This is a genomic window from Variovorax sp. KBW07 (assembly GCF_003852515.1).
Taxonomy (GTDB): domain Bacteria; phylum Pseudomonadota; class Gammaproteobacteria; order Burkholderiales; family Burkholderiaceae_C; genus Variovorax.
On the sequence record NZ_QAJK01000046.1, the window covers coordinates 69826 to 161588 of the forward strand.

Annotated in this window: 70 protein-coding genes, 1 tRNA gene and 1 pseudogene (1 of these 72 running past the window's edge); 38 read left to right on the forward strand and 34 right to left on the reverse strand. The window is 66.6% G+C overall.

Annotation, left to right across the window (positions count from 1 at the left end; translation table 11 throughout):
• A protein-coding gene (locus tag DBV14_RS10695; RefSeq protein WP_124459160.1) for a leucyl aminopeptidase crosses the window boundary here: on the reverse strand, nt 1–1232 show its 5' portion. It extends 322 nt beyond the left edge of the window; the window shows 1232 of its 1554 coding nt (coding positions 1–1232); it begins with the start codon at nt 1230–1232; the stop codon falls past the left edge of the window.
• Between the two features lie 21 nt (nt 1233–1253).
• Between DBV14_RS10695 and lptF the strand changes: the two genes are divergently transcribed.
• From lptF to DBV14_RS10730, 7 genes are all read left to right on the forward strand, one after another.
• On the forward strand, nt 1254–2393 hold the full coding sequence (lptF, locus tag DBV14_RS10700; protein WP_124459161.1) for an LPS export ABC transporter permease LptF: 1140 nt from the start codon (nt 1254–1256) through the stop codon (nt 2391–2393).
• Nucleotides 2390–3499 carry an LPS export ABC transporter permease LptG gene (gene lptG / locus DBV14_RS10705; RefSeq protein WP_124459162.1) on the forward strand — a complete coding sequence of 370 codons (1110 nt, stop codon included), beginning with the start codon at nt 2390–2392 and terminating at the stop codon, nt 3497–3499. Before lptF ends, lptG begins: the two co-directional genes overlap by 4 nt.
• A 2-nt stretch (nt 3500–3501) precedes the next feature.
• Entirely contained in the window at nt 3502–3900 is a 399-nt protein-coding gene (locus DBV14_RS10710) for a sirohydrochlorin chelatase (protein WP_124459163.1), read from the forward strand.
• A 63-nt stretch (nt 3901–3963) separates the two neighbouring features.
• A complete protein-coding gene (locus DBV14_RS10715) occupies nt 3964–4905 on the forward strand; it encodes a CysB family HTH-type transcriptional regulator (RefSeq protein WP_124459164.1) in 942 nt (313 codons plus the stop codon).
• A complete protein-coding gene (locus DBV14_RS10720; RefSeq protein WP_124459165.1) occupies nt 4902–6074 on the forward strand; it encodes a pyridoxal phosphate-dependent aminotransferase in 1173 nt (390 codons plus the stop codon). The genes DBV14_RS10715 and DBV14_RS10720 overlap by 4 nt, the downstream gene beginning before the upstream one ends.
• A gap of 34 nt (nt 6075–6108) precedes the next feature.
• Entirely contained in the window at nt 6109–6489 is a 381-nt protein-coding gene (locus DBV14_RS10725; protein WP_124459166.1) for a rard protein, read from the forward strand.
• A gap of 168 nt (nt 6490–6657) precedes the next feature.
• Nucleotides 6658–6816, forward strand: a complete 159-nt coding sequence (locus DBV14_RS10730) for a DUF3309 family protein (RefSeq protein WP_124459167.1) — start codon at nt 6658–6660, stop codon at nt 6814–6816.
• A 45-nt stretch (nt 6817–6861) separates the two neighbouring features.
• Here DBV14_RS10730 and hrpA read toward each other — a convergent pair whose 3' ends face one another.
• Nucleotides 6862–10644, reverse strand: coding sequence for an ATP-dependent RNA helicase HrpA (gene hrpA, locus DBV14_RS10735; RefSeq protein ID WP_260396954.1), 3783 nt, complete (start codon nt 10642–10644; stop codon nt 6862–6864).
• 507 nt (nt 10645–11151) lie between these two features.
• Between hrpA and DBV14_RS10740 the strand changes: the two genes are divergently transcribed.
• From DBV14_RS10740 to DBV14_RS10785, 10 genes are all read left to right on the forward strand, one after another.
• A complete protein-coding gene (locus DBV14_RS10740; protein ID WP_124459169.1) occupies nt 11152–13122 on the forward strand; it encodes an AAA family ATPase in 1971 nt (656 codons plus the stop codon).
• Between the two features lie 40 nt (nt 13123–13162).
• The gene (argA, locus tag DBV14_RS10745; RefSeq protein WP_124459170.1) at nt 13163–14509 is read left to right on the forward strand and encodes an amino-acid N-acetyltransferase; all 1347 of its coding nucleotides are present in this window, start codon (nt 13163–13165) and stop codon (nt 14507–14509) included.
• Nucleotides 14510–14544: 35 nt separating this feature from the next.
• Entirely contained in the window at nt 14545–15183 is a 639-nt protein-coding gene (locus tag DBV14_RS10750) for a LysE family translocator (RefSeq protein WP_124459171.1), read from the forward strand.
• Nucleotides 15184–15294: 111 nt separating this feature from the next.
• A complete protein-coding gene (gene dapC / locus DBV14_RS10755) occupies nt 15295–16533 on the forward strand; it encodes a succinyldiaminopimelate transaminase (protein WP_124459172.1) in 1239 nt (412 codons plus the stop codon).
• Between the two features lie 43 nt (nt 16534–16576).
• Nucleotides 16577–17410: a 2,3,4,5-tetrahydropyridine-2,6-dicarboxylate N-succinyltransferase gene (gene dapD, locus DBV14_RS10760; protein ID WP_124459173.1), complete on the forward strand. Its 834-nt coding sequence runs from the start codon at nt 16577–16579 to the stop codon at nt 17408–17410.
• A 91-nt stretch (nt 17411–17501) separates the two neighbouring features.
• Nucleotides 17502–18650 (forward strand): PilT/PilU family type 4a pilus ATPase, encoded by a 1149-nt coding sequence (locus DBV14_RS10765; RefSeq protein WP_124459174.1) that lies wholly within the window; start codon nt 17502–17504, stop codon nt 18648–18650.
• A 25-nt stretch (nt 18651–18675) separates the two neighbouring features.
• Nucleotides 18676–19854, forward strand: a complete 1179-nt coding sequence (dapE, locus tag DBV14_RS10770) for a succinyl-diaminopimelate desuccinylase (protein WP_124459175.1) — start codon at nt 18676–18678, stop codon at nt 19852–19854.
• 121 nt (nt 19855–19975) lie between these two features.
• The gene (gene prmB / locus DBV14_RS10775) at nt 19976–20854 is read left to right on the forward strand and encodes a 50S ribosomal protein L3 N(5)-glutamine methyltransferase (RefSeq protein WP_124459176.1); all 879 of its coding nucleotides are present in this window, start codon (nt 19976–19978) and stop codon (nt 20852–20854) included.
• Between the two features lie 170 nt (nt 20855–21024).
• On the forward strand, nt 21025–23046 hold the full coding sequence (locus DBV14_RS10780) for an ABC-F family ATP-binding cassette domain-containing protein (RefSeq protein WP_124459177.1): 2022 nt from the start codon (nt 21025–21027) through the stop codon (nt 23044–23046).
• Nucleotides 23047–23093: 47 nt separating this feature from the next.
• Nucleotides 23094–23597, forward strand: a complete 504-nt coding sequence (locus tag DBV14_RS10785; protein WP_124459178.1) for a hypothetical protein — start codon at nt 23094–23096, stop codon at nt 23595–23597.
• On the opposite strand, the gene DBV14_RS10790 is transcribed toward DBV14_RS10785, so the two are convergent.
• Nucleotides 23548–23784: a hypothetical protein gene (locus DBV14_RS10790; RefSeq protein ID WP_124459179.1), complete on the reverse strand. Its 237-nt coding sequence runs from the start codon at nt 23782–23784 to the stop codon at nt 23548–23550. The genes DBV14_RS10785 and DBV14_RS10790 overlap by 50 nt on opposite strands.
• Nucleotides 23785–24030 carry a helix-turn-helix domain-containing protein gene (locus DBV14_RS10795; protein ID WP_124459180.1) on the reverse strand — a complete coding sequence of 82 codons (246 nt, stop codon included), beginning with the start codon at nt 24028–24030 and terminating at the stop codon, nt 23785–23787. It lies immediately after the preceding gene.
• A 69-nt stretch (nt 24031–24099) separates the two neighbouring features.
• On the opposite strand from DBV14_RS10795, the gene DBV14_RS10800 reads away from it, so the two are divergent.
• Nucleotides 24100–24813, forward strand: coding sequence for a LexA family transcriptional regulator (locus DBV14_RS10800; protein WP_124459181.1), 714 nt, complete (start codon nt 24100–24102; stop codon nt 24811–24813).
• 283 nt (nt 24814–25096) lie between these two features.
• Here the strand turns inward: DBV14_RS10800 and DBV14_RS10805 are convergent, their stop codons facing one another.
• Nucleotides 25097–25657 (reverse strand): fasciclin domain-containing protein, encoded by a 561-nt coding sequence (locus DBV14_RS10805; RefSeq protein ID WP_124459182.1) that lies wholly within the window; start codon nt 25655–25657, stop codon nt 25097–25099.
• 352 nt (nt 25658–26009) lie between these two features.
• Between DBV14_RS10805 and DBV14_RS10810 the strand changes: the two genes are divergently transcribed.
• The 5 genes from DBV14_RS10810 to DBV14_RS10830 all read left to right on the forward strand — a co-directional run bounded on the left by DBV14_RS10810 (nt 26010) and on the right by DBV14_RS10830 (nt 33601).
• Complete coding sequence (locus DBV14_RS10810; protein WP_311732770.1) at nt 26010–27524, forward strand: efflux transporter outer membrane subunit; 1515 nt, start codon at nt 26010–26012, stop codon at nt 27522–27524.
• A 79-nt stretch (nt 27525–27603) separates the two neighbouring features.
• Nucleotides 27604–28824, forward strand: coding sequence for an efflux RND transporter periplasmic adaptor subunit (locus DBV14_RS10815; protein WP_124459184.1), 1221 nt, complete (start codon nt 27604–27606; stop codon nt 28822–28824).
• A 10-nt stretch (nt 28825–28834) separates the two neighbouring features.
• Nucleotides 28835–31915, forward strand: coding sequence for an efflux RND transporter permease subunit (locus DBV14_RS10820; protein ID WP_124459185.1), 3081 nt, complete (start codon nt 28835–28837; stop codon nt 31913–31915).
• Between the two features lie 152 nt (nt 31916–32067).
• Nucleotides 32068–33021 carry a hypothetical protein gene (locus DBV14_RS10825; RefSeq protein WP_124459186.1) on the forward strand — a complete coding sequence of 318 codons (954 nt, stop codon included), beginning with the start codon at nt 32068–32070 and terminating at the stop codon, nt 33019–33021.
• Nucleotides 33022–33154: 133 nt separating this feature from the next.
• Complete coding sequence (locus DBV14_RS10830; protein WP_124459187.1) at nt 33155–33601, forward strand: universal stress protein; 447 nt, start codon at nt 33155–33157, stop codon at nt 33599–33601.
• 29 nt (nt 33602–33630) lie between these two features.
• On the opposite strand, the gene DBV14_RS10835 is transcribed toward DBV14_RS10830, so the two are convergent.
• Nucleotides 33631–35541 carry a DUF2957 domain-containing protein gene (locus DBV14_RS10835; protein ID WP_124459188.1) on the reverse strand — a complete coding sequence of 637 codons (1911 nt, stop codon included), beginning with the start codon at nt 35539–35541 and terminating at the stop codon, nt 33631–33633.
• A gap of 757 nt (nt 35542–36298) precedes the next feature.
• On the opposite strand from DBV14_RS10835, the pseudogene DBV14_RS34135 reads away from it, so the two are divergent.
• Nucleotides 36299–38713: pseudogene (locus tag DBV14_RS34135) on the forward strand (ESPR-type extended signal peptide-containing protein); the annotation flags it as partial.
• 782 nt (nt 38714–39495) lie between these two features.
• On the opposite strand, the gene DBV14_RS34140 reads toward DBV14_RS34135, so the two are convergent.
• Nucleotides 39496–40761 carry a hypothetical protein gene (locus tag DBV14_RS34140; protein ID WP_311732774.1) on the reverse strand — a complete coding sequence of 422 codons (1266 nt, stop codon included), beginning with the start codon at nt 40759–40761 and terminating at the stop codon, nt 39496–39498.
• On the opposite strand from DBV14_RS34140, the gene DBV14_RS34145 reads away from it, so the two are divergent.
• Entirely contained in the window at nt 40739–41887 is a 1149-nt protein-coding gene (locus DBV14_RS34145) for a YadA-like family protein (RefSeq protein WP_311732773.1), read from the forward strand. The genes DBV14_RS34140 and DBV14_RS34145 overlap by 23 nt on opposite strands.
• Before the next feature lie 318 nt (nt 41888–42205).
• Here DBV14_RS34145 and DBV14_RS10845 read toward each other — a convergent pair whose 3' ends face one another.
• Nucleotides 42206–42433, reverse strand: coding sequence for a hypothetical protein (locus DBV14_RS10845; RefSeq protein WP_124459190.1), 228 nt, complete (start codon nt 42431–42433; stop codon nt 42206–42208).
• 186 nt (nt 42434–42619) lie between these two features.
• Between DBV14_RS10845 and DBV14_RS33385 the strand changes: the two genes are divergently transcribed.
• Nucleotides 42620–43000, forward strand: a complete 381-nt coding sequence (locus tag DBV14_RS33385; protein ID WP_185545990.1) for a hypothetical protein — start codon at nt 42620–42622, stop codon at nt 42998–43000.
• 50 nt (nt 43001–43050) lie between these two features.
• Here the strand turns inward: DBV14_RS33385 and DBV14_RS10855 are convergent, their stop codons facing one another.
• The 8 genes from DBV14_RS10855 to DBV14_RS10890 form a co-directional block, all read right to left on the reverse strand.
• Nucleotides 43051–48204 (reverse strand): malto-oligosyltrehalose synthase, encoded by a 5154-nt coding sequence (locus DBV14_RS10855; RefSeq protein WP_124459191.1) that lies wholly within the window; start codon nt 48202–48204, stop codon nt 43051–43053.
• Nucleotides 48194–50071 carry a malto-oligosyltrehalose trehalohydrolase gene (gene treZ, locus DBV14_RS10860; protein ID WP_124459192.1) on the reverse strand — a complete coding sequence of 626 codons (1878 nt, stop codon included), beginning with the start codon at nt 50069–50071 and terminating at the stop codon, nt 48194–48196. Before treZ ends, DBV14_RS10855 begins: the two co-directional genes overlap by 11 nt.
• Nucleotides 50068–52233, reverse strand: a complete 2166-nt coding sequence (gene glgX, locus DBV14_RS10865) for a glycogen debranching protein GlgX (RefSeq protein WP_124459193.1) — start codon at nt 52231–52233, stop codon at nt 50068–50070. Before glgX ends, treZ begins: the two co-directional genes overlap by 4 nt.
• A gap of 11 nt (nt 52234–52244) precedes the next feature.
• Entirely contained in the window at nt 52245–53018 is a 774-nt protein-coding gene (locus DBV14_RS10870; RefSeq protein WP_124459194.1) for a hypothetical protein, read from the reverse strand.
• A gap of 70 nt (nt 53019–53088) precedes the next feature.
• Nucleotides 53089–56406 carry a maltose alpha-D-glucosyltransferase gene (gene treS, locus DBV14_RS10875; protein WP_124459195.1) on the reverse strand — a complete coding sequence of 1106 codons (3318 nt, stop codon included), beginning with the start codon at nt 56404–56406 and terminating at the stop codon, nt 53089–53091.
• Nucleotides 56407–56421: 15 nt separating this feature from the next.
• The gene (locus DBV14_RS10880) at nt 56422–58482 is read right to left on the reverse strand and encodes an alpha-1,4-glucan--maltose-1-phosphate maltosyltransferase (protein ID WP_124459196.1); all 2061 of its coding nucleotides are present in this window, start codon (nt 58480–58482) and stop codon (nt 56422–56424) included.
• Entirely contained in the window at nt 58482–60371 is a 1890-nt protein-coding gene (glgB, locus tag DBV14_RS10885; RefSeq protein ID WP_124459197.1) for a 1,4-alpha-glucan branching protein GlgB, read from the reverse strand. Before glgB ends, DBV14_RS10880 begins: the two co-directional genes overlap by 1 nt.
• 164 nt (nt 60372–60535) lie before the next feature.
• Nucleotides 60536–60856, reverse strand: a complete 321-nt coding sequence (locus tag DBV14_RS10890; RefSeq protein WP_124459198.1) for a hypothetical protein — start codon at nt 60854–60856, stop codon at nt 60536–60538.
• A 269-nt stretch (nt 60857–61125) separates the two neighbouring features.
• Here DBV14_RS10890 and DBV14_RS10895 point away from each other — a divergent pair, with 269 nt between their 5' ends.
• Entirely contained in the window at nt 61126–62436 is a 1311-nt protein-coding gene (locus DBV14_RS10895) for a phosphatidylserine/phosphatidylglycerophosphate/cardiolipin synthase family protein (protein WP_124459199.1), read from the forward strand.
• Between the two features lie 34 nt (nt 62437–62470).
• On the opposite strand, the gene DBV14_RS10900 is transcribed toward DBV14_RS10895, so the two are convergent.
• Complete coding sequence (locus tag DBV14_RS10900) at nt 62471–63472, reverse strand: PA2169 family four-helix-bundle protein (protein WP_185545991.1); 1002 nt, start codon at nt 63470–63472, stop codon at nt 62471–62473.
• A gap of 188 nt (nt 63473–63660) precedes the next feature.
• On the opposite strand from DBV14_RS10900, the gene DBV14_RS10905 reads away from it, so the two are divergent.
• Complete coding sequence (locus tag DBV14_RS10905; RefSeq protein WP_124459200.1) at nt 63661–64845, forward strand: amylo-alpha-1,6-glucosidase; 1185 nt, start codon at nt 63661–63663, stop codon at nt 64843–64845.
• A 69-nt stretch (nt 64846–64914) separates the two neighbouring features.
• Here DBV14_RS10905 and DBV14_RS10910 read toward each other — a convergent pair whose 3' ends face one another.
• A complete protein-coding gene (locus DBV14_RS10910; RefSeq protein ID WP_124459201.1) occupies nt 64915–65592 on the reverse strand; it encodes a phosphoribosyltransferase in 678 nt (225 codons plus the stop codon).
• Nucleotides 65593–65901: 309 nt separating this feature from the next.
• Between DBV14_RS10910 and DBV14_RS10915 the strand changes: the two genes are divergently transcribed.
• The gene (locus DBV14_RS10915) at nt 65902–66603 is read left to right on the forward strand and encodes a DUF899 family protein (protein ID WP_124459202.1); all 702 of its coding nucleotides are present in this window, start codon (nt 65902–65904) and stop codon (nt 66601–66603) included.
• Nucleotides 66604–66660: 57 nt separating this feature from the next.
• Here the strand turns inward: DBV14_RS10915 and DBV14_RS10920 are convergent, their stop codons facing one another.
• The 6 genes from DBV14_RS10920 to tolB all read right to left on the reverse strand — a co-directional run bounded on the left by DBV14_RS10920 (nt 66661) and on the right by tolB (nt 73134).
• On the reverse strand, nt 66661–69216 hold the full coding sequence (locus tag DBV14_RS10920; RefSeq protein ID WP_124459203.1) for a penicillin acylase family protein: 2556 nt from the start codon (nt 69214–69216) through the stop codon (nt 66661–66663).
• A gap of 402 nt (nt 69217–69618) precedes the next feature.
• A tRNA-Lys gene (locus DBV14_RS10925) sits at nt 69619–69694 on the reverse strand.
• A gap of 49 nt (nt 69695–69743) precedes the next feature.
• Complete coding sequence (locus DBV14_RS10930) at nt 69744–70541, reverse strand: ThiF family adenylyltransferase (protein ID WP_124459204.1); 798 nt, start codon at nt 70539–70541, stop codon at nt 69744–69746.
• Between the two features lie 76 nt (nt 70542–70617).
• Entirely contained in the window at nt 70618–71367 is a 750-nt protein-coding gene (ybgF, locus tag DBV14_RS10935; RefSeq protein ID WP_124459205.1) for a tol-pal system protein YbgF, read from the reverse strand.
• Nucleotides 71367–71882: a peptidoglycan-associated lipoprotein Pal gene (gene pal / locus DBV14_RS10940; RefSeq protein WP_124459206.1), complete on the reverse strand. Its 516-nt coding sequence runs from the start codon at nt 71880–71882 to the stop codon at nt 71367–71369. The genes ybgF and pal overlap by 1 nt, the downstream gene beginning before the upstream one ends.
• A gap of 25 nt (nt 71883–71907) precedes the next feature.
• On the reverse strand, nt 71908–73134 hold the full coding sequence (gene tolB, locus DBV14_RS10945; RefSeq protein ID WP_221621883.1) for a Tol-Pal system beta propeller repeat protein TolB: 1227 nt from the start codon (nt 73132–73134) through the stop codon (nt 71908–71910).
• Nucleotides 73135–73388: 254 nt separating this feature from the next.
• Here tolB and msbA point away from each other — a divergent pair, with 254 nt between their 5' ends.
• Nucleotides 73389–75173: a lipid A export permease/ATP-binding protein MsbA gene (gene msbA / locus DBV14_RS10950; protein ID WP_124459208.1), complete on the forward strand. Its 1785-nt coding sequence runs from the start codon at nt 73389–73391 to the stop codon at nt 75171–75173.
• A gap of 29 nt (nt 75174–75202) precedes the next feature.
• Here the strand turns inward: msbA and DBV14_RS10955 are convergent, their stop codons facing one another.
• The gene (locus DBV14_RS10955) at nt 75203–75952 is read right to left on the reverse strand and encodes a GntR family transcriptional regulator (protein WP_124459209.1); all 750 of its coding nucleotides are present in this window, start codon (nt 75950–75952) and stop codon (nt 75203–75205) included.
• A gap of 99 nt (nt 75953–76051) precedes the next feature.
• Between DBV14_RS10955 and DBV14_RS10960 the strand changes: the two genes are divergently transcribed.
• The 3 genes from DBV14_RS10960 (at nt 76052) to DBV14_RS10970 (ending at nt 79270) form a co-directional block, all read left to right on the forward strand.
• Nucleotides 76052–76834 (forward strand): SDR family oxidoreductase, encoded by a 783-nt coding sequence (locus tag DBV14_RS10960; protein WP_124459210.1) that lies wholly within the window; start codon nt 76052–76054, stop codon nt 76832–76834.
• A 42-nt stretch (nt 76835–76876) separates the two neighbouring features.
• Nucleotides 76877–77809: a 3-keto-5-aminohexanoate cleavage protein gene (locus DBV14_RS10965; RefSeq protein ID WP_124459211.1), complete on the forward strand. Its 933-nt coding sequence runs from the start codon at nt 76877–76879 to the stop codon at nt 77807–77809.
• Nucleotides 77810–77977: 168 nt separating this feature from the next.
• Nucleotides 77978–79270, forward strand: coding sequence for an MFS transporter (locus DBV14_RS10970; protein WP_260396956.1), 1293 nt, complete (start codon nt 77978–77980; stop codon nt 79268–79270).
• 14 nt (nt 79271–79284) lie between these two features.
• Here the strand turns inward: DBV14_RS10970 and rng are convergent, their stop codons facing one another.
• The 9 genes from rng to DBV14_RS11015 are packed head-to-tail and all read right to left on the reverse strand — an operon-like array spanning nt 79285 to nt 86928.
• Nucleotides 79285–80811: a ribonuclease G gene (rng, locus tag DBV14_RS10975; RefSeq protein WP_124459213.1), complete on the reverse strand. Its 1527-nt coding sequence runs from the start codon at nt 80809–80811 to the stop codon at nt 79285–79287.
• Nucleotides 80812–80817: 6 nt separating this feature from the next.
• Nucleotides 80818–81420, reverse strand: a complete 603-nt coding sequence (locus DBV14_RS10980) for a nucleoside triphosphate pyrophosphatase (RefSeq protein ID WP_124459214.1) — start codon at nt 81418–81420, stop codon at nt 80818–80820.
• Between the two features lie 2 nt (nt 81421–81422).
• Complete coding sequence (locus DBV14_RS10985) at nt 81423–82145, reverse strand: phytanoyl-CoA dioxygenase family protein (RefSeq protein WP_260396945.1); 723 nt, start codon at nt 82143–82145, stop codon at nt 81423–81425.
• Nucleotides 82142–82609, reverse strand: coding sequence for a 23S rRNA (pseudouridine(1915)-N(3))-methyltransferase RlmH (gene rlmH, locus DBV14_RS10990; RefSeq protein WP_042579728.1), 468 nt, complete (start codon nt 82607–82609; stop codon nt 82142–82144). The genes DBV14_RS10985 and rlmH overlap by 4 nt, the downstream gene beginning before the upstream one ends.
• The gene (rsfS, locus tag DBV14_RS10995) at nt 82606–83319 is read right to left on the reverse strand and encodes a ribosome silencing factor (protein ID WP_124459215.1); all 714 of its coding nucleotides are present in this window, start codon (nt 83317–83319) and stop codon (nt 82606–82608) included. Before rsfS ends, rlmH begins: the two co-directional genes overlap by 4 nt.
• Nucleotides 83319–83948, reverse strand: coding sequence for a nicotinate (nicotinamide) nucleotide adenylyltransferase (nadD, locus tag DBV14_RS11000; RefSeq protein WP_124459216.1), 630 nt, complete (start codon nt 83946–83948; stop codon nt 83319–83321). The genes rsfS and nadD overlap by 1 nt, the downstream gene beginning before the upstream one ends.
• Nucleotides 83945–84862 carry an oxygen-dependent coproporphyrinogen oxidase gene (hemF, locus tag DBV14_RS11005; RefSeq protein WP_124459217.1) on the reverse strand — a complete coding sequence of 306 codons (918 nt, stop codon included), beginning with the start codon at nt 84860–84862 and terminating at the stop codon, nt 83945–83947. The genes nadD and hemF overlap by 4 nt, the downstream gene beginning before the upstream one ends.
• Entirely contained in the window at nt 84862–86160 is a 1299-nt protein-coding gene (gene purD, locus DBV14_RS11010; protein WP_124459218.1) for a phosphoribosylamine--glycine ligase, read from the reverse strand. Before purD ends, hemF begins: the two co-directional genes overlap by 1 nt.
• A gap of 42 nt (nt 86161–86202) precedes the next feature.
• On the reverse strand, nt 86203–86928 hold the full coding sequence (locus DBV14_RS11015) for a YebC/PmpR family DNA-binding transcriptional regulator (protein WP_124459219.1): 726 nt from the start codon (nt 86926–86928) through the stop codon (nt 86203–86205).
• 117 nt (nt 86929–87045) lie between these two features.
• On the opposite strand from DBV14_RS11015, the gene DBV14_RS11020 reads away from it, so the two are divergent.
• The 5 genes from DBV14_RS11020 to DBV14_RS11040 all read left to right on the forward strand — a co-directional run bounded on the left by DBV14_RS11020 (nt 87046) and on the right by DBV14_RS11040 (nt 91756).
• Nucleotides 87046–87834, forward strand: a complete 789-nt coding sequence (locus DBV14_RS11020) for a class I SAM-dependent methyltransferase (RefSeq protein ID WP_124459220.1) — start codon at nt 87046–87048, stop codon at nt 87832–87834.
• A 53-nt stretch (nt 87835–87887) separates the two neighbouring features.
• The gene (locus DBV14_RS11025; protein ID WP_260396948.1) at nt 87888–88868 is read left to right on the forward strand and encodes a hypothetical protein; all 981 of its coding nucleotides are present in this window, start codon (nt 87888–87890) and stop codon (nt 88866–88868) included.
• Nucleotides 88869–88909: 41 nt separating this feature from the next.
• Entirely contained in the window at nt 88910–89707 is a 798-nt protein-coding gene (locus DBV14_RS11030) for a 1-acyl-sn-glycerol-3-phosphate acyltransferase (protein WP_124459221.1), read from the forward strand.
• Entirely contained in the window at nt 89674–90450 is a 777-nt protein-coding gene (locus DBV14_RS11035) for a glycosyltransferase family 2 protein (protein ID WP_124459222.1), read from the forward strand. The genes DBV14_RS11030 and DBV14_RS11035 overlap by 34 nt, the downstream gene beginning before the upstream one ends.
• A 340-nt stretch (nt 90451–90790) precedes the next feature.
• Complete coding sequence (locus DBV14_RS11040) at nt 90791–91756, forward strand: IS110 family transposase (protein ID WP_124459223.1); 966 nt, start codon at nt 90791–90793, stop codon at nt 91754–91756.
• Nucleotides 91757–91763 lie beyond the last annotated feature (7 nt).

Genomic DNA, 91763 nt, shown 5'->3' on the forward strand with positions numbered 1-91763 from the left:
AGGCCTTCGGCGTAGTCGTCGTCCAGCGGCAGGCGCCAGCAACGGTCTTGCGAGGTTTCGCCGGCCGCCTGGAGCGCGGCAGCCAGCGTCTCGTCGCTCGAGAACAGGCCACTGCGCACGCCGCCGAGCGCCACCACGCAAGCGCCCGTGAGCGTGGCGATATCGATCACGGCGGCCGGGTCGAAGCGCTTTGCATAGGTCAGCGCGTCGCACAGGATGAGGCGGCCTTCGGCGTCGGTGTTGAGCACCTCGATGGTCTGCCCGCTCATGCTGGTGACCACGTCGCCCGGCTTCACCGAGCGGCCATCGTTCATGTTTTCGCACGAAGGAATGAGGCCGACGACATTGATGGCCGGCTGGATTTCGCCGAGCGCGCGGAAGGTGCCGAGCACGCTCGCGGCGCCGCACATGTCGAACTTCATCTCGTCCATTTCGGCCGCGGGCTTGAGCGACACGCCACCCGTGTCGAAGGTGATGCCCTTGCCGACCAGCACCACGGGCGCCTGGTCCTTGGCCGCGCCCTGGTAGCGCAGCACGATGAAGCGCAGCGGCTCGGCCGAGCCTTGCGCCACGGCCGCGAACGAGCCCATGCCGAGCTTCTCGACCTCCCTGGGGCCCAGCACCTCGCACTTGATGCGCGGCAGCTTGGCCAGGCCCTTGGCGGCTTCGCCCAGCAGCGTGGGCGTGGCGTGGTTCGCGGGGCGGTTGCCCCATTCCTTGGCCAGCTCGATGCCCAGCACCGTGGCGCGGGCTTCATTGAAGGCGGCGCTCACGCCGGCGGCATCGGCCACGCCGACCGTCAGTTGGCGAATGCTGCGCGGCTCTGCCTTCGACTTGGTGGTGGTGTAGACATAGCTGGCGTCGGCCGCGGCCGTGACGGCGCAAGCCACCGCGGCGCCGTCCGCGGCCTGCGCGAACACCACGACCACCCGCTTCGGCCCATGGGCCTTGGCCGCGTTGACGGCCGCAACGACGCCGCTGCGCACCGACGCGGGCTTGCCGTCGCCGATGGCCGCGAACACGACGCGCGACGCAACCACGTCGTCCGGGCGGTACAGCGCCAGCAGCTTGCCGGCCTTGTCGGGCAGGTCGCCGGCCTTGCGGGCACTGGCGGCCAGCACGGAAAGCGGGTCTTTGGTGGTGAGCGGCGCGCTGCCGACAAGCACGATCAGGACATCGGATTTCTCTGCTGCGGCCTGGGCGACGGTGAGGGTCTTGAGTTGAAAGTCCATAATCCTTTTTTTCCTCGAACGATGTTATTCCATTCTTCCCTACGCAAGGAGCTGTCGCGCAGCTTCGGAGCGACCCTCGTGGTTCTGGTCACCATCGTGATGACCATGATGCTCATCCGTACCCTCGGGCTCGCGTCCAAGGGCAGTGTGAATCCGCAGGAGGTGTTCCTCGTGATGGCCTACACGGTGCTCGGCTACATGCCGACCATCCTGAGCCTGAGCCTGTTCATCGCCATCGTCGGAACGCTCTCGCGCATGTACCGCGACAGCGAAATGGTGATCTGGTTTTCCAGCGGCCGCGGGCTGGTCGACTTCGTCAAGCCGCTGTTCCGCTTCGCATGGCCGGTGCTGCTGCTGATCACGGTGATGGCGCTGGTGGGCTGGCCCTGGGCCAACTCGCAGACCATGGGCATGCGCCAGCAATACGAGCAGCGCAGCGACATCGAGCGCGTCACGCCCGGCGAGTTCCGCGAGTCGTCGGGGCGCATCCGCGTGTTCTTCGTCGATAAAGACTCGCCCAACGACGCCAACGCCACCAACGTCTTCATCTGGGCGCAGGAAGCCCGCCAGCAGGTCACCACCTCGGCGCGCAGCGGCCACATCGACAACATCGACGGCACCCGCTACCTGCTGCTGGAAAACGGCCAGCGGCTGGAACGCCCCTTCCTGCCGACCCAGGGCCTGAAGATCAGCGAATTCAAGACCTACGGCACGCGCGCCGGCGGCAACGCCGGCATGACCGACAGCACCACGCCGTCGCGCGCCCTGAGCACGCTGGCACTGCTGCGCGACCCCAGCAACGCCAACGTGGGCGAGCTGGGCTGGCGCATCGGCATGCTGCTGGCCGCCGTCAACTTCGTGCTGCTGGCGCTCACCGTGTCGAGCGGCAACCCGCGCGTGGGCCGCAGCGGCAACCTGATCCTGGCGCTCTTCGCCTTCATCCTCTACTACAACATGCTCAACCTCGGCCAGAGCTGGGTCAGCTCGGGCCGCTATGGCCTGGGTTCGTTCATGCTCCTGCTGCACGGCGGCGTGTTCCTGGCCGGCGTCGCGTGGCTGACCCTGCGCAACAACAACTGGAGCCGCAAGAAGACGCTGCGCCCCGCCGCGGGCCCGGCTTCGCCGCACGCCTTCCAGCCTTCCAAGATCGACCCCTCGTGAAAACCATCCGACGCCTGATCTATGTCGAGGCACTGAAGGCCGTGGCCTTCGTGACGCTCGGCTTCCTGAGCCTGTTCTTCTTCTTCGACTTCGTCGACGAACTGCAGTCCGTCGGCCGGCCCGAAAGCCTGGCCTACGGGCCGATGCAGGCGCTCATCTACGTCACGCTGATGATCCCGAACCATCTCTACGAACTGCTGCCGATCACCGTGCTGATCGGTTGCATCTTCGTGATGGCACGGCTCGCGCAGAGCTCGGAATACACCATCCTGCGCACCAGCGGCCTGGGCCCCTGGCGGGCGCTGCGCACGCTGCTGCTGCTGGGCATGGGTTTCGTCATCCTGACCTTCGCCATCGGCGACTACATCGCCCCCATCTCGGGCCGCACGGGCCAGTTGCTCAAGTCGCGCTACCAGGGCACCTACTCGTTCGTCGGCAACACCGGGGCCTGGCTCAAGGAAAAGCGCGGCGACATGTCCTATGCCGTCAACGTGCTCGCCATTTCGCGCAACGGCGAGCTGCGCAGCGCACGCATCTTCGAGTTCGACCCCAACGGCTTCGTCAGCAAGCAGCTGGTGGCCACCACCGCGCGCATCCAGGACGGACACTGGGTGCTGTCCGACATCGAGCAGCAGGACTACGACACGCGCGGCAAGACCGACACCGCGCGCATCACCACCACCCGGGTCCCCACCATGGACTGGCCCACCTCGCTGACGGCCGAGATGGTGTCGGTTGCGCTGCTGCGGCCCGACCGCATGAGCACCATCGACCTGTTCGACTACATCCGCCACCTGGACGCCAACGGACAGACCGCGCAGCGCTACGAGATCGAGTTCTGGCGCAAGGTGTTCTATCCGCTCTCGTGCCTGGTGATGGTGGTGCTCGCCCTGCCCTTCGCCTACCTGCACTTCCGCCAGGCCGGCATCACCACCTACGTGTTCGGCGGCGTGATGATCGGCATCAGCTTCTTCCTGCTGAACAACGTGTTCGGCTACCTGGGCAACCTGAGCAACTGGTCGCCATGGCTCACGGCGGCCGCGCCGGGAATGATCTATTCGGTGATGTCGTTGACGGCCTTCAGCTGGCTGGTCTTGCGAAGATGACGATGACAGCAACAACGACGACGAAGACAGCCGCCGGATCGGTGCTCGGCATCGTCCTGCTGGCGCACGGCTCGCGCGACCCGCGCTGGCGCGAGCCCATCGAGGCCGTGGCCGCGCGCGTATGCCAATACGCCCCCGACGCCCGCGTGACCTGCGCCTACATGGAGCTGGCCGCTCCCGACCTGCCCACCGCGGCAGCCGCCCTCATTGCCAGCGGCGCGCGCGCCATCCGCGTGGTTCCGCTGTTCCTGGGCATGGGCAAGCACGCCCGCGAAGACCTGCCGCAGCAGCTCGCGGCGCTGCAGGAAAGCCGCCCCGACATCGGCTTTTCGCTTGCACCCATCGTGGGCGAAGAGCCCGAACTGCTCGACCTGATGGCCAGAATTGCCATCAAATCCTGAACATCCGGCAATTTCGATAGATTCCGAAGGCATAATGAATTCCGTAATAAGACGGAATTTGATATGAATCTGCATCAGTTCAAGTTTGTTCAGGAAGCCGTGCGGCGCAACCTGAACCTCACCGAGGCGGCCAAGGCCCTCCACACCTCGCAGCCCGGGGTTTCCAAGGCCATCATCGAGCTCGAGGAAGAACTGGGCGTCGAAATCTTCGCGCGCCACGGCAAGCGCCTGAAGCGCGTCACCGAACCCGGCCAGCACGTCATTGCCAGCATCGAACTGATCATGCGCGAGGTCGGCAACCTCAAGCGCATCGGCGAACAGTTCAGCGCGCAAGACAGCGGCACCCTTTCCATTGCCACCACCCATACCCAGGCGCGCTACGTGCTGCCGGTGCCCGTGGCCAACCTGCGCGAGGCCTACCCCAAGGTCAACGTGAGCCTGCACCAGGGCTCGCCCGACCAGGTGGCGCGCATGGTGATCGACGAAATTGCCGAGATCGGCATCGCCACCGAATCGCTCGACGGCTACGCCGAACTGGTCACGCTGCCCTGCTACGAGTGGCAGCACGTGCTGGTGCTGCCCAAGGACCATCCGCTGGCCGCCAAGGAGCGCATTTCGCTCGAAGACCTGGCGCTCGAGCCGATCATTACCTACCACCCGTCGTTCACCGGCCGCACGCGCATCGACCACGCCTTTGCACAGAAGAAGCTGGCGCCGCGCATCGCGCTCGAAGCCATCGACTCCGACGTGATCAAGACCTACGTGCGCCTCGGGTTGGGCGTGGGCATCGTGGCCGAGATGGCCGTGCGCGACGAGTCGAATGCCGACCTCGTGGTGCGCCCGATGGGCCATGTGTTCGGCCAGAATATCGCGCGGGTCGCGTTCAAGCGCAGCGCCTATCTGCGCAACTTCGTCTTCAAGTTCGCCGAGCTGCTGTCCGACCGGCTCGACCGCAACCTGATCGCAAAAGCCCTGAGCGGCCACCAACAAGACTACGAACTATGAGTACTGTGCTTTCCCCACGCACGCCCGAGATCACCACCAAGCTGCCGGCTGTCGGCACCACCATCTTCACGGTCATGTCGACGCTGGCGGCCGAGAAGAACGCGGTCAACCTGGGCCAGGGCTTTCCGGATTTCAACTGCGATCCGAAGCTGCTCGAAGACGTGACCGCCGCCATGGCCGCGGGCCACAACCAGTACCCGCCGATGCCGGGCATTCCGGCACTGCGCGACGCCATTGCCGCCAAGATCTCGGCGCTCTACGGCCACAGCTACAGCGCCGCCACCGAGATCACGGTCACCGCCGGCGCCACGCAGGCCATCATCACCGCCATCCTCGCGATCGTGCGCCCCGGCGACGAAGTGATCGTGCTGGAGCCCTGCTACGACAGCTACGTGCCCAACATCGACCTGGCCGGCGGCCGCGTGGTGCGCGTGCCGCTGGTGCCCGGCACCTTCCGCCCCGACTTCGACAAGATCGCCGCAGCGCTCACGCCGCGCACTCGCGCCATCATCATCAACACGCCGCACAACCCTAGCGCGACCGTGTGGACCGAGGCCGAAATGCGCAAGCTCGAAGAGCTGCTCGCACCGACCGACGTGTTCGTGATCGCCGACGAGGTGTACGAGCACATGGTCTTCGACCAGGCGCGGCACGAAAGCGTGGCTCGTTTTCCCGGCCTCGCGGCACGCAGCTTCATTGTGAGCAGCTTCGGCAAGACCTACCACGTCACCGGCTGGAAGGTCGGCTTCGTCGCCGCGCCGGCGCCGCTCATGGCCGAGTTCCGCAAGGTGCACCAGTTCAACGTGTTCACCGTCAACACGCCGATGCAGCATGCGCTGGCCCGGTACATGGCCGAGCCGAAGCCGTACCTCGAGCTGCCGGCCTTCTACCAGCGCAAGCGCGACCTGTTCGCCGCCGGCCTGGCCGAAAAAACGCGCTTCAAGCTGCTGCGCAGCGAAGGCAGCTACTTCCAGTGCGTCGACATCTCCGCGGTGAGCGATCTCTCGGAAGCCGACTTCTGCCTCTGGCTCACGAGCGAGATCGGCGTGGCCGCGATTCCACTGTCGGCCTTCTACGGCGACGGTTTCGACCAGCGCGTGGTGCGCTTCTGCTTCGCCAAGAAGGACGAGACCCTGCTCGCGGCACTGGACCGGCTCGCCAGGCTCTGACCCCGCCGCCCCAGGGCAATCCAGCGCCGGCACCATGACGATGAACCGACCGCGCTGGATCTTGCTGGCGCTGGGCCTCTCGTTCCTCGTCGCGGGCGTGGCCGATGCCCTGCTGCCTCCGCTTCGGGGCAAGGACTACAGCGCGCTCGACGTGGCCCACGCCTTCCTCATCGGCGCGCTCTGCTACGCGTGGTGCCGGGCCGATGGGCTGGCGCGCGGCGTGATCCCGCCGGGCCGCTCCGCGCTGCTCGCCGGCGTTTTTCCGCTGCTGGGCATTCCGCTCTATTTCTTTCGCACGCGCCCCTGGCGACGGGCCCTGGTGTCTACGCTGTGGGCCATCGGCTTCCTGCTAGCGGGCCTCGTGCTCGCCGCTGCCGGCACGCTGCTGACCGAGCAACTGCTTTCGCGGCATTGAGCCGCATCGAGCGCCAGGGTACTGCCCCCGCTTGCAGCCGCACCGGCAAAGCGCCGACGCTGGCGGTAGGACTGTCCTGACCGCCGGAGGGGCGGCTCTCCGGCGCTTCAGGCGCCCCGGGAGGTGGAGCATCGAAGCTCATCACAACAAACGCCCCAGGAGCACACCATGTCCCTCTCGTTCATTCTGCTGATCGTCCTGATCCTGATATTGATCGGCGCGCTGCCGAGTTGGGGCTACAGCCGGTCCTGGGGCTACGGTCCCAGCGGCGGCCTCGGCCTCATCGTGCTGATCGTCGTCGTCCTCGTGCTCATGGGCCGCATATAGCGCCCTGGCCCGCCCAATGAAAAAGCCCGCTTGCCGCGGGCTTTTTCATGCCTGCAACTGTGCCCAGGCCTTGTCCAGCCGCTTCACGCTCACCGGCTGGGGCGTGCGCAGCTCCTGCGCGAAGAAGCTCACGCGCAGCTCTTCGAGCAGCCAGCGGAATTCGAGCATGCGGTCGTCCACCACGCCCTTGCGTTCCGCCACCAACCGCCAGTAGCGCTGCTCCTGCGCCCGCAGTTCGGCCAGCTTGGCGGTGTCGCGTGCCGGGTCCGCGCGCAGCTTGTCGAGCCGCAGCACGATGGCCTTGAGGTAGCGCGCAAAGTGCTGCAACTGCGTCCACGGTGCATCGGCAATGAAGCGCTTGCCGACCAGGCGCTGCAACTGCTGCGCGGCATCCTGCACGGCGTCGGGCTGGATCTTCGTGTCCTTGATCTTGCGTGCGGCGGCCGCGTACTCGACGAGGATGGTCGATGCGAGCCGGGCCACCTCGTTGGCGATCAGCGTGAGCCGTCCGCGCCCTTCTTCGAGCCGCCGCTTGAAGGCGAACTCGTCGGTCGGCAACGGCTCCTGCAGGAACGCGCGGTCGATCGCCACGTCGATGATCTGCGTGCGCAGCTCTTCCGACGTGCCCAGCGGCATGTAGGCCACCGACATCTTCTGCAGATCGGGAACGTTCTTTTCCAGGTACTTGAGCGCGTCCTTCAGCTGCAGCGCGAACAGGCGCCGCAGGCCGGCGCGGTGCTTCGCGGCGGCCACCGCCGGCTCGTCGAACACCTCGATGGTCACCGCATCGCCTTCGTCGCGCAGCGCCGGGAAGCCGATCAGTGATTGCGCGCCGCGCCGCACCTCCATCAGCTCCGGCAGTTCGCCGAAGGTCCATGTCGTGTAGCGTTGACCAGCAGGCAAGGCAGGCGTGGCCTTCTCGGGCGCGGCGCTCTTCGCGGGCGCCTGTCCCTCGCCGGTTGCCGCGGCTTTCGGCGCCGGCGACGCCTTCACGTTGAGCCCCGCCAGCGCCTGGAACGCGCCGCGTGCCTGCGCACCAAGCTCGGCCTTCAGCGCACCAAGATTGCGCCCCATGCCGAGCTGGCGGCCGTGCTCGTCGATCACGCGCAGGTTCATGAACATGTGCGGCGGCAGCATGTCGAGCTTGAAGTCGGCACGCTTGACGTCGATGCTCGTCATGTCGCGCACGCGCTTGAGCAGCACGTCGGTCAGCGAGCCCGCGCCGAACAACTCGGGCACCGACAGCGCCTCGGCCAGCTTCGAAGCCGACTCCGGCAGCGGCACCAGCCGCGAACGCGGGCGCTGCGGCAGGCTCTTGAGCAGCGCCTGGATCTTGTCCTTCAGCATGCCCGTCACCAGCCACTCGCAGCGCTCTTCGCTCACCTGGTTGAGCACGAACAGCGGCACGCTGACCGTCAGGCCGTCCTTCGCGTCGCCGGGCTCGTGCAGATAGGTGGCGGCGCAATCGACACCGCCGAGCCGCATCGTGGCCGGGAACGATTGCGTGGTAATGCCCGCGGCCTGGTGGCGCATCAGCTCGTCGCGCGTCAGGTACAGCAGGCGCGGCTGCTCCTTCGAGGCGTGGCGATACCAGTTCTCGAAGGTGATGCCGCTCGCCACGTCGGCGGGCAGCTGCGCGTCGTAGAAGGCGAAGATCAGTTCGTCGTCGACCAGCACGTCCTGCCGGCGCGACTTGTGCTCCAGCCCCTCGACCTCGCGCACCAGCTTGCGGTTGGCGGTGAGAAACGGGAACTTGCTTTCCCACTGCCCGCCGACCAGCGCCTCGCGAATGAAGATTTCGCGCGCCGCCACCGGATCGACCTTGGTGAAATCGACGCGGCGCCCGCTGTAGACCACCAGCCCATACAGCGTGGCGCGTTCCAGCGCCGAGACCTGCGCGCCCTTCTTCTCCCAATGCGGGTCGAGCAATTGCTTCTTCAGCAGATGGCCGGCAACCTGCTCCAGCCACTGCGGCTCGATGTTGGCGATGCCTCGCCCGAAGAGCCGCGTGGTCTCGACCAGTTCGGCCGCCACGATCCAACGGCCCGGCTTCTTCTTCAGATGCGCGCCCGGGTGCTTGTAGAACTTGATGCCGCGCGCGCCGAGGTAGGCCTCGTCGTCTTCCAGCTTCCAGCCGACGTTGCCCAGCAGGCCGGCGAGCATCGACAGGTGCAGCGGCTCGTAGCCCGCAGGCTCGGCATTGATGCGCCACTTGTGCTCGGTCACCACGGTGAGCAGCTGCGAGTGGATGTCGCGCCATTCGCGCACCCGGCGGATGTTGATGAAATTCTGCCGCAGCAACTGCTCGTACTGGCGGTTGCTCAGCTTGTGGGTGTCGCCGTGGCCGCCGCGCGCGTCGCCAATCCATTTCCACAGCCGCAGGTAGCCACTGAACTCGCTCTTCTCGTCGTCGAACTTCGAGTGCGCCTGGTCGGCCTGCTGCTGCGCTTCCATCGGCCGGTCGCGCACGTCCTGCACGCTGAGCGCGGAGGCGATCACCAGCACTTCTTCGAGCGCGCCGCGCGTGCGGGCTTCCAGAATCATCCGGCCCACGCGCGGGTCGAGCGGCAGCTTGGCCAGCTCGGCGCCGGTGGCCGTGAGCTCATTGGCGTCGTCGACCGCGCCCAGTTCGTTCAGCAGCTGGTAGCCGTCGGCAATGGCGCGCGGCGACGGTGCCTCCAGGAACGGAAAGCGCGCCACGTCGCCCAGCCGCAGCGACTTCATCCGCAAGATGACGCCGGCGAGCGACGAACGCAGGATTTCCGGATCGGTGAAGCGCGGACGGCCTTCGAAATCTTTCTCGTCGTACAGCCGGATGCAGATGCCGTTCGCCACGCGACCGCATCGGCCGGCGCGCTGGTTGGCCGCGGCCTGGCTGATCGGCTCGACCAGCAACTGCTCGACCTTGCTGCGGAAGCTGTAGCGCTTCACGCGCGCCGTGCCGGTGTCGATCACGTAGCGGGTGCCCGGCACGGTGAGCGAGGTCTCAGCCACGTTGGTGGCCAGCACGATGCGCCGGCCTGTGTGGCTGTCGAAGATGCGGTCTTGCTCGGGGCCCGACAGGCGCGCGAACAGTGGCAGCACTTCGGCGTTGCGGAACAGCGGCTGGTGGCTCAGGTGGCGGCGCAGGTGGTCGGCAGCCTCGCGGATTTCGCGCTCGCCGGGCAGGAACACGAGGATGTCGCCCGCGTTGTGCGGATCGCGCCAGAGTTCATCGACGCCATCAGCAATCGCGTCGTTCAGGTCGTGCTCGCGCGATTCCTCGAACGGGCGGTAGCGTTGCTCGACCGGGAAGGTGCGGCCAGAAACATAAATGATCGGTGCCGGCCCCTTGGCCGAGGCGAAGTGCTGCGCGAAGCGGTCGGCGTCGATGGTCGCCGAGGTCACGATCACCTTCAGGTCGGGCCGGCGCGGAAGAATCTCGCGCAGGTAGCCCAGCAAAAAGTCGATGTTCAATGAACGCTCGTGCGCCTCGTCGATGATCAGCGTGTCGTAGGCCTTCAGCAGCGGGTCGGTCTGCGTCTCGGCCAGCAAGATGCCGTCGGTCATGAGCTTCACCGACGCATCGCGGCTCAGCCTGTCTTGAAAGCGCACCTTGAAGCCGACCACGTCGCCCAGCGGCGTCTTCAGCTCTTCGGCGATGCGCTTGGCCACCGAGCTCGCGGCAATGCGGCGCGGCTGCGTGTGGCCGATGAGCCGGCCCTTGCCAGGCTCTGCGTTGAGCTTGCCGCGCCCCAGGGCCAGCGCGATCTTCGGCAACTGCGTGGTCTTGCCCGAGCCGGTTTCGCCGCAAACGATCACGACCTGGTTCGCCAATATGGCGGCCATGATTTCGTCGCGCCTGCCCGAGACAGGAAGCGATTCGGGGAATTCGATGCGCAGAGGGGCGGAAGGTGTCGTGGTCGTCAAGGGAAGGCAGTCGTCGTCGGTCGCACGCGGCAAGGCGGATATGCACGCGGAGGTGGGCGGGCCAGCAGGCAAACCGTCGATTATCGGCGCGCACCGCCGTTGTTGCACAGCTCCCACAGTACGGCGCCCGGGTGCAACGCGCGGTGTAAATAGTCTTTACTCTACCGCAAGCCGCCGCTAGGATCGCATCCATGTCCTGCCTCTTTACCCCCACCGCGTCGCGCAGCCGCCGCGCATGCCGTGCGCTCATAGCGCATGGCGGGGTCAAGTTGCCTCGCCCGGCCTGAAGCCCGCGCCCTCGTGCGCGCTTCAGACATTGGAAGCGCCGCAACCGACCTCTCACAGCGTCTGCCTGCCGTGCCCTTCGTTTCGAAGGAACGGCCGCTTTTTCGTACCTGTCTGTTTCACAAGACCACAAGAAAAACCATGTCCAAAGACATTCATTCCAACCTGCATGCCGAGCTGTCCGAGCGCACGCGGCACCTGCAGACCGTCGCCGAGGCACTGAAGACCGAGCTCTTCGGCATCGACGACATCATCGACCGCGTGATCGATTCGCTGCGCGCCTGGTATGTGCTGCCCCAGCTCATCAGCCGTCCCGTCATCGTCTGCCTCTGGGGCCTCACCGGCACCGGCAAGACGCAGCTGGTGCGCAAGCTCGCGCAGCACCTGGGCTTCTACGACCGCTTCATCGAAGTGCAGATGGACGGCTTCAGCCACGGCTCGGGCTACCACAGCCGCGGCTCCATCTCGGCCATGCTGGCCGAGTCGGGCATTGCCGAGGGCACGCCGGGCATCCTGGTGCTCGACGAGTTCCAGCGTTTTCGCACCGTGGACGGCAACGGCCACGACGCCAAAGTGGAGCGCTACCAGGACGTGTGGGCGCTGCTGTCCGACGGCCGCCTGCCGCCCGCGCTGTCGATGCTGGGCGAGATCGAATCGTCGCTCGCGCAGGCCGAGTACGAGCAAGACCGCGACGGCCCCGCCGACAAGAAGAAGCTCAAGAAGCGCAAGCTGCACCTCTCGCCCTGGGAGGCGCAGGAAGTGAAGCGCTGCCTGAAGCTCTCCGAAACCCTGCTGCAGATCATGGCCTGGAAGCCGGCCGAGGTGCATGCGCGCCTGCGCACCTTCCGCGACACGCAGCAAAGCTGGGAAACCGACTACAGCAAGCTGCTGGTGTTCGTCTCTGGCAACCTCGACGAGATGTACGCCGAGACGGCGCAGCGCGTCGAAGACTGCGACACCGACGCCGACATCTTCCATGCGCTGACGAAGAAGCTCTCGGTCATCGACGTCAAGAAGGCACTGGCCGAGCGCTTCCGCCCGGAGCAGATCGCGCGGTTGGGCAACAACCACGCGATCTACCCGTCGTTCAACCGCGCGACCTACGTGCGGCTGATCCTGTCGATCTGCGACCGCTACGTGAGCGAGATCCAGGAAAGCTCGGGCGTGCGCTTCGTGCTCGACGCCAGCGTGTACGAGCAGATCTACGCCAACGCCGTGTTCCCGGCGCAGGGCACGCGCCCGCTGTTCTCGTCAATCCACGCGATCCTGAGCGCCACGCTGGTCAATGCCGCGCTGTGGGCGCTGGAGCAAGGCGCCAACGGCAGCGAGCCGGTGTGGCTGACGCTCGACGCGGGCGTGTCCTGCATTGCCGCCCGATACCGCAAGGCCCGGCGACAGTTCCCGATTTCGCTGGAGCTGAACCGCCTCAAGCAACGTTCGAGCGAAGACTTTCGCGCCCTGCTCGCCGTGCACGAGGCCGGCCACGGCGTGGTCTACGGCCTGCTGTTCGGCCGCGCGCCGCAAGAGATCAAGATCAACGTGGCCTCGTTCGAAGGCGGCTACAACAGCTACGAGCAGCGCAAGACCTGGTCGAAGGAAAACCTGCGCGACCGCATCTGCGTGAGCCTCGCGGGCCGTGCCGCAGAGCAGCTCGTGTTCGGCGAGCAGGCCTGCACCTCGGGCGCCTCGCAGGACTTCATGCAGGCAACGTCGAACGCCGCGCAGTACGTGCGCCACTTTGCCTTCGGCACGCGCCTGAGCCGCACCGACGTGGCCAACGACGCGAACGACAACCTCAACACCGACCTCGCGGCCACCAACCCCGAGATCGAGGCCCTGCTGGCCGAGGCCCATGCGCGCGCCCTGGCGCTGCTGAAAACGCACACGCCCGCGCTGATGGCGGTGGTCGACGCGCTGATGCGCGAAGGCTCCATCGCGCCCGCCGAACTGGCGGCCATGCTCGGCCTGCCGGCGCCCGTGGCCGGCGAGTCGACCGACGCCTACGCCGCGCTGCTGGCGGACTTCCGCGCGCACGTGGCGGGCACCCCGAAACCGGTGCCGGCGACGGCTTCGCGGGCCCGCGCGGCCCGGGTGCTCAAGGCCCTGGCCTGAGTCAGGCAAAACACGCTTCAAGAATGCACAATCACGCCCCATGTCCACCGTCTTCAATTTCACCTTCGTGCCCTGGTTCCGCTCGGTCGCGCCCTACATCCATACGCACCGCGGTAAGACTTTCGTGGTCGGGCTCGCGGGCGAGGCCATCGCGGCCGGCAAGCTGCAGAACATCGCGCAAGACCTGGCGCTGATCCAGAGCATGGGCGTCAAGATCGTGCTGGTGCACGGCTTCCGCCCGCAGGTCAACGAGCAGCTGGCCGCCAAGGGCCACCAGGCTCAGTACTCGCACGGCATCCGCATCACCGACGCCGTGGCGCTCGACTCCGCGCAAGAGGCCGCCGGCCAGTTGCGCTACGAGATCGAGGCCGCCTTCAGCCAGGGCCTGCCGAACACGCCCATGGCGGGCTCGACGGTGCGCGTCATCTCGGGCAACTTCATTACCGCGCGCCCCGTGGGCGTGGTCGATGGCGTCGACTTCAAGCATTCGGGCCTGGTGCGCAAGGTCGATGCGGCCGGCATCCGCCGCACGCTCGACTTCGGCGCGATGGTGCTCATGTCGCCCTTCGGCTTTTCGCCCACCGGCGAGGCTTTCAACCTGACGATGGAAGAGGTGGCCACCAGCGTCGCCATTTCCATCCAGGCCGACAAGCTGATCTTCCTGACCGAAATCCCGGGCATCCGCATGGACAGCGAGCTGCCCGAGAGCGAGGACAACCCGATCGACACCGAGCTGCCGCTGGACGCCGCCGAAAAGCTGTTGGCCTCGCTGCCGCCGCCGCAGCGCCCGACCGACACCGCCTTCTACCTGCAGCACTGCGTCAAGGCCTGCAAGGCCGGCGTGGAACGCAACCACATCCTGCCCTTTGCGCTCGACGGCTCGCTGCTGCTGGAGGTGTACGTGCACGACGGCGTCGGCACCATGGTGATCGACGAGAAGCTCGAGAGCCTGCGCGAAGCCTCGGTGGACGACATCGGCGGCATCCTGCAGCTGATCGAGCCCTTCGAGCGCGACGGCACGCTGGTCAAGCGCGACCGAACCGAGATCGAGCGCGACGTGGGCCACTACACGGTCATCGAGCACGACGGCGTGATCTTCGGCTGCGCGGCCCTCTACCCCTACCCCGAGGCCAGGACCGCCGAAATGGCCGCGCTCACGGTGTCGCCGCAATCGCAGTCGCAGGGCGACGGCGAACGCATCCTCAAGCGCATCGAGCACCGCGCCAAGGCCATGGGCTTCGAGAGCATCTTCGTGCTCACCACGCGCACCATGCACTGGTTCCTCAAGCGCGGCTTCCAGCAGGTCAACCCCGACTGGCTGCCCGAGGCCCGCAAGCGCAAGTACAACTGGGACCGCAAGAGCCAGGTGCTGGTCAAGAAGATCTGACGAACCGCTGAACCCCGACGAAGGAGACCGCCCCGATGACGCTCGCCACCGCCCTGCTCTTCGCCATCGTGGCCTTCGCCGCCATCGCCACGCCCGGCCCCACGGTGCTGCTGGCGCTCAGCAACGGTTCGCGGCACGGCGTGCGGCGGGCGCTGCCCGGCATGCTCGGCGCGGTGCTGTCCGACTTCGTGCTGGTCGGCGCGGTGGCCCTCGGCCTGGGTGCGCTGCTGGCGGCGTCGGAGTTCTGGTTCGGCGCGCTGAAGTGGGTCGGCGCGGCCTACCTGGCCTGGCTCGGCCTGCGCATGCTGCGCTCCAAGGGCGGCTTCCAGCTGCCGGCCGCCGATGCCGCCGCGTCGGTCAGCGCGGGTGAAAGCCGCCGCATCTTCTTCAAGTCGTTCCTGGTGGCGGTGACCAACCCCAAGGGCTACATCTTCTGCTCGGCGCTGCTGCCCCAGTTCATCGACCCCTCGGCCGCTCAGGCACCGCAGTACATCGTGATTGCACTGATCTTCGCGGGCCTCGACATGCTCGTGATGCTCGCCTATGCCTTCGTCGGCGCCCGCGCGATCCGGCTGCTGACGGTGTCGGCCACGCGCTGGATCGACCGCGCCTGCGGCGGCATGCTGCTGGCGCTGGCCGGCTCGCTGGCCTTCTACCGGCGCAGCGCGACCTGATATCCGTCGCCCGGCCGACCGGCCCATGCGGTCGGCAGGCGCCACGACACCGACATTTGTCAGTAGCCGCTTCGCCGGAAGCGGTAACAGGTGTCACCGATAATCCCGGGCATGAATCCCTTGCTTTCCAGGTTGCAGCCCTATCCCTTCGAGCGGCTGAAGCAACTGTTCGCGGGCGTCACGCCCAACCCCGAATTCCCCGCCATCAGCCTGGGCATCGGAGAGCCCAAGCACGCGACGCCGGCTTTCATCAAGGAAGCACTCAGCGCCAGCCTCGGCTCGCTGGCCGCCTACCCGGCCACCGCCGGCGATCTGAAACTGCGCACCGCCTTCACCGACTGGCTGAAGCGCCGCTACAGCCTGGCGCTCGATCCGGCCACGCAGGTGCTGCCGGTCAATGGTTCACGCGAGGCGCTGTTCTCGCTCGCGCAAACAGTGGTCGACGCCACCGTTTCGCCCCAGCCGGTGGTGATGTCGCCCAATCCGTTCTATCAAATCTACGAGGGCGCGGCGCTGCTCTCGGGCGCCGAGCCGTACTACGTGCCCAGCGTGCCGTCGCGCAACTTCGCGGTCGACTGGGACAGCGTGCCGCAAGAGATCTGGGCGCGCACGCAACTGGTGTTCGTCTGCTCGCCGGGCAACCCCACGGGCGCCGTCATGGCCATGGACGAATGGAAGAAGCTGTTCGAGCTGTCCGACCGCCACGGCTTCGTGATCGCGGCCGACGAGTGCTACAGCGAGATCTACTTCCGCGACGAGCCCCCGCTCAGCAGCCTGGAAGCCTCGGCCAAGCTCGGCCGACCCGACTTCAAGAACCTGATCGCACTGACCTCGCTGTCCAAGCGCAGCAACGTGCCCGGCCTGCGCAGCGGCTTCGTGGCCGGCGACGCGGCCATCATCAAGAAATTCCTGCTCTACCGCACCTACCACGGCAGCGCCATGAGCGGCACCGTGGCCGGCGCCAGCATCGCGGCCTGGGGCGACGAGGCCCATGTGGTCGACAACCGTGCCCAGTACCGCGCCAAGTTCGCGGCCGTCACGCCGCTGCTCGAGCCGGTGCTCGACGTGCGCCTGCCCGACGCCAGTTTCTACCTCTGGGCCGGCGTGCCGCAAGTGTGGGCTGGCGACGACGAAGCCTTCGCCCGCGCGCTCTACGCTCAATACAATGTCACGGTTCTGCCGGGGAGCTATCTGGCCCGTGACACGGCGCGTGGTGCCGTCCCTGCGAAACCCGGAAACCCCGGAAACCCTGGAAGAGGCCGCATCCGCATGGCACTGGTCGCCGAAACCGCCGAGTGCGTCGAGGCCGCCGAGCGCATCGTCCGCTTCGTCAAAGACGGCCGCCGCTGATCGCACCGCTTCCCTGCCCCATTTTTCACCCGAGACTTTCTTCATGACACAGCAACTGCAACAGACCATCGACGCCGCGTGGGAAGACCGTGCCAACATCTCGCCCGCCTCCGCGCCCGCCGAAGTGCGCGACGCCGTCGAGCACGTCATCAGCGAACTCAACAACGGCAAGCTGCGCGTGGCCACCCGCGAAAGCGTCGGCAAGTGGACCGTGCACCAGTGGATCAAGAAGGCCGTGCTGCTGTCGTTCCGCCTGAAGGACAACGAGCAGATGCAAGCCGGCTCGCTCGGTTTCTACGACAAGGTGCCGACTAAGTTCTCGCACCTGTCGGCCGGCGAGCTGAAGGAATCGGGCGTGCGCATCGTGCCGCCGGCCGTGGCCCGCCGCGGCAGCTTCATCGCCAAGGGCGCGATCCTGATGCCCTCGTACGTGAACATCGGCGCCTACGTGGGCGAAGGCACCATGGTCGACACCTGGGCCACCGTGGGTTCGTGCGCACAGATCGGCGCCAACGTGCACCTGTCGGGTGGCGTCGGCATCGGCGGCGTGCTCGAGCCGCTGCAGGCCGGCCCGACCATCATCGAAGACAACTGCTTCATCGGCGCCCGCTCCGAAGTGGTCGAAGGCGTGGTCATCGAAGAAAACTCCGTGCTCGGCATGGGCGTGTACATCGGCCAGAGCACCCCCATCTTCAACCGCGACACCGGCGAGATTTCGTTCGGCCGCGTGCCCTCGGGCAGCGTGGTGATCAGCGGCAACCTGCCCAAGAAGACCAAGTCGGGCCAAGACTACAGCACCTACGCCGCGATCATCGTCAAGACGGTCGATGCGCAGACGCGTTCCAAGACCAGCCTGAACGACCTGCTGCGCGACTGATCGCGATCGATCGATCGGCCACCCGGTCGATTCGCAGCACAGCCCCCTGCCTTGTCCCGTTAGAAAACAACAGACCCGAGGAGAGAGACCGATGAACATGATGGAGCGAATTCTTCGTTTGATGGCCGAGCGCAAGGCCTCCGACATCTATCTCTCGGCTCACTCCCCGGTGCAGATCCGCATCAACGGCAACTGCGTGCCCATCAACGCGCAGGTGCTGCCGCCGGCGGCGCCGCTGGCGCTGTTGTCCGAAGTGGTGCCCGCCGAGCGCATCCAGGAACTGGAAAAGACGGGCGAGCTCAACGTGGCCATCGCCCTCGAAGGCGCCGGCAACTACCGCATCAGCGCCATGCGCCAGCGCGGCAGCTACGCCGTGGTGGTGCGGCACATCGCCTCGCGCATTCCCAGCTTCTCGGAGCTGAACCTGCCCGACATCCTGAAGACGCTCATCATGGAAAAGCGCGGGCTGATCCTGATGGTGGGCGCCACCGGCGCGGGCAAGACCACCACGCTGGCCTCGATGCTCGACTACCGCAACGAGAACGCCAGCGGCCACATCCTCACGGTCGAAGAGCCCATCGAGTTCACGTACACCAACAAGAAATCGCTGGTGAACCAGCGCGACGTGGGCAGCGACACCGTGTCGCTGCAGGTCGCGCTGAAGAACGCGCTGCGCCAGGCGCCCGACGTGATCCAGATCGGCGAAATCCGCGACCGCGAAACCATGAGCGCCGCGATTGCCTACGCGCAGTCGGGCCACCTCTGCGTGAGCACGCTGCACGCCAACAACAGCTACCACGCGCTCAACCGCATCCTGAGCTTCTACCCGGTCGAAGTGCGCCCCACCCTGCTCGGCGACCTGGGCTCGGCCCTGCGCGCCGTGGTGTCGCAGCGGCTGCTGCGCACGCCGGCCGGCGCGCGCGTGCCGGCGCTCGAGGTCATGCTCAACACCGCGCTGGTGGCCGAGCTGATCGAAAAAGGCGACTTTTCAGCCGTCAAGGAAGCCATGGTGCAATCGATGGCCGAAGGCTCGCAGACCTTCGAAGAAGACATTGCACGCCTCGTCATCGAGGAGCGCGTGACGCGCGAAGAAGGCCTGGCCCAGGCCGACTCGCCCACCAACCTGCTGTGGCGCCTGCAGAACCGCGCCGCGCCCAAGCCGCAAGTCGACGACCGCAACCTCACGGACCAGGTCGACGAGCCCACCTTTACCGACATCACGCTCGACGTGAAGTTCTGAACCCAGCCTTACCGGCTTTTCTCCGATGTCCCGCACGCTCCAGCTCGCCGAACAACTCATCTCGCGCCCCTCCGTCACCCCCGACGATGCGGGCTGCCAACAGATCCTCGGCGAACGGCTGGCGCAACTGGGCTTCACGCTGGAAACCATCGAAAGCGGCCCGGCCGATTTTCGCGTGACCAACCTGTGGGCGGTGCGCCGTCCGGCCAACGCCACGGGCAGCAAGACGCTGGTGTTCGCCGGCCACACCGACGTGGTGCCCACCGGCCCGCTCGAGCAGTGGACCAGCCACCCGTTCACGCCCACGCACCGCGACGGCAAGCTCTACGGCCGCGGCGCCTGCGACATGAAGACCTCGGTGGCCGCCTTCGTGACCTCCATCGAGGAATTCCTGCAGGCCACGCCCGAACCCCGACTCACGCTGGCGCTGCTGCTCACCAGCGATGAAGAAGGCCCCGGCGTCGACGGCACCGTCATCGTGTGCAATGCGCTGGCCGCGCGCGGCGAGGTCATCGACTACTGCATCGTCGGCGAGCCCACCGCCGTGCAGCGCTGCGGCGACATGATCAAGAACGGCCGCCGCGGCACCATGAGCGGCAAGCTCACCGTGAAGGGCGTGCAGGGCCACATCGCCTACCCGCACCTGGCGAAGAACCCGGTGCATTCGGTGGCGCCCGCGCTGGCCGAACTGGTGGCCATCAACACGGCCGGCGGCTGGGACGCGGGCAACGCGTACTTCCAGCCGACCAGCTGGCAGATCAGCAATTTCCATTCGGGCACCGGCGCCAGCAACGTGATTCCGGGCGATGCGGTCATCGACTTCAACTTCCGCTTCTCGACCGAGTCCACGCCCGAGTCGCTTCAGCAGCGCGTGCACGCCGTGCTCGACGCGCACGGCGTCGACTACACGCTGGCCTGGACCGTCGGCGGCCTGCCCTTTTTGACGACGCCCGGCGAACTGGTGGTCGCGGTGCAAGGCGCCATCCGCGAAGAAACCGGCATCGAGACCGAGCTGTCGACCAGCGGCGGCACCAGCGACGCGCGCTTCATCGCCAAGATCTGCAAGCAGGTGGTCGAACTGGGCCCGGTCAACGCCAGCATCCACAAGATCGACGAGCACATCGACGTGGCCGAGATCGAGACGCTGAAGAACATCTACGTGCGCACGCTGGAGCGGCTCGACATGCTGCTCGGCAAGGCATGAAGCGCTTGTCTTTCTCCCTCCCCTCGCCGGGGAGGGCCGGGGTGGGGGCAAGCGGCGCATCCATCGAGCGCTCTGCCCGCCCCCATCCCAACCTTTCCCCGGGAGGGGAAGGCGCAAATCCATGAACACCGTCATTCAACTCATCGAAGCCGGCGCCCAGCGCCTGACCGACGCCGGCGTGGCGTTCGGCCACGGCACCGCCAACGCCTTCGACGAGGCCGCCTGGCTGGTGCTGTGGCGCCTGAAGCTGCCGCTGGACGACATCGACGCGGTGGCCGACCGCGCCGTCTCGCCGGCGGATGCCGACAAGGTGGCCGCGCTGTTCGACGAACGCATCGCCACCCGTAAGCCTTCTGCCTACCTCACGAAAGAGGCCTGGCTGCAAGGCGTGCCCTTCTACGTGGACGAACGCGCCATCGTGCCGCGCAGCTTCATTGCCGAGCTGATTGCCGATGGCAGCATCGACTACTGGCTCGGCCCGCACACGCAGCGCGTGCTCGACCTGTGCACCGGCAACGGCAGCCTGGCCGTCATTGCGGCCCTGACCTACCCGGACGTGACGGTGGAGGCCGCCGACCTGTCGGTCGAGGCGCTTGAAGTGGCCGCCATCAACGTCACGCGGCACGAACTCGATGCGCGCGTGAAGCTGGTCGAGTCCGATGGCCTGGACAAGCTGGCTGGCCCCTACGACCTGGTGCTGTGCAACCCGCCCTACGTGAACAGCGCGAGCATGGCCGCCCTGCCCGCCGAATACCGGGCCGAGCCCGAGCTGGCGCTGGCCGGCGGCACCGACGGCATGGATTTCGTGCGCCAGCTGTTTGCCGATGCGCCTTCGCGCATGAGCGAGCAGGCGGTGCTGGTGCTGGAAATCGGCAACGAGCGCGACTACTTCGAGGCCGCGTTCCCGCAGCTGGAAGTGGTGTGGCTCGAAACCTCTGCCGGCGAAGACCAGGTGCTGCTCGTGACCCGCGCAGCCCTTGCGTCGCTCACCCCGCCATGACGGTGGTTGCCGGTGCCGGCGTGCGTTAGCTGCGCCCGCCCAAGCCCCTTTCCGCCGCGTTCTCGCAGCCCCGGCTGCAGTCCCCCTTCATCGGGTGGTGTCTCCCTTTGCCCCTTCGCGCCAGGCCGCCAAGGGCTGGACGGGATAATCGCCCCTACGGTTCCTATTTCATGATTACTCTCAAAAACGTCATTCTTCGCCGCAGCGCCAAGAAACTGCTCGACGGCGCCACCGTCAACCTCAACCCCGGCGAAAAGGTCGGCCTGGTGGGGCGCAACGGTGCCGGCAAGTCGTCGCTGTTCGCACTGTTCAACGGCACGCTGCACGAAGACGGCGGCGACTTCTACATTCCCAAGCAGTGGCGCATGGCGCAGGTGGCGCAGGACATGCCCGAAACCGAGGATTCGGCCACCGACTTCGTGGTCGGCGGCGACACCCGGCTGACCGAGTTGCGCGCCACGCTCACCGCCATCGAGGCCGCCTACGCCGAAAACCCCGACGACGCCGACATCGGCATGGAACTGGCTCACGCCTACACCGACCTGGCCGACGCCGGCGAGCACGACGCCGTGCCGCGCGCGCAGGCGCTCATCCTGGGCCTGGGCTTCAAGTCGCACGAGCTCGACGGCCCCGTCAACAGCTTCTCGGGCGGTTGGCGCATGCGCCTGCAACTGGCCCGCGCGCTGATGTGCCCGAGCGACCTGCTGCTGCTCGACGAACCCACCAACCACCTGGACCTGGACGCCCTGGTGTGGCTCGAAGCCTGGCTGCAGAAGTACGCCGGCACCATGATCGTCATCAGCCACGACCGCGAGTTTCTCGACGCCGTGACCGACGTCACGCTGCACATCGCCAACGCCCAGCTCACGCGCTACGGCGGCAACTACAGCAAGTTCGAAGACATGCGCGCGCTGCAGATGGAGCAGCAGCAGGTGGCCTTCAGCAAGCAGCAGGACAAGATTGCTCACCTGCAGAAGTTCATCGACCGCTTCAAGGCGAAGGCCAGCAAGGCCAAGCAGGCGCAAAGCCGGGTCAAGGCGCTGGAGCGCATGGAAAAAGTGGCGCCGCTGCTGGCCGAAGCCGACTTCACCTTCGAGTTCAAGGAGCCGGGCAACATTCCCAACCCGATGCTCTCGATCGCCAATGCGAGCTTCGGATACGAAATAGAAAACGAAGAGCCCAAGACCATCCTGCGCGGCGTGAGCCGCTCGGTGCTGGCGGGCCAGCGCATCGGCATCCTGGGCGCCAACGGCCAGGGCAAGTCGACGCTGGTGAAAACCATCGCGCGCGAAATGGGCGCGCTGGCCGGTGAAGTCACCGAGGGCAAGGGCCTGAACATCGGCTACTTCGCACAGCAGGAACTCGACGTGCTGCGCCCGCAGGACAACCCGCTCGAACACATGGTGCGCATGGCGCGCGAGTTGGGCAGCAACGCCAAGGAAGCCACCGGCGAACAGGCCCTGCGCGGCTTCCTGGGCAGCTTCAATTTCAGCGGCGACATGGTCAAGCAGCCGGTCGGCACCATGAGCGGCGGCGAAAAAGCCCGCCTGGTGCTGGCCATGATGGTCTGGCAGCGCCCCAACCTGCTGCTGCTCGACGAGCCCACCAACCACCTGGACCTTGCCACCCGCGAAGCCCTGGCCGTGGCGCTCAACGAGTTCGAAGGCACGCTGATGCTGGTGAGCCACGACCGTGCGCTGCTGCGTTCGGTGTGCGACGAGTTCTGGCTGGTGGGCCGCGGCGTGGTCACCGATTTCGACGGCGACCTGGACGACTACCAGCGCTACCTGCTGGACGAAGCCAAGCGCTTGCGCGAAGAAGCCAAGGTGGCGGTGCGCGATGCGGCCAATGCCATCGAAACCGCGGCAGCCGTCGCGGCCAAGGCACCCGCCGCGGCGGCATCGAATACCGACGCGAACAAGAACCCGCAGCAACGCAAGCAGGACGCGCAAGACCGCCAGCAGCGCAACGACCAGGCCAAGCCGATCAAGCGCGAAATCGCCCAGATCGACGAGCGCATGGCCGCCGCCGGCACCGAGCGCACTGCGCTCGAGGCACGGCTGGCGCAGCCGCTGCCGCCGGCCGAGATTGCCGAAGCCGGCAAGCGGCTGAAGGCGCTGAACGACGAAATCGGCCGCCTCGAGGAACGCTGGCTGGCCCTGTCGGATCAACTGGAAGCACTGACCGCCTGACGCGGCCGCCCCCAGCGCCGCAGCAACCCGCCAAAGGACCCCGCCGCATGCCATCTGCCATCGACCTCGCCAACGGCGACGAAAAGCTGATCGCGGCGGTCCATCGGGCCCGTCGCCTGATCGGCCGCAAGGCCCTCATGGCGGCCGCGGCCAGCGCGATACCGCTGCCCGGCATCGACTGGGCGGCCGACGCGGCGCTGCTCTCGCGGCTGGTGCCGCAGATCAGCGCCGAGTTCGGCCTGTCGGTCACCCAGGTCGAAAAGCTCGCGCCGCACCAGCGCGAGCGCATCCAGAAGGCCGCCACCACCGTCGGCGCTCTGCTGGTCGGGCGGCTCGTCACGCGCGACCTGCTGATCCGGCTGGCCCGCCACGCCGGCGTGCGCCTCACCGCCAAGCAGGCCACCAAATACGTGCCGATTGCCGGGCAACTGGTGTCCGCCGCGCTCGGCTACGCGGCCCTGCGCGCGCTGGGCGAGCAGCACATCAAGGACTGCGTGCGCGTCAGCGCCACTCTCGCTCTCGCGCCGCCCGGAGCGCACGCGAGCGCCTGAGCGACTCGCTGTCGCACAGCACCATTCCAGCGGCCAGCGCGCCGGCCAGCCCGAAGGCGCCACCGCCCACGATGCCCGGGCTTGCCGCCAGAAACCCGTAGATCAGCGCCGCGAAAGACAGCAACGCCAGCAGCACGCACAGCGCGCGGTCGAGCCACAGGCCCGACGGAGACGGGCGGCGCCGCACTCAGTCATTGTTGAGGCGGGGCCAGATGCCGGGAGGACGCAGCGCAGGCCCGGGCCCGACCGTCTGCTCCTTCAGCCCTTGCTCGTAGGCGTTCAGCAGCGCAAGGTAGTGGCGCGACATGACGTCGCTGACCCGACCCAATCCGATCTTGCTCACCGTGGGCTGCGAAATCCCGGTGCGCTCCTGAATCTGCTTCTGCGTGAGCCCCATGGCCCTCAACGCCAGCACCAACTCGCGTGGCTTCATGGCAAATACTCCCTTTTTTATATTCGCTAGTCTAAGGGTAATATTCGCGTAGGCTTAAATCGCCCTCCTATGGAGACTATTGCCGCCCGCGCCAAAGCCGCACGCAAACACGCCAAGCTGACCCAGCGTCAGGCCGAGGCGGCGTCCGGCGTCAAGCAGTCCAGCATTTCGAAGATCGAGCGCGGCGACACCAGCCGGACCATGAGCCTGCTGGCCCTGGCCCGCGTCTACCGCGCCGACCCCAACTGGCTCGACACCGGCGACGGCCCGGCCCCCTGGGACCCGGTGCAGATCCGCTCGGCGCGCGACAACGCCAACGAGCCGCACGGCGTCTACCGCGTTGCGCACATCCCGCCGGAAACGCCCCGCTTCACGCCTGGCACGCCCGACACCCTGCCGCTCATTTCGTGGCAGCAGGCGGCCAACTGGGAAAAGGCCGGCAAGCAGTTTGCCGACGCCGAGCGATGGATTCCCTGCATTGCCCACCACAGCCGCGAGAGCTTTGCGCTGCGCGTGCGCGGCGACAGCATGACCTCGCCCAGCGGGCAACTGAAAAGCTACCGCGCCGATTCGATCATCTTCGTGGACACGCAGCTCAAGACGCCCGAAGACGGTGAGCGCGTCATTGCGCGGCTCGAAGAAGGCGACGAGATCACCTTCAAGGTCTACAAGGAAGACGACGGCCGCCGCTGGCTGCTGCCGCTGAACCCGAAGCACGAGCCGATACGCACGGCCTTCACCGTGCTCGGCACCGTCGTCGGCAAGTGGGAAGACGAAGACTGAACCGCGGCCGGAAATCTTGAACCGGGCGATGCGAGGTCAGGTTGCGCACAGGTTCACGAGAGATAGTCATGGCTCTCCCTGTGGCCTGCATTCCTCTGATCCTCCCTCCTCCAGCAGGTCACCTTCCAGCCCGCCCCGTGCGGGCTGTTTTTTTTAGCTTGTTGCTCGCCCCCAGGCTTCGCGCACTTCGTGTCGCTTCTCCAACCCCCTACCGGGGGCAACACCTTAGGCCCGGCAAAGCCGGTTCCTCGGTGTTCCACGAACGAGCCGAAGCCCGTCCCGCTTACTTGGGCAGCAGGACCTTGTCGACCACGTGGATCACGCCGTTCGACTGGTAGACGTTGGCAATGGTCACTGTCGCGGTGCCGCCCTTTTCGTCGGTCAGCGTGATCTTGCCGCCCTTCTCCTTGGCAACCAGCACGCCGCCGGCCACGGTCTTCAGGTCGGCCGAGCCCTTGCCTGCCTTGATCTCTTTCTTCAGCGCAGCCGCATCGAGCTTGCCGGCCACCACGTGGTACGTCAGCACGCCGGTCAGCGCATCCTTGCTCTCGGGCTTGAGCAGCGTGTCGACGGTGCCGGCGGGCAGCGCGGCAAAGGCGGCATTGGTCGGCGCGAACACCGTGAACGGACCCGGGCCCTTCAGCGTATCGACCAGGCCCGCGGCCTTGACTGCCGCCACCAGCGTGGTGTGGTCCTTGGAGTTGACGGCGTTGTCGATGATGTCCTTGGTCGGCAGCATCGGCGCGCCGCCCACCATGACGGAAGCGGCCATGGCCGAGACGGCCCCGGCGGAAATCGCGATGGCCAGCGTGACGGAGGCGAGGCGGTGGAATCTGCTTTGCATGATGGAGAGGCTCCTGTGTGGTTGGACCGCCGTGAAATCGCGGCGGCTGTCATCCATACGGGGCTGCGCGCACAACAGATTCGATCCGGCGAAAAAGAAAAGCAGAGTTCGGGGTGCCGCACTTCACGCCGCGCCCCTGCTTTTCGCGCCGTGTAGTACCAATTTCGTCGCACCGGGATTGCGTTGAAACGGGCAGGCTGCGACATTTCAGGAAAGTCAGGTGCCCCGGCCTTTCCGGGTGTACAAACGCTCCCCCATGCCAAATCAAGAAAACAATGCGTTGGAGGATCACCCCGGTTCACTGCGTGCGGTTCCCGCGCGCCGCCGGCTGGGGTGGCCTGCCCAAGGTGCCGTGCTTGGCGCCGCCCTGCTCCTGAGCGCCTGTGCGGTCGGCCCCGACTTCAAGACGCCCGGCCTGCCCGCCGCCGCCCAGGGCGCCAGCTACACGCCCGACACGCCCGCTCCCATGCCCGCGCGCACCGCGCAGGCCAACGTGCCGGGCGGCCAGTCGCAAGAGCTGCTGGCGGGCCGCGACATTCCCGCGCAGTGGTGGGAAGTGTTTCGCTCCGAGCCGCTCGACCAGCTGGTGCGCGCCTCGCTTGCGCAGAGCCCCACGCTCGCTTCGGCCCAGGCCGCACTGCGCGAGGCCGAGGCCAGCTACGAAGCCACGTCGGGCAACCTGCTGTGGCCGAAGGTCGATGCCCAGCTCGGCGTGCAACGGCAACGCGCCTCCGAAATCACCACCAAGACGGCGGGCGGACAACTGCTCACGCTGTACAACGCATCGGTCAACGTCAGCTACAACCCCGACGTGTTCGGCGGCACGCGCCGCCAGCTCGAAGGCGCGCAGGCGGCGGTCGACACGCAGCGCTACCAGCTCGAAGCCGTTTACCTCACGCTCACCGGCAACCTCGTGACCACGGCCATCCGCGAAGCCTCGCTGCGCGCGCAACTGCAGGCCGTGCGCGAAGTGCTGCAGGCGCAGCGCGAGCAACTGGGCGTGATCGAAAAGCAGTTCGACACCGGCGCCATTCCGAAGTCGATCGTGCTGCAGCAGCGCACGCAGGTCGCGCAGACCCTGGCCACGCTGCCGCCCATCGAGAAGGCACTGGCGCAAACAAGGCACCAGCTCGCGGTGTTCGCGGGCCGGCTGCCGTCCGAAGCGGGCCTGCCCGAATTCGAACTGGCCAGCCTCACGCTGCCGCAGGCGTTGCCGCTCTCGCTGCCTTCCGAACTGGCCCGCCAGCGGCCCGACGTGCGCGCCAGCGAAGCGCAGCTGCACCAGGCCAGCGCGGCCATCGGCGTGGCCACCGCCAACCTCTATCCGCAGTTCCAGCTGACCGCCAGCTACGGCAACAACTCCCTGCGCGCGCGTGACCTGTTCACCGGCCCCACCACCCTGTGGAGCGTGGGCGCCGGGCTGGCACAGCCGCTGTTCCACGGCGGCGCGCTGCGGGCGCAGCAACGCGCCGCGGTCGCGGCCTACGACGCGGCCGCTGCGCAATACCGCAGCACCGTGCTCGGCGCCTTCCAGAACGTGGCCGACGCCCTGCGCGCGCTCGAGTCCGACGCCACCGCGCTGCAGAACCAGGCCAATGCCGAAGTGCTGGCCCGGCAGTCGCTCGACCTGACCACGGCGCAGTTCCGTGCCGGTGCCGTGAGCTACGTGACGCTGCTCACGGCGCAACAGGCCTGGCTGCAGACGCACACCGCGCTGGTTCAGGCCCAGGCCGCGCGCTATGCCGACACGGCCGCGCTGTTCCAGGCGCTGGGTGGCGGCTGGTGGAACCGCGGCGAACTGGCCAACGCGGTGATCGCTCCCGCGGCCGAAGCCCCCGCTTCCGCAGGCGCGCCGGCGCGCAACTGAACGTCTCCCCGCGCCGGCACCACACCGCCCTGCCGACGCACCCCACCCCTTCATCCATAACTCGAAGAGAAGCCTACCCATGACCCGGAGAATGATCATCATGATCGGCTGCGTGCTGCTGCTGGTCGCCGCGCTGGCGCTTGGCAAGTTCCTGCAGATCCGCGCGTTGATTGCCGCCGTGCCCAAGCCCGCCCCGCAGACCGTGTCGACGGTCGAAGTGCAGAAGCTGCAGTGGCAGTCGCAGTTCGCCGCGGTCGGCACGCTGAACCCCGTGCGCGGCGCCGACCTGGCCACCGAAGTGGCCGGGCTGGTGCGCAAGGTGCACTTCAAGTCCGGGCAGGACGTGAAGGCCGGCGCGCTGCTGGTCGAGCTGAACGCCGACTCGGACATCGCCCTGCTGCATGCGGCCGAAGCCGCCGCCGCGCAGGCCGCCACTGTGCTCAAGCGCGACCAGGCGCAGCTGGCGGTGCAGGCCGTGAGCCAGGCGCAGATCGACGCCGACGTGAACGACCTGAAGGCCAAGCGCGCGCAGGTCGAGCAGCAGGCCGCGGTGGTGGCCAAGAAGTCGATCCGCGCGCCCTTCTCGGGCCGCCTCGGCATCACGGCGCTGAATCCGGGCCAGTACGTGAACGCCGGCGACAAGCTGGTCACGCTGCAGACGCTCGACCCGATCTATGCCGACTTCACGCTGCCGCAGCAGCAGCTGTCGGGCCTGGAGGTCGGCCAGGTGGTGAACCTTGCCGTCGACACTTTTCCTGGCCAGGCCTTCACCGGCAAGATCAACGCGATCAGCCCGAAGGTCGATGCGGCCACGCGCAACGTGCAGGTCGAGGCGACCATTTCCAACCCCAAGCAGCAACTGCTGCCGGGCATGTTCGCCACGGTGAAGATCGACATCGGCGGCGCGCAGGAGCAACTGACCTTGCCCTCGACCGCCGTCACCTACAACCCATATGGCTCGACGGTGTTCGTTGTGAAGACGGCCGATGCGTTCAAGGCCGCCACCGCGCCTGCAGCCACAGGTGCGGCCGGTGCGGCAGGTGCTCCCGCCAAGGCCGGCGCACCGGCCGCCCCCGCGGCCCCGGCCAATGCGCCGAGCGGACAGCAACTCGTCGCGCAGCAGATCTTCATCGAGACCGGCCCCACGCGCGGCGACCAGATTGCCATCGTCAAGGGCCTGGAAGCCGGCCAGGTGGTGGTGAGCAGCGGGCAGAACAAGCTGAAGAACGGCACGCCGGTCACGGTCGACAACACCGTGCAGCCGGCCAACAGCCCGAACCCGACGCCGCAGGAAAAGTGAGGCCCACCGCATGAACTTCACCGACATCTTCATCCGCCGGCCCGTGCTGGCGATGGTGGTGAGCCTGCTGATCGTGGTGCTGGGGTTGCGCGCGTTGTCCGGCTTGCCGGTCAACCAGTACCCCAAGACCGAGAACGGCGTGGTCACCATCAGCACCGCCTACTACGGCGCCGACGCGGCCACGGTCGCGGGCTTCATCACGCAGCCGCTCGAAGCCGCCGTGTCGCAGGCACAGGGCATCGACTACCTGTCTTCGTCGAGCAGCCTGGGCGTATCGACCATCACCGCCACGCTGCGGCTGAACTACGACTCGAACCGCGCGCTGACCGAGATCAACACGCAGGTCAACTCGGTGCGCAACCAGCTGCCGCCGCAGGCACAGCAGCCGGTGCTCACCGTGGCCACGGGCCAGACCACCGATGCCATGTACATCGGCTTCTACAGCGACACGCTGCCCAACAACAACGTGACCGACTTCCTGGTGCGCGTGGTGCAGCCCAAGCTCAACGCCATTCCGGGCGTGCAGACCGCCGAAATCCTGGGCGCGCGAACCTTCGCCCTGCGCGCCTGGCTCGACGCGCAAAAAATGGCCGCCTTCGGCGTGACCGCCACCGACGTGAGCGCCGCGCTGGCGGCCAACAACTACCTTGCCGCCGTGGGCGCCAGTAAGGGGCAGATGGTTACCGTGCCGCTGACGGCCGGCACCTCGCTGCACAGCGTGGACGAGTTCAAGCAGCTGTCGGTCAAGAGCAGCAACGGCGCCATCGTGCGGCTGCAAGACGTGGCCAACGTCACGCTGGGCTCCGAGAACTACGACTTCAACGTGGCCTTCAACGGCGTGCGCTCGGTGTTCATCGGCATCAAGGTCGCGCCCGAGGCCAACATCCTCGAAGTGGCCAAGCAGGTGCGCACCACCTTCCCCGAACTGCAGGCACAACTGCCCAGCGGGCTGACCGGCAAGATCGTCTACGACTCCACCGACTTCATCAACACGTCGATCAGCGAAGTGATCAAGACGCTGGTCGAGGCGCTGGTGATCGTTACCGTGGTCATCTACCTGTTCCTGGGCAGCTTCCGCGCGGTGCTGGTGCCGGTGATTGCCATGCCCCTGTCTTTGATCGGCACCTTCTTCGTGATGCTGGTGCTGGGCTATTCCATCAACCTGCTCACGCTGCTGGCGCTGGTGCTGGCGATCGGGCTGGTGGTGGACGACGCGATCATCGTGGTCGAGAACGTCGACCGGCACATGCGCGAGGGCAAGACACCGTTGCAGGCCTCGCTGATGGCGGCACGCGAGCTTGGCGGGCCCATCCTGGCCATGACCGTGGTGCTGGTGGCGGTGTACGTGCCCATCGGCTTCCAGGGCGGGCTCACGGGCTCGCTGTTCACCGAATTCGCCTTCACGCTCGCGGGCGCGGTGGTGGTGTCGGGCGTGGTGGCGCTCACGCTGTCGCCCATGATGTGCTCGCGCATCTTCAAGCCCGAGCAGGACACCGGCAAGTTCGCGACCTTCATCGAGCACACCTTCGAGCGCGTGCACCACCGCTACCAGCTCATTTTGCGCGGCGTGCTCAAGACCTGGCCGGTGATGATCGTCATGGGGGTCATCCTCATCGGGCTGCTGTTCGTGATGTTCAAGATGTCGAAGTCCGAACTCGCCCCCGAAGAAGACCAGGGCATCGTGCTGTCGCAGGTGGTGGGCGCGCCCACGGCCACCATCACGCAGATGCAGACCTACGCCGACCAGATCTTCAAGGTGGCGCACGACACGCCCGAGTACGCGCAACTGTTCCAGCTGACCGGCGTGCCCAGCACCAACGCGGGCATTGCCGGCGTGCTGCTCAAGCCCTGGGACGAGCGCACGCGCAGTGCGCACGACATCCAGACCGACCTGCAAAAGCGCTGGAACGGCATTGCCGGCGCGAAGGTCGTGGCCTTCCAGTTCCCCGCGCTGCCGGGCGCTTCGGGGCTGCCGGTGCAGTTCATCATCAAGACCACGGAGCCGTTCGCCAACCTGAACACGCTCGCGCAGCAGATCATGGACAAGGCGCGCGCCGACGGAAAGTTCTACTACATCGATGCCGACCTGAAGATCGACCTGCCGCAGGCCACCGTGGTGGTCGACCGCGACAAGATCGCGTCGCTCGGCATCACGCAGCAGGACGTGGGCAACGCGCTGGGCGCGGCGCTCGGCGGCGGCTACGTCAATTATTTTTCGATCTCGGGCCGCTCCTACAAGGTGATTCCACAGGTGCAGCAGGTCGACCGGCTGAACCCTTCGGACGTGCTGAACTTCTACATCAAGACGCCCAACGGCGTGGTGCCGGCGAGCACCGTCGCGAGCCTGAAGTACAGCGTGCAGCCCGAGACGGTGAACCACTTCCAGCAGCTCAACTCGGTGACCATCCAGGGCGTGCCCAGCGGCACGCAGGGCGAAACGCTCGAGTACCTGCGCGGCGTGGTGAAGGAGCTGGCGCCCAGCGGCTACACAGTGGACTACTCGGGCCAGTCGCGCCAGTTCGTGCAGGAGTCGGGCAACTTCGCCATTACCTTCGTGTTCGCGCTGATCATCGTGTTCCTGGCGCTGGCGGCGCAGTTCGAAAGCTTCCGCGACCCGGTGGTCATTCTGGTGTCGGTGCCGCTCGCCCTGTTCGGCGCCATGATCTTCATCTTCTGGGGCTTTGCCTCGATGAACATCTACACGCAGGTGGGGCTGGTCACGCTGATGGGCCTCATCAGCAAGCACGGCATCCTGATCGTCGAAGTGGCCAACCGCCTGCAGAAGCAGGGCCTGAGCAAGCTCGACGCCATCGTCGAGGCAGCGGGCACGCGGCTGCGCCCCATCCTCATGACGACGGCGGCCATGGTGTTCGGCGTGCTGCCACTGGTCATTGCGTCGGGCGCCGGTGCCGCCGGCCGCCAGGCCATGGGCATCGTGATTTTCAGCGGCCTGTCGATCGGCACGCTGTTCACGCTGTTCGTGGTGCCGGCCATGTACCTGTTCATTGCGGCGCGCCACGAGAAAGAAGAAGAAGCCGAAGCCGGCGACGCCGTTCCGGCGCTGCCCGGGAAGGTGGCACCGGAAGCCTGACCGGAGGCAATGCACGAGCGCATGAAAGCGCTCTTGCGCAAATTCAGGAAGGCCCGCTGTCGAATGGACAGCGGGCTTTTTTTTGTGTTCAATCCCGCGCAGCCGATTTCCGCCCCCTCTTCCCTCTTCACCCACCAGGACGCCGATCTGCCATGGTTGACACCACCGCCATCGACAACAAGCTACGAAGGTTGCGCCTCGAGAAGCGGACGCCGGACAACGACCTCTACTACCTGTTCGACACCATGCCGACGCTGCACGAATGGCAGAAGGCAACCTCGGCCAAGGTGGGCGCCAGGGGCGTGAAGTCGAACCCCGAGCTGCTGGCCATCGACACCGAACTCACGAACTACCACCTGCCGCACGTGGCGCGGGGCAGCCGCGCCAGCGCGATCAAGCGCATCGCCGCCACCATCGCGGCCTGGAAAACAAGGCGCGGCCACAAGGCAGACACCAGCCTTCGCCACGACGCCATGGAGATGCTTGAAGAGATCGTCACCACCCTGCGCACCCATGTGGTCTACGACCGGGACCAGTGGCTCATGCGCCAGCAATTCGTCGCAACCGGGCCCGACAGGATCCCGGGCGGATTCGGTGAAAACGGCGCAACCGTCCAGCGACTGCGGAAATCGCTGATCGAAGAGCTGTCGGGTCCGGGAAGCGCGGCCCGGCACAACGACTCGATGAACGAAGCGAACGGGCGAATCCTCGATGCCTACGGCCTGCGGCCGGGCCGCGACTTTACCGGGGGCGCCGCCTGCTTCAGTGCCGCGGCCTGGGCCACGGACCCCGCCAACATCCGCGGCGACATCGACTTCTACACGCGCCCGGACACGACCTACACGATTGGCCCTGCCCGTGTCGAAAGAAACTCGAACGACACCCACCGCTACGCCCTGGACAACAACGACATCATCATCGACCCGACCTGGCGGCAGTTCTTTCCAACGCTGCTGGGCCTGGGAACGCCTGCGATCTTCGTCGGCACGCTGGAGGATCTGGTTGCCATCATCCGCAATGCCAGGCACAGCCCGGCCAAGCTTGCGACGATCTACAGCGGGAGAACAGTGACGACTGCCTACGCCCGCTGCCTGAACGCGCTTTAAGTCGGTCGCGCGGGCGGTACCACGCGGCCCCGGATTAGAGGCCGCAACCCACTGCGTTTTCTTGTAGCGCCCGAACCCCTCGCCTAGACTGGATGCGAGGGCACCCGCGGTGCCGGGGGCCAAGGAGCCTGCCATGTACAAGCGTGTTCTCGTCGCGACCGATGGCTCCGCGCTGTCGGAACAAGCCGTGACGGCCGCCATCGACCTCTCGCTGCTGACCGGGGCCGAACTGGTGAGCGTCACCGTGGTGCACATCCAGCCCTATGGCTACTTCGAAGGCTCGATGGTGCTGAGCCAGCGCGATGCCGAAGCCACGCAGCAGCAGGCCGATGTGGCCGCGCAGCGCATGGTCGATGCGGTCAAGGCGGCAGCGCTTGCCAAGGGGGTTCGCAGCGCGCAGGCCATCGTCATGAAATCGAACCAGGTGGCCGAGGCCATCATCACCACCGCCAAGACCCAGCAGTGCGACCTGATCGTGATGGCTTCGCACGGACGGCGCAGCCTCGCGCGCCTGCTGATGGGCAGCGAGACGCTGCACGTGCTCACGCACTCGCACATTCCGGTGCTGGTGCTTCGCTAGAAAGACACGGCTCGCGGCATTGCGTGCCGCTACTCCGCGAAGAAGCCGATCGACAGGAACGGATTCACCTTGCTCACGTTGTTCACGGGGTCGTAGGTGGTGAACTGCTGGTTCACGCCGTTCATCAGCAGGCCGTACACCGGTCCGACCTTCACCATCACGCCCGTGTCGCCGGCCTTGAAGACGGGTGTGCCGCCCGACAGGAAACTCCTGTTCGCCGTCACGCTCACCAGGCCGGGCCGCGCCTGGGTGAAGTCGAGCGCCAGGTCGGACGACGGCGCCGACGTGAACGGGTTCAGCAGCGTGGCCGATCCGCCCTGGAACGACATGGCGCCGTTGTTGACGGCGGCATCGCTCGACGCGCTCCCGTCGGTGCAGGCCCCAGCCGAAGGGAAGATCATTTGCCCGTTGACCGGCGATGACCGGGAGCTCTGCCCGGGCGACATGACCACCCCGCAAACCGACGCGCTGTTCGTGCCCACGTAGCGGCCCGCGAGCACCGCCTGCGTGATGTTCGTGGCGGGTGCGAGCAACGAAAAGCCGGCCTGGTCGTCGACCATGTGCGCAAGAACGATGCCCTGGCCATCGTTGATATGGCCGACGCGAACGATCACCGGGACAAGCTGGTCGCCCACCTTGCCCACGATCATGATGCCGTGCGCCAGGCTGGGGCGCACGAGGAACTGGAACACCTCGACGCCGACCGCCGGATACCTCAGGTCGGGATTCGCACCGCTGGTGAACACACCGTCTGGCGAACCATCGGCATTGCGTCGCAGCTTCCACGGCGCGCCGGTCGAAAAGCATGAGTACTGCGATGCGTCGGGGGTGCAGCTGCCGTCGGCATTGAAGGTCTGGCTGGCCTGTATTGCCTGGGGTTCCCAGCCGAACCAATGCGCGCCAGAGTCGCTTTGCGAAGGCGTGCCTTCCGGCGTGACGCGAAAGCCAAGCTCGTTGTAGGTGCCCGCCACTTGCGTGAAGTCGGTCACGGTGTGGCTGAAGCCGATGAACGGGTACGAGTCGAAGGTTCGCGGCGGCACGGCGGCAAGGAAAAGTCCCCCGCTGAACTCGAGCCCATCGTGTTGGACCGTCGCGCCCGGAATACCGCCGACGACCAGCCCGTGCCCTACGAACAGCACCGGCGGCGCCTGCGGATTGATCGCCACGGTGTACATGCCGCCCGGGGTCCCGCCATTCTTCAGCACGATGGCGCAGCGGTCCTGCCTGACCGAAGGCATGGCCAGCGCGGTGCCGGTGGGGTGTTCGAAGTCGCCGCTGATCGTCAGGCCGGCGCGTGTGTCGTTGCGCTGCCCGCTCGAAGTGGGCACCGGGGATTCGACGAAGGTCATCTCGTACTTCATGGCCGCCGAATCGAACTTCACCTTCACGTATTCGCCGCTGGCGGCGCCGCCGGTGTAGGTGATTGCGGGGTCGAGCACGTCGGGGCACAGGCTGGCCGCCACCACGTCCGAGCACACCACCTGCACGTTGTCGATGGCCGCGCCGTTCACCGTGCCGGTTGCATTGCCGACAACGCAGCGTTGCGACGGGGCCGCCGGCGCGGTCTTTACCGTGACGGCGTAGGCCGCGCCATCGGCCAGGGGCGTGGCGAAGCGGATGGGGCCGTCGCCGGCCACGGCGAGGTCGTCGCCCGCGTTGTTCTGCAGCACGAGGCCGCTGCCTTTCAGCCCGGTGACGGTGCCGCCCACTGCCCTGTTCGCCGCGTGCGGGAGCGGGGCGGGAGTTTCCGGAGTTGCTGGAGGCGGGGCCGGAAGAAAGGGAACGCCGCCGCTGCCTCCACTGCCTCCGCATCCCACGAGCACGGCGCCGATGGTGACGGCGGTGGCCAGCGTCGCGAACCGTTCGTGCCAGACGGCGCGAACGTCGGCAGGTGCGGCGGCGTACGGCCGGGAACGGCTGCGCAGGAAGAAAACGGGCATTGAGGTTTCGATGGGACTTGTCGGTGGGCCGGCGCTTGGAAAGCGTGAGCAGCGATCCTATGAATGCCCTGTGCGCACCGCATCCGCCCTAAGTCCATTGCAGCTTCGGGCCGCGCGTGCTACGCAGCCCGGGAGCATTCATGAACGACATGGCGTGAACAACCGGCAGTCGCTACCGGATCAATCACGCCCGATATCTTTAAATTGCCTTAATAGTTAATCATCGTAATGATAATTTCCAACCAGAAAAATACCGCGAGAACTAATACACAACAAGTGTGAACTCTTGTCATATTGAAGTTCAAAGCGGGACGTTTCCTTTGAAACCAACGTACATTTCGGCGCTGATTTCAGCCCGCGTACTCCGTCGATTGGTTTTCCACCACCCTATCGAAGAAAAAAGAAATTCATTAATTTATTTAGCAGTAAATAAATTCAATTTCTAAATCACCTTCAACGAAGCATTCGTCAGCGCAGCTTCATGAAAATCGATTGAACACTTGAATTCCCGAACATCGATCTTCGAGGCTCCGGGAATAGCAGTGAATCTCGGCAGCGAGCTTGAACTTCCACCGACTTCGGGTCGGTTGGTTTTTATTGGAAATTCAATGCACGAATATAAAAAATCTCTGGCCGAGGTTTTCTCTCATTTCAAGAGCCTGTATATCGCCCTCTTCTCCGAAAAGCAGTCGGCTCACGCCGTCTTTCCAGCGCCAATCTCGAGTTCCGCCAATGGCTCTTCGAAAGGCGCCGCCAGATGAACAAGATCTGCCGTGTCATTTGGAGCGAAGCGCTTGACAGCTGGATTGCGGTATCCGAACTCGGCTCGGCGCGCCGCAAGAAATCTTCCCGGACCATTCTGGCGATGGCTGTCGCGTCGTTGTTTGGCACTTTCGCGTCGCCTGCTGCTCTTGCGTGGGATTGCTCAACCACTCCGGCCAAAGGGAACATCAAGAATCCACTGGGAGTCAGTGAGTACTGCGGCACTGGGACAGGCTTGACGCTGACGGCCAACCAGGACAGCAATGGGGGTTGGGAGACGTTGGTCTTGCGAGGTGGAGGCACAGAAGGGCAGACGGTCAGAAATTATTTTGTTGGTAGTGCGGACATCGGCAATGCCGCGAATGTCACGCTGGGCGACTCGGGCTACACGAACTCCACCACGACTGTCTTCGCCAACCATTTTCAGGTAGGCGACTCCACAACCAGCGCTTCAGGGGCAAACAGCACGGCCATGGGCATCGGTGCCAAAGCCACGTTGTCGGACACCGTCGCCATCGGCAGCAACACATCGGCTTCCGGTCTCCGGGCAATTGCGCTGGGAGGTAATGCCGCAACAGCCAACAGCGGAGCCTCGGCTGCAGCGACCGACGCCATCGCAATCGGTGGGCAGTCCAGCGTTTCGACAGCGGCCACTTCCGGCATTGCGATAGGCCTCCAGGCCAATGTCAACGTAGCTGGATCGGTTGCGCTGGGTGCAAACGCGACCACTACCGGCGCGGCATCGCCGGCCACCGGCGGCACTGGCTCCGTCGACAACATCGTTGTCGGCGCCACCACCTTCACGGGCTTCGCCGGCGCCAATTCGTCGGCGGGGGTGGTGAGCGTGGGCGGATCTGGCACAGAGCGCCGGATCCAGAATGTCGCAACGGGCCTGGTGGGTGCAAACAGCACCGACGCCATCAATGGCAGCCAGTTGTATTCCGTGGTGAGTACGGTGACGAGCAACATCGGGAGCTTGTCGACGAGCCTGAGCACCGCGAAAAGCAACATCGGTAGCCTGTCTACTGGGCTGAGCACTGCGACAAGCAATATCGGTAGCCTGTCCACTGGTTTGAGCACTGCGACGAGCAACATCGGTAGCTTGTCCACTGGCCTGAGCACCGCGAAAAGCAACATCGGTAGCTTGTCCACTGGCCTGAGCACTGCGACGAGCAACATCGGTAGCCTGTCCACTGGCCTGAGCACGGCGACGAGCAACATCGGTAGCTTGTCCACTGGCCTGAGCACTGCGACGAGCAACATCGGCAGCCTGTCCACTGGTTTGAGCACTGCGACGAGCAACATCGGCAGCCTGTCCACGGGCCTGAGCACTGCGACGAGCAACATCGGCAGCCTGTCCACGGGCCTGAGCACGACCAACAGCAGCGTCGTCAGCTTGTCGACTTCGACATCCACCGGCTTGAGCACGGCGACAAGCAGCATTGGCAGCCTATCGACAGGCCTTAGCACCGCCGCCAGCAATATCGGCAGCCTGTCAACCGGACTCGCCCACTCGGTGCAATACGACGACGAGGGTCACACGAAGGTGACGCTGGGGGGCAAGGGCTCGGCAAAGCCGGTAAGCCTTGCCAACGTGGCCGACGGTGTGGACCCAACCGACGCGGTGAACTTCGGACAGTTGACGTCGCTGTCGACTTCGACCTCAACCGGTCTGAGCACCGCGACCAGCAGCATCGCCAGCCTATCGACCTCCACGTCTACGGGACTGAGCACGGCGACAAGCAATATCGGTAGTTTGTCGATTGGCTTGAGCACTGCAACGAGCAACATCGGAAGCCTGTCTACGGGCCTGAGCACCACCGACAGCAACCTCGCAAGCCTGTCGACCTCCACGTCGACGGGGCTTAGCACTGCAAACAGCAATATCGGTAGCTTGTCTACCGGTCTGAGCACCGCCACCAGCGGCATTGGCAGTTTGTCCACAACCCTGAGTACGACTAACAGCAATCTCGAGAGCTTGTCGACCTCCACGTCTACCGGACTGAGTACCGCCACCAGCGGCATCGGCAGTTTGTCGACTGGCTTGAGCACAACGAACAGCAGTGTCGCGAGTCTGTCCACTTCGACCTCGACAGGTCTGAGCACCGCGACGAGCAATATCGAAAGTTTGTCTACCGGCCTGAGCACTGCCGCCAGCGGCATTGGCAGTTTGTCGACTGGTTTGAGCACGGCGGTCAGCAACATCGGCAGCCTGTCCACTGGCCTCAGCACCGCTACCAGCAACATCAGTAGCCTCTCCACGGGCCTTGCAAACTCGGTCCAGTACGACGACGCGAGCCACAAACAGGTGACCCTGGGCGGCAAGGGCTCGACAACGCCAGTGATCCTCACCAATGTCGCAGCGGGCGTGGATACCACCGATGCGGTGAACTTCGGGCAGTTGACCTCGCTGTCGACGTCGATCTCCGGCAGCGTCGCGAGCCTGTCCACCGGGCTGAGCACCACCGACAGCAACGTCAGCAACCTGTCTACTTCCACCTCGACCGGCCTGAGCACTGCAACGAGCAGCATCGGCAGCCTGTCCACGGGCCTGAGCACGACGAACAGCAGCGTCAACAGCCTGTCGACCTCCACCTCTACCGGCTTGAGCACGGCCGCCAGCGGCATCAGTAGTTTGTCGACTGGCCTAAGCACTGCGACAAGCAACATCAACAGTCTCTCGACAAGCTTGAGCACGACGGACAGCAGCGTTGCGAGCTTGTCGACTTCGACTTCTACTGGCCTGAGCACTGCCACCAGCAACATCGACAGTCTGTCCACGAGCCTGAGCACAACGAACAGCGGCGTCGCCAGCCTGTCGACCTCCACCTCGACCGGCCTGAGCACAGCCAACAGCGGCATCAGCAGCCTGTCTACCGGCCTGAGCACGACGAACAGCAGCGTTGCGAGCCTGTCGACGTCGACCTCTACCGGCCTGAGCACCGCCACCAGTGGCATCGGCAGTTTGTCCACTGGTTTGAGCACGGCAACCAGCAGCATCGGCAGCCTGTCCACGGGCCTGAGCACGACCAACAGCAGCATCGACAGTCTGTCTACTTCGACCTCCACCGGCCTGAGCACGACAAACAGCAGTGTTGCGAGCTTGTCGACTTCGACTTCTACTGGTCTCAGCACTGCCACCAGCAACATCGGCAGTCTGTCCACGGGCCTAAGCACGACCAACAGCAGCATCTACAGCCTGTCTACTTCGACTTCCACCGGCTTGAGCACGGCCGTAAGCAACATCAACAGCCTCTCCACCGGCCTAAGTACGACGAACAGCAGCGCTGCGAGCCTGTCGACTTCGACCTCGACTGGCCTCAGCACAGCCACCAGCAATATCGGCAGCCTATCCACGGGCCTGAGCACGACCAACAGCAGCATCGACAGCTTGTCTACATCGACCTCTACCGGTCTGAGCACAGCCAACAGCGGCATCAGCAGCTTGTCTACTGGCTTGAGCACCGCGACGAGCGGCATCGGTAGCCTGTCTACCAGCCTGAGCACGACGAACAGCAGCGTTGCGAGCCTGTCAACGTTGACCTCGACCGGCCTCAGCACAGCGACCAGCAGCCTCGGTAGCCTGTCCACGGGCTTGAGCACGACCAACAGCAGCGTTGCCAGCCTGTCGACCTCCACCTCCACCGGCCTGAGTACCGCCACCAGTGGCATCGGCAGTTTGTCCACTGGTTTGAGCACGGCAACAAGCAACATCAGCAGCCTGTCCACGAGCCTGAGTACGACGAACAGCAGCATCGACAGCCTGTCTACATCAACCTCCACCGGCCTGAGCACCGCCACCAGTGGCATCGGCAGTTTGTCCACTGGTTTGAGCACTGCAACCAGCAGCATCGGCAGTCTGTCCACGGGCTTGAGCACGACCAACAGCAGCGTCGACAGCCTGTCTACATCGACCTCCACTGGACTGAGCACCGCCACCAGCGGCATCAGCAGCTTGTCCACTGGCTTGAGCACTGCGACGAGCAGCATCGGTAGCCTGTCTACCAGCCTGAGCACGACAAACAGCAGCGTTGCGAGCCTGTCGACTTCGACCTCGACTGGCCTCAGCACAGCGACCAGCGGCATCGGCAGTCTGTCCACGGGCCTGAGCACGACGAGCAGCAGCATCGACAGCCTGTCTACATCTACCTCCACCGGACTGAGCACGGCCACCAGCGGCATCAGCAGCTTGTCCACCGGCTTGAGCACCGCAACGAGCAATATCGACAGCCTCTCGACTTCCACCTCCACCGGTCTGAGCACCGCCACGAGCAGCATCGGCAGCCTGTCCACGGGCCTGAGCACGGCCGCGAGCAACATCGACAGCCTGTCCACGGGTTTGAGCACCACAAACAGCAGCGTTGCCAGCCTGTCAACCTCCACCTCCACCGGTCTGAGCACCGCCACAAGCGGCATCGGCAGCTTGTCTACTGGCTTGAGCACGGCGACCAGCAGCATTACCAGCCTGTCCACCGCCCTCAGCACCACCAACGGCAACGTCACCAGCCTGAGCACATCGGTCAACACCATCTACAACACCGGCACCAAGTACTTCCACGCCAACTCGACAGCGGCCGACGCCGTTGCCAGCGGCCAGGACGCTGTGGCCATCGGGCCGAAGTCGGTGGCCAGCGGTGCCAACTCCTTCGCCGCCGGCAACGGTGCGAAGGCGACGGCCGACGGTGCCATCGCCATCGGCTTCGGTGCCCAGGCGAACGGCCCCAACGCCATCGCCGTCGGCGCGAATGCGCTCGCGAACGACTCGCAGGCCTTTGGCGACAGCGCCCGCGCCGGCAACGGCGGTGCGGCCTTCGGCAACAACGCCGATGCGGGCGGCACCGACCGGAGCCAGGCAAAGAACGTGTCGAAGGGCACGGCCATCGGCTTCGGTGCGGTGGTGCAGCAAAGCGGCGGCGTGGCACTGGGTTCGGGCTCCGTGGCTTCGCGCGCGGCAGGCGTGGCCGGCTACGTGCCGGGCAGCGCTACAGCCGACCAGCAGGCGGCCATTGCAGCGACCACCAGCACGCAGGCTGCGGTATCGGTGGGCGATGCGGCCAACGGCCAGTACCGCCAGATCACGGGCGTGGCGGCAGGCTCGGCCGACGGCGACGCGATCAACCTGGCGCAGCTGAAGGCGGCGTCCACAGCCTCGAAGGCCAGCAGCGCGCAGTACGCGATCAACCCCGACGGCTCGATCAACTACAACCAGATCACGCTGGGCGCGGGCCAGGCACCGGGCGGCACGCGCATCAGCAACGTGGCGCCGGGCGTTGCACCGACCGACGCAGTCAACATGAGCCAGCTGACGGGCGTGCAGGGCCAGCTGCAAGGCCAGATCGGCATCACACAGCGCATTGCCTACTCGGGCGTGGCGATGGCCACGGCCATGAGCACCCTGCCCCAGGCCATGACGCCGGGCAAGAACCTGATGTCGGTGGGGGTGGGCAACTATTCAGGCTACGGCGCCATCGCCGTCGGCTACTCCGCACGCTCGAACGACGGCAAGTGGATCTACAAGGTCAACGGCGGCTACAGCGGCACGAGGTTCAACATCGGCGTCGGCGTGGGCTACGAATTCGAGTAGCGACGCGACACCGCCGACACGAGGCGCCCTCCTTCCCGCAACGCCTGAAAATTCCTACGCGGCGCAACGGATTGCGGCTGACGCAATCCGCAAGCGCCAAGAGGGACCATCAGTCACCACTTTTACAGGTGATTTGCATGAGCCTCAGGGACATTCGCGAACGCTATGGCGTGAGCTTCGAAAGAGGAAACCGCGTGATGTGCGGCGGCCGGTTCGGCACGGTTGCCGGCGCGACCGATTCGCACATCCGGGTCAAGTTCGACGGGCGCCAGATCAGCAGCCCGTGCGATCCGCTCGAAGTGCAAGCAGCACCACGCGCTACCCGGTTGACTCCCGGTTCAACCGCTTCAATTCCGAACGCCCCATCGGCGTGATGCGCAAGACGATCGCGGGCTTGTTGTCCGCCGCGTCTTCCGTGGCCGGCGGAAGCACCGCCTCGATCAGTTCGGCCGCGGCCAGCACCGCCACGTTGTGAATGTCGGTCGTGTCGGTCACGGCCAAGGGAAACGATGCGTTCTCGATGCGCCTGAGAAAGTCCATCGGCATCAGGTGATCCTTCGTAGTTCAGAGCAGTCCGGCCAGCGGTCCAAGTAAATACCCGCGCGCCCGCCCATGTGCTCGGGGCTTTCCCTTGGCGGGGCGCCCCATCGGACGCATTCCGGCGCGCATGGGGCTGCTGTCCTACGCCCGCCGCGTCCGAAAGGCGTATCACCGCGCCATGGATGCCGGAAGGTGCCGCTTTCCAGCGAAATGACTCCACGGGGATGGCTCGCGCACGGCGAGATCGATGTTCACTCGTCCCCAAAAAAGAACGGAAAAAGGAAAATGGGGAAACGGGTTTTTCACTCGGCCACTGTCACCTTGAAACTGCCGAGCGACATGAGTTCCAACGACGAAATCGCAGCCCTGCGAGCCGCCGGAATTCCTGTCGATACGCAGTGCATCGCGGAGTCGGGCTTTCTCTTCGTGCGGGCCAGCAGGGACGGCAGGTCGAACTTCTTCCGCTGGTTCGCCAACGGCATCGCGGGAAGCCGCTCGCTGGGCGCGGCCAAGCCTGCCCTGCGCCTTCGTTCCGCGGACGAGCCGGGGCCATCAGGCGACTGGACGCCGTGAGACGGTGGTGACCGGCGAAGCTTTTTACGCTCCAGCCGGGCCACCCGTCTTCAAGACAAGGTGCGGACGTAAAAAACCGCCCAGGGCATGCGCCGCAATGCGTCGGCCAACGGAACCTCGCCGCCATCGATCGGCAGCGATTCCCCCGTCAGCAGCTCCTCGAACACCACCGCGCGAACATCCTGGGGCAGGCGCAGCGTCGTGCCACGCCAGCTTGCCCCATCGGGCAGCGCCGCGACCGCGCCACCTTCCGCTCCCTGCGGTGAAAGCCCGACGAACAACCGGCCCGCCACCACCACGAGCATCTGACTCTCGTGCCTGCGCGCAAAGGCCACGACGTGCTTCGCAGCAGGCCCTTCGACCACCAGCGGCTCGTAGCTGCCGTCGCGAAACAGCAGGGGCTGCTCGCGCCGCAACGACAGCAGGCGCCAGATGAACCAGAGCTTGGCGCTGCCATCGTGCGGCGCCTCGACCATCGACCGCACCCGCTCGGCAAGGCCAGGCGCCCCAGCCATCGCCTGCAACGCGGCCAGCTGCTGCTGGCGCAGGCCGTAGTCCACCGGGCGCCGGTTGTCCGGGTCGACCAGGCTCAGTTCGATGAGCTCGCTGCCCTGGTAGAGATCGGGCACGCCGGGCGAGGCGTATTTCAGCAGCGTGAGCGTCAGGCTGTTCCAGGCACCGAACCAGGCCAGCCTGTCGGCCAGCCGCTGGATGTCCGAAAGACAGGTGCCCCTGCCCTCTTCCACCCCGGCCAGAACATCGCGCACGAAACTCTCCAGTGCGGCTTCGTAGTCGGTGTCGGGATGCGACCAGCGCGTGCGCAGCTTGGCCTCGCGCGCGGCCTTCTGCATGTACTGCCAGATGCGGTCGGCATAGGCCGGCGCGGTGCCGGCGTCGAGCCCGCCCAGCGGCAGGCTGCCCAGCAGGGTCTGGTACAGCAGGTATTCGTCGGTGCGCGACGGCGCCTCGCCGCCCGGCAGCTTCTTGCGCGTGCCACGGCACAGGCCGTGCCAGCGCGTCAGCGCCTCCATCCACTCCTTGGGAATTTCGGAGAGCACGTCGATCCGGTTGCGCACGTCTTCCGAGCGCTTGTTGTCGTGCGTCGAGGTGGCGAGCATGGTGTGCGGCCAGCGCAGCGCGCGGTCGGCACTGAGCGCGTGAAACTGCCCGACCCCGATGCCGAACAGGTCGGGCTCGCCGCCCACCTCGTTGAGTGCGCTGAGCGGAAAGTAGCGGTAGAACGCCGTGTCTTCCACGCCCTTGGCCGCCACCGGCGCGCTGAACTGCTGGAAGCGCAACGCGAAGCGGCGCACCCGCTCGGCCAGTGCCGGCGAGGCCGAGGCCACGGCCTCCCCGCGCAGCGCGCTGCGCACGAAACCGAAAATCGACCGGTCGGCATCGGCGCTCTGCCGCGCGGCTTCGTCGGCGGCCTCGTCGATGAAGCGTGCGTCCTGCGGCGAAGGCGCATCGACGATGTAGGTGCGGTACACGGGCATGCACGCGGCCACGCCGGCCAGCGCCCGGCGCAGCGCGTTGAGCGTGTAGTCGCGCGTGCTGCGGTCGGCCCGGGCAATGCGCAGCAACTCGGTGGACAGCACGTTCAGCTCGGACGACAGCGCGGTGCGCATCACGTCGCGCCGGCCCGCGCGCGCCACCTCGGCAAAGTCGTGCACCTCGCCGGTGAAGCGCTGCCAGGCATGCACGATGTCCGCCTCGGCCGTGGTGTCGACGAGCACGCCGTTGGCCACGTTGGCAAACCGGTAGCCGGTGGTGCCGTGCACGTGCCAGCTCTCAGGCACTTCCTCGTGCGCACCGGCGATCTTCTCGGCCACCACGTACAGCGGCCGCGCGGGGCGGCCGTTCGCGTCCGGCGCGGGCAGCACCAGCCCGGCGCGCGCTGCGTAGCCTTCCTGCAGCTTGCGGAAGTAGCCGGCCGGGTCGTAGAGGCCGTCGGGGTGGTCGATGCGCAGGCCGTCTACCACGCCCGCCGCGGCAAGGTCCAGCGCAAAAGCCTGCGTGGCCTCGAACACTTCGTCGCGCTCGATGCGCACGGCCGCAAGGTCGTTGATGTCGAAGAAGCGGCGGTAGTTGATCTCGTCCGCCGCCACGCGCCAGTGCGCGAGCCTGAAGGCCTGCACTTCGATCAGCCGGTGCAGCGCGTCGCGGGCTTCGGGCGACACCAGGTTCAGCTCCGCCACCGACGCCATGAGCGCTTGCGCGACGGAGGCGTGTCGTTGGGCCAGCTGTGCGAGCCGGGCCTTGAGCAGCTCCTTGTCGCGCACGCGCTCCGCAAGCTCCCGGGGAGACGCCGTGCCCCGCCCCGGCAGGTGGCCGAAAGCGGTGGCCAGGCTCGCCAGCCCAGCGGAGGCTTCCGCATCGCCCATCCGCTCCAGCGCCCGCGCGAGCACCACGGGATAGCTTTCGGGCGCGAGCGGAAAGCGATGGTCGAAATAGCGGATGGCAAAGCTGCCGGTCTCGCTTTCGAAGTGCAGCATCAGCTCGCCGTTTTCCAGCGCCTCGCCGTAGTGCACGCCCAGCACGGGCAGCAGCACCTTGCCTGTCAGCTCGACGTTGAGCGGCTGCCAGTCGATGTCGAAGTGCTGCGCGAACAGCGAGGCGGGGCCGTTCTCCAGCACGTCCATCCACCAGGCGTTGTCGGCGCCGAACACGCCCATGTGGTTGGGCACCATGTCCAGCAACTGGCCCAGGCCGTGGGCCTTCAGCGCGGCGACGAAGCGCGCAAAGCCTTCTTCGCCGCCCAGCTCGGGGTTGATCTGCGCATGCGCCACCACGTCGTAGCCGTGCATGCTGCCCGCGCGGGCGCGCTGAATCGGCGAGCAGTACACATGGCTCACGCCCAGTTGCGCCAGGTAGGGCAGCACGCGAATCGCATCGTCGAAGCCGAAGTCCTTGTGAAACTGCAGCCGGTAGGTGGCGCGCGGCACGCGGGTGTGCAGGTCCGCGGGCGCAGCGGTGCTTTCCGCGGATTCGGCAACGCGGTGCGGCCGGGCCGCGCGCAGCGCTTCCCCCAGGCCATGCATGCGTTCGCCATCGGCCAGCGCCGCCACGGTCAGCGGCAGCTTGCGCCGCCAGTTCGGGTGCTCGTCCACCGTGCCGGGCATGTTGGCCTGCGCCACCACGCCGGCCACGTCTTCCAGCTGGACCATCATCAGCGCTGACGGCGCAGCGGCCAGGAAGGCGTGCACCGCCTCCACGACGCGGGCCGACGGCAGGGCCAGGCCCGCGGCCTGCGCCACCTCTTCGCGCGACAGCAGGCCGGCCTGCTGCATGGCCTGCATCAGCTCGATGCGCTCCTGCACGCGGTCCATCAGCTGCTTGTCGAAGATGGCCGGGTCGGGGAACAGGCCCAGCGCCAAGCGCTCGCGAAGGTCGTTGGCGGTCCACCAGCCCGCGAAAGTTGCCAGGTCGTGCGTGCTGATGGCCACCAGCGCGGCGGGCGGGTACGCCTCGGGCGGCTTGAATCCGCCGCCGGGCTGTTTCTCGAAATACAGCAGGCGGTAAGACAGCACATCGGCCTTTGCCAGCGCGTCGCGCACCGCGTCTTCGACCGTGCCCAGGTCTTCGCCCACCACCATGCAGCGGTGCCGGTGGCTTTCGATCGCCACGATGGCGAGCATCTCGTCGAGAGGGTAGTAGACGTAGGCGCCGTCTTTCGCACCGTGGCCCTGCGGAATCCAGAACAGGCGCATCAACCCCATCACATGGTCGATGCGCAACGCACCCGCGCCGCGCATGCTGGCGCGCAGCGTATCGATGAAGAAGCGGTAGCCGTCCGCGCGCAGGCGGTCGGGCCGCAGCGGCGGCAGGCCCCAGCGCTGGCCGGCGGGGTTGAACTCGTCCGGCGGTGCGCCGACGCTGGCGCCATCCGCAAAGCCCTGCTGCAACGACCACGCATCGGAGCCGGCGCGGTCGACCGACACCGCCAGGTCCACGTACAGGCCCACGCCCATGCCCAGCGCCTCGCAGCGCGCGGCGGCATGCGCCAGTTGACGCATGGCCAGCCACTGCAGGTACTGGTGGAACAGCACGCGCTGCGCATGCGCTATCGCGAATGCGGTCACTTCGGCCGAGTCGGGGTCGCGGTAGGGGTTGGGCCACGCATGCCAGTCCCATGCACCGCCTTCGGTGGCCAGGAAGTGTGCTAGCAGCGCCTCGAAAACGGCATGCTGCCGCAAGGCTTCGCCGCGCTCCGCGACGAAGGCCATGAACGCCCTGCCCGCTTCGTCGGGCGCGCCTTCCGCAGGCAGGTGCTGCGCGCAGAAATGTTCGAACAGCAATTCGAGCACTTCGAATTTCGCTGCCGCAACACCGGCGTAATCCACCAGCGGCGTGGCCCGCAAGGCCGCGAGCCGCGCCTGGAAACCGGGCGAATGCACGCGCTCGCGGGCCGCGGTGCAAGCCGCGAAACCTTCGACCGCCTCCACGTCGATGTAGAGCACGTCGAGCTGCTGGCGGGACGACGGGCTGTACGGGCTGGTGTGCAATGGCGTGCTGGCGAACAGCGCATGCAGCGGGTTCAGGCCGATGATGTCCGCGCCCTGCGCCGCCATGCGCACAGCCAACTCTTCAAGATCGCTGAAGTCGCCGATGCCCCAGTTGCGCGGCGAGCGCAGGCTGTACAGCTGCACCGCCGTGCCCCAGACGCGGCCGCCATCGCGCACGGCGGGCGGCCGGTAGCAACGGCCGTGCGAGGCAATGACCAGCGTTTCGCCGCGCAGGCCTTCGACGCGCAAGCGGTGGTAGCCGGCTTCGAGCGCCAACGGCATCGGCAAGACGCGCTCGCACAGCACGACGCCGTCTGTTTCACGGCGATCCGTCTCAGGCAGCGAACCGGCGTCGACTTCCCCGCCCTGCTCCCGCCCCTGCTCGTCGCTGAGCCGCCAGCGAATCCGGTGCATCGACGGTGGCAACCGCAACGGCAGCGACCACGCGGCATTCGATGCCTGCACGACGTGCACCGGCGGCAGCGCCTCGGCCCAGCGCGCGCGGCGTGCCGCTTCGAGCGCGGGGCCGACATCGGTCAGGTGCTGGAGCTGAACGCCGAACTCGGCCAGCAGCGCGATCAGGCTCCGCGCCGACGCTTCGCGCCGTGCGCCAAACGCATCGAAGTACCCCGTGGCAATGCCGAAGTGCTCGCACAGCCGGGCCAGGTCGCCGGTGACGGGGCCATGGTCATCCACCATGCAGCGCCTCCAGCGTCACGCGCACCGCACCGCGCGCCAGGCGCAGGCTGCCAACGTGTTCGCTCGCCCCGTCGCTGTAGACAAGTTCGCCGGGCGGCAATGCAATGCCCTCCGCCGGCTGCGCTCCGAAATACGCGAGCATGTGCAGCCGCGGCGCCAATGCACCGTCACCTTCGCCTTCTTTCGATGGACCTAGATCCCATTGCACCTGGAGCATGTCGTTGTCGCAGCGGTAGATGCCCGCGCCGGCCATGCCGGCCAGATGCGGGACGATGAAACGGTGGCGCAGCGACAGCAGTTGCTGCACCTCGCAGAGCCTTGAAAAGTGCGCGCGCGTGCCACGCTCGCGCCAGCGCAGCTTCGACGCCAGGAAGGTCGCCTCGGCATTCGGATCGGGAATGCGCGCGCGGGCGGCTTCGTCGGCAAACGCCGCAAAGCCGCCGAACTCCGAGCGCCGCCCTTCCGACACCGCCGCCGCCAGCTCCGGCCCGAAGTCGCAGAAATACTGGAAAGGCGTGGAAGCCGCGAACTCGTCGCCCATGAACAGCATCGGCACGTGCGGCGACAGCAGCAGGCAGGCCATGGCCGCGCGCACCAGCAACGGATCGCCCAGCGGATGGATGCGCTCGCCAAAAGCACGGTTGCCGACCTGGTCGTGGGTCTGCAGGAACGACACGAAAGCTGGCGGCGGCAGCCGCGTGCTGGGCTCGCCGCGCCGCTCGCCATGGCGGAACGGCGATGGCTGCCCCTGGTAGATGAAGCCTTCGGCCAATGCCAGCGCGAAGCGGCGCACCGGGTCGTCGGCATAGTCGGCGTAGTAGCCGTCGCGTTCGCCGGTGGCCAGCACGTGCACCGCGTGGTGCAGGTCGTCGTTCCACTGCGCCGTGCCCGCCACGGGCAGGCCCTTGCCGTCGCGCATCAGCATCGAGGCCTGGTTGGTGTCGTTCTCCAGCACCAGGTGCACATGGCGTTCGCGCGCCGGGCCGGCGTCGAGCGCCTCGCGGATCTCGCGCACGATGTGCGGCTGCGTCTCGTCGTGAATGGCGTGGATGGCGTCCATGCGCAGGCCGTCGAAACGAAATTCCTCCATCCAGTAGAGCGCGTTGTGAACGAAGAAATCGCGCACCGTGCGCGAACCCGGCCCATCGAAGTTGATGGCCGAGCCCCATGGCGTGCGGTGCCCGGCGTTGAAGAACTCGGGGCAGTACGCGTGCAGGTAGTTGCCCTCCGGGCCGAAGTGGTTGTAGACCACGTCGAGCAGCACCATCAAGCCGAGCGAATGCGCGGTGTTCACCAGCGCCTTCAGCGCGTCGGGCGTGCCGTACGAGGCATCGGGCGCGAACTGCAGCACGCCGTCGTAACCCCAGTTGCGCTGTCCCGGAAAATCCGCGAGTGGCATGAGCTCGATGGCGGTCACGCCCAGCTCGGCCAGCGCGGCCAGCCTTTCGCGCGCGGCATTGAAGCTCCCTTCCTCGGTGAAGGCGCCCACATGCAGTTCGTACACCACGGCTTCTTCCCATGGGCGGCCGCGCCATGCGTCGTCGGTCCATTCGAAGCGCCGGGGGTCCATCACCACGCTCGGCCCGTGCACGTCGCCGGGGTTGAAGCGCGAGGCCGGGTCGGGCACGCGCGTGCCATCGGACAGGCGGTAGCTGTAGCTGTCGCCATGCGCGGCCTCGGGTACGGTCAGCCGGTGCCAGCCCTGCGCATCGCGGGGCATCGGCAGCGATGCGGGCTCGCTGCCCACCGCGCGGTGTTCGAGCACGATGGTTTCAGCCGACGGCGCCCAGAGCGCGAATTCCACGCCCTGCCCGCCTTGCGCCAGCACGGTGGCGCCGAACGGCATGCGATGCGAGCGGGCCGTCATGGCCGCACGTCCGGCCGGCTCAGCACCACGAGCGAGCGGCATTGCAGCGGGTAGCTGCTCTCGGTCCATGCGGGCGCCAGCGCGGCCGCGTCTTCGGCGGCGTGCGGCGGCGTGCTGCTGGCGGTGTCGACCAGCAGGCGCCACGCGCCATGCGGCATCGGCGGCAGCGTGAAGGCGATCTCGTCGTGGTGGGCATTCAGCAGCACCAAAAAATCGTCGTCGTGCTGCACCTCGCCGCGCGAGCCATGGTCGGCAATACCGCCGCCGGGGATGTACATGGCGATGCAGCGCGCGTTGCTGTCGTTCCAGTCTTCGGGCTGCATTTCGGCACCGTCGGGCTTGAGCCAGTACACGTCGGTCACGGTTTCGCCTTCGGCCGGCTTGCCCGCGAAGAAGGTGCGGCGCCGGAACGACGGATGGGCCCGGCGCAGCGCGATCATGCGGCCGACGAAGGTTGCGAGTGCCAGCCGCTCGGGCGTGGGCGTCCAGTCGAGCCAGCCGAGTTCGTTGTCCTGGCAATAGACGTTGTTGTTGCCCTGCTGCGTGTGGCCGCGCTCGTCGCCGGCCAGCAGCATCGGCACGCCCTGCGAGAGCAGCAGAGTGGCCAGCAGGTTGCGCTTCTGGCGCTCGCGCAGGGTGACCACCTCGGGGTCGTCGGTCGGCCCCTCGACGCCACAGTTCCACGACACGTTGTGGCTGTTGCCGTCGCGGTTGTCCTCGCCGTTGGCTTCGTTGTGCTTGTCGTTGTAAGACACCAGGTCGTGCAGCGTGAAGCCGTCGTGCGCGGTCACGAAGTTGATGCTGGCGCTGGGCCGCTTGCCCGACCAGCCGTACAGGTCTTCGGAGCCGGTCACGCGCTTGGCCACCTCGCCGATGAGCCCGCCGTCGCCCTTCCAGAAGCCGCGCAGGCCGTCGCGGTACTGGTCGTTCCACTCGGCCCAGCCCAGCGGGAAATTGCCGACCTGGTAGCCGCCGTGGCCCAGATCCCAGGGCTCGGCGATGAGCTTCACGCGGTTGAGTGTCGGGTCTTGCCGGATCGCATCGAAGAAGCCGCCCAGGTTCTCGACCTTGCCGGCCTCGCGTGCCAGCGCAGAGGCCAGGTCGAAGCGAAAGCCGTCGACGTGCATTTCCTCGGCCCAGTAGCGCAGCGAGTCCATCACCAGTTGCAGCGCATGCGGATGCTCCAGGTTCACGGTGTTGCCGCACCCCGTGAAGTCGTCGTAGTAGCGGCGGTTCTCGGCGTTGGCGATGTAGTACGAGGCGTTGTCCACGCCGCGCATCGACAGCGTGGGCCCGAGCTGGTTGCCTTCGCAGGTATGGTTGTAGACCACGTCGAGAATCACCTCGATGCCGGCGGCGTGCAGCGTCTTGACCATGGTCTTGAACTCCTTCACCTTGCCCGAGGCGCTGTAGCGCATTTCGGGGGCGAAGTAGGCCAGCGTGTTGTAGCCCCAGTAGTTCTGCAGGCCCTTCTCGGCCAGGTGCCGGTCGTTCAGGAAGCTGTGCACGGGCAGCAGCTCGACCGTGGTCACGCCCAGGCGCTTGAGGTAGTCGACCACCGGCGCGCAGCCCAGCGCCGCATAGGTGCCGCGCAGGCCGGGCGGCACGTCGGGGTGCGTCATGGTGAAGCCGCGCACGTGCATCTCGTAGATCACCATGTCCTGCCACGGCACCGAGGGGCGGCGGTCGTCGCCCCAGGTGAAGGCGGTTTCGAGCACGCGGCCCTTGGGCATCAGCGGCGCGCTGTCGCGGCGGTCGAACGACAGGTCTTCGCGCTTGCTGCCGACCGTGTAGCCGTAGAGCGCGTCGCCCCAGCGCAGATCGCCCACCAGGTCCTTGGCGTACGGATCGACCAGCAGCTTGTGGGCATTGAAGCGGTGCCCCTCTTCGGGCTTGTAGGGGCCGTGCACGCGGTAGCCGTAGGCCTGGCCGGGGCGCGCCTCGGGCAGGTAGCAATGCCACACGCCGTCGGTGCGCTCGCGCAGCGCAATGCGCTGCAACTCGTGGCGGCCGCGCTCGTCGAACAGGCACAGCTCCACCTTGTCGGCGTGCTGCGAGAAAAGCGCGAAGTTGACGCCCGCGCCATCCCACGTGGCACCGCGCGGGTAAGGCCGGCCGGGCCAGACGGCGGTAATGGACGGATTGGTTTTCTGTTGTGTCATTCAGGTGCAGTTCAGCGGGGAGGACGGTCGTTGTCGAATCGCGTGGGGTGCGGTGGCGTGCCCACGGTGGTCACGCCGGGTGGCTGCGGTTGTGCCGGAGGCATTGCCCTTCCATCCTTGAGCTGACGGGGCCACCAGCGCTCGATCTGGGCCTTGGCCCAGTCCTTGCCGGCCAGCCCGAATGCCAGGGCCAACGCAAAAACCACGCCCGCCAGGATCACCAGGAAGCTTTCGCGCACGATGTCGCCGCCCACCTTGATCTGGTCGAGCGCAATCAGGATCACGAAGGCCATGACCGCGTACTGCGCGACCTTGCCGAAGAGCGCCGCGTCCTGCATCTTCACGCCACGGAAATAGCTGCCCACCGCCTCGCCCACGAAGCGCGCGAAGTACGAGCCGAAGGCCAGCACCAGCAGCGCCACGAACACGTTCGGCACAAACCACACGATGCGCCCCAGCAGGTCGGCGATGTAGCTCAGCCCCATGCCGTTGAAGGCAATGAGCAGCGAAGCCAGGATCACCAGCCAGTAGGTAAGGATGCCGAACAGGCTGCTGGTGTCGCCCGCCAGCCCGCCCTGGCGCAAGAAGTTGTCCAGCCCCGCGCGCTCGGTCAGCACGTTGAAGTTGATGGCGCGCAAGGCCTTGGTCACCGCGAAGCGCGCTGCCTTCGCGATGAGCCAGCCGACGACGACCACCACCACCCCGATCAACAGGCGCGGGATGAAAGCGCCGACCTGGTAGAGGATGGCGCGCAGCGGCTCCAGGTGAATGCCGAAATTTTCCATGGTGTTGTCTTCCAGTGAGGTTGCAGCGATAGCGGCTTGGGCGGCGTTTGACGACGTTGGCGTGAGAGCGTCAGGCGCGGCGCGGCTGGATCAGCGCGAGCACGCCATGCAGCGGCACCTGCGCCCAGTCGATGCGGTTGTTGAGCTCGTAGCGCAGCTCATACAGCGCCTTCTCAAGCTCGAACAGGGCAAGCAGCTCGGTATCGACGGCGGCCCCGTAGCCGCCCAGGAAGGCCTCGCGCGTGGCCTGCTCCCAGGCAATGGCCGGCGCGGCCAGCCGCTCGGCTTCGTCGGGGCTCTGCGCCACGCGGCGCAATGCCGACCAGCGGGCGTAGTTGAACGAACGCAGCATGCCCGCCACGTCGCGCAGCGGCGAGCTCTTGGTGCGGCGCTCCTCGAAGCCGCGCGCGGGCTCGCCTTCAAAGTCGATGATGACGAAGTCGTTGTCCTTCACCAGCACCTGGCCCAGGTGAAAGTCGCCGTGGTAGCGCGTCTTGATGCCGCTGCCTTCGGCCGGCCGGCGCGCCTCGATGCCGGCCTGCAGCGTGGCGGCCGCGTCGAGCAGCGTGCGGGCATCGGCCTGCACCGCGGGCGGCAACAGTTCGAAGCGCTCGCGCAGCAGCGCCAGCGTGGCCGTGGCGTCGTTGGCGGCGTGCGTCTTGAAGCCGGCAAAGTCGGCGGCGGCCAACGGTTCGGGGTCGAAGGCCGCGGCACCGGTGCGCGTGGCAAGCGCCTGGTGCAGCTCGGCCGTGCGCCGGCCCAGCGTGGCCATGAGCGCCAGGAAGCCGCCATGCACAGCCGACACCTCGGGGCCGTCGAAGGCGGTGCCGTCGGTGGTGGCCACGTCGCGCAGAAAGCGCTCCAGGTAGCCTAGCGTGTAGTCCCAGCCATCGCCCTGGTTGGCCATGTAGCTTTGCACCATGGCCAGCGTCATGGTGCGGCCGTCGTGGGTCATGTACTCCAGCGCGCCGAGCACCGGCACGCAATGCGGGTAGCGCGCCACCTCGGTCAGGAAGCGACCCATCTCCAGCTCGGGGTTGATGCCCTCGCGCACGTGGCGGTAGCCCTTGAGGAACAGGGTTTCGTTCAGCGTGACCACGGTGTTGCTGCTCACGCCGCTGGGCCGACCGACCAGCAAGGCATCGATGTCGAGCGCCATGCCCGCAAAGGCGGCCGTGGGCCTGAAGACCAGCTTGCCGTTGGCCGTGGGCAGCTCGGCGCCATTGCCGATGGCGCGCACCAGCTCGCGGCAGAAGGCCTCGTCGTAGAAGGCGTCGCCCATCAACCCGACCTGCGCCTGCTGCCGCACCTTGGCGAGCGCGGCCTGGGCCACGCCGGCCATGCGCTCTTCGTCGCGCTCTTCCCAGGCCAGCGCGAGCGGCATGAAGTACGTGGCGCCGGCGGGTGCGCCGTCCAGGTCGAGGTCGAGCACCGGCAGCAGCCAGCTCTGGCCGTTGGCCTCCCACACGGCGTGGTCGACCAGTCTTGCTCTTTTGATGGCCGTGCCCTTGGAGGCATACCAGCGCTGGATCTCGATGTGGCGTGGCAGCGTTTCCAGCTCGAACTGGTTGCGCATGCGCTCTGACATGCCGATGCGCCACGGCATCACGCGGTCGCGGAAAAAGCTGGTCCAGCCATCGAACAGCACCAGCGTGGGCCACTCCTGCAGCGCCACGCCCTGCTCGTGCCAGCTGGGCGCATCGGCCTCGGCCGTGAGCTTGAACCAGTAGAAGCCGTACGAGGCCAGCGTGAGCAGGTACGGCAGCTCGCCGATGGGCGGAAACGGCGCGCGGCCGAGCATCTCGATGGGCACGAAGCCCTTGAACTCCGACAGGTCGAGCTCCACCGGCTGCGCGGCACGCGAGAGGTTGAACACCGCGAGGATCACGTCGCCGTCGTGCTCGCTCAGGTACGCCAGGATCTTGCGGTTGCCCGGCTTCAGAAAGCGCCGCTTGCCGCGTCCGAAGGCATGGCTGGTCTTGCGCACGGCGAGCATGCGCTTGGTCCAGTTCAGCAACGAGCTGCTGTCGCGTGCCTGCGTCTCGACGTTCAGTGCCTCGTAGCCGAACATCGCATCCATGATGGGCTGCAGGTACAGGCGCTGCGGGTCGGCGCGCGAAAAGCCGGCGTTGCGGTCGGGGCTCCACTGCATGGGCGTGCGCACGCCGTTGCGGTCGCCCACGAACACGTTGTCGCCCATGCCGATCTCGTCGCCGTAATAGATGATGGGCGAGCCCGGCATCGACAGCAGCATGCCGTTCATGAGCTTCACGCGATCAAGGTCGTTTTCCATCAGCGGCGCCAGGCGCCGGCGAATGCCCAGGTTGATGCGCGCGCGCATGTCGGCGGCATACATGGTGTACATGTAGTCGCGCTCCTTGCTGGTGACCATCTCGAGCGTGAGCTCGTCGTGGTTGCGCAAGAAAATCGCCCACTGGCAGCCCTCTGGAATGTCGGGCGTCTGCGCCATGATTTCCACGATGGGGTGCCGGTCTTCCTGCGCGATGGCCATGTACATGCGCGGCATCAGCGGGAAGTGATACGCCATGTGGCACTCGTCGCCATCGCCGAAATATTCGCGCACGTCTTCAGGCCACATGTTGGCCTCGGCCAGCAGGAAGCGGTTCTTGTACTGCGCGTCGATGGCGGCGCGCAGCTGCTTGATCACCGCATGGGTCTCGGGCAGGTTCTCGTTGCTGGTGCCGTCGCGCTCCACCAGGTAGGGAATGGCGTCGAGGCGAAAGCCGTCCACGCCCATGTCGAGCCAGAACCTCATGGTCTTCAGAATGGCTTCCATGACCTTCGGGTTGTCGAAGTTCAGGTCGGGCTGGTGGCTGAAGAAGCGGTGCCAGAAGTACTGCTTGGCCACCGGGTCCCAGGTCCAGTTCGAGGTCTCGGTGTCGGTGAAGATGATGCGCGTGCCCTGGTAGAGCTGGTCGGTGTCGCTCCACACGTAGAAGTCGCGCTCGGGCGAGCCGGGCGGCGCCAGCCGCGCGGCCTTGAACCACGGGTGTTCGTTCGAGGTGTGGTTGATGACCAGCTCGGTAATCACGCGCAGGCCGCGCTTGTGCGCTTCGGCCAGCATCTCGCGGAAGTCGTCGAGCGTGCCGTACTGCGGGTGCACGTCTTCGTACTCGGAGATGTCGTAGCCGTCGTCGCGCAACGGCGACGGATAGAACGGCATCAGCCAGATGGTGTTGACGCCCAGCTCCTTCACGTAGTCGAGCTTCGCGGTCACGCCCTGGAAGTCGCCCATGCCGTCGTTGTTGGAGTCGAAGAAGGCTTTCACGTTGAGCTGGTAGATCACCGCGTCGCGGTACCACAGCGGATCGTCGCTGTTGTCGATCTCGACGGTTTCAAGCGCGATGTGGGAAACGGGTGCATTCATGGGCGGAAGACCTTCTCAGAGGAAGTAGTCGAAGTCGCGCTCGTCGCCATGCCGGCGACGGACCACGAAGATGTGCGCGGGCACGCTGTGGGGGTCGAGCCGCACGTAGTGCCAGTCGCCCTGCCAGGTGAAGCGCTGGCCGCTCAGCAGGTCATGCATCTGGAATGCGCGGCCGTCCTTCACCCCGATGCTCGTGGGCTCCAGGCCCAGCCAGCCCGACTGCGGCGTGTGCGGGTCGAGGTTGACCACGGTGACGATCACGTTCTGGCCGTCCGGCGATTCCTTGGCATAGGCCAGCAGTTGGTCGTTGTCGATGTGCAGGAAGCGCAGGCCCCTGTCCCACTGCAGCGCGGGGTTCTCGTGGCGGATGCGGTTCACGCGGGCGATGAACGGGGCCAGGCTCGCGGGGTCGTCGTGGTTCCAGTGGCGCAGCTGGTACTTTTCGGAGTCGAGGTATTCCTCGCTGCCCGCCCCGCGCGGCAGGTGCTCGCGCAGTTCGTAGGCCGGCCCGTAGATGCCGTAGTTGGCGGCCAGCGTGGCGGCCAGCACCAGCCGCGCCATGTACACGGCGGGCTCGCCGGTCTGCAACTGCTCGTGCAGGATGTCGGGCGTGTTGGGCCAGGCGTTGGGGCGGAAGTAGTCGATGCCGGGCCCGCTGGAAAGCTCGGTGAAATATTCCTCCAGCTCGGCCTTGGTGTTGCGCCAGGTGAAGTAGGTGTACGACTGCGAGAAGCCCAGCTTGGCAAGCCGGTGCATCACCTTCGGCCGCGTGAAGGCTTCGGCCAGGAAGATCGCGTCGGGGTGCTCGCGCTTCACTTCGCCAATGGCCCACTCCCAGAACGGAAAGGCCTTGGTGTGCGGGTTGTCGACGCGGAAGATGCGCACGCCCTCCCCGATCCAGTGGTCGAACACACTCTTGAGCTCCGCCCAGAGGCCGCGCCAGTCGTCGCACTCGAAGTTGAAGGGGTAGATGTCCTGGTACTTCTTGGGCGGGTTCTCGGCGTACTGCACGGTGCCGTCGGGGCGCCAGCGGAACCAGTCGGGATGCGCCTTCACATACGGGTGGTCGGGTGCGCATTGGAAGGCGATGTCGAGCGCTATTTCCAGGCCGTGCGCGGCGGCGCTGGCCACCAGGTGGCGAAAGTCTTCCTCGGTGCCGAGCGCCGGAAGAATCGACTTGTGGCCGCCTTCTGCCGCGCCGATGGCCCACGGGCTGCCCACGTCTTCGGGCCCGGCCTGCAGCGCGTTGTTCGGCCCCTTGCGCTGCATGCGGCCCACGGGGTGAATCGGCGGAAAGTAAAGCACGTCGAAGCCCATGGCGGCGATGGCCGGCAGGCGCGCCTCCACGTCCTTGAAGGTGCCGTGCACGCCGGGCTCGGCACCGGCCGAACGCGGAAAAAGCTCGTACCAGGTGCTGAAGCGCGCGCGCTCGCGGTCGGCCACCAGCGGCAGCTCGATGGGGTGGCGCACCGCATGCCGGCGGTCGGGATGGCGTCGCGCCAGTCCGGCGTACTCGTCGTCGAGCGCCAGCGCCTTCAGCGACGTGACGTCGGCCGCCGGCGTGGCCGCCGTGGCGTCGAGCTCCGTGGCCCAGCGCTGCAGCGCGGTGCGGTCGGTTCCCTCGGCGCGCGCGGCGGCGGCGGCAATTTCGAGCGCGCCGACCTGCGCGGCAATGCGCACGTCGTCGGGGTCGACACGGCGCGTCATCTCGCTGCGCCACGATTCGAAAGGGTCGACCCAAGCCTCCACGGTATAGACGTAGCGGCCCAGCGACGGTGGCGCGAATGCGGCCTCCCACACGTCGTTGCCCAGCGGCTTCATCGGCACTTCGCGGAAAGCCGCTTGCTCATGGGCGCGCCAGCACAGTTGCACGCGCAGCACGTCGTGCCCATCGGTGAAGCAATGGGCCCGCACCGCCACGCGTTCGCCGGCCACGCACTTCACGGGAAAGCGGCCGTTGTCCACGCACGGGAGCACCGCGTCGATGACCGCGCGGACGGCGCCGTTGCCGGCTTCGATGCCGGGCCCGGCCGTGGCCCCGGAGGGCGTTGTCTTCGTCGAGAAAATGTTCTTCATCAGGGACGGTGCTCCAGGATCAGCGTGGACAGCGGGGGCAAGGTGATGCACACCGATTGCCTGTGTCCGTGGGAACGCACGGGCGCCGCTTCGACGCCCCCGAAATTGCCCCAGCCCGCGCCGCCGAACTCCGCGGCGTCGGTGTTGATCAGCTCGCGCCAGTGGCCGGCCAGCGGCACGCCCACCAGGTAGTTGGTGCGCGGCACCGGGGTCATGTTGCTCACCACGAGCAGCGGCGGACTGCCATCGGCGGCCTTGCGCAGGAACGCGAACACGCTGGTGTCGGCCTCGTCGGCCGCGACCCATTCGAACCCCGAGGACGAAAAGTCGAGCTGATGCAATGCGGGCGCACCGCGGTAGACGCGGTTGAGCTGGGCCACCAGGCGCTGCAGCCCGCCATGGCCTTCCTGCTCGCACACCCACCACTCGAGCTCGCCGTCGTGCGTCCACTCGCGGCGCTGGCCGAACTCGCCGCCCATGAACAGCAGCTTCTTGCCCGGGTGCGCCCACATGAAGCCGTACAGCGCCCGCAGGTTGGCGAACTGCTGCCATGCATCGCCCGGCATCTTGTTGATGAGCGAGCCCTTGCCGTGCACCACTTCGTCGTGCGAAAGCGGCAACACGAAGTTCTCGTGGAAGGCATACACCAGCGAGAAGGTCAGCTTGTGGTGGTGGTGCTTGCGATTGACCGGGTCTTCCTTCATGTAGGCCAGCGTGTCGTGCATCCAGCCCATGTTCCATTTCTCGCCGAAGCCCAGGCCGTCCATGTCGGTGGGCCGCGACACGCGCGGCCATGCGGTCGATTCCTCGGCCACGGTGACGGTGTCGGGGTGCTCGCGGTACACGGCGCGGTTCAGCGTCTGCAGGAAATCGATGGCTTCCAGGTTCTCGCGGCCGCCATGCCGGTTGGGAATCCACTCGCCGTGCTTGCGCGCGTAGTCCAGGTAGAGCATCGACGCGACCGCGTCCACGCGCAGGCCGTCCAGGTGGTAGAGGTCGAGCCAGAACAGGCCCGACGACACCAGGAAGCTGCGCACCTCGGGCCGGCCGTAGTTGAAGATGCTGGAACTCCACTCGGGGTGAAAGCCCTGGCGCGGATCGGCATGCTCGTACAGGTGCGTGCCGTCGAAATAGCCCAGCCCGTGCTCGTCGGTCGGAAAGTGCGAAGGCACCCAGTCGAGCAGCACGCCGATGCCCTGCTGGTGCAGGTGGTCGACGAGGTACATGAAGTCTTGCGGCGAGCCGAAGCGCGAGGTGGGCGCGAAGTAGCCGGTGGTCTGGTAGCCCCACGAGCCATAGAACGGATGCTCGGTCACGGGCATCAGCTCCACGTGCGTGAAGCCCATCTCTTTCACGTATGCCGCGAGCTGGCGCGCGATGTCGCGGTAGCCCATGAACTGGCCGTCGCGGCGCCGCCACGAACCCAGGTGCACCTCGTAGACCGACTGCGGCGCATCGAGTGCGTTGCGCGGGCCGCGTGTGGCCATCCATTCGGCATCGCCCCATTCGTACGAGAGTTCGCAGATGCGCGAGGCCGTGGCGGGCGGCGGCTCGGCACTGAACGCGACCGGGTCGGCCTTGTCGACCGTGTAGCCGCCGTGGTGCGAGCGAATGCGGTACTTGTAGGCCTGGCCCAGCGCGGCTTGCGGCGCATGACCTTGCCAGATGCCCGTGCCATCGGGGCTGGGCGAAAGCGGATCGGCTTCGCCCGACCAGTAGTTCCACTCGCCGACCACCGACACCGATTCGGCATTCGGCGCCCATACCGCAAAGCGGGCACCGCCTTCGGGGTGCGGATGGCAACCCAGCACGTCGTGCAGGCGGGAATGGGTTCCTTCCCGGAACAGATAAGCGTCTCGCTCGCTCTGGAGTGAATGGTTCAACGGCACCGGCGCTCCTTGAGTTTTTGAAGGCCAGCGAAACGGTTGTTCAAGGAACGACTTCGGACTTCACATGGCCTGCCTTCAATCTGCAAGGCCGCGCCGAGCCGCGGCTACGGCCTGTGCCGACGGGGCGTGTCGGAGAGCTGCCCGTATCGCCCGTATCGCCCGGTTCAAGCGTTCATCGCATCGGCAGTGGCGTCGGCGTGCTGCGATGGCGGCGAGCTGCTCCGGTGAACCCAAAAGTCTTCATGCGTCAGCGTGACCGGCGCGCGGGGACTGGCCCTGTACCGCGCAATGGCGGCAGGCGCGATCACGCCGAAGTGCCTTTTACAGGCGTCCAGCAACTGGTGGCCCACCTCGCGCGCGCCGAATTCGTCGTGCAGGGTTTCCTCGGAAATCTGCGCCACGATGCGCGCCCCTTCGGGCCCGTCGGGGTAGACGGCGAACCGCACCGTCGCAGTATCGAAACAATAGATGCCCTCGAATTCCATGCCTGTCTCCTTGTCCTTTCGTTGCTGCGTGTCGGGACGATGTGGGTGCTCTCTGTGCGCTTTGCTGGTGTTTTGCGCGGGAGAAATTCAGCGCGCTCCCAAGCCTTCCTGGCGATGGATTTGTGCGCAAATTCAGGCAGGAACTTGCCTACATTTCCTACAAGCCGGCAAGAAAAACGCCGCTCGCCCACACGGTCGCGCCGGCAACTTTCAACCGCGCACGGTGCCGTCCCACGCCCCGGGCAAGCGCCGACGGCGAGGCTGGCGTAATGCCCGACGCAAGCCCCCACAAAAAAGCGCACCGAAGAACAAGCACTCTCAAGGCCGTCGGCTGGACTTTCGTGCTGACCGTTGCAGCCACGGTACTGGTCCTGAACCTCGGCAGCGCGGAGAAAAAGATCGACGAGCAGGTGCAGCACAGCTATGCGTTGCACGACGCGCAGTACCAACGCACGCTGGGCGTGATGCTCGGCCCGCCCATCACCGATGGCAACCGCTTCGAGGCGCTGTACAACGGCGACCGCATCTTCGCGCCGATGCTCGCTGCGATTCGCGCCGCGAAACAGAGCATCACGTTCGAAACCTATATTTACTGGTCGGGCGACATCGGCCGCGCGTTCGCGGATGCGCTGTCGGAGCGCGCGCGGGCCGGGGTCAAGGTGCACGTGCTGCTCGACTGGGTCGGCAGCGCCAAGGTCGATGGCGACTTCATCAAGGAGATGGAGGCCGCGGGCGTGCAGATCCGCAAGTTCCACAAGCCGACCTGGTACGACATCGCCCGCATGAACAACCGCACCCACCGCAAGCTGCTGGTGGCCGACGGGCGCATCGGGTTCACCGGCGGCGTGGGCATCGCGCCCGAGTGGACCGGCAACGCGCAAGACCCGGACCATTGGCGCGACTCGCACTACAAGGTCGAAGGCCCGGTGGTGGCGCAGATGCAGGCGGTGTTCATGGACAACTGGACCAAGGTGTCGGGCGACGTGCTGCACGGCGAGCGCTACTTTCCGGCGCTGCATGCGGTGGGCAATGGCCGCGCCCAGGTGTTCAGCAGCTCGCCATCGGGCGGCAGCGAAAGCATGCACCTGATGTACCTGCTCTCGATTGCCGCGGCCACCAGGACCATCGACCTGTCGAGCGCGTACTTCGTGCCCGACGACCTGACCGTGGGCGCGCTGGTGGCGGCCATGCAGCGCGGCGTGCGGCTGCGCATCATCACGCCGGGGCCGATCATCGATTCGCAGACGGTGCGGGGCGCCTCGCGCGCCGGCTGGGGGCCGCTGCTGGAAGCCGGCGCGCAGATCAGCGAATACCAGCCGACGATGTTCCACTGCAAGGTGTTCGTGGTCGATGGCTTGCTGGTGTCGGTGGGCTCGACCAACTTCGACAACCGATCGTTCCGCCTGAACGACGAGGCCAACCTGAACATCTACGACGAGGCTTTCGCCGCCGCGGAAACGCTGCAGTTCGAGGCCGACCTGAAGCAGTCGAAGCGCGTCACGCTCGAAGCCTGGAAGAACCGCCCCCTTCACGAGAAGGCGATGGAACACCTGGCTTCGGCCCTGTCGCTTCAGCTCTGAAGCTGAAGCGACAGGTTGCGCGTCGCTCTCGTCGTCAGTCGCGCGCCTTGGCGGCGCGTGCGGCGTTGCGCAGGTCGCGAATCTGGTCGTGGTTGCGTTGCGCGCCCTGGGCCTGCACCTGCAGGATCTGGCGCACGCCCACGGGCAGTTGCTGCTTCAGTGCCTTGCGGTAGCGGGCCACGGCCGCGTCTTCCCCGCGCTCGCATTCCTCGAGGATCGACAGCTCGCTGTTGGCACCCAGCGCGCCCTTCACGTGGACCCAGCCGCGGTGCATGGCGCCGGTGGCGGTTCCGCCTTCCGCCGGCTTGCCGCCGTAGGTGATGACGAGTTCGACCAGCTGGCTCGCGGCCGCCTGGCATTGCGCCGCGCGCGACGCGAAGACTTCCTTCAAACGGCTGGTTTCCACTTCTTCCGCGCAGACGCGAAAGCCGTATTCGCCGTCGCGGGTGTTCTCGAGCAGGTCGTTCAGCACGTCGACCACATCGTCGTTCGACAAGGCATCGCCCTGGGGAATGGCCGTGTCTTCCTCGCGGAAATAGAGACGCTCGGCGCGCTCCCATGCGGCATGCGAGGCCGGACGCGCGCGTTCCCAGTCGAGCGACGAGGTGCCCCGGCGCGCTTCCCATTCGCGCGCCAGCGAAGGCTCCACGGCGGCGAATTCGTCCATGGCCGAACTGCGGCTCGACCAGCCGAGTTCGTAGGCGGGGCCGTAGTCGTCGTAGCTGCGGCCAGCTTCGTAGTAGGGCTCGCGCTCATAGGCGCCTTGCCAATAGGTGTGCTCGGCGGTCGGGTTGATGCGCTCGGCCACGGCCTTGCCGCCGAGTCCGCCGACGACGGCACCGAGCACGAGGCCGGCCGCCGCACCGACCGGGCCGCCGACAGCGCCCACCGCGGCGCCTGCTACAGCGCCGCCTGTGGCGCCGACGCCGGTGCCCACTGGGTGAGCGCCGGGCGCGCCGGTGATGGGATCGCGGTTGAGATCGTCGGATGCATGAATGGGGTTGATGGGGTTGTTGGGGTTCTGGTCTTTCGCCATGAGGGTTCCTTGAAGAAAAGGTTGAAGTGGAATGAACAGACTTCATCCTCGCGGCCGTGGCGCAAGCGCCGCCGTGGGGCTTGGGCGCGGGCGCCTGTAGGCGCAGTCGGGCCTGTTGCACATGATTGCGGTGGGCTGCGGCCGCATCTCATACGATGCACATCAGTGACCGCCCTCTCCCACTCTTCATGACGACCCTAGCCGCCGCTTCGCTCGCGCTGATCGACACCTGCTCCCAGGCTTCGCTCGCACTGCTGGAAAGCAACCTGACGCCGCACGGCATCCTGGCCGCGAGCCGCACCGAAGCGGCCGTGGCACGGCGCTACACGCGCATCTTCGGACGCGACGCCGCCATCTGCGTGATGGCCATGTGCGGCAGCGGCGTGCCCGCGCTGGAACAGGGCGCTGTCGCCAGCCTCGATGCGCTGGCGGCGCAGCAGGCGCCCAACGGACAGATTCCCAAGTACGTCGACCCCGAGGGACAGGACGCGGACTTCTGGTACCTGGGCTGCATCGACGCCACCCTGTGGTGGCTGATTGCGGTGGACCACGTGCGCCGCCACGGCAACGTGGGGCCGGCGCACTGGGAAGACGGCGTGGCCCGCGCAACCAGCTGGCTGCTGGCGCAGGAGCACCAGCACTTCCGGCTGCTGCAGCAGAACGAGGCCAGCGACTGGGCCGACATCATGCCCCGCTCGGGGTACGTGCTGTACAGCAACGCGCTCTGGTACGACGTGAAGCGCCGCTATGCGCTGGACCACGCCGAAGAAACGCAGCACCACTTCAACCACATGTTCAATCCGTTCCAGCGCGACCTGCCGGAATACCACCGCGCGCGGCTGCTGCGGCACTACGCGCGGCGCGGCCGGCGGGACCCGGGGCTGTACCTGAGCTTCGTCAACCTGGCGGTGGTCGGCGACGAGGGCGATGTGTTCGGCAACGTGCTGGCCATACAGGCCGGCCTGGCCGACACCGAGATGGCGAGCCGCATCGTGCAGACCATCGGCGAGGCGCGTGCGTCCACGCCCTACCCGGTGCGCGTGGTGCTGCACCCGCTGTCGCGCCAGCACGAGCTGTGGCGGCCCTACATGGCGCGCCATCAGCAGAACAGCGTGCACCAGTATCACAACGGCGGCATCTGGCCCTTTGTCGGCGGCTTCTGGGTGATGGCACTGGCCAGGCAGGGGCAGGACGCGCTGGCGTGGTCCGAGCTCGCGCGGCTGGCGCAGGTGAACGCGCTGGACGACTGGCGCTTCACCGAGTGGTTTCACGGCCGGACGCTGGCACCGATGGGAATGGCCGGGCAGAGCTGGAACGCCGCAACCTTCCTGCTGGCCAGGCGGGCGCTGCTGCGCGAAGGCGCGGTGTACTGAATGAGCGTGAATTGATGTCCCGGCGTGTCACGGCGCGCCAGCCGATTCGGTACTTCCCCCGCGTGCTCCTCAGGTCGACGGGGCGACCCGGTTACGCGCGAGTTCCAGCAACGCGCACACCTCTTCGTCGCTGGTCTGCGAATAGTCTTCGTACCACTGGCTGACGGCACGAAAGCTCGACGGCGTTTTTACGCACACCACCTCGTCGGCCATGCCGCGCAAGGCCTCGCAAGGCGCTTGCGCGCCCACAGGCACCGCGACGACGATTCGGGTCGCCCCCTGGGCACGCAGCGCCTTCACGGCGGCCCGCATGGTCGAGCCCGTGGCCAGCCCGTCGTCGGCGACGATCACGGTGCGGCCGCACAAGGCCGGCAACGGGTGGCCACCGCCGCTGACGCCCACGCCGTACAGCCTTTCGCGCCTTTCCAGCTCCTGTTGCCCGGCATGCGTCGCGCGCTCGATGGCGGCATCGGACACGCCGAGCCGTTGCACGACTTCATCGTCGAGCACGCGAACGCCTCGGGCCAGTGCGCCCATGGCGTATTCCTCGTGTCCGGGAGCGCCGAGTTTTCGCACCACGAGAACGTCCAGCGGCACATGCAGCAGCAGCGCCACTTCATAGCCCACCGGCACGCCGCCACGCGGCAATGCAAGGACGGTGACCAGGCGCTGGCCGGCATACGCGGTCAGCAACCTGGCGAGTTCGCGGCCGGCGGCCCTGCGATCGTGGAACACATCGGAAGTCATCTTTCAATTCCCCGGGGCACAAGGAACAAGAGCGTGGTTCTCCCCTTTCCAGATTAGCCCCGCCCGGGCTGCTTGCTGTAGGGCGATGTCCATTGCGGTGTAGGCGTTACAGGTTGAAGAGGAAACGGCCACACGACGGTTCGCTCTTGCGAAGCGAATTTCGCCTACCCGGCCCACCGGAACGGCGCCGCATCATCCGTTCCGGTCCGGCGAATCCTCGATTCCCGAATCCCCATGCGCGCGCCCCGCTGCAGGCGCGCGCCGCCCAGGCGACTTCACTGCAGCGACAAGGAAAAGGAGCCCCAAGACATGAACGATCAACTTGTGCCCGCCTCCACGCTGGCAAGCAAGGCGAAGACGCCATTCCCCGGCGCATCGGCCGACTACGAAACCGCGCGAAAGGCTCTGCTGGCCGAAGAAATAGAGTTTCGACGCCACATGACCCGGCTGGCCAAGCAGCGCCGCGCGCTACCACCCGGCCCGGTGATCCGCAAGAACTACCGCTTCAAGGACGAGCAGGCTTTCGAAGTCGGTCTGCGCGATCTCTTCGGCGACAAGGACACGCTGGTCACCTACTTCTGGATGTACGGGCCGCAGCGCGAGAGGCCGTGCCCCATGTGCACCAACTGGCTCGGCGCGGTCAACGGCAATGCCGCGGACATCAAGCAGCGCGTGTCGCTCAAGATCCTCGGGCGCTCGCCGGTCGAGCGGCAGTACGCCTTCGCGCAGGAGCGTGGATGGCGCGACCTGAACTTCGTGCAGACCGTCGGCGACGACTATGCGAACGACCTGGGCGTGCTGATGCCCGACGGGAGTGAGTTCCCGGCGCTGGTCGTGTTCAAGCGCGATGGCGATGAGGTCCGCCTGTTCTGGACCAGCGCGATGACCCGCGAGATGGCCGACCCCGGCCAGGACCCGCGAGACGCGCCCGACATCGCATCGCTGTGGTCCGTGCTCGACCTGACGCCGGACGGACGCGGAACCGATTGGTATCCGAAGCTGAAGTACTGACGAGGTACTCCGGCGCCCGGGCACTCCGCCACTCTGTCACCTGGGCGCGCTGCCCTGCTACTCCCGGACAGTCACGCTCCGGTAGGCCGCGTCCCCAGTGATCTCACCTTCGGAGAACGGCAACCGCTGCCATTGCTTGTTGCCATAGGCCTGCGTGTAGTCGCCGAAGTGCGGCGAAGCCGGGTCTTCGGACATCGAGTACGAGACAAGGGTGTGCGCCTCTACCCCGCCCTGCGGAAAATGGACGATCTGCAGGTAGCTGTTGCCGTTGGCATTGGCGTCGATGTCCATGTTGTAGCCGCCCCGGTCGAGCCGGTTGTTGGGGCAGATGTGGGTGAAGTAGCCGTCCACGCAGCCGCCGTACAGCGGGATCTTCACGCCGCCGCGCACGGAGAACAGGTAGTCGCCGCGCGCTGCGTCCAGCGGATAGGGACTGGCCTTGACGCGCAGTACGGCCGCGCCAAAGGCTTGCTGAAGATCGGCGGCGGCCGAGGGCTTGACGCCGCGCGGCGTGTGCAGCGGATCGCTGGCGCTGAACGGCACTGCGTAGAGGGCACTGGGGTCCATCTGCAACGCCCGGCTCCAGAACTCGTCCCAGATGTGGGCGCCGCGTGCGCCGGTGTTGGCGGTGTTGCCCCATTGCCTGAGCACGTCGCACGCCTGCGCGGTATCGACGTCGCGCGGAGAAGGAAAGTTGGCCCCTTCCTGCGGATCGCCGATGACCGAGATGGTCGGCACGGCGCAAACGAGGTCCAGCATCTGGGTCTTGAAGACTTCGGCGCTGTAGGCGCGGCTGTTGAGCACCATCTGCTTGACCGTGTCGACCGTGGCCTTGTCGCCCGCATAACCGTCCGTGCCTTCGAGCCGGTCCTGCACGAGCCTGATGCCGAGCTGCGTGCGAAAGCTGACTGGGGCGGTGCCGGCCGGCCCCATGATCGACGGATAGCCGGTGAGCGGCGCCTTCGGGTTGGCGAGCCAGTAGCTGTCGTTCATGTTGGCCACATAGTCGTCACGCCACAGGCTGGGCATGCGCGACGGACCGATGGCGCCGGGCTGCACCGAGTCGGCGTCGTTTTTCCAGTCGCAGGCGCTGCGCGAGCCGTCGAGCACGATGGGCGCATCGGCTCCGCCGCCGAACAGCGCCGCAAGGGCGCGCCCTTCGTCGGTGCCGCACTGGACCATCTGCGCGTCCGACACGTTGGGCACCGCGCCCATGTCGGCGTACCAGGCCTTGCTGCTGCCCCTGCCGACAGCGACCGTGTTGACCCAGGGAACGGCGGCTTCCTCGCGCTGCACGGCCACCAGCTCGTCGAGCGACCTGGCCTGGTTCCAGCGCAGCCAGTTGCGCCACACGCGGTAGTTCTGGCTGTTGATGTCGCGCACCGCGAAGGCGATGGACTGGCTCCAGGCCAGCGAAGGATCGAGGTCCGACAGGTTGACGAGCGGGCCGTATTCCGATCTGTACAAGGTGCGCGTGACCTGCGCCAGCTCGCCCGATGGCTGCTTGACGATCACCGTGATGGCCACGGCCTGCATCTTCACGTTCTGGCCGTCGCGCACGTAGCTGGTCGCGTCGCCCGGGGCGAGTTGCAACTGGTAGAGGCTGTAGCGCTTCGCGGCCGATACCGTGTGGCTCCACGCCACGTTGTCGTTGAAGCCGAGCAGCATCACGGGCACGCCCGGAAAGCTCGCGCCGCTGACATTCAGCTGGCCCGGAACCGTGAGATGGGCCTGGTAGAGGCGATCGGGCCCGTGCCAGTACCAGTGCGGATTGCCGAACAGCAAGGGGCTCGCGTCGCCCGTCGCGCTGGTGCCGAACCCGAACATGTTGCTGCCGATGCCTTTCTGGCCGCCAACATGAATCGCGGGCAAGACCTTGCGCCCTGCGACAGGCGATGCGGTCTTCAGGCTGCTGGTGCTGCCCGATGCAGTCTTGGCGGCCTGGACCACCTGGGCCGACGGTGGGGCTGCTGCCGCGATGGCGGATACGAAGTTGCTGTAGCCGCCCGCCAGGCCCACGTGGTACATGCGCCGGTAGATGTCGTCGGGCGTGATGGGCAGGAGCCAGGCCTCTTTGCCGCAGGCTGCGTTTTGCGCGCTGCCCGCCCTGACCTCCCGAACGTAGCGGTTGTAGCCCGCGGCAAACCCCTCGACCAGCTTGCGCAACGTGTCGGGCTGGGCGGCACGCATTGCGTCGAGCGTGTCGGCGCTGATCACGTGCTTGTGGAAGAAGTCCGACTCGAGGTTGCCGGGCCGGCCGATGGTGCCGCTGTAGACGCCCTGCGCGTCCCCGCCGAAGTAGCGCGAACGCTCTCCGCGGTAGGTCAAAAAGGAGTCGGCCATCGTGCAGAGGCTGTCCTGGGCCTGCGCGTAGCCGTAGCCATAGCCGGCGCCCGCGAAGTCGTCGGCCTTGATATGCGGCACGCCGAAGGCCGTGCGACGGATCTCGGCCTTGTAGCTGTCCTGCGCCGGAGGAACTGCGGGAGTGCCGCCGAAGAACGGCAGGAAGCCGGAGCCTCCGCCGCCGCCTCCACCGCATCCCGACAGTGAAATCAGGGTAAAGAGGGTGAACAGGCAAAGCGCTGCCGCGCGCCCCCAACGAGTGCGTCTCATGTTGTTGTCTCCATTCGGATGTTCTTAGAGGCTTGCACGCAGGAATTTACTTTTCAGTAGATTTCCTACTCACCGGTAATGTCTGCGTTCGTCTGGTGGCGTGGGATAGGGATTTACCCCGCTCGCGGCTTGCCCCGGGTTCGGGGCGATGGGTGTGCGGATGGGGGCGGTTTTCGGCCTGGAGGGAGCCACTCGTGGAGTGAAAGGCCTGTGGAATGGAGCGCGGGATTCGAACCCGCTGGGACGAATTCGGCAGTGGTGAAGCCCGATGGGCAGCCCGAAGCCGGCTGCATTCGACGGGGATGCGATGTGATCGATCCCCCGCGCGGCGCGCTGTATCGCGATGGCGTCGCGCAAAGAAAAAGGGCTAGCAGGCACTTGCCGGCTAACCCTCTATTTTGTTGGTAGGACGTACTGGATTCGAACCAGTGACCAACGGATTAAAAGTCCGCTGCTCTACCAACTGAGCTAACGTCCCGGAACCATTTTTTGCTTCTTGCCGATGTTGAATCCGGCAAAGCCTAAGATTATAGCGTGGCGTTGGCCGCAATTTTGTCGAGAACCCAACCTGCCGCACATTGACCGAAAGTGGCGGTCACGCTGACCACCGAGCCATAGCCGTGGCAGTTGAGCGAACCGTCGCCTTCGATCGCGCACGACGCGTCCGGCGGCGCCACGCTTTCGCTGCTGAAGACGCAGGTCACGCCGATCTTCTTGCCTTCGCGCGGCGCGCCATGCTCCTTGCGCAGGCGCTGGCGCAGCTGGGCGAGCAGCGGGTCGTGCGTGACGAGCGACAGGTCGTCGATGTCGACCTTGTGCGCCTGCCGCTTGCCACCGGCCGCGCCGACGGTAATGAACGCCGCGCGCGACGCACGCGCCCATGCGGCCATCGCGAGCTTGGCCTTCACCTGGTCGCAGGCGTCGATGACGGCGGTTGCCGGGCCGTTGGCCGCCTGCGCCGCGTCGAGCAGCGTGGTCCAGTTGCCGGGCTCGACGAATTCGTCGATGGCCAGCACCTTGCACTCGGGGTTGATCTGCGCAATGCGCTCGCGCATGGCTTCGACCTTGGCCTGCCCCACGGTCGAATCGAGCGCGTGGATCTGCCGGTTGATGTTCGACTCAGACACGTGGTCGAGGTCGACCAGCGTCAGCCGCCCCACTCCGCTGCGTGCCAACGCTTCGACGGCCCAGGAGCCGACGCCACCGATGCCGACGACCAGCACGTGGGCGTTGCGGATGCCCGCGGCACCGGCCACGCCGTAGAGCCGCTCGAGGCCGCCGAAGCGGCGCGCAAAGTCAGGCGCCGCGGTGTCGTCGTCGGTCATGACGGCATTCGCGGCGGCTGGTGTTGCGAGAGCGGCAGGGTCGATGGCGCTGTTCAAGCGGAAAGCTCCGCCGGCATCAGCGCAGGCGCGAGAGACGCTCGCGGCCGGCCTGTGCGGCTTCGGACTGCGGGTAGGCCTTGGCCAGGTCTTCCAACGTGCGGCGTGCGGCGCGCGTGTCCTTCAGTTCGATCTGGCAGTTCGCGATCGACAGCACGGCCTCCGGGGCCTTGGCATGGTCGGGCGCGAGCGAGAGCATCGAGCGGAAGTTGGCAATGGCCTCGTTGTAGTTGCGCGTGGCGTACTGCGCATTGCCGAGCCAGAACAGCGCGGAGGCGTTGTAGCCGCTTTGCGGGTAGCGCTTGACGAACTCGGCAAAGGCGGTTTGCGACTGCGCGAACTGGCCGGCGCGGAAGATTCCGAGCGCAGCGTCGAAGTCGGCCTTTTCCTTGGGATCGGCGTTGAACTCGCGGCCGTCGACCGAGACCTTCGAGGGCTCGGTCTGCTTGAGCTTGTCGTCGATGGTGGTCTGGCGCGACTGCATTTCGCTCAGCGTGCGCGTGAGCTGCTCGTTCTGTCCGGTCATGCGCGCCAGGTCGCCCCGCATCTGCTCGATCTGGTTCTGCAGATCGAGCAGGCTGCGACGCAGCTGGCCGTTTTCGTCGGTCAGCCGCTGGTCGGTCTGCTGGCGCATGGCCTCGACGCGCTGCCGCAGGTCGAGGATGGCGCGGCGCGCCTCGTCATCCTCGAACAATGCGGCTTGCGACCCGACCGAGGCGCAAAGCAAGGCGGCAGCCAGCGCCGCGCCTCGCAACACAGCGCGTTGCATCACCGGGTGTAGCGAATTTCGGCGCGGCGGTTTTGAGCCCACGCTTCTTCACCACCACCTTGGACGGCCGGCTTTTCCTTGCCGAAGCTCACGGCTTCGATCTGGCCGTCGCTCACGCCGAGCAGCGTGAGTGCGCGGCGCACGGCTTCAGAACGCTTCTGGCCCAGTGCCAGGTTGTATTCGCGGCCGCCACGTTCGTCGGTATGACCTTCGATCGAGATGCGGCGCTGCGGGTTCTGCTTCAGGAAACGCGCGTGGCCATCGATGACCGACTGGAACTCGGGCTTGACCGTGTAGCTGTCGTAGTCGAAGTAGACGATGCGTTCCACGCCCATCGGGCCTTGCGTGGTGCCTGCATTCGGGTCGATGGTGACGGGTGCCACCGTGGTGGCGCCCTGCTGGCCGCCGGCGGTGCCGGTGCGGTCGGTCACCGGCGTTTCGTTGAGCTTGGTGCCCGACGAACAACCGGCGATCAGAGCCACGATAGCCAGCGAATAAATTGTGCGTTTCAACATTTTCGAACTCCTCAAGTAAACCTAATCATTGCTTTTGAAACGGACCCCAGTCCGGTTCTCTTATGTCTCCCGCCTGTCCCGCGAGTCGTGCCTTTATTTTTCCGTCGAGCGTGGTCGTCATGAGGGCTTCGCGGCCTTGCAGGTGCGTGGCGTAGACGATCAGCTTGCTATTGGGGGCAAAACTCGGGCTCTCGTCGGCGGTGGTGTCGGTGATCGCGGTGACCGTACCGGAGGCCAACTCCATCACGTGGAGTTTGAAGGCACCTCCCACACGGGAGATGTAGGCCAACCACCGGCCGTCGCCGCTGACGGACGGAGAAATGTTGTAGGTGCCGCTGAAGGTGACCCGCGTCGGGTTGCCGCCGCTGGCGCTCATCTTGTAGATCTGCGGGGCGCCGCCGCGGTCGCTCACGAAGTAGATCGTGCTGCCGTCGGCCGAGTACACCGGCTCGGTGTCGATGCTGGAGCTTTGGGTCAGGCGGCGCGGTTCGCCACCCGAGGCCGGGATGCTGAACAGCTGCGAGCCGCCATCGCGGCTGAGCGTGACGGCCAGCGAATTGCCATCGGGTGCCCAGGCCGGCGCACTGTTGGAACCCTTGAAGTTGGCGAGCAGGCGGCGCTGGCCGCTGGCCACGTTGTGCACGTACACCACCGGCTTGCGCGACTCGAAGGACACATACGCCAGTTGCTGGCCGTTGGACGACCAGCAGGGCGAGATGATGGGTTCGGGGCTGGCCAGCGCGGCCTGGGCGTTTTCGCCGTCGGCGTCGGCCACCCACAGCGAGTAGCGGCTGCCACCCTTGGTGACGTAGGCGATGCGGGTCGAGAAGATGCCCTTTTCGCCGGTCAGCTTTTCATAGACGTAGTCGGCAATGCGGTGCGACGCCAGGCGCAGGTCGCCTTGCGGCACGGTGTAGCTCTGGCCACCCAGGTCTTGCCCCTTCACCACGTCCCACAGGCGAAAGCGCACGTCGAAGCGGCCATCGGCCAGCTTGTTGACGCTGCCCACCACGAGCGAGTCGGCCGTACGCTGGCGCCACAGCGACAGGTCGGGGCGCGAGGCCTCGTCCAGCGCCTGGCCCGATGCATCGACGCCGCGGAACTGGCCGCTGCGTTCGAGGTCAGCCTGCACGATGCTGGAGATCTTCTGGGGCGAGGCGTCCTGGCCCTTGAACGGAACGAGCGCGATCGGCAACTGCGTGAGGCCCACGCCCGACACCTCGACCCGGAACTGGGCCAGTGCAGGAAGCATGGGAGTGGCAGCAAGAGCCGCAATGAGAGTGCGGCGTGCAAATAGCGATGAAGAAGGAGTTGGGATAGGAGCAGGCAACGGCTTGTTCATGCGGTTCGGAGAGGTTTCCGGAGAAAAAGTTTCCCCCCGGGCTTAACGGGCCACATGTTACACACTGGTTTGGAGGCGCCGTCACAAAACGTTTATCCGGCGGTGCGGTCCTACAGAATCACTTCAGGAAGCCCGGAATGGGGCCGCCCGTAGAATCCGCCGCCATGCAAGCATCCCCCGGCGGCGAGAACACGCGCCCTCCCCTGATGCGCCGTCTGGCGCGACTCATGACCTGGTTCGGCAGCTCGCGCAAATGGTGGGCCGTGGGCCTCAGCGGGGCCATGCTGGCAGCGCTCACCGAACCGCTGATGGCCGCCCTCTTGAAGCCCCTGCTCGACCGCGGCTTCACGCGCGGCGAGATGCCGCTGTGGTTCGTACCCGCAGCCGTGCTGCTGCTGTTCGCGGTGCGCGGCATTGCGCAATTCATTTCGCAGTACGCGTTGTCGCGCATCGCCAATGAAGGCATGCAGAAGCTGCGACGGGTGCTGTTCGAACGCCTGCTGGGCGCCGAGCTCGCCCTGTTCACGCGCCAGTCGGCCAGTGCCCTGTCGAACACCGTGGTGTACGAGGTGCAGACCGGCGCCATGCTGCTGGTGCAGGCGCTGCTCGGGCTGTCGCGCGACGGCTTCACGCTGATCGCGCTGCTGGGCTACCTGGTCTACCTGAACTGGAAGCTGACGCTCATCGTCGCCTTCCTGGTGCCGAGCATCTCGTGGATCATGAAGGTGTTCTCCAAGCGCCTCTACAAGCTCACCCAGCAGGGCCAGCAGGCCACCGACGAGCTGGCCTACGTGGTCGAGGAAAACGTGCTGGCCCACCGCGTCGTGCGGCTGCATGGTGCCGAGCAGGCCCAGGAGCGGCGCTTCGAGCAACTGAGCCAGCGCCTGAACCGGCTGGCCGTCAAGTCGACCATCGCCCAGGCCGCCACCACCCCGCTGACGCAGATGATGGCCTCGCTGGCACTGTCGATCGTGGTGATGATCGCCCTCTGGCAAAGCGGCAAGCAGGGCTTCACGGTGGGCGGCTTCGTGGCGTACATCACGGCCATGCTGATGCTGATCGCGCCGATCCGCCGGCTGGCCGAAGTGGCCGGCCCGATCACGCGTGGCCTGGCCGCGCTCGAACGCGGCCTGATCCTGGTCGACGAGGTCGCGCCCGAATCGCAGGGCAGCTTCGAGGTGGCGCATGCCCAAGGCCGCATCGAGCTGCGCAACGTGCAGGTCAGCTACCGCGGCGACGACGAGCAGCGCGCGCTCGACGGCGTGAGCCTGACCATCGAACCCGGCCAGGTGGTGGCTTTCGTCGGGCCTTCGGGCTCGGGCAAGACCACGCTGGTCAACCTGCTGCCGCGCTTCGTGCAGCCCAGCGGCGGCCAGGTGCTGCTCGACGGGCACGACACCAGCGAATGGCAGCTGAAGAGCCTGCGCGCGCAGTTCGCAATGGTGAGCCAGGACGTGGTGATGCTCAACGAAACCCTGGCCGCCAACGTGGCGCTGGGCTCGGAGATCGACCGCGAACGCGTGCTCGAATGCATTGCCGCCGCCAATCTGAGCACGCACGTCGAGAGCCTGCCGCAAGGCATCGACACCGTTCTCGGCCACAACGCCACCCAGCTGTCGGGCGGCCAGCGCCAACGCCTTGCCATTGCGCGTGCGCTCTACAAGAACGCACCCGTGCTGCTGCTCGACGAGGCCACCTCGGCCCTGGACACCGAATCGGAGCGGCTGGTGCAGGACGCACTGCAGCGCCTGATGCAGAACCGCACCACGCTGATCGTGGCCCACCGCCTCTCGACCATCCAGCACGCCGACCGCATCATCGTGATGGAGCAAGGCCGCATTGCCGAGCAAGGCAGCCATGAGCAACTGATGGCGCTGGACGGGCTCTATGCGCGCCTGCAGACGCTGGCCGTGCGCAGCGCCCCGCCGGGGCAAGACCCGACGCTCTGATCGATCCGTGGCGGTGGCGCCGGGGCGCCTCAGCGCGCCGTACGTGGTTTCTTCGCCGCCGGCCCGGCGCTTTCCGGCGGCAGTGCCCCGTCGGAAACCAGCACGCCTGCCGACAGGATGAATTCCGCGGCGCTTTCAATATCGCCCTGCAGCGCGGCCCTGGCCTTGACGCCATCGCGCCGCTTCAGCGCGGCAAGCAACGCCGCATGGTGCGACATCGCCACCTTGTCGCCCACACGGCGGGAGCCGGCCCGCAGGTCGTAGTTGAGGATGGGCCCGATGCGCAGCCACAGCGCCTCGATCATCTGCAGCAGCACCGGCATGTCCGCGGCGGCATAGACGGCGAAGTGAAATTCCTTGTTGAAGGTGACCAGCTTCGAGCCGTCCGGGTTCGCGGCGTTCATCTCGGCCGCGAATTGGTCGTGCCACTGCGTGATCTCGCGCAATGCCACGGCTCCCGATGCCGAGGCCGCGAGCTCGGTCGCCAGGCCTTCGAGGTTGGTGCGAATGGTGGTGATTTCCTTGAACTGCGCCGCCGTCATGCGAGGCACCCGCAAGGTGCGGCTGGGCGTCAGTTCGAGCGCCTGCTCGGCCACGAGGCGCTGCATTGCTTCGCGCACCGGCATCACGCTCACACCCAGCGCCTCCGCCGCGGTGCGCAATGAAATCTGCTCGCCCGGCATCATCTGCCCGCTCATCACGAGGTCGCGCAACTGGTCGTAGACGTTGGCGCTGAGCGTCTGGCGCTTGAGGGGCGTAACGAGGTCGGTAAGGCTCATCCATCGAAGTATACGAGCGGGGTATACCCTATTAAATATCTGTAATCACAGATATACGATCCCGGTCACTCGACAAATCAACCCAAGGACTTCTTCAGCATGTGGAACAACAATTCCCTCGCCGGCCAGCGCGTGCTCGTGACCGCCGGTGCCAGCGGCATCGGCCTGGAAATCGTGCGTCGCTTCTCGGCCGCGGGCGCCCGGGTCTTCGTCTGCGACGTGCAGCCCGCCAGCCTGGAACAGCTGGCGCGTGAACTGCCCGACGTGGGCCGCTGCATCGCCGATGTTTCCAAAGAGGAAGACGTGGCCCGCCTGTTCGACGCCGTCGACCGCGAACTCGGTGGCCTCGACGTGCTGGTGAACAACGCCGGCGTGGCGGGCCCGACGGGCGGCGTCGAAACCCTCTCGCTGGCGGACTGGGAACACACGCTGGCAGTGAACGTGACGGGGCAGTTCCTGTGCGTGCGGCTTGCCGTGCCGCGGCTTCGCAAGGGCCGCAACCCCTCGATCGTCAACCTGTCTTCGGCGGCTGGCCACCTGGGCATGCCGGGGCGCTCGCCCTACTCTGCCTCGAAGTGGGCCGTCGTCGGCTTCACGAAAACGCTGGCGCTCGAACTCGGCAAGGACGGCATCCGCGTCAACGCGATCCTGCCCGGCGCGGTCGATGGCCCGCGCATCCGCGCAGTGATCTCCGCCAAGGCGGAGGCGCTCGGCAAGCCGCTCGAAGAGGTGGCGCGCGACTACACGGCGCAGTCCGCGCTGGGCCGCATGGTGACGGCCACCGACATCGCAAACATGGTGCTGTTCGCTTCAAGCGACCTTGCCGCCAGCGTCACGGGCCAGGAGCTCGTGGTGGACGGCCACACGCAGGCGCTGAGCTGACCCGCTCGCCTTTTTCTTCTTCTTGTTTTTATCGGACACCTCATGGCCCAACGCTCCAAAGCCATCATCACCTGCGCGCCCACCGGCGCGATCCACACGCCGAGCATGTCGCCGCACCTTCCGGTGACGGCCGACGAAATTGCAACGGCCTCCATCGAAGCTGCCCGCGCGGGCGCCGCCATCCTGCACCTGCATGCGCGCGACCCGAAAGATGGACGCCCCTCACAGGACCCGGACCTGTTCCGCCCCTTCCTCTCGAAGATCAAGGCCGCCACCGATGCGGTGATCAACATCACCACCGGCGGCAGCCCGCACATGAGCGTCGAGGAGCGCATGCGCCCCGCCACCACCTTCAAGCCCGAGCTCGCGTCGCTGAACATGGGCTCGATGAACTTCGGCCTCTTCCCGATGCTGGAGCGCTTCAAGTCGCTCGAGCATGAGTGGGAGCGTGAGCACCTTGAAAACAGCCGCAACCTGATCTTCAAGAACACCTTCGCCGACATCGAGAACATCCTGAAGCTGGGCAACGCCAATGGCACGCGCTTCGAGTTCGAGTGCTACGACGTCAGCCACCTCAACAACCTGCGGCATTTTCTGGACCGCGGCCTGGTGCAAGCGCCGATCTTCGTGCAGACGGTCTTCGGCATCCTGGGCGGCATCGGTGCCGACCCGGAAGACCTGATGCACATGCACCGCACCGCCGCGCGCCTGTTCGGCGACCGCTTCCAGTGGTCGATTCTGGGCACCGGCCGCAACCAGCTGCCGCTGGCCACCATCGGTGCCGCTATGGGCTCGCACGTGCGCGTGGGGCTCGAGGACTCGCTGTGGATCGGCCCCGGCCGGCTGGCCGCGTCGAGCGCCGAACAGGTGCTGCGCATTCGCGCCGTGCTGGAGGCGCTGAACATCGACATCGCGACGCCCGACGAGGCGCGCGAAATCCTCGGCCTCAAGGGCGCGGCGAACGTCGATTTCTAGCCGCCCGCAAGAACCACCGCCCCGCTGTATTGCCGGGGCCAGACCCCGCACGCACGCCCGTCGGAGTGCACTGTCCAGTGCCCTCCGGCGATTCCTCCGCCAGAACAAGAGACAGGAGAGAGACAACCCATGCAACACACATCCATACCGGCCACCACGCTCGGGCCAATGGCCGAACAGACCGCCGACGAACAGGCTTCGCTCAACGCGCTGATCTTTCGCAAGCTCATGCCGCTGCTGGTGCTGGCCTACGTGATCAGCTTCATCGACCGCACCAACATCGCGCTGGCCAAGAGCCACATGGCGGTGGACATCGGCATTTCGGCGGCGGCCTACGGACTGGGCGCCGGCCTGTTCTTCCTGAGCTATGCGCTGCTCGAAGTGCCCAGCAACCTGGTGATGCATCGCGTGGGCGCACGCTGGTGGATCGCCCGCATCATGATCACCTGGGGGCTGCTCTCGGCCGGCATGGCCTTCGTGACCGGAGAGACCTCGTTCTACGTGATGCGCATCCTGCTCGGGGCGGCCGAAGCTGGCTTGTTTCCGGGCGTGATGCTCTACCTGAACTATTGGTTCGGCCGCAAGGACCGCGCCCGCGCCACAGGCTACTTCCTGCTCGGCGTGTGCATCGCGAACATTCTCAGCGGCCCGGTCGGTGGCGCTCTGTTGCAGATGGACGGCCTGCTGGGTTGGCACGGATGGCAATGGATGTTCGTGCTCGAAGGCCTGCCGGCCGTGGTGCTGGCCTTCGTGGTCTGGCGCAAGCTGCCCGACGGGCCTTCAACCGCCAGCTGGCTCACGCGCCCGCAGGCACAGGCCATTGAACGCCAGCTCGCCGCCGAACGTGCCCACGACGTGGCCAATGGCGAGGTCGGCGAATCGTTTCGCGCCTGCCTGGTCGACAAGCAGATCTGGCTGGCGATCTTTGTCTACTTCTGCCACCAGATCAGCATCTACACGGTGATCTTCTTCCTGCCGAGCATCATCGGCACCTACGGCAAGCTCTCGCCGCTGGAAATCGGGGCACTCAACTCGCTGCCCTGGATTGCGGCGGCCGTGGGTGCCATCGCGCTGCCCAGGCTTGCCGTGACACCGCAGCGCGGCCGGCGCCTGTTGCTGGTCGGGCTGCTCTCGATGGCGGTGGGCCTGCTGATCGCGGCGTTCGCGAGCCCGGCCATTGCGCTGGCCGGTTTCTGCCTCACGGGCTCGATGTTCTTCGTGGTGCAGTCGGTGATCTTCCTGTTCGCCTCTTCACGGCTGGCGGGCGTGGCGCTCGCAGGCGGGCTGGCGCTGGTCAACACCTGCGGCCTGGTGGGCGGCTTCATCGGCCCGTCGGTAATGGGCTGGATCGAGCAGAGCACGGGCAGCACGAAGAACGGGCTGCTGCTGATCACCGTGCTGCTGGTGGCCGCCTCGCTGGCCAGCGTGTGGATGCGGCAGGGACAGGAATCGAAGCGCTGACTCTTTGCCGCCGGTCAGAGCAGCACGATGTCGTACTGGCCCTGCCCGATGGCCGGCTCCGACTGCAGCGAAATCGGCTTGCCGATGAAGTCGCTGAGCCCCGCCAGGTGCTGGCTTTCCTCGTCGAGGAACAGCTCGATCACCTGCGGCGACGAGACGATGCGGAACTCGCGCGGCGTGAACTGCCGCGCCTCGCGCAAGATCTCGCGCATGACGTCGTAGGCCACGCTGCGCGCGGTCTTCACGATGCCCTGCCCGCCGCAAGCGGCGCAGGGTTCGCACAGCATGTGGGCCAGCGATTCGCGGGTGCGCTTGCGCGTCATCTCGACCAGCCCGAGCTGCGAGAAGCCTCCCGCCGTGGTCTTGACGCGGTCGCGCGCCAGCTGCTTGCGAAACTCCGCCAGCACCTGCTCGCGGTGGTCGTCGCGGCCCATGTCGATGAAGTCGACGATGATGATTCCGCCCAGGTTGCGCAGCCGCAGTTGCCGCGCAATCGCCTGCGCCGCCTCGAGGTTGGTCTTGAAGATCGTGTCGTCGAAATTGCGCGCGCCGACAAAGCCGCCGGTGTTCACGTCGACCGTGGTCAGCGCCTCGGTCTGGTCGACCACGAGGTAGCCGCCCGACTTGAGCTCGACACGCCGGCCCAGCGCCTTGGCGATTTCCTCGTCCACTGAATACAGGTCGAAGATGGGCCGCTCGCCCTTGTAGTGCTGCAGCTTGCCGGCCGCCTGCGGCATGAACTCGAGGCCGAACTTGAGCAGCACTTCGAACTGCTCGCGCGAATCGATGCGAATGGTCTGCGTGTCTTCGCTGGTCATGTCGCGCAGCACGCGTTGCAGCAGGCTCAGGTCTTGATGCAGCAGCGACATCGCGGGCAGCTTGCTCGACGAATCGCGGATGCGCGACCAGGTCTTGCGCAGGTAGGCGATGTCTTCGGCCAGCTCGGCATCGGACGAGTCTTCGCCATTGGTGCGCAGGATGAAGCCGCCGGTGTTGGCCGGCACCACGCCGCCGCTGTCGGCAGCCGCTGCCGCTTCGATCAGCGCCAGCATGCGCGTGCGCAGCGACTCGCGCTGGTCCGACGGAATTTTCTGCGACACGCCGATGTGGTTGTCTTGCGGCAGGAACACCAGCAGCCGGCCGGCAATGCTGATCTGCGTCGACAGGCGCGCGCCCTTGGTGCCGATCGGGTCTTTGATGACCTGCACCAGCAGCGATTGGCCCTCGAAAACCTGCTTTTCGATGGGCACGATCGGCCCGCCGTTGCGGTGGTCGCGCTCGGGCGCTGGCGCGCTGGGCCGCGAGCCCGGCGTGAACGGCGCGACGATGTCGGCCACGTGCAGGAAGGCCGTGCGCTCCAGGCCGATGTCGATGAAGGCCGACTGCATGCCCGGCAGCACGCGCGAGACCTTGCCCAGGTAGATGTTGCCGACCAGCCCGCGCTCCAGCGTGCGTTCGACGTGCAGCTCTTGCACCGCGCCGTGCTCGACCAGCGCCACACGGGTCTCTTGCGGGGACCAGTTGATCAGGATGTCTTGCATGAGGTCTTAAGTAGTGAAACCGGCGCCTTGAAGCAACTGCGCGGTCTCGAACATGGGGAGTCCCATGATGCCCGAATAGGACCCGCTGATGTGCTCGATGAACGCCGCCGCCGCGCCCTGGATGGCATAGGCGCCGGCCTTGCCGAGCGGCTCGCCGCTGTCGGCATAGCGCGCGATCTGCGCGTTGGAAATATTGGCGAAGCGCACGCGCGAAACGCTGAGCGCGGCAAGGCGCTGGTTGCCGTGCTGCAGGGCCACGGCCGTCAGCACGCGGTGCGTGGCGCCCGACAGCTGCGCGAGCATGCGCGCGGCATCGGCCGCGTCCTCGGGCTTGCCGAGAATGGTCCGGCCCAGCGCCACCGTGGTGTCGGCGCACAGCACCGGCGCGTCGGCCAGCCCGCGGCGCTTGAGCCGGGCCACGGCGGCATCGAGCTTGAGCGCGGTGACGCGCTGCACGTAGGTGGCCGGAGCCTCGTTGGGCAACACCGCTTCGAGCGATTCCGCGTCTTCGTTGGCATCGGCCAGCAGCAAGGCGTGCTGAACGCCGAGCTGGCCGAGCAGTTGGGCGCGGCGCGGGCTTTGCGAGGCGAGGTAGATGAAATCCGGCAAGGTCAGTTCTCCAGGAGGACCGGCGACGCGAGTCGGACGCCGGCCACGGTGCGGTTCCAGACCAGCCCGTGCGGCAGGCTTTCGGGTCCGAAGAGAAAGTGAAGCACGCGGCGGCGCACGGGCGAACGGGCGCGGGACGACGCGTGCAGCAGCAGCGGGCGCATCAGCAGTGCGTCGCCGCGTGCCGCGATGCAGGTCGCCTCGCCACGGTCCGCGCGCATCGCTTGCGCCTGCGCGTCGTCGAGGCGGCCCGCACGATGGCTGCCGGGCACCACGCGCAAGGGGCCGGCATCGGCACCGCAGTCATCGAGGTGCAGCCGCACGGCGAGCAGCATTTGCAGCACGTCGATGGGTGGCTGCACATAAGGCTCGCCCTCTTTCATGACGACGGGCATCTGCGGGCCGGAGGCGGGAATCGATGTGTCCTGGTGCAGCGCAACCAGCCAGTTGCGGTCGGCCGTCTTGTCGAACAGCGTGCACTGCACGGCCACTGACGAGGCGTCGAGCAGGCCCATGCTGTTGAGTTGTGTTTTCAGGTGAACGGCCATGCCATGGCACAGCGGCTGGGCCAGCAGGTTGCGGCTGCCGGCGGATGTGCCCAGCGCGCTTTCAAGCGACTGCGCAAGGGGGTCCAGCAACTCCGTGGGCAACAGCGCCGGCAGGAGCGCATGGCCCACCTCGTCGAGCAGCATTCGCGCAGCCGGCCCGTTGCCGCCCGTCGTCATTCGCGGTGGTAAGGGTGGCCTGCGTTCACCGACCAGGCCCGGTACAGCTGCTCGACCAGCAGCACCCGCGCCATCGCGTGCGGCAATGTCAGGTCGGACAGGCGGATGCGTTCGTGGGCGGCTGCCTTGAAGGCGGGGTCGAGCCCGTCGGGCCCACCGATGACCAGGGCCACGTCGTCGCCCTCGCCTTGCCAGGCCTGCAGGCGCGCGGCCAGTGCCTTGGTGGTGAGCGCGGTGCCGCGCTCGTCGAGCGCCACGATGCGCATGCCGCGGGCAATGGCGCCTTCGATGCGCTCGCGCTCGGCGGCGTACAGCGTTTCAAGCGACTTGGAGCCGCGCGGTTCGGTCTTGACGGCGCGCAGCTCGAGCTTGAGCTCGGGCGGGAAGCGCTTGGCGTAGTCGTCCCAGGCAGTCTGCGCCCAATCGGGCATGCGCTGCCCGACGGCGACCACCAGCAGCTTCATGGACGGCGGGGGGCCGCCTTGCGCGCGGGCGCCTTCTTGGCGGCGGTTTTTGCCGCCGTCTTGGCCGCGGGCTTCTTGGCCGCCGGCTTGCCGACGACCTTCACCGGCACGCGTGCGGTCGGGGTCTTGCGGGCCGCTGGTGCCTTCGCACCCGCGGCAGGGGTCTTCTTGGCTGCCGTCTTGCGGGCCGGGCTGCGGCTGGCCTTCTCGGCCTTGGCCTCCTGCTCGGCCGCGCGGATCGCGGTCTTGGCGGCGCTGGCGCGGCGCAGGTTCGGCATCTTGGCGGCGACGGGCTTCTTCTCTTCCGTCACCTTTGCTGCGCTTGCCGCGGCAGGCTTGGCACCGCCGAGCTTGGCGCGCACCGGCTTGTCGCCCCAGATCTCTTCGAGGTGGTAGTACTGGCGGATGGCGGGCTGCATGATGTGCGCCACGGCAGCGCCGCAGTCCACGATGATCCACTCGCCGTTTTCCTCGCCCTCGATGCGCGGCTTGCCGAAACCGGCCTCGCGCACCGCGTCGCGCACGCTGGCGGCGAGCGCCTTGGTCTGGCGGTTCGAGGTGCCCGACGCAACGATCACGCGCTCGAACAGCGGCGAAAGATGTTCTGTGTCGAATACCTGGATGTCCTGCGCCTTGACGTCTTCGAGTCCATCGATGATGGCTCGCTGGAGTTTTTGGGTGTCTTTCTTGGCGGCGGCTTCAGTGGTCATCAGGCAGAGCGGTAGAGGTGGTGTTGGTCAATATAGCGTGCAACGGTGGGCGGAACCAGCGAGGAAATATCCTCGCCCAGCGCCGCGCGCCGCCGAATCTCGGTGGCGCTGGTGTCCATGGCCGGCAGTTCTAGCGCCTCGAAACGCGCGCCAGCCGGGAGGCCAGGCAGCATTTTCGGATCAAAACGAGCAATGTCACCCGTCGATAGTGCGCGATACGCTACAGAAACGATAGCAATGGCTAGTATAGCCTGCCAGCCGTGCCAGGTCGGCAAGGCGCTCGCCTGGTCCGCGCCCATGATCAGGACGAGCTGTGCGCCGGGCTGCTCTTGCTGCAATTCATGCAGGGTGTCGAGGGTGTAGGTGGGGCCGTCGCGCAACACTTCACGGCTGTCGATGACCACGGTGCCCTTCAGGCCGGCAAAGGCCAGGCGCGTCATTGCAAGGCGGTCTTGCTTGGGCGTTAGCGGGCGGCTCTTGTGCCAGGCCTGTCCCGTGGGAATGACGTGCAGCTCGGCCAGGTTCAATTGCGCGAGTGCGGCTTCGGCAAGCGCCACGTGCGCGTTGTGCGGCGGATCGAAAGCGCCACCGAAAACGCCGATGCGAGGCGCGCCGCCGGAAGGCTTCACAACCAGTCGCGCCGCACGATGAAGTCGCTGTACAGCGCGGCTTCGGGGCTGCCCGCTTCGGGCTGCTGCTGGTAGGCCCAGCTGGCCAGCGGCGGCATCGACAGCAGGATCGATTCAGTGCGCCCGCCCGACTGCAGGCCGAAGTGCGTGCCGCGGTCCCACACGAGGTTGAACTCGACATAGCGCCCGCGACGGTACAGCTGGAAATTGCGTTCGCGCTCGCCGTACGTCGTGTGGCGGCGCCGCTCGACGATGGGCAGGTAGGCCGGCAGGAAACCGTCGCCGACCGAGCGCACCATCGCGAAGCCGTTCTCGAAGCCGCCTTCGGAAAAGTCGTCGAAGAAAACGCCGCCGACGCCGCGCTGCTCGCCGCGATGCTTCAGAAAGAAATATTCATCGCACCACGTCTTGAAGCGCGGGTACTTGTCGTCGCCGAAGGGTGCGAGCGCATCGCGGCACGTGGTGTGAAAGTGCACCGCGTCTTCCTCGAAGCCATAGCAGGGCGTGAGGTCCATGCCGCCGCCGAACCAGCAGACCGGCTCGCCGCCTTCAGGCAGCGCGGCCAGCATGCGCACGTTCATGTGAACGATCGGCACGTAAGGGTTGCGCGGATGAAACACCAGCGACACGCCCATCGCCTCGAAGGGCGCACCTGAAAGCTCGGGCCGGTTCTGCGTGGCCGAGGGCGGCAGCCTGGGCCCGCGCACCTGCGAGAAACCGCAGCCCGCGCGCTCGAACAGCTCGCCGCCTTCGAGGATGCAGGTCAGGCCGTGGCCCTGCAGGGGTTCGCCCGGCTCCTTTTGCCACGCATCGCGCACACAGGTGCCGCCATCGGCCTTCTCGACCGCCGAAATGATCGACTGCTGCAGTCCGCGCAGGTAGTCGCCGACCGCTGCCGGATTGGTTTGCTGCATCAAGCGTGGGGGGTGTTGCGCGCATGGAGCGCGCGGTATCCGATGTCCTTGCGGTACTGGGCGCCGTCGAACTTGACGCGCGCCGCCACCTCGTAGACGCGTTGCTGTGCCAGCTTCACGCTGTCGGCCAGCACGGTCACGCAGAGCACGCGGCCGCCGCTGGTCTTGAGCTCGCCGTCCTGCATGGTGGTGCCGGCGTGGAACACCACGGCATCGGGTGCCTCGGTCGGAATGCCCGTGATGCGGTCGCCCTTGCGCGGCGACAGCGGATAGCCGTGCGCGGCCATCACCACGCCCAGCGCCACGCGGCGGTCCCATTGCAGCTCGACCTGGTCGAGCGTGCCGTCGGTGGCGTGCCAGAACACCTCGAACAGATCGGACTTGAGCCGCATCATGATCGGCTGCGTCTCGGGGTCGCCCATGCGGCAGTTGAATTCGAGCGTCTTGGGGTGGCCGGCCGCATCGATCATCAGGCCGGCATACAGGAAGCCAGTGTACGGAATGCCGTCTTTTTCCATGCCGCGGATGGTCGGCAGGATGATCTCGCGCATGGCGCGCGCATGCACCTCGGCCGTGACCACGGGCGCGGGCGAATACGCGCCCATGCCGCCGGTGTTGGGGCCTTCGTCGCCGTCGAGCAGGCGCTTGTGGTCCTGGCTGGTGGCCAGCGCCGTGACGTTCTTGCCGTCGCACAGCACGATGAAGCTGGCTTCCTCGCCCTGCAGGAATTCCTCGATGACTACGCGCGCGCCGCCTTCGTTGTGCGACACGCCGAACTTGTTGTCGACCAGCATGAAGTCGACCGCCTCGTGCGCTTCCTGCGCGGTCATGGCAACCACCACGCCCTTGCCGGCGGCCAGGCCATCGGCCTTGACGACGATCGGCGCGCCCTTGGCGTCGATGTACGCGTGCGCCGCAGCGGCATCGGTGAAGGCCTCGTATTCGGCGGTCGGGATCTTGTGGCGCTTCATGAACGCCTTCGAGAACGCCTTGGAGCTTTCGAGCTGCGCGGCGGCCTGCGTTGGGCCGAAGATGCGCAGGCCGTGGGCGCGGAACTCGTCGACCACGCCGGCCGCCAGCGGCGCCTCGGGGCCGACCACCGTCAGTGCGATCTTTTCGGCCATGGCCCATTCGCGCAGCGCGGCGGGCTCGGTGATGTCGATGCAGTCGTAGCGCTCGTCGCTCACGGTGCCGCCGTTGCCCGGCGCCACGTAGACGCGGCTGACCCGGCTGGCCTGCGCCAACCGCCACGCCAGAGCGTGCTCACGGCCCCCTCCTCCAATAACCAGTACCTTCATTCGTGGGCCTTCTTCATTCGCTGTGGATCAAACATTCATTCGTCATTCGGACAACGAGGCGTTGTGATAAACGTCCTGCACGTCGTCCAGGTCTTCGAGCACGTCGAGCAACTTCTGCATTTTTGCGGCGTCTTCGCCGGTCACCTCGACCGGGTTCTCGGCGCGCATGGTGATCTCGGCCGCGTCGGGCTTCAGGCCGGCGGCTTCGAGGGCGTTCTTGACGGCTTCGAAATCGGCCACGGCGGTGAGCACTTCGATGGCGCCGTCGTCGTCGGCAATGACGTCTTCGGCACCCGCTTCAAGCGCCACTTCCATCACCTTGTCTTCGTCGGTGCCCGGCGCAAAGATGATCTGGCCGCAGTGCTTGAACTGGAAGGCCACCGAGCCTTCGGTGCCCATGTTGCCGCCGTGCTTGGAGAAGGCGTGGCGCACTTCGGCCACGGTGCGCACGCGGTTGTCGGTCATGGTGTCGACGATGATCGCCGCGCCGCCGATGCCGTACCCTTCGTAACGAATTTCTTCGTAATTCACGCCTTCGAGGTTGCCCGTGGCCTTGTCGATGTTGCGCTTGACGGTGTCGATGGGCAGGTTGACCGCCTTGGCCTTCTCGACCGCCAGCCGCAGCCGGGGGTTGGCGCTGAGGTCACCGCCGCCGGCGCGCGCCGCCACCGTGATTTCGCGAATGGCACGGGTCCAGAGCTTGCCGCGTTTCTCGTCCTGGCGGCCCTTGCGGTGCTGAATATTTGCCCACTTGCTATGTCCGGCCATGGCTTTCTCTCTCGCTGTCTTGTGTTTTCAAAGCAAGTGTGGAGTTTACTGTCCGGCGCAAACAACGCTCTCCGGCACCCGGGAATTCGGGCCTGACCTTTTGGTGATAATCGTTCGATGACGCCATCGCCTATTGCCGGTACGGGAAATCCCGACACCCTGCCGCCGCACGCCCCGCTGCCGCTGTACTACAACACCGAAGCTGAGCACCAGGCGTTCTTGCGTCGCATCTTCGACAGCACCGCCGCGGACTACGATCGCATCGAGAGCGTGCTGGCCTTCGGCACCGGTCCCTCGTACCGCCGCGCGGCGTTGCTGCAGGCCGGCCTGGCACCGGGCGCGCAAGTGCTCGACGTCGGCATCGGCACCGGGCTGGTCGCGCGGGAAGCACTGAAGATCATCGGCCCGACCGGCCACCTCGTGGGCGTCGACCCCAGCCCCGGCATGATGGAACAGGTCAAGCTCGCCGGCGTCGAGCTGGTACGTGGTTTTGCCGAAGCCCTGCCCCGGCCGGACGCCAGCGCCGATTTCGTGAGCATGGGCTATGCCATGCGCCACATCAGCGACGTGGCCGCCGCCTTCGGCGAATTCCATCGCGTGCTTCGCCCCGGCGGCCGCGTGGTGGTGCTCGAAATTACCAAGCCCGAAGGCCGCGTCGCGACGGCGCTGCTCAAGGGCTACATGCGCGCCGTGGTGCCGCTGATCGCCCGCGTGGTCGGTCGCCGGAAAAACACCTCGGAACTGTGGCGCTATTACTGGGACACGATCGAGGCCTGCATCCCGCCCGAGCGGGTGATGCAGGCGCTGGGCACCGCGGGCTTTCGCGACGTGCAACGGCATGCCAGCCTCGGCGTCTTCTCCGCCTATACCGCCATCAAACCAGAACCTTCCGCCGAGGCCAGGTGACAGTGCGAGTCCAGGACGAAAACCCATCCCATCTGCGCGTAGAGCGCCTTTCATTGCCGGACAGCCTGGCGCTGGCCACCGACGGCAAGGCGCCCTTCGCTGCGCTCGGCTACGGCACGCCGCACGGCGTGGCATGGATGCCCACCGTCAACGCGCGCGTGCTGTCGTCGCAAGGCGCCATGGCCGACGTGTGGCACGTGACGGGCGCGAACATCAGGTCGGGCACCACCGGCATTGCACGCTGGCGCACCGACGGGCACTGGCTGCTGGGCGCCATCGACCTGGACGAAGCCACTGAAAAACAAGGGCTGGCCGAGCTCGCCCACCGCGCCTACCGCGACCTGTTCAAGACGCTCGACCAGGCCGGCACGCCGCACCTGCAGCGCATCTGGAACTACCTGCCGCAGATCAACGGCGACGGCGGCGGCCTGGAGCGCTATCGCCAGTTCAACCTCGGCCGGCAAGAGGCATTCCTGGAAGCCGGCCGCGCCGCCTTCGAGGGCGCTCCCGCGGCCTGCGCACTGGGCATTCACCAGGGCGCGCTGTCGATCCGCTTCCTGGCTGGCCAGCAGGCGCCGCTGCCGGTCGAAAACCCGCGGCAGGTGTCGGCCTATCGCTACCCCGAAACCTACGGCCCGCGCTCGCCGACCTTCTCGCGCGCCGCGCTGTCCGACATCGGCGACGGCAACATCGCGCTGTTCATCTCGGGCACCGCGAGCATCGTCGGCCACGAAACCGTGCACCACGGCAACGTGCTCGAACAGACCCGCGAAACGCTGCGCAACCTGCAGGCGGTCATCACCGCCGCCAACGAACGGGGCACCGCGAAGTTCTCGCTGGCCGAACTCGACTGCGTGGTCTATGTGCGGCACCCGGCGCAAACCGAGGCGGTGCGCGGCGTGATCGAAAGCGCGCTCGGCGCCGACGCGCCCATGGCCCGCCATGCCGTGTACCTGGAAGCCGACATCTGCCGCAGCGACCTGCTCGTCGAGATCGAGGCCCACACGGTCGCCGCGGGCCGGCTGCAAGCTTGACCGGTCGCGTTTCCCGCCCGACCGATCATTCATCCGACTCAATGAACCGCGTGCTGCGCATTCTCACGTCGATTCCGCTCGCGCTGATGCTGTATGCGCTGCTGCTGTTCCTGGGCCTGATCTCGCTGGTCTGGAACCTCGTCGCGATGCTGATCTACCCGGTGATGCCGGCAAGGCCGGCGCGCGCGCTGGGCCGCATGACCATCGCCTTTGCCTACCGCATGTTCTGGTGGCTGGCCTCCGTGACCGGCATGATGCGCATCGACGCCAACTGCCTGGACCCGATGCGCAAGGAGCCCGGCGTGATCTTCGTTGCCAACCATCCGACGATGCTCGACGCGCTGCTGCTGGTGGCACGCCTGCCGCGCAGCGCCTGCATCATGAAGGCCGACCTGATGGGCAACATCTTCCTGGGCGCGGGCGCCCGGCTGGCGCGCTACATCAGCAACAAGTCGGCCCGCATGATGGTGCGGCTCGCGGTGGCCGACCTGCGCAACGGCGGCCAGTTGGTGGTGTTTCCCGAAGGCACGCGCACCGTGACACCGCCGCTCAACCCGTTTCGCCCTGGCGTGACGCTGATCGCCAAGCTGGCGCAGGCGCCGATCCAGACGGTGTTCATCGACACCGACTCGCCCTACCTGGGCAAGGGCTGGCCGCTGTGGCGGGTGCCGCCGCTGCCCATCGTCTTCACCTTGCGGCTCGGCAAGCGCTTTGCGCCCACACAAGACAGCGACGTGCTGCAGGCCGAGCTGGAACAGTACTTTCGCCAAAACATGGACCAGCGCGCCACCGACGCGTCCCCCGAATGCCAGACGCCTCGCGCACACACCTTGTCCTGATCCCGAGCTACAACACGGGGGAACGCCTGTTCTCCACAGTAGCGGCTGCGCGCGCGCAATGGAACCCGGTGTGGGTGGTGGTCGATGGCAGCGACGACGGCACGGGCGAGCGGTTGCAGCAGATGGCCGCTTCCGACCCGGGGCTGCGCGTGTGGGTGTTGCCGCAGAACCAGGGCAAGGGATCGGCGGTGTTGCACGGGCTGCGCGTGGCAAAGGAAGCCGGCTTCACGCATGCGCTGACGATGGATTCCGATGGGCAGCATCCGGCCGAACTGATTCCCGCATTCATGGCCGCATCGCTGGACCGCCCGGAGACGATGGTGCTGGGGCGCCCGGTGTTCGATGCCAGTGCGCCGCTGCTGCGTGTACGCGGGCGGCGTGTGTCGAACGGATGGACGCAGCTCGAAACGCTGTTCGCCGGCGTTGGAGACTCGCTCTACGGCTTTCGCGTGTACCCGGTGGCGGACCTGATCGCGGTGATGGCGCGGCAACCGTGGATGCGGCGCTTCGACTTCGACACCGAGGCGGTTGTGCGGCTGGCCTGGCGCGGGGTCAAGCCTGTGAACATCGATGCGCCGGTGAAGTACCTGACTGCGGAAGAAGGCGGGGTTTCGCACTTCCGCTATGGGCGGGACAACGTGTTGCTGACGTGGATGCACGCGCGGTTGATGGTGGAGTTTGTCTTGCGGCTGCCTTTGCTGCTGTATCGCAAGATTGCTGGGGCGCCGCCGTTTCAGGACTGAGTTCGTGTTGCTTTGGTGAGGGGCGCCCGGTACGCGGTACGGCGCACTCGGCCCCACTGTGCCGGCCCTTCGGGCTTCCCTGCGGTGCTCGCGTTTCGCGGGGTCTCGCAGAACTCGCTTCGCTTGTATGGTTGAGGCGCTGGGGTGGAGGGACTCGCTTCGCACTCGGCCGCGGCAGCGGACCGACAGTTTTGAGATTTCTCCCGCCCCACCTTCCAACGTCGATTAGGAACTGAGCGCAGTCCCGTTTTGGACGGAACGAGCGCCGATCTGGACGCAAGCAAACGTGGTGGGTGGGCTGCACCCCAGCTTGGCAAATTGTCCAACTGGAGGTGCCGTCATGCAAGAAGCAACCGTGTTCATCGGCGTGGATGTTTCCAAGGCCGAGTTGATCATCTCGCTGGGGCCTGAGCACCGACCTCGCAGCGTGGTCAATGACTCGGCGAGCATCGCCGATTGGCTGCGAGAAGTGCCGCCTCACGCCCTGATCGCCATGGAATCCACTGGCCGATACCACGGCCTGTTGGCGCACCTTGCGAGCCAGGCCGGCCTGAAGGTGTTCGTGCTCAATGCACGCGACGTGTACTTCTACGCCCAAGCCTTGGGGACAAGGGCCAAGACGGATGGCGTGGATGCCCGGGTCATCGCCCGCTATCTGGCTGAGCACCACGGGCATCTGCACCCCTGGCAGCCGCGCAGCCGTGTGCAGCAGCGCCTGCAGGATCTGCTGACGCGCCGGGCGCAATTGGCCACGCAACGCTCGGCCGTCAGGCAGATCGTGACGGGTGTGGACGCGAGCGATATAGACACCAGCGGTCTGCAAAGGGCCTTTGATGCCCTTCTGAAGGCAATGGACAGCAAGATGCAGGAGCTGGTTGCCAGCGATGCGCGGCTGTCCGCTGGCTGCCAGAGATTGCTCACGATCACCGGCGTAGGGCCGCAGACCTCGGTGCTGCTGGCGACGCTGTTCAGTCGCTTCGACTTCGGCAATGCCGACGCTCTGGTCGCGTACTGCGGGCTCGATCCGAGGCCCAATGATTCGGGGATGCGGCATGGGCGACGTCGCTTGAGCAAGAGGGGGCCGGCGCTGTTGCGTCGACAGATCTACCTGGTGGGCCTTGCTGCGAGTCATAGCAAAGCGCTCAAGCCGTTGTACGAGGCCATTCGGGCCAAAGGTTTTGCAACCACTGCCGCCTTCATCATCCTGGGGCGCAAGCTGCTGCGCGTGGCCTTCGCTGTGTGGAAAGGCGTTGAATCGTTCGATGCGCAGCGTTTGCTGCCCAAGAACGACTTGCAAAAAACATAGAACCTCA

Coding starts and splice junctions, on each gene's coding strand:
- pal (WP_124459206.1), bottom strand. CDS start 71,882: ATGTTGAAACGCACAATTTATTCGCTGGCTATCGTGGCTCTGATCGCC.
- DBV14_RS11035 (WP_124459222.1), top strand. CDS start 89,674: ATGCCAGACGCCTCGCGCACACACCTTGTCCTGATCCCGAGCTACAAC.
- DBV14_RS10815 (WP_124459184.1), top strand. CDS start 27,604: ATGACCCGGAGAATGATCATCATGATCGGCTGCGTGCTGCTGCTGGTC.
- rng (WP_124459213.1), bottom strand. CDS start 80,811: ATGCAAGACATCCTGATCAACTGGTCCCCGCAAGAGACCCGTGTGGCG.
- DBV14_RS10805 (WP_124459182.1), bottom strand. CDS start 25,657: ATGCAAAGCAGATTCCACCGCCTCGCCTCCGTCACGCTGGCCATCGCG.
- hemF (WP_124459217.1), bottom strand. CDS start 84,862: ATGCAGCAAACCAATCCGGCAGCGGTCGGCGACTACCTGCGCGGACTG.
- tolB (WP_221621883.1), bottom strand. CDS start 73,134: ATGCTTCCTGCACTGGCCCAGTTCCGGGTCGAGGTGTCGGGCGTGGGC.
- DBV14_RS10905 (WP_124459200.1), top strand. CDS start 63,661: ATGACGACCCTAGCCGCCGCTTCGCTCGCGCTGATCGACACCTGCTCC.
- dapC (WP_124459172.1), top strand. CDS start 15,295: ATGAATCCCTTGCTTTCCAGGTTGCAGCCCTATCCCTTCGAGCGGCTG.
- argA (WP_124459170.1), top strand. CDS start 13,163: ATGTCCACCGTCTTCAATTTCACCTTCGTGCCCTGGTTCCGCTCGGTC.
- purD (WP_124459218.1), bottom strand. CDS start 86,160: ATGAAGGTACTGGTTATTGGAGGAGGGGGCCGTGAGCACGCTCTGGCG.
- glgX (WP_124459193.1), bottom strand. CDS start 52,233: ATGACACAACAGAAAACCAATCCGTCCATTACCGCCGTCTGGCCCGGC.
- DBV14_RS10725 (WP_124459166.1), top strand. CDS start 6,109: ATGACGATGAACCGACCGCGCTGGATCTTGCTGGCGCTGGGCCTCTCG.
- DBV14_RS10900 (WP_185545991.1), bottom strand. CDS start 63,472: ATGGCGAAAGACCAGAACCCCAACAACCCCATCAACCCCATTCATGCA.
- DBV14_RS10780 (WP_124459177.1), top strand. CDS start 21,025: ATGATTACTCTCAAAAACGTCATTCTTCGCCGCAGCGCCAAGAAACTG.
- DBV14_RS10845 (WP_124459190.1), bottom strand. CDS start 42,433: ATGCCGATGGACTTTCTCAGGCGCATCGAGAACGCATCGTTTCCCTTG.
- hrpA (WP_260396954.1), bottom strand. CDS start 10,644: ATGGCCGCCATATTGGCGAACCAGGTCGTGATCGTTTGCGGCGAAACC.
- treS (WP_124459195.1), bottom strand. CDS start 56,406: ATGAATGCACCCGTTTCCCACATCGCGCTTGAAACCGTCGAGATCGAC.
- DBV14_RS10880 (WP_124459196.1), bottom strand. CDS start 58,482: ATGAAGAACATTTTCTCGACGAAGACAACGCCCTCCGGGGCCACGGCC.
- DBV14_RS10795 (WP_124459180.1), bottom strand. CDS start 24,030: ATGAAGCCACGCGAGTTGGTGCTGGCGTTGAGGGCCATGGGGCTCACG.
- rsfS (WP_124459215.1), bottom strand. CDS start 83,319: ATGACCACTGAAGCCGCCGCCAAGAAAGACACCCAAAAACTCCAGCGA.
- lptF (WP_124459161.1), top strand. CDS start 1,254: ATGTTATTCCATTCTTCCCTACGCAAGGAGCTGTCGCGCAGCTTCGGA.
- DBV14_RS10740 (WP_124459169.1), top strand. CDS start 11,152: ATGTCCAAAGACATTCATTCCAACCTGCATGCCGAGCTGTCCGAGCGC.
- DBV14_RS10835 (WP_124459188.1), bottom strand. CDS start 35,541: ATGCCCGTTTTCTTCCTGCGCAGCCGTTCCCGGCCGTACGCCGCCGCA.
- dapE (WP_124459175.1), top strand. CDS start 18,676: ATGTCCCGCACGCTCCAGCTCGCCGAACAACTCATCTCGCGCCCCTCC.
- DBV14_RS10890 (WP_124459198.1), bottom strand. CDS start 60,856: ATGGAATTCGAGGGCATCTATTGTTTCGATACTGCGACGGTGCGGTTC.
- DBV14_RS34140 (WP_311732774.1), bottom strand. CDS start 40,761: ATGCTGCTGGTCGCCGTGCTCAAGCCAGTAGACAAGCTGCCGATGCCG.
- DBV14_RS10830 (WP_124459187.1), top strand. CDS start 33,155: ATGTACAAGCGTGTTCTCGTCGCGACCGATGGCTCCGCGCTGTCGGAA.
- DBV14_RS10765 (WP_124459174.1), top strand. CDS start 17,502: ATGAACATGATGGAGCGAATTCTTCGTTTGATGGCCGAGCGCAAGGCC.
- DBV14_RS10750 (WP_124459171.1), top strand. CDS start 14,545: ATGACGCTCGCCACCGCCCTGCTCTTCGCCATCGTGGCCTTCGCCGCC.
- DBV14_RS10820 (WP_124459185.1), top strand. CDS start 28,835: ATGAACTTCACCGACATCTTCATCCGCCGGCCCGTGCTGGCGATGGTG.
- DBV14_RS10910 (WP_124459201.1), bottom strand. CDS start 65,592: ATGACTTCCGATGTGTTCCACGATCGCAGGGCCGCCGGCCGCGAACTC.
- DBV14_RS10960 (WP_124459210.1), top strand. CDS start 76,052: ATGTGGAACAACAATTCCCTCGCCGGCCAGCGCGTGCTCGTGACCGCC.
- DBV14_RS10720 (WP_124459165.1), top strand. CDS start 4,902: ATGAGTACTGTGCTTTCCCCACGCACGCCCGAGATCACCACCAAGCTG.
- DBV14_RS10970 (WP_260396956.1), top strand. CDS start 77,978: ATGGCCGAACAGACCGCCGACGAACAGGCTTCGCTCAACGCGCTGATC.
- DBV14_RS10920 (WP_124459203.1), bottom strand. CDS start 69,216: ATGAGACGCACTCGTTGGGGGCGCGCGGCAGCGCTTTGCCTGTTCACC.
- DBV14_RS10965 (WP_124459211.1), top strand. CDS start 76,877: ATGGCCCAACGCTCCAAAGCCATCATCACCTGCGCGCCCACCGGCGCG.
- DBV14_RS10915 (WP_124459202.1), top strand. CDS start 65,902: ATGAACGATCAACTTGTGCCCGCCTCCACGCTGGCAAGCAAGGCGAAG.
- ybgF (WP_124459205.1), bottom strand. CDS start 71,367: ATGCAACGCGCTGTGTTGCGAGGCGCGGCGCTGGCTGCCGCCTTGCTT.
- DBV14_RS10895 (WP_124459199.1), top strand. CDS start 61,126: ATGCCCGACGCAAGCCCCCACAAAAAAGCGCACCGAAGAACAAGCACT.
- treZ (WP_124459192.1), bottom strand. CDS start 50,071: ATGACGGCCCGCTCGCATCGCATGCCGTTCGGCGCCACCGTGCTGGCG.
- DBV14_RS11040 (WP_124459223.1), top strand. CDS start 90,791: ATGCAAGAAGCAACCGTGTTCATCGGCGTGGATGTTTCCAAGGCCGAG.
- DBV14_RS10825 (WP_124459186.1), top strand. CDS start 32,068: ATGGTTGACACCACCGCCATCGACAACAAGCTACGAAGGTTGCGCCTC.
- DBV14_RS10715 (WP_124459164.1), top strand. CDS start 3,964: ATGAATCTGCATCAGTTCAAGTTTGTTCAGGAAGCCGTGCGGCGCAAC.
- prmB (WP_124459176.1), top strand. CDS start 19,976: ATGAACACCGTCATTCAACTCATCGAAGCCGGCGCCCAGCGCCTGACC.
- msbA (WP_124459208.1), top strand. CDS start 73,389: ATGCAAGCATCCCCCGGCGGCGAGAACACGCGCCCTCCCCTGATGCGC.
- DBV14_RS10800 (WP_124459181.1), top strand. CDS start 24,100: ATGGAGACTATTGCCGCCCGCGCCAAAGCCGCACGCAAACACGCCAAG.
- DBV14_RS10730 (WP_124459167.1), top strand. CDS start 6,658: ATGTCCCTCTCGTTCATTCTGCTGATCGTCCTGATCCTGATATTGATC.
- rlmH (WP_042579728.1), bottom strand. CDS start 82,609: ATGAAGCTGCTGGTGGTCGCCGTCGGGCAGCGCATGCCCGATTGGGCG.
- DBV14_RS10870 (WP_124459194.1), bottom strand. CDS start 53,018: ATGGAAAATTTCGGCATTCACCTGGAGCCGCTGCGCGCCATCCTCTAC.
- DBV14_RS10785 (WP_124459178.1), top strand. CDS start 23,094: ATGCCATCTGCCATCGACCTCGCCAACGGCGACGAAAAGCTGATCGCG.
- DBV14_RS10710 (WP_124459163.1), top strand. CDS start 3,502: ATGACAGCAACAACGACGACGAAGACAGCCGCCGGATCGGTGCTCGGC.
- DBV14_RS10930 (WP_124459204.1), bottom strand. CDS start 70,541: ATGACCGACGACGACACCGCGGCGCCTGACTTTGCGCGCCGCTTCGGC.
- DBV14_RS10985 (WP_260396945.1), bottom strand. CDS start 82,145: ATGACGACGGGCGGCAACGGGCCGGCTGCGCGAATGCTGCTCGACGAG.
- DBV14_RS11015 (WP_124459219.1), bottom strand. CDS start 86,928: ATGGCCGGACATAGCAAGTGGGCAAATATTCAGCACCGCAAGGGCCGC.
- DBV14_RS11020 (WP_124459220.1), top strand. CDS start 87,046: ATGACGCCATCGCCTATTGCCGGTACGGGAAATCCCGACACCCTGCCG.
- DBV14_RS10855 (WP_124459191.1), bottom strand. CDS start 48,204: ATGGTGGATGACCATGGCCCCGTCACCGGCGACCTGGCCCGGCTGTGC.
- DBV14_RS10955 (WP_124459209.1), bottom strand. CDS start 75,952: ATGAGCCTTACCGACCTCGTTACGCCCCTCAAGCGCCAGACGCTCAGC.
- dapD (WP_124459173.1), top strand. CDS start 16,577: ATGACACAGCAACTGCAACAGACCATCGACGCCGCGTGGGAAGACCGT.
- DBV14_RS11030 (WP_124459221.1), top strand. CDS start 88,910: ATGAACCGCGTGCTGCGCATTCTCACGTCGATTCCGCTCGCGCTGATG.